The 113,552-nt window shown below is 71.9% G+C and carries 104 protein-coding genes, 1 tRNA gene and 3 pseudogenes (2 of these 108 cut by a window edge); 39 read left to right on the forward strand and 69 right to left on the reverse strand.

The genetic code is table 11. The features are described from left to right. The 3 genes in view from TU30_RS12075 to TU30_RS12085 are tightly spaced (at most 8 nt apart) and all read right to left on the reverse strand, a layout consistent with a single transcriptional unit that may run on beyond the window. On the reverse strand, window positions 1-394 hold the 5' portion of the coding sequence (locus TU30_RS12075) for a 3-oxoacyl-ACP reductase (protein WP_042168433.1). 398 nt of this gene lie to the left of the window's left edge; only the first 394 of its 792 coding nucleotides appear in the window; the start codon lies at window positions 392-394; its stop codon lies beyond the left edge, outside the window. After that, on the reverse strand, window positions 391-1,857 hold the full coding sequence (locus TU30_RS12080) for an aldehyde dehydrogenase (protein ID WP_370626626.1): 1,467 nt from the start codon (window positions 1,855-1,857) through the stop codon (window positions 391-393). Before TU30_RS12080 ends, TU30_RS12075 begins: the two co-directional genes overlap by 4 nt. Window positions 1,858-1,865: 8 nt before the next feature. Next, window positions 1,866-3,239, reverse strand: a complete 1,374-nt coding sequence (locus TU30_RS12085; protein ID WP_042168436.1) for a glutamine synthetase family protein — start codon at window positions 3,237-3,239, stop codon at window positions 1,866-1,868. A 117-nt stretch (window positions 3,240-3,356) separates the two neighbouring features. Between TU30_RS12085 and TU30_RS12090 the strand changes: the two genes are divergently transcribed. From TU30_RS12090 to TU30_RS12100, 3 genes are all read left to right on the forward strand, one after another. Beyond that, window positions 3,357-4,091 carry a FadR/GntR family transcriptional regulator gene (locus TU30_RS12090; protein WP_042168439.1) on the forward strand — a complete coding sequence of 245 codons (735 nt, stop codon included), beginning with the start codon at window positions 3,357-3,359 and terminating at the stop codon, window positions 4,089-4,091. A gap of 203 nt (window positions 4,092-4,294) precedes the next feature. Then, window positions 4,295-5,869 (forward strand): ethanolamine permease, encoded by a 1,575-nt coding sequence (gene eat / locus TU30_RS12095; protein WP_234307842.1) that lies wholly within the window; start codon window positions 4,295-4,297, stop codon window positions 5,867-5,869. Between the two features lie 56 nt (window positions 5,870-5,925). Next, entirely contained in the window at window positions 5,926-6,615 is a 690-nt protein-coding gene (locus TU30_RS12100; RefSeq protein ID WP_042168445.1) for a gamma-glutamyl-gamma-aminobutyrate hydrolase family protein, read from the forward strand. A 129-nt stretch (window positions 6,616-6,744) separates the two neighbouring features. On the opposite strand, the gene TU30_RS12105 is transcribed toward TU30_RS12100, so the two are convergent. The 5 genes from TU30_RS12105 to TU30_RS12125 all read right to left on the reverse strand — a co-directional run bounded on the left by TU30_RS12105 (window position 6,745) and on the right by TU30_RS12125 (window position 13,237). Next, window positions 6,745-7,680: a LysR family transcriptional regulator gene (locus TU30_RS12105; protein WP_042168447.1), complete on the reverse strand. Its 936-nt coding sequence runs from the start codon at window positions 7,678-7,680 to the stop codon at window positions 6,745-6,747. 24 nt (window positions 7,681-7,704) lie between these two features. Next, window positions 7,705-8,436: a helical backbone metal receptor gene (locus TU30_RS12110; protein WP_078878238.1), complete on the reverse strand. Its 732-nt coding sequence runs from the start codon at window positions 8,434-8,436 to the stop codon at window positions 7,705-7,707. Beyond that, a complete protein-coding gene (locus TU30_RS12115; protein ID WP_042168449.1) occupies window positions 8,433-9,002 on the reverse strand; it encodes a helix-turn-helix domain-containing protein in 570 nt (189 codons plus the stop codon). The genes TU30_RS12110 and TU30_RS12115 overlap by 4 nt, the downstream gene beginning before the upstream one ends. 529 nt (window positions 9,003-9,531) lie before the next feature. Beyond that, the gene (locus tag TU30_RS12120) at window positions 9,532-12,156 is read right to left on the reverse strand and encodes an ABC transporter permease/substrate binding protein (RefSeq protein WP_042168450.1); all 2,625 of its coding nucleotides are present in this window, start codon (window positions 12,154-12,156) and stop codon (window positions 9,532-9,534) included. Next, a complete protein-coding gene (locus tag TU30_RS12125) occupies window positions 12,149-13,237 on the reverse strand; it encodes a glycine betaine/L-proline ABC transporter ATP-binding protein (protein ID WP_042168452.1) in 1,089 nt (362 codons plus the stop codon). The genes TU30_RS12120 and TU30_RS12125 overlap by 8 nt, the downstream gene beginning before the upstream one ends. A 235-nt stretch (window positions 13,238-13,472) precedes the next feature. Between TU30_RS12125 and TU30_RS12130 the strand changes: the two genes are divergently transcribed. The 4 genes from TU30_RS12130 to TU30_RS12145 all read left to right on the forward strand — a co-directional run bounded on the left by TU30_RS12130 (window position 13,473) and on the right by TU30_RS12145 (window position 16,885). Further along, window positions 13,473-14,402, forward strand: coding sequence for a 5'-3' exonuclease (locus TU30_RS12130; RefSeq protein WP_234307846.1), 930 nt, complete (start codon window positions 13,473-13,475; stop codon window positions 14,400-14,402). Between the two features lie 80 nt (window positions 14,403-14,482). Continuing rightward, entirely contained in the window at window positions 14,483-15,337 is an 855-nt protein-coding gene (locus TU30_RS12135; RefSeq protein WP_042168455.1) for a siderophore-interacting protein, read from the forward strand. A 187-nt stretch (window positions 15,338-15,524) separates the two neighbouring features. After that, on the forward strand, window positions 15,525-15,812 hold the full coding sequence (locus tag TU30_RS12140; protein ID WP_042168457.1) for a hypothetical protein: 288 nt from the start codon (window positions 15,525-15,527) through the stop codon (window positions 15,810-15,812). A gap of 11 nt (window positions 15,813-15,823) precedes the next feature. Continuing rightward, window positions 15,824-16,885: a pseudouridine synthase gene (locus TU30_RS12145; protein ID WP_078878257.1), complete on the forward strand. Its 1,062-nt coding sequence runs from the start codon at window positions 15,824-15,826 to the stop codon at window positions 16,883-16,885. Here TU30_RS12145 and TU30_RS12150 read toward each other — a convergent pair. The 17 genes and pseudogenes from TU30_RS12150 to TU30_RS12230 all read right to left on the reverse strand — a co-directional run bounded on the left by TU30_RS12150 (window position 16,879) and on the right by TU30_RS12230 (window position 33,783). Next, window positions 16,879-18,465 carry a cytochrome P450 gene (locus tag TU30_RS12150; protein WP_042168460.1) on the reverse strand — a complete coding sequence of 529 codons (1,587 nt, stop codon included), beginning with the start codon at window positions 18,463-18,465 and terminating at the stop codon, window positions 16,879-16,881. The two genes, TU30_RS12145 and TU30_RS12150, sit on opposite strands and share 7 nt — an antisense overlap. Window positions 18,466-18,510: 45 nt before the next feature. Continuing rightward, window positions 18,511-19,131, reverse strand: a complete 621-nt coding sequence (locus TU30_RS12155; protein WP_042168463.1) for an ATP/GTP-binding protein — start codon at window positions 19,129-19,131, stop codon at window positions 18,511-18,513. Further along, window positions 19,112-19,519, reverse strand: coding sequence for a DUF742 domain-containing protein (locus TU30_RS12160; RefSeq protein ID WP_042168466.1), 408 nt, complete (start codon window positions 19,517-19,519; stop codon window positions 19,112-19,114). Before TU30_RS12160 ends, TU30_RS12155 begins: the two co-directional genes overlap by 20 nt. Then, window positions 19,516-19,923: a roadblock/LC7 domain-containing protein gene (locus TU30_RS12165; protein ID WP_042168469.1), complete on the reverse strand. Its 408-nt coding sequence runs from the start codon at window positions 19,921-19,923 to the stop codon at window positions 19,516-19,518. The genes TU30_RS12160 and TU30_RS12165 overlap by 4 nt, the downstream gene beginning before the upstream one ends. Next, window positions 19,920-21,545, reverse strand: coding sequence for a sensor histidine kinase KdpD (locus tag TU30_RS12170; RefSeq protein WP_078878239.1), 1,626 nt, complete (start codon window positions 21,543-21,545; stop codon window positions 19,920-19,922). The genes TU30_RS12165 and TU30_RS12170 overlap by 4 nt, the downstream gene beginning before the upstream one ends. Before the next feature lie 421 nt (window positions 21,546-21,966). Next, on the reverse strand, window positions 21,967-24,822 hold the full coding sequence (locus TU30_RS12175; RefSeq protein WP_042168474.1) for an RNA helicase: 2,856 nt from the start codon (window positions 24,820-24,822) through the stop codon (window positions 21,967-21,969). 35 nt (window positions 24,823-24,857) lie between these two features. Next, window positions 24,858-25,215: pseudogene (locus TU30_RS12180) on the reverse strand (diacylglycerol kinase family protein); the annotation flags it as partial. A gap of 45 nt (window positions 25,216-25,260) precedes the next feature. Next, window positions 25,261-26,211 (reverse strand): twin-arginine translocase subunit TatC, encoded by a 951-nt coding sequence (gene tatC / locus TU30_RS12185; protein ID WP_078878240.1) that lies wholly within the window; start codon window positions 26,209-26,211, stop codon window positions 25,261-25,263. A 48-nt stretch (window positions 26,212-26,259) separates the two neighbouring features. Further along, window positions 26,260-26,547, reverse strand: a complete 288-nt coding sequence (tatA, locus tag TU30_RS12190) for a Sec-independent protein translocase subunit TatA (RefSeq protein WP_042168478.1) — start codon at window positions 26,545-26,547, stop codon at window positions 26,260-26,262. 240 nt (window positions 26,548-26,787) lie between these two features. Then, a complete protein-coding gene (locus TU30_RS12195; protein ID WP_042168480.1) occupies window positions 26,788-26,982 on the reverse strand; it encodes a hypothetical protein in 195 nt (64 codons plus the stop codon). Window positions 26,983-27,074: 92 nt separating this feature from the next. Beyond that, complete coding sequence (locus tag TU30_RS12200; RefSeq protein WP_078878241.1) at window positions 27,075-27,383, reverse strand: hypothetical protein; 309 nt, start codon at window positions 27,381-27,383, stop codon at window positions 27,075-27,077. Between the two features lie 61 nt (window positions 27,384-27,444). After that, window positions 27,445-28,440, reverse strand: coding sequence for a YafY family protein (locus TU30_RS12205; protein ID WP_078878242.1), 996 nt, complete (start codon window positions 28,438-28,440; stop codon window positions 27,445-27,447). Between the two features lie 18 nt (window positions 28,441-28,458). After that, a complete protein-coding gene (locus TU30_RS12210; protein ID WP_042168486.1) occupies window positions 28,459-29,412 on the reverse strand; it encodes a YafY family protein in 954 nt (317 codons plus the stop codon). Window positions 29,413-29,583: 171 nt separating this feature from the next. Continuing rightward, a complete protein-coding gene (locus tag TU30_RS12215; RefSeq protein ID WP_042168488.1) occupies window positions 29,584-29,955 on the reverse strand; it encodes an FKBP-type peptidyl-prolyl cis-trans isomerase in 372 nt (123 codons plus the stop codon). A 60-nt stretch (window positions 29,956-30,015) separates the two neighbouring features. Beyond that, window positions 30,016-31,017, reverse strand: coding sequence for an FKBP-type peptidyl-prolyl cis-trans isomerase (locus tag TU30_RS12220; RefSeq protein WP_042168491.1), 1,002 nt, complete (start codon window positions 31,015-31,017; stop codon window positions 30,016-30,018). Between the two features lie 135 nt (window positions 31,018-31,152). Continuing rightward, window positions 31,153-32,514: a Pup--protein ligase gene (gene pafA, locus TU30_RS12225; protein WP_042168492.1), complete on the reverse strand. Its 1,362-nt coding sequence runs from the start codon at window positions 32,512-32,514 to the stop codon at window positions 31,153-31,155. A gap of 9 nt (window positions 32,515-32,523) precedes the next feature. Further along, complete coding sequence (locus TU30_RS12230; RefSeq protein WP_042168495.1) at window positions 32,524-33,783, reverse strand: MFS transporter; 1,260 nt, start codon at window positions 33,781-33,783, stop codon at window positions 32,524-32,526. A 130-nt stretch (window positions 33,784-33,913) separates the two neighbouring features. Between TU30_RS12230 and TU30_RS12235 the strand changes: the two genes are divergently transcribed. After that, a complete protein-coding gene (locus TU30_RS12235) occupies window positions 33,914-34,930 on the forward strand; it encodes a LacI family DNA-binding transcriptional regulator (RefSeq protein WP_042168498.1) in 1,017 nt (338 codons plus the stop codon). A 305-nt stretch (window positions 34,931-35,235) separates the two neighbouring features. Here the strand turns inward: TU30_RS12235 and prcA are convergent, their stop codons facing one another. The 6 genes from prcA to arc form a co-directional block, all read right to left on the reverse strand. Next, complete coding sequence (gene prcA / locus TU30_RS12240) at window positions 35,236-35,991, reverse strand: proteasome subunit alpha (protein ID WP_042168500.1); 756 nt, start codon at window positions 35,989-35,991, stop codon at window positions 35,236-35,238. A 61-nt stretch (window positions 35,992-36,052) separates the two neighbouring features. After that, entirely contained in the window at window positions 36,053-36,898 is an 846-nt protein-coding gene (prcB, locus tag TU30_RS12245; protein ID WP_042168502.1) for a proteasome subunit beta, read from the reverse strand. Next, window positions 36,850-37,293 (reverse strand): endonuclease domain-containing protein, encoded by a 444-nt coding sequence (locus tag TU30_RS33950; protein WP_360729576.1) that lies wholly within the window; start codon window positions 37,291-37,293, stop codon window positions 36,850-36,852. The genes prcB and TU30_RS33950 overlap by 49 nt, the downstream gene beginning before the upstream one ends. A 212-nt stretch (window positions 37,294-37,505) precedes the next feature. Continuing rightward, window positions 37,506-37,721: a ubiquitin-like protein Pup gene (locus TU30_RS12255; protein ID WP_042168504.1), complete on the reverse strand. Its 216-nt coding sequence runs from the start codon at window positions 37,719-37,721 to the stop codon at window positions 37,506-37,508. Window positions 37,722-37,884: 163 nt separating this feature from the next. Beyond that, a complete protein-coding gene (gene dop, locus TU30_RS12260) occupies window positions 37,885-39,396 on the reverse strand; it encodes a depupylase/deamidase Dop (RefSeq protein ID WP_360618297.1) in 1,512 nt (503 codons plus the stop codon). Between the two features lie 235 nt (window positions 39,397-39,631). Continuing rightward, a complete protein-coding gene (arc, locus tag TU30_RS12265) occupies window positions 39,632-41,398 on the reverse strand; it encodes a proteasome ATPase (protein ID WP_042168507.1) in 1,767 nt (588 codons plus the stop codon). A 261-nt stretch (window positions 41,399-41,659) separates the two neighbouring features. On the opposite strand from arc, the gene TU30_RS12270 reads away from it, so the two are divergent. Next, window positions 41,660-41,965 (forward strand): ferredoxin, encoded by a 306-nt coding sequence (locus tag TU30_RS12270; RefSeq protein WP_042168509.1) that lies wholly within the window; start codon window positions 41,660-41,662, stop codon window positions 41,963-41,965. Window positions 41,966-42,107: 142 nt separating this feature from the next. Here the strand turns inward: TU30_RS12270 and TU30_RS12275 are convergent. The 3 genes and pseudogenes from TU30_RS12275 to TU30_RS12285 all read right to left on the reverse strand — a co-directional run. Beyond that, window positions 42,108-42,683 (reverse strand): annotated as a pseudogene (locus TU30_RS12275) (hypothetical protein); the annotation flags it as partial. A gap of 220 nt (window positions 42,684-42,903) precedes the next feature. After that, entirely contained in the window at window positions 42,904-43,806 is a 903-nt protein-coding gene (locus TU30_RS12280) for a tRNA (adenine-N1)-methyltransferase (protein ID WP_042168512.1), read from the reverse strand. A gap of 56 nt (window positions 43,807-43,862) precedes the next feature. Further along, the gene (locus TU30_RS12285; protein ID WP_042168515.1) at window positions 43,863-45,512 is read right to left on the reverse strand and encodes a site-2 protease family protein; all 1,650 of its coding nucleotides are present in this window, start codon (window positions 45,510-45,512) and stop codon (window positions 43,863-43,865) included. A gap of 210 nt (window positions 45,513-45,722) precedes the next feature. Here TU30_RS12285 and TU30_RS12290 point away from each other — a divergent pair, with 210 nt between their 5' ends. Together TU30_RS12290 and TU30_RS12295 are read left to right on the forward strand one after the other, a co-directional pair. Continuing rightward, the gene (locus TU30_RS12290; RefSeq protein ID WP_042168517.1) at window positions 45,723-46,694 is read left to right on the forward strand and encodes a RecB family exonuclease; all 972 of its coding nucleotides are present in this window, start codon (window positions 45,723-45,725) and stop codon (window positions 46,692-46,694) included. A gap of 69 nt (window positions 46,695-46,763) precedes the next feature. Continuing rightward, entirely contained in the window at window positions 46,764-47,435 is a 672-nt protein-coding gene (locus TU30_RS12295; RefSeq protein WP_042168519.1) for a response regulator transcription factor, read from the forward strand. A 104-nt stretch (window positions 47,436-47,539) separates the two neighbouring features. On the opposite strand, the gene TU30_RS12300 is transcribed toward TU30_RS12295, so the two are convergent. The 3 genes from TU30_RS12300 to metH form a co-directional block, all read right to left on the reverse strand. After that, a complete protein-coding gene (locus TU30_RS12300) occupies window positions 47,540-49,144 on the reverse strand; it encodes an ABC transporter substrate-binding protein (RefSeq protein WP_042168521.1) in 1,605 nt (534 codons plus the stop codon). 435 nt (window positions 49,145-49,579) lie between these two features. Then, a complete protein-coding gene (locus TU30_RS12305) occupies window positions 49,580-50,320 on the reverse strand; it encodes an HAD family phosphatase (protein ID WP_042168523.1) in 741 nt (246 codons plus the stop codon). 223 nt (window positions 50,321-50,543) lie between these two features. Continuing rightward, window positions 50,544-54,056, reverse strand: coding sequence for a methionine synthase (gene metH, locus TU30_RS12310; protein ID WP_042168526.1), 3,513 nt, complete (start codon window positions 54,054-54,056; stop codon window positions 50,544-50,546). Between the two features lie 317 nt (window positions 54,057-54,373). On the opposite strand from metH, the gene TU30_RS12315 reads away from it, so the two are divergent. The 6 genes from TU30_RS12315 (at window position 54,374) to TU30_RS12340 (ending at window position 61,622) form a co-directional block, all read left to right on the forward strand. Further along, window positions 54,374-55,138 carry an IclR family transcriptional regulator gene (locus TU30_RS12315; protein WP_042168528.1) on the forward strand — a complete coding sequence of 255 codons (765 nt, stop codon included), beginning with the start codon at window positions 54,374-54,376 and terminating at the stop codon, window positions 55,136-55,138. A 365-nt stretch (window positions 55,139-55,503) separates the two neighbouring features. After that, window positions 55,504-56,295, forward strand: a complete 792-nt coding sequence (locus tag TU30_RS12320) for an MIP/aquaporin family protein (protein ID WP_042168529.1) — start codon at window positions 55,504-55,506, stop codon at window positions 56,293-56,295. Between the two features lie 86 nt (window positions 56,296-56,381). Continuing rightward, window positions 56,382-57,941 (forward strand): glycerol kinase GlpK, encoded by a 1,560-nt coding sequence (gene glpK, locus TU30_RS12325; RefSeq protein ID WP_042168531.1) that lies wholly within the window; start codon window positions 56,382-56,384, stop codon window positions 57,939-57,941. Window positions 57,942-57,959: 18 nt separating this feature from the next. Next, a complete protein-coding gene (locus TU30_RS12330; RefSeq protein WP_042168532.1) occupies window positions 57,960-59,576 on the forward strand; it encodes a glycerol-3-phosphate dehydrogenase/oxidase in 1,617 nt (538 codons plus the stop codon). A gap of 175 nt (window positions 59,577-59,751) precedes the next feature. Further along, window positions 59,752-60,423, forward strand: coding sequence for a FadR/GntR family transcriptional regulator (locus TU30_RS12335; RefSeq protein WP_042168534.1), 672 nt, complete (start codon window positions 59,752-59,754; stop codon window positions 60,421-60,423). 203 nt (window positions 60,424-60,626) lie between these two features. After that, window positions 60,627-61,622, forward strand: coding sequence for a PAC2 family protein (locus TU30_RS12340; protein ID WP_042168536.1), 996 nt, complete (start codon window positions 60,627-60,629; stop codon window positions 61,620-61,622). 255 nt (window positions 61,623-61,877) lie between these two features. Here TU30_RS12340 and mshC read toward each other — a convergent pair whose 3' ends face one another. From mshC to TU30_RS12360, 4 genes are all read right to left on the reverse strand, one after another. Further along, window positions 61,878-63,107 (reverse strand): cysteine--1-D-myo-inosityl 2-amino-2-deoxy-alpha-D-glucopyranoside ligase, encoded by a 1,230-nt coding sequence (gene mshC / locus TU30_RS12345; RefSeq protein ID WP_042168539.1) that lies wholly within the window; start codon window positions 63,105-63,107, stop codon window positions 61,878-61,880. A gap of 202 nt (window positions 63,108-63,309) precedes the next feature. Beyond that, complete coding sequence (locus TU30_RS12350; protein WP_078878243.1) at window positions 63,310-64,173, reverse strand: SCO1664 family protein; 864 nt, start codon at window positions 64,171-64,173, stop codon at window positions 63,310-63,312. After that, window positions 64,137-64,727 carry a DUF3090 domain-containing protein gene (locus TU30_RS12355; protein WP_042168542.1) on the reverse strand — a complete coding sequence of 197 codons (591 nt, stop codon included), beginning with the start codon at window positions 64,725-64,727 and terminating at the stop codon, window positions 64,137-64,139. Before TU30_RS12355 ends, TU30_RS12350 begins: the two co-directional genes overlap by 37 nt. Window positions 64,728-64,805: 78 nt before the next feature. Next, window positions 64,806-65,489 carry a histidine phosphatase family protein gene (locus tag TU30_RS12360; RefSeq protein ID WP_042168545.1) on the reverse strand — a complete coding sequence of 228 codons (684 nt, stop codon included), beginning with the start codon at window positions 65,487-65,489 and terminating at the stop codon, window positions 64,806-64,808. Between the two features lie 113 nt (window positions 65,490-65,602). Here TU30_RS12360 and corA point away from each other — a divergent pair, with 113 nt between their 5' ends. Next, window positions 65,603-66,598, forward strand: coding sequence for a magnesium/cobalt transporter CorA (corA, locus tag TU30_RS12365; protein ID WP_042168547.1), 996 nt, complete (start codon window positions 65,603-65,605; stop codon window positions 66,596-66,598). A gap of 339 nt (window positions 66,599-66,937) precedes the next feature. Here corA and TU30_RS12370 read toward each other — a convergent pair whose 3' ends face one another. After that, entirely contained in the window at window positions 66,938-67,993 is a 1,056-nt protein-coding gene (locus tag TU30_RS12370) for an LLM class F420-dependent oxidoreductase (RefSeq protein ID WP_042168550.1), read from the reverse strand. A gap of 192 nt (window positions 67,994-68,185) precedes the next feature. Here TU30_RS12370 and TU30_RS12375 point away from each other — a divergent pair, with 192 nt between their 5' ends. Beyond that, window positions 68,186-69,172 (forward strand): aldo/keto reductase, encoded by a 987-nt coding sequence (locus TU30_RS12375; protein WP_042168553.1) that lies wholly within the window; start codon window positions 68,186-68,188, stop codon window positions 69,170-69,172. Further along, window positions 69,169-71,433 (forward strand): helix-hairpin-helix domain-containing protein, encoded by a 2,265-nt coding sequence (locus TU30_RS12380; protein WP_042168557.1) that lies wholly within the window; start codon window positions 69,169-69,171, stop codon window positions 71,431-71,433. The genes TU30_RS12375 and TU30_RS12380 overlap by 4 nt, the downstream gene beginning before the upstream one ends. Window positions 71,434-71,533: 100 nt before the next feature. Here TU30_RS12380 and TU30_RS12385 read toward each other — a convergent pair whose 3' ends face one another. Beyond that, window positions 71,534-72,232 (reverse strand): hypothetical protein, encoded by a 699-nt coding sequence (locus tag TU30_RS12385; RefSeq protein WP_042168559.1) that lies wholly within the window; start codon window positions 72,230-72,232, stop codon window positions 71,534-71,536. 47 nt (window positions 72,233-72,279) lie between these two features. Here TU30_RS12385 and TU30_RS12390 point away from each other — a divergent pair, with 47 nt between their 5' ends. Beyond that, window positions 72,280-72,468, forward strand: coding sequence for a DUF5703 family protein (locus tag TU30_RS12390; RefSeq protein ID WP_042168563.1), 189 nt, complete (start codon window positions 72,280-72,282; stop codon window positions 72,466-72,468). 103 nt (window positions 72,469-72,571) lie between these two features. Here the strand turns inward: TU30_RS12390 and TU30_RS12395 are convergent, their stop codons facing one another. The 3 genes from TU30_RS12395 to TU30_RS12405 form a co-directional block, all read right to left on the reverse strand. Beyond that, window positions 72,572-73,267 (reverse strand): chaplin, encoded by a 696-nt coding sequence (locus tag TU30_RS12395; RefSeq protein WP_042168566.1) that lies wholly within the window; start codon window positions 73,265-73,267, stop codon window positions 72,572-72,574. Window positions 73,268-73,480: 213 nt separating this feature from the next. Beyond that, window positions 73,481-73,714, reverse strand: a complete 234-nt coding sequence (chpH, locus tag TU30_RS12400) for a chaplin ChpH (RefSeq protein ID WP_042168569.1) — start codon at window positions 73,712-73,714, stop codon at window positions 73,481-73,483. Between the two features lie 143 nt (window positions 73,715-73,857). Beyond that, window positions 73,858-75,186, reverse strand: a complete 1,329-nt coding sequence (locus tag TU30_RS12405) for a M20/M25/M40 family metallo-hydrolase (RefSeq protein WP_042168573.1) — start codon at window positions 75,184-75,186, stop codon at window positions 73,858-73,860. A 283-nt stretch (window positions 75,187-75,469) separates the two neighbouring features. Here TU30_RS12405 and TU30_RS12410 point away from each other — a divergent pair. Beyond that, window positions 75,470-75,554: transfer RNA gene (locus TU30_RS12410), tRNA-Leu, on the forward strand. Between the two features lie 81 nt (window positions 75,555-75,635). On the opposite strand, the gene TU30_RS12415 is transcribed toward TU30_RS12410, so the two are convergent. From TU30_RS12415 to TU30_RS12425, 3 genes are all read right to left on the reverse strand, one after another. Continuing rightward, window positions 75,636-76,442, reverse strand: a complete 807-nt coding sequence (locus TU30_RS12415) for an HNH endonuclease (protein WP_234307843.1) — start codon at window positions 76,440-76,442, stop codon at window positions 75,636-75,638. Window positions 76,443-76,585: 143 nt separating this feature from the next. After that, the gene (locus tag TU30_RS12420; RefSeq protein ID WP_107068444.1) at window positions 76,586-76,780 is read right to left on the reverse strand and encodes a DUF397 domain-containing protein; all 195 of its coding nucleotides are present in this window, start codon (window positions 76,778-76,780) and stop codon (window positions 76,586-76,588) included. Window positions 76,781-76,800: 20 nt separating this feature from the next. Beyond that, on the reverse strand, window positions 76,801-77,613 hold the full coding sequence (locus TU30_RS12425) for a helix-turn-helix transcriptional regulator (RefSeq protein WP_052479784.1): 813 nt from the start codon (window positions 77,611-77,613) through the stop codon (window positions 76,801-76,803). 247 nt (window positions 77,614-77,860) lie between these two features. On the opposite strand from TU30_RS12425, the gene TU30_RS12430 reads away from it, so the two are divergent. Then, a complete protein-coding gene (locus tag TU30_RS12430) occupies window positions 77,861-78,313 on the forward strand; it encodes an ATP-binding protein (protein ID WP_042168582.1) in 453 nt (150 codons plus the stop codon). Between the two features lie 8 nt (window positions 78,314-78,321). Here the strand turns inward: TU30_RS12430 and TU30_RS36465 are convergent, their stop codons facing one another. After that, window positions 78,322-78,717, reverse strand: a complete 396-nt coding sequence (locus tag TU30_RS36465; RefSeq protein ID WP_199816849.1) for a hypothetical protein — start codon at window positions 78,715-78,717, stop codon at window positions 78,322-78,324. Between the two features lie 361 nt (window positions 78,718-79,078). Here TU30_RS36465 and TU30_RS12445 point away from each other — a divergent pair, with 361 nt between their 5' ends. Then, on the forward strand, window positions 79,079-79,453 hold the full coding sequence (locus TU30_RS12445) for a YchJ family protein (protein ID WP_107068445.1): 375 nt from the start codon (window positions 79,079-79,081) through the stop codon (window positions 79,451-79,453). Window positions 79,454-79,707: 254 nt separating this feature from the next. After that, window positions 79,708-80,670 carry a chlorophyllase gene (locus TU30_RS12450; protein WP_042168593.1) on the forward strand — a complete coding sequence of 321 codons (963 nt, stop codon included), beginning with the start codon at window positions 79,708-79,710 and terminating at the stop codon, window positions 80,668-80,670. A gap of 69 nt (window positions 80,671-80,739) precedes the next feature. Here TU30_RS12450 and TU30_RS12455 read toward each other — a convergent pair whose 3' ends face one another. Further along, window positions 80,740-81,441, reverse strand: a complete 702-nt coding sequence (locus tag TU30_RS12455; protein WP_042168596.1) for a FadR/GntR family transcriptional regulator — start codon at window positions 81,439-81,441, stop codon at window positions 80,740-80,742. Between the two features lie 137 nt (window positions 81,442-81,578). Here TU30_RS12455 and TU30_RS12460 point away from each other — a divergent pair, with 137 nt between their 5' ends. Both TU30_RS12460 and TU30_RS12465 read left to right on the forward strand, forming a co-directional pair. Further along, window positions 81,579-82,097 (forward strand): gluconokinase, encoded by a 519-nt coding sequence (locus TU30_RS12460; RefSeq protein WP_042168599.1) that lies wholly within the window; start codon window positions 81,579-81,581, stop codon window positions 82,095-82,097. A gap of 84 nt (window positions 82,098-82,181) precedes the next feature. Continuing rightward, on the forward strand, window positions 82,182-83,579 hold the full coding sequence (locus TU30_RS12465; RefSeq protein ID WP_042168601.1) for a gluconate:H+ symporter: 1,398 nt from the start codon (window positions 82,182-82,184) through the stop codon (window positions 83,577-83,579). A gap of 31 nt (window positions 83,580-83,610) precedes the next feature. Here the strand turns inward: TU30_RS12465 and TU30_RS12470 are convergent, their stop codons facing one another. The 4 genes from TU30_RS12470 to TU30_RS12485 all read right to left on the reverse strand — a co-directional run bounded on the left by TU30_RS12470 (window position 83,611) and on the right by TU30_RS12485 (window position 87,755). After that, window positions 83,611-84,246: a cytochrome b/b6 domain-containing protein gene (locus tag TU30_RS12470; protein ID WP_042168605.1), complete on the reverse strand. Its 636-nt coding sequence runs from the start codon at window positions 84,244-84,246 to the stop codon at window positions 83,611-83,613. Continuing rightward, the gene (locus tag TU30_RS12475) at window positions 84,230-85,048 is read right to left on the reverse strand and encodes a molybdopterin-dependent oxidoreductase (protein WP_042168608.1); all 819 of its coding nucleotides are present in this window, start codon (window positions 85,046-85,048) and stop codon (window positions 84,230-84,232) included. The genes TU30_RS12470 and TU30_RS12475 overlap by 17 nt, the downstream gene beginning before the upstream one ends. A gap of 108 nt (window positions 85,049-85,156) precedes the next feature. Beyond that, window positions 85,157-86,698 carry an APC family permease gene (locus TU30_RS12480; protein ID WP_042168611.1) on the reverse strand — a complete coding sequence of 514 codons (1,542 nt, stop codon included), beginning with the start codon at window positions 86,696-86,698 and terminating at the stop codon, window positions 85,157-85,159. Between the two features lie 106 nt (window positions 86,699-86,804). Continuing rightward, complete coding sequence (locus TU30_RS12485; RefSeq protein ID WP_042168831.1) at window positions 86,805-87,755, reverse strand: hypothetical protein; 951 nt, start codon at window positions 87,753-87,755, stop codon at window positions 86,805-86,807. Between the two features lie 247 nt (window positions 87,756-88,002). Here TU30_RS12485 and TU30_RS12490 point away from each other — a divergent pair, with 247 nt between their 5' ends. The 3 genes from TU30_RS12490 to TU30_RS12500 are packed head-to-tail and all read left to right on the forward strand — an operon-like array spanning window position 88,003 to window position 89,323. After that, window positions 88,003-88,551 (forward strand): NUDIX hydrolase, encoded by a 549-nt coding sequence (locus TU30_RS12490; RefSeq protein WP_042168615.1) that lies wholly within the window; start codon window positions 88,003-88,005, stop codon window positions 88,549-88,551. A gap of 47 nt (window positions 88,552-88,598) precedes the next feature. Continuing rightward, window positions 88,599-88,991, forward strand: coding sequence for a YidH family protein (locus TU30_RS12495; protein ID WP_042168618.1), 393 nt, complete (start codon window positions 88,599-88,601; stop codon window positions 88,989-88,991). Continuing rightward, window positions 88,979-89,323 (forward strand): DUF202 domain-containing protein, encoded by a 345-nt coding sequence (locus TU30_RS12500; RefSeq protein WP_042168621.1) that lies wholly within the window; start codon window positions 88,979-88,981, stop codon window positions 89,321-89,323. The genes TU30_RS12495 and TU30_RS12500 overlap by 13 nt, the downstream gene beginning before the upstream one ends. A gap of 74 nt (window positions 89,324-89,397) precedes the next feature. Here the strand turns inward: TU30_RS12500 and TU30_RS12505 are convergent, their stop codons facing one another. Further along, the gene (locus TU30_RS12505; protein ID WP_042168624.1) at window positions 89,398-90,327 is read right to left on the reverse strand and encodes an NADP-dependent oxidoreductase; all 930 of its coding nucleotides are present in this window, start codon (window positions 90,325-90,327) and stop codon (window positions 89,398-89,400) included. Window positions 90,328-90,502: 175 nt separating this feature from the next. On the opposite strand from TU30_RS12505, the gene TU30_RS12510 reads away from it, so the two are divergent. Both TU30_RS12510 and TU30_RS12515 read left to right on the forward strand, forming a co-directional pair. Then, the gene (locus tag TU30_RS12510; RefSeq protein WP_042168627.1) at window positions 90,503-91,549 is read left to right on the forward strand and encodes a phosphotransferase family protein; all 1,047 of its coding nucleotides are present in this window, start codon (window positions 90,503-90,505) and stop codon (window positions 91,547-91,549) included. A 3-nt stretch (window positions 91,550-91,552) separates the two neighbouring features. Then, window positions 91,553-92,767: an acyl-CoA dehydrogenase family protein gene (locus TU30_RS12515; protein WP_042168630.1), complete on the forward strand. Its 1,215-nt coding sequence runs from the start codon at window positions 91,553-91,555 to the stop codon at window positions 92,765-92,767. 47 nt (window positions 92,768-92,814) lie between these two features. On the opposite strand, the gene TU30_RS12520 is transcribed toward TU30_RS12515, so the two are convergent. Together TU30_RS12520 and TU30_RS12525 are read right to left on the reverse strand one after the other, a co-directional pair. Beyond that, window positions 92,815-93,408 (reverse strand): TetR/AcrR family transcriptional regulator, encoded by a 594-nt coding sequence (locus tag TU30_RS12520; RefSeq protein WP_042168834.1) that lies wholly within the window; start codon window positions 93,406-93,408, stop codon window positions 92,815-92,817. Between the two features lie 194 nt (window positions 93,409-93,602). Next, a complete protein-coding gene (locus tag TU30_RS12525) occupies window positions 93,603-94,376 on the reverse strand; it encodes an SDR family oxidoreductase (protein ID WP_042168837.1) in 774 nt (257 codons plus the stop codon). Between the two features lie 218 nt (window positions 94,377-94,594). Here TU30_RS12525 and TU30_RS12530 point away from each other — a divergent pair, with 218 nt between their 5' ends. Both TU30_RS12530 and TU30_RS12535 read left to right on the forward strand, forming a co-directional pair. Then, window positions 94,595-95,890 (forward strand): exo-beta-N-acetylmuramidase NamZ domain-containing protein, encoded by a 1,296-nt coding sequence (locus TU30_RS12530; protein ID WP_042168633.1) that lies wholly within the window; start codon window positions 94,595-94,597, stop codon window positions 95,888-95,890. 537 nt (window positions 95,891-96,427) lie between these two features. Beyond that, window positions 96,428-97,030 carry a hypothetical protein gene (locus TU30_RS12535; protein WP_042168636.1) on the forward strand — a complete coding sequence of 201 codons (603 nt, stop codon included), beginning with the start codon at window positions 96,428-96,430 and terminating at the stop codon, window positions 97,028-97,030. 53 nt (window positions 97,031-97,083) lie between these two features. On the opposite strand, the gene soxR is transcribed toward TU30_RS12535, so the two are convergent. Further along, window positions 97,084-97,584: a redox-sensitive transcriptional activator SoxR gene (soxR, locus tag TU30_RS12540; protein WP_042168639.1), complete on the reverse strand. Its 501-nt coding sequence runs from the start codon at window positions 97,582-97,584 to the stop codon at window positions 97,084-97,086. A gap of 127 nt (window positions 97,585-97,711) precedes the next feature. Here soxR and TU30_RS12545 point away from each other — a divergent pair, with 127 nt between their 5' ends. Further along, window positions 97,712-98,173, forward strand: a complete 462-nt coding sequence (locus TU30_RS12545) for a MaoC family dehydratase (protein WP_042168642.1) — start codon at window positions 97,712-97,714, stop codon at window positions 98,171-98,173. A gap of 18 nt (window positions 98,174-98,191) precedes the next feature. On the opposite strand, the gene TU30_RS12550 is transcribed toward TU30_RS12545, so the two are convergent. From TU30_RS12550 to TU30_RS12560, 3 genes are all read right to left on the reverse strand, one after another. Beyond that, a complete protein-coding gene (locus tag TU30_RS12550; RefSeq protein ID WP_042168645.1) occupies window positions 98,192-98,839 on the reverse strand; it encodes a TetR/AcrR family transcriptional regulator in 648 nt (215 codons plus the stop codon). A gap of 115 nt (window positions 98,840-98,954) precedes the next feature. Continuing rightward, on the reverse strand, window positions 98,955-99,242 hold the full coding sequence (locus tag TU30_RS12555; RefSeq protein ID WP_042168839.1) for a YiaA/YiaB family inner membrane protein: 288 nt from the start codon (window positions 99,240-99,242) through the stop codon (window positions 98,955-98,957). A 97-nt stretch (window positions 99,243-99,339) separates the two neighbouring features. Then, the gene (locus tag TU30_RS12560; RefSeq protein ID WP_042168648.1) at window positions 99,340-100,491 is read right to left on the reverse strand and encodes an acyl-CoA dehydrogenase family protein; all 1,152 of its coding nucleotides are present in this window, start codon (window positions 100,489-100,491) and stop codon (window positions 99,340-99,342) included. A 69-nt stretch (window positions 100,492-100,560) separates the two neighbouring features. Between TU30_RS12560 and TU30_RS12565 the strand changes: the two genes are divergently transcribed. Together TU30_RS12565 and TU30_RS33970 are read left to right on the forward strand one after the other, a co-directional pair. Next, window positions 100,561-101,202 (forward strand): TetR/AcrR family transcriptional regulator, encoded by a 642-nt coding sequence (locus TU30_RS12565; RefSeq protein ID WP_042168651.1) that lies wholly within the window; start codon window positions 100,561-100,563, stop codon window positions 101,200-101,202. Window positions 101,203-101,319: 117 nt separating this feature from the next. After that, a pseudogene (locus tag TU30_RS33970) lies at window positions 101,320-101,790 on the forward strand (EamA family transporter); the annotation flags it as partial. Here the strand turns inward: TU30_RS33970 and TU30_RS12575 are convergent. From TU30_RS12575 to TU30_RS12605, 7 genes are all read right to left on the reverse strand, one after another. Then, window positions 101,702-102,787 carry a zinc-binding dehydrogenase gene (locus tag TU30_RS12575; RefSeq protein ID WP_042168656.1) on the reverse strand — a complete coding sequence of 362 codons (1,086 nt, stop codon included), beginning with the start codon at window positions 102,785-102,787 and terminating at the stop codon, window positions 101,702-101,704. The pseudogene TU30_RS33970 and the gene TU30_RS12575 overlap by 89 nt on opposite strands. 15 nt (window positions 102,788-102,802) lie before the next feature. Then, window positions 102,803-104,191: an aldehyde dehydrogenase family protein gene (locus TU30_RS12580; protein WP_042168660.1), complete on the reverse strand. Its 1,389-nt coding sequence runs from the start codon at window positions 104,189-104,191 to the stop codon at window positions 102,803-102,805. Window positions 104,192-104,603: 412 nt separating this feature from the next. Next, on the reverse strand, window positions 104,604-105,896 hold the full coding sequence (locus TU30_RS12585; RefSeq protein ID WP_078878246.1) for an MFS transporter: 1,293 nt from the start codon (window positions 105,894-105,896) through the stop codon (window positions 104,604-104,606). A gap of 32 nt (window positions 105,897-105,928) precedes the next feature. Then, a complete protein-coding gene (locus TU30_RS12590; protein WP_042168663.1) occupies window positions 105,929-107,419 on the reverse strand; it encodes a CitMHS family transporter in 1,491 nt (496 codons plus the stop codon). Window positions 107,420-107,603: 184 nt separating this feature from the next. Beyond that, window positions 107,604-109,853 (reverse strand): molybdopterin oxidoreductase family protein, encoded by a 2,250-nt coding sequence (locus TU30_RS12595; protein WP_042168666.1) that lies wholly within the window; start codon window positions 109,851-109,853, stop codon window positions 107,604-107,606. 187 nt (window positions 109,854-110,040) lie between these two features. Continuing rightward, entirely contained in the window at window positions 110,041-110,652 is a 612-nt protein-coding gene (locus TU30_RS12600; RefSeq protein ID WP_176726157.1) for a TetR/AcrR family transcriptional regulator, read from the reverse strand. 11 nt (window positions 110,653-110,663) lie between these two features. Next, window positions 110,664-111,266 (reverse strand): hypothetical protein, encoded by a 603-nt coding sequence (locus tag TU30_RS12605; RefSeq protein ID WP_042168669.1) that lies wholly within the window; start codon window positions 111,264-111,266, stop codon window positions 110,664-110,666. A 176-nt stretch (window positions 111,267-111,442) separates the two neighbouring features. Here TU30_RS12605 and hmgA point away from each other — a divergent pair, with 176 nt between their 5' ends. Both hmgA and TU30_RS12615 read left to right on the forward strand, forming a co-directional pair. Beyond that, window positions 111,443-112,756, forward strand: coding sequence for a homogentisate 1,2-dioxygenase (hmgA, locus tag TU30_RS12610; protein ID WP_042168672.1), 1,314 nt, complete (start codon window positions 111,443-111,445; stop codon window positions 112,754-112,756). 125 nt (window positions 112,757-112,881) lie between these two features. Then, window positions 112,882-113,552 carry the 5' portion of a GntR family transcriptional regulator gene (locus TU30_RS12615; protein WP_042168675.1) on the forward strand. The gene runs 79 nt beyond the window's last position, so the window shows 671 of its 750 coding nt (coding positions 1-671); it begins with the start codon at window positions 112,882-112,884; the stop codon falls past the right edge of the window.

Below are 113,552 nucleotides of genomic sequence, written 5' to 3' on the forward strand. Positions count from 1 at the left end.
TCGCGGCCTTGCAGCACAGGTAGACGGAGGTGAGGTTGACCTCCTGGACGCGCTTCCAGGCGTCGAGTCCGGTCTCCAGGACGGAGCCGTCGTCGGGCGGGGAGATGCCGGCGTTGTTGAAGGCGATGTCGACGCTGCCGTAGGTGTCGTGGGCGGCGGCGAAGAGGGCCTCGACCTGCTCGGGGTCGGTGACGTCGACGGGTACGAAGATGCCGCCGGTCTCCTCGGCGGCCGCCCTGCCGCGCACCTCGTCCACGTCGCCGCAGACGACGTGGGCGCCCTCGGAGGCGAGCCGGCGGGCGGTGGCCAGGCCGATGCCGCTGCCCGCTCCGGTGACGACGGCGGTACGGCCGGCCAGGCGGCGGCAGATGATGTCCTCGGTCGCTTCGCTCACTGTGCGGGGCCCTCCGTGCCTTCGGTGTGCTCGGTGCTCGGTGTGCTCGCGCTGCTCGCCGTGCCTTCGGTGCTGATGAAGACGTTCTTGGTCCCGGTGAAGGCGGCCAGGGCGTCGGGGCCGAGTTCACGGCCGAGACCGGACTGCTTGAACCCCCCGAAAGGCGTCGAGTAGCGGACGCTGGAGTGGGAGTTGACGGACAGGTTCCCGGCGCGGACGGCGCCCGAGACCCGCAGGGCGCGGCCGACGTCCCGGGTCCAGAGCGAGCCGGACAGGCCGTAGTCGGTGGCGTTGGCCAGGCGGATCGCGTCGGCCTCGTCCTCGAAGGGCAGCACGACGGCGACGGGCCCGAAGACCTCCTCGACGGCCACGCGCGCGTGCGGGTCGACGCCGGTGAGGACGGTGGGCGGGAACCAGAAGCCCGGGCCGCCCTCGGGGGCCTTGCCGCGGATCGCGTCGGCGTCGTCGGGGACGTAGGAGCGGACGCGCTCCAGCTGGGTCCGGGAGATCAGCGGGCCCATGTCGGTCCGCTCGTCGGCCGGGTCGCCGACGACGACGGACTCGATCGCGGGGGCGAGAAGGCCGAGGAAGCGGTCGTACACCGGGCGCTGGACGAGGATGCGGGTGCGGGCGCAGCAGTCCTGGCCGGCGTTGTCCAGGAAGGACAGGGGGGTGGCGGCCGCGGCGGCTTCGAGATCGGCATCGGCGAAGACGATGTTGGGGCTCTTGCCGCCGAGTTCGAGAGTGACCGGCTTGAGCAGTGCCGCGCCCCTGGCCGCCACCCGCCGGCCCACGGCCGTCGAGCCGGTGAACACGATCTTGGCGACGCCGGGGTGCTCGACGAGCGCGCCGCCGGCGACCGGGCCGTGGCCGGGCAACGCCTGGAACAGCCCTTCGGGCAGGCCTGCCTCCAGGGCGAGCCGGGCCAGGCGCAGCGCGGTGAGCGGGGTCGTCTCGGCGGGCTTGAGAAGGACCGCGTTGCCTGCCGCGAGGGCCGGTACCGCGCCCCAGGCCGCGATCGGCATCGGGAAGTTCCAGGGTGCGATGACGCCGACGACGCCGAGAGGTTCGAGGAACGTGACGTCCAGGCCGCCGGCGACCGGGATCTGCCGGCCGGTGAGCCGCTCCACTCCCCCGGCGGCGTAGTCGAGCAGGTCCCGGACGTTTCCGGCCTCCCAGCGGGCGTTGCCGAGGGTGTGTCCGGCCTCCCGGACCTCGAGGCGGGCCAGTTCCTCCAGGTGGTCGTCGACGGTGGCGGCGAAGCGGCGCAGCAGCCGGGCTCGGTCGCCGGGGCCGAGGGCGGCCCAGGCCGTCTGCGCCCGCGCGGCCGCCACGACGGCGGCGTCGACGTCGGCCGCGGAGGCGGCGGGGACGGTGGCGACGGTCTCTTCGGTGGCGGGGTTCTGCACGTGCAGTTCGGCGAGCGGCGGCACGTCGTCGGGCAGGGCGTCGGGCAGCGGCAACGGGGGCCTCACATGCGTTCGAAGGAGCGGCGCAGTTCCCAGTCGGTGACCGCGGCGTCGTAGGCGTCCACCTCGACGCGCGCCATGGTGCGGTAGTGGGCGACGACCTCGTCGCCGAAGGCGGCCTTCGCGATGGCGCTGTTCTCCCACAGTTCGGCGGCTTCCCGCAGGGTCGTCGGGACGTGCTCGAAACCGGCGGCGTAGGCGTTTCCCCGGCAGACCTCGGGCAGGTCGAGACCGTGCTCGACGCCGTACAGCCCGGCCGCGACCATGCCCGCCACGGCGAGGTGCGGGTTGACGTCGCCGCCGGGCAGCCGGTTCTCGAAGCGCAGGGAGCGGCCGTGGCCGACGACCCTCAGGGCACAGGTGCGGTTGTCGTACCCCCAGGCGACGGCGGTCGGTGCGAACGAGCCCGGCTGGAACCGCTTGTAGGAGTTGATGTGCGGGGCGTAGAGCAGGGAGAACTCGCGGAGCGCGACGAGCTGTCCGGCGAGGAAGTGCCGCATGACGTCCGACATGGAGTCGGGATCCTGGGCCGAACCCGGCATGGCGCTGGTGGTGCCGTCGAGGTCGGCGAGGGAGAGGTGGATGTGGCAGGAGTTGCCCTCGCGTTCGTTGTACTTGGCCATGAAGGTGAGCGACACGCCCTCCTGGGCGGCGATCTCCTTGGCGCCGGTCTTGTAGACGGCGTGCTGGTCGCAGGTGACCAGGGCCTCGTCGTAACGGAAGGCGATTTCGTGCTGGCCGGGGTTGCACTCGCCCTTGGCGGACTCCACGGTGAGGCCGGCGGCGGCCATCTCGTTGCGGATGCGGCGCAGCAGGGGTTCGATCCGGCCGGTACCGAGCACCGAGTAGTCGACGTTGTACTGGTTGGCCGGGGTGAGCCCGCGGTAGCCGGCGTCCCAGGCCTGCTCGTAGGTGTCCCGGAAGACGATGAACTCCAGCTCGGTGCCGACCTGGGCGGTGTACCCGAGTGCGGCCAGGCGCTCCAGCTGGCGGCGCAGTATCTGGCGGGGGGCGGCGACGACCGGGGAGCCGTCGGCCCAGGCCAGGTCGGCGACGACCAGGGCGGTGCCCTCGTTCCACGGCACGCGGCGGAGCGTGTCGAGGTCGGGGAACATGGCGAAGTCGCCGTAGCCGTGCTCCCAGGAGGACATGGCGTAACCGTCGACGGTGTTCATGTCGGCGTCGACGGCCAGCAGGTAGGTGCAGCCCTCGGTGCCGTGCCGGAGCACCTCGTCGAGGAAGAAGCGCGCGGCGAACCGCTTGCCCTGGAGCCGCCCCTGCATGTCGGGGAAGGCCAGGACGACCGTGTCGATCTCACCGCCCGCGACGAGGGCGTGCAGCTCCTCGACACCGAGCGGGGGCGTGGGGTCTGCCACGGGAGAGCCTCCTCGGGCTTCTTCGGGCTTCTTCGGGCTTCTTCGGGCTGCCGGGAGTCATGACGGGGGTCATAAGGTATTGCGGAGAACCATTGCTTGGGAAGGGGGCACGACCGCATGCCGGAGGAAGGGGACGACGCGCCCGGTGACGGTCTCGCGCCGGTGCTGCGGCCGGTGCGCGCGGGCAACGGCTTCGAGGAGGCGCTGGAGCAGATCCTGCAGGTGGTGCGCCTGGGCCTGGTACCGGGCGGGGAGCGGCTGCCGGCCGAACGGGAGCTGGCAAAGCGGCTGGGGATCAGCCGGGTGACGCTGCGCGAGGTGCTGAGGGTGCTCCAGGACCAGGGCCTCGTGGAGTCCCGGCGCGGCAGGTACGGCGGCACGTTCGTGCTGCCCCGGCCGACGCACGAGGGCGGGGCCGAGCTGCGGCGGCGGATCGCCGGGGTCGACATCGAGGACGTCCTGCGGTTCCGGGAGGTGCTGGAGGTGGGCGCGGCGGGCCTGTGCGCCGACCGCGGCCTGGCGGACGCGCGGGCGGCACGGCTCCGCGGGGCGCTGACGGGCACGCGGGACGCCCCGCCGGCCGGGTACCGCCGCCTGGACACGCTGTTCCACCTCACGCTGGCGGAGCTGTCCGGCTCGCCGACGCTGGCCGCGCAGTACGCGGCCGCACGGGCGAGGGTGAACGACCTGCTGGACTGCATCCCCCTGCTGGTACGCAATCTGGAGCACTCGCAGCGGCAGCACACCACGCTGGTCGAGGCGGTGCTGGACGGGGACGCGGACGGGGCACGGGAGATCGCGCGCGAGCACTGCGCGGGGACGGCGGCACTGCTGCGGGGTTTCCTGGCGTGACACCCGGGTGACGGGGCGGTGACACCGGCGGGCCCGGACGCGGGACGCGCCACGCGGGCCGGCGCGGGGCTGCGGTGCAGGTGCGGCGGGTGCGGGGGTCCGGGCGGGCTTCGGCGGGGCCCCGGAGGCGGGGAACCGGTGCGGGACTTCGTACACGGGTCCGGTGCGCGGGTCTTGCGCCCCGCCGTCCGCGCCGGGAAGGTATGGGGCCACAAAGGTCTGGATCCGCTCCATTGCCCGCTTCCTCGTCACCACCCCTGGGGAGTCACCCCGTGAGCCTTCCGCCACCGCCGTCCTCTCCCCCGCCGTCTCCGTCGTCGTCCTCCGCCGCACCGCGGGCCGGGGGCGCGGACTACGGCACCGGCGGTGTGCCGGACGACTACCTGGACCGCAGGAAGCTGCGCCGCGGCAGCGCCGGCTGGCTGCTGCTGACCGGTCTCGGCGTCGCGTACGTCGTGTCCGGCGACTACTCGGGCTGGAACTTCGGCCTGGCCGAAGGTGGCTTCGGCGGCCTGGCGATCGCCATGGTGCTCATGGGCGCCCTGTACATCTGCATGGTCTTCGCGCTCGCCGAGCTGTCCTCGATCCTGCCCACCGCCGGTGGCGGCTACGGCTTCGCCCGCCGGGCACTCGGTCCCTGGGGCGGTTTCCTCACCGGCACCGCCATCCTGATCGAGTACGTCCTCGCACCCGCCGCGATCTCCCTCTTCATCGGTGACTACGTCGAGTCGCTGGGCCTGTTCGGCCTCGAGGCCGGCCGGCCGGTCCACCTCGCCTGCTTCGTGATCTCCATCGGCATCCACCTGTGGGGCGTCGGCGAGGCGCTGCGGTTCAGCTTCGTCGTCACCGGGATCGCGGTGGCCGCCCTGGTCGTCTTCGCGCTGGGCGCGCTGCCCTCGTTCGACGCGTCCTCGCTCGACGACATCCCGGTGGACACGTCAGCCTTCGGCGCGAGCTCCTGGCTGCCGATGGGACTGCTCGGCATCTGGGCGGCGTTCCCGTTCGGCATGTGGTTCTTCCTGGGCGTCGAGGGTGTACCGCTCGCCGCCGAGGAGACCAGGGACCCCGCCAGAACACTGCCGAAGGCGATCCGCTGGTCCATGGGCATCCTCGTGGTCCTGGCGGTGGTCACCTTCTTCGCCGCGGCCGGGGCGCGCGGCTCGGCCGCCGTGCAGGACGCGGGCAACCCGCTGGTGGAGGCGCTCCAGCCGGACGGCGAGGCGACCGTGCTCAGCCGGATCGTGAACTACGCGGGGCTCGCCGGCCTGGTGGCGTCGTTCTTCTCGCTGATCTACGCCGGGTCCCGCCAGCTGTTCGCGCTGTCCCGTGCGGGCTACCTGCCGAAGTTCCTGTCCCTCACCAGCCGCCGCAAGGCCCCGTACCTCGGACTGCTGGTGCCCGGTGCGATCGGCTTCGCGCTGGCCGCCGGCACGGGCGACGGCGCGCGCATGCTGAACGTCGCCGTCTTCGGCGCGACCATCTCGTACGCGCTGATGTCCCTGTCGCACATCGTGCTGCGCCGCCGCGAACCGGAGCTGCCGCGGCCGTACCGGACGCCGGGCGGGGTGCTGACCTCGTCGGTCGCGCTGGTACTGGCCTGTGCGGCGCTGGTGGCGACCTTCCTGGTGGACGTGACGGCGGCCTTCGTCGCGCTGGCGGTGTACATCGCGGCCGTGGCGTACTTCGGCCTGTACAGCCGCAGGCATCTGGTGGCGAAGGCGCCGGAGGAGGAGTTCGCGGCGCTGGCGGCGGCCGAGGCGGAGCTGTCCCGGGACTGACCCGACCGGTGTCGGAGACGGGGACCGGGACCGGGACCGGGACGGAGGAGCAGAGCATGACGGCCAGGCCGCTGATCGGCATCAGCACGTACGAGGAGTCCGGGGTCCGGTGGGGCGCGTGGCGGATGGACGCCGCGCTGCTGCCCCTCGGGTATCCACGGCTGGTGCAGCGGGCCGGCGGGCTGGCCGCGATGCTCCCGCCGGACGCGCCCGAGCAGGCCGCGGCGACGGTGGCCCGGCTCGACGGTCTGGTCGTCGCGGGCGGTCCCGACGTGGAGCCGGCCCGTTACGGCGCCGAGCCCGACCCGCGCACCGGGCCGCCCGACCGTGCCCGGGACGCCTGGGAGCTCGCCCTGGTCCGGGCGGCGCTGGAACGCCGCGTTCCGCTGCTCGGGATCTGCCGGGGCCTGCAGGTGCTGAACGTCGCCCTGGGCGGCACCCTCGTCCAGCACCCCGACGGCCACCGGGGGGTGCCGGGGGTCTTCGGCCGGCACCCGGTCAAGCCGGTGCCGGGCACCCGGTACGCCGACGCCGTCCCGGAGGAGACGTCCGTACCGGCCTTCCACCACCAGGCGGTGGACCGCCTCGGTGAGGGCCTGGTCCCGTCGGCGTACGCGGCGGACGGGACCGTGGAAGCGGTCGAACTCCCGACGGGCGCGTGGGTCCTGGGCGTGCAGTGGCATCCGGAGATGGACGAGGACCTGCGGGTCGTACGCCGCCTGGTCCAGGCGGCCGCCCCACCGTGACCCACGGGGCGCCCCACCGGGACCCGTCCGCGCGGCACCCGGCGCCCGGCGCGTCAGGTGCTCAGCCTCGGGTCAGGGCCAGCAGGTCGCGGGCCGGGCCCGTGGGGCGGTGGCCGGTGCGCCAGGTGCTCAGCCTCGGGTCAGGGCCAGCAGGTCGCGGGCCGGGCCCGTGGGGCGGTGGCCGGTGCGCCAGACCGCGCGCAGGTCGCGGGCCAGGGCGATGCCGTCCAGGGGGACGCGGACGAGGCGGCGCATCGTCAGCTCCTCCCCCACGGCCAGTTCGCTGAGGACGGCCGGGCCCGCGCCGCTGACCGCGGCGGCCTTCACCGCGGTCGTGGAGGACAGTTCGATCAGCGGGCGGGCCAGGCCGCCCAGCGCGGTGTCCAGGACCTGCCGGGTGCCGGAGCCCTTCTCGCGCAGGATGAGCGGGGTGGTCGCCAGTTCTTCGGCGGCGAGCGGGCGACGGCGGCGGGCCCAGGCGTGGGACGGCGCCGTCACCACGATCAGCCGGTCGTGGGCGATCACCGCGGAGTCCAGGCCCGTCGGCACGGTCAGCCCTTCGACGAAGCCCACGTCCGCTTCGTCCGCGAGCAGCCGCTGCGCGACCGTCGCCGAGTTCCCGGCCAGCAGGGACACCGCCGTGTCCGGCCGCTGCGCGCGCAGCGCGAGCAGCCAGCCCGGCAGCAGGTACTCGGCGATCGTCATGCTCGCCGCCACCCGCAGCCGTGAGTCGCGGCGGTCCCGCAGTGCCTGGGCGCCGGCGTCGAAGACCTCCGCGGCCTCCACGATCCGCCGTGCCCAGTCGGTGACGAGCGCTCCGGCGTCGGTCAGGCGCGATCCGCGCGGTGAGCGGTCCACCAGCGCCACACCGAGCTGCCGCTCCATGGACCGGACCCGGCTGCTGGCCGCGGGCTGGGTGATGCCCAGCTCGCGCGCCGCGCCGCCCAGACTCCCGACCCGCGCCACCGCCAGCAGCAGTTCCAGCGCCCCGAGGTCCGGCACCCGGTGGGCCAGGGTCCCCGTGGTCACAGGCCGCTGTCCCGCGTGGTCGTCCGTCGTGCTCATCACGCCAGCCTATGCCGCGCGGTGCTACCGGCGGCCTGCCGCTCGCAGTTCCCGGGGCAGCACCGTCGCCGCCTCGGCCAGCGACGGTCCGTACCAGGTGAGGTGCCGGCCGCCGACCAGGGCGCAGGGCAGTCCGGGAAAGGCGTCGGGTCCGTCGTCGGCGGTGAAGCGGTACGGCTCGTCGGGCAGCACGACGAGGTCCGGGGCCTTTGCGCGCAACGCGTCCAGGGGCACACGGGGGTAGCGTTCCGGACGGCCCGCGTACAGGTGGTCGATGCCGAGGCGGGACAGCAGGTCGCCGGCGAAGGTGTCGCGGCCCAGCACCGTCCAGGGCCGCCGCCAGACCGGCACGACCGCGGTCCGGCGGGTCGCAGGGGCTGCCACGGCCTCCCAGGCGGCTTCGGCGTCGTCCAGCCATCGGGGGCGGGTGCGCACGCCGCACGCCGTGAGCACCCGGGCCAGCTCGCCGAAGGCCTGGGGCAGCGTCCGTACCTCCGTCACCAGGACCTCGAGACCCGCCGTGCGCAGGGCGTCGAGGTCGGGGGCGCGGTTCTCCTCCTCGTTGGCGATCACCAGATCGGGAGCGAGGGCGGTGATCCGGCCGGTCTCCGGGTTCTTCGTGCCGCCGATCCGTACGACGTCCAGTCCGGCGGGATGCGTGCACCAGTCGGTGGCGCCGGCCAGGGTGCCGGGAGCGGACAGCGCCACGGCCTCGGTGAGGGACGGGACGAGGGAGACGATCCGCAGGGAACTCACCGGCGGGGCTTGTCCCGGACCGCCTCGATGTGCTCGGCGACGGCGACGACGATCAGCCGCGTCTCCGCGACCGTGGCCCGCCACCGGTGCCGGACGCCTCCGGTGAGGTACAGGGTGTCGCCGCGGCCGAGGCGGTAGGCGCGGCCTTCCGCCTCGATCTCCACGGCGCCGTCCGCCACGTACATCAACTGGTCGTTGCGGAACTGGAGTTCACGCCCGGCGTCGTGGTCGCCGGTGAACTCGGAGGCGTGCATCTGGTGATGGCCCCGCACCAGGGACCGGACACGGGGTCCCGGCAGCTGCTCGGCGCCCTCCGCGCGGACGACGTCGACGCTGCACGCCGGGTCGGCGGCTGCGAGGAGTTCCACGGCGGTGGTGCGCAGGGCGTCGGCGACCTTCTCCAGGGAACTCTGGCTGGGGCGCGCGCGCTCGTTCTCGATCTGGCTCAGGAACGGGACCGACAGGCCGCTGCGCTGGGCCACGACGGCAAGCGTGAGATCGAGCGCGCGACGTCGCCGCCGCACGGCCGCGCCCACGCGCAGTGGCTGTTCTTTGTGGTCGCCCATCGCTCCGGCTCCCTCCTTCGCCCGTCGTCCCGTGCCTGTGCCTGTGCCTGTGCCCGTGCCCGTGGTTCCGGCGCACGCCTCGTGTTGAGCTGTCCTGTCTGCACCCTACGCATGTTCGGCAAACCGTTTCAGGCGCCTGTCACGTCGCCGTCCTGTGCGGTCGCGCACAACCCACAGTTCACGCCAGCCGATGCGCGAGCCCTCCGGTCCGGTGTGCGCAGGACGCAGGGTGTTTCCGCCATTGTCCCCCGAAGAAGGGCGGGAGGTCACGGCGAAGGACCGGAGGTTCGGGGAGGGCGTAGCGCTCTGTGATTGGCCGGATTCCTCTCGTGTTCCCGTTCGGTTGTGCGCCCGTCGCGGCGCTGCGCCCGTTGCCGTGCCGCGCGCCCCGTCCGGTCCGTCCGTACATGCCGCGGGGGGCGGACCCGGCCCCGCTGTCGGGCGGCGGGGACCGGGCCCGCCCCCCGGGGGAGCGAGCGGTGCCGGGGGCCACCGCGGCGACCGGTGGTCGCCGCGGTGGCCTTTGACGTCACTGCGGGGTCATGCGCCCCACCACGTCCGGGTGCTCCTCGAGCCAGGCGGCGACGGCAGCCTCCTCCTTGCCCTGGCCGCGGTCCTTGATCTCCTTCTCGAGCGTGCCGAGCTCGTCCTCACTCATCCGGAAACCCTTGATCCACTTGGTGAGTTCGGGGTACTGCCCGGGGAACGCCTTGTTCGCGATGGTGCGGATGGTGTTGCCCTCGCCGAAGAGCTTCTTGTCGTCCTTCAGCTTGGTCAGCTCGTACTCGCTGTACGACCAGTGCGGGGACCAGAGGGTGACCGCGATCGGCTCCTTCTTGGAGTAGGCGCGCTTGAGCTCGGCGAGCATCGCCGGCGTGGAGCCGTCGACGACCTTGTACTCCTCGTCCAGGCCGTATCCCGGCAGGACCTTGTTCTTGAGCAGGTCCATCTCGCCGGTGCCCGGTTCGATGCCGACGATCCGCCCGTCGAAGAGGTCCGCCTTGCCCTTGAGGTCCTCGAGGGACTTGACGTCCTTGACGTACGAGGGGACGGAGACCTCCAGCGAGGTCGGCTCGTACCAGGTGCCGAGGTCGACCAGTTCGTCCTTGCTCTGGTCCCAGAAGTTCTTCTGGGCGTACGGCAGCCAGGCGTCGAAGTTGAGGTCGATGTCCCCGCTGGCGAGGCCGGTGTAGACCGGGCCGACCTCCATCTGCTTCAGGTTCATCCGGTAGCCGCGCCGCTCGAGGACGTTCTTCCACAGGTAGGTGATCGCGACGTCCTCCTCCCAGGGGAACCACGCGACGGTCAGCGGACGCTTCGCCTCGGCCGAGGTGGCGGCGGAGGCGGACTTCACCGGGGCCAGCTCGTCGACGACGTCCGGGTTGTCCTTGAGCCAGGCGCGGACGGCATGCTGCTGCCTGCCCTTGCCGGCCTTGTTGATCTCGGCCTCCAGGCCGGTGAGTTGCTCCTCGGTCATCGAGAAGTCCTTCAGCCACTGGCCGACGGTGGGGTTCTCGGCGGTGAAGCCCTTGCGTCCCAGGGTGTGCACGGCGTCGCCCTCGCCCCAGGTGCCCTTGGGGTCCTTCAGCTTCTTGAGGTCGTAGTCGCTGTACGCCCAGTGCGGCGACCAGAGCGTGACGACGACCGGTTCCTGCTTGCTGTAGGCGCGCTTGAGCTCGGCCAGCATCGCCGGCGTGGAGCTGTCGACGACCTTGTACTCCTCGTCCAGGCCGTAGTCCGGCAGGACCTTGTCCTTGAGCAGGCCCATCATGCCGGCGCTGGACTCGATGCCGGTGATCTTCCCGTCGAAGGCACCGGCCCCGCCCTTGAGGTCCTCGAGGGAGTCGAAGTCCTCCATGTAGGCGGGCACGGCGAGTTCGAGCGTCGTCTCCTCGTACCAGGTGCCGAGGTCCTCGAGCCTGTCGCCGTACTTCTTCCAGTACTCGGCGTGGGTGGTGGGCAGCCACGAGTCCGTCTGGAAGTCGATGTCGCCCTGCGCGAGCGCGGTGTAGAGCGGGCCGGCGTCGAACTGTGTGGCCTCGACCTCGAAGCCGCGCTGTTCGAGGACCTCCTTCCACAGGAAGGTGGAGGCGACACCCTCGTCCCAGGGGATGTAACCGATGGAGATCTTCTTGCCGTTGCCGACGTTCCCGGTGTCGGCGGCGGTGTCGGTACCGCCGCTCCTGCCGCTGCCGCCGAAGACGCCCATGCCGCCGGCCACCAGGGCCAGGACGACGACGCCGATCACGGCGACCTGCGGGCGGGGCCGGTAGGACCAGATCTTCAGCCCCTGCGCGGCGCGGGCCCTGGCGGCGGCGCGGCGGCCGAGCGGGGACACCTGGGTGCCCAGGGCGCCGGTCATGCGGTCGAGATAGATCGCCAGGATGACGATGGCGAGGCCGGACTCGGCGCCGAGACCGATGTTGAGCTGGCCGATGGCCTCGATGACGGCACCGCCGAGGCCGCCGGTGCCGACCATGCCGGCGATCGCGGCCATGGAGAGGCCGAGCATGATCACCTGGTTGACGCCCGCCATCACGGTGGGCAGCGCCAGCGGCAGCTGGACGCGCAGCAGCGTGTTGCGGGGCGTGGTGCCGAACGCCTCGGCCGCCTCCACCAGGTCCTTGTCGACCTGGCGGATGCCCAGTTCGGTCATGCGCACGCCGGGGGCGAGCGCGAAGATCAGGGTGGCGACGATGCCGGGGGCGGGGCCCGTCCCGAAGAAGAGGATCGCCGGGATGAGGTAGATCATCGCGGGCAGCGTCTGCATGAAGTCCAGGACCGGCCGCACCAGGGCGCTGACCCGGTCCGAACGTGCCGCCCAGATGCCTACGGGCACTCCGACGACCAGCGCGATGAGGGTGGCGACGAGGACCAGTGACAGCGTCACCATCGAGTCCGCCCACAGTTCCATGGAATCGATGAAGGCGAATCCCAGGAAGGTGAGGACACCGGCGAGAGTGCCGCGCAGCCAGAAGGCGATCACCGCGAAGATACCGGCGAGCAGCAGCGGCTCGGGCGCCTGGAGGACGGCGTTGACGCCGTCGTAGGCGCCGGTGAAGACGGCCTTGAAGAAGTCGAACAGCCAGGTCACATGAGCGAGCAGCCAGTCGACACCGCTGTTGACCCATTCGCCGAGCGGGATCCTAGGCACGGGCCATCACCTTCTCGCCCTCGCCGCGCGGGGAGTCGCAGGTGCCGGGGGCACCCTCCTCGTCGCCGATGAAACCGACGAGTCGCTGCCGGGGCACGACGCCGATGACCGCGCCCTCGCCGTCGAGGACCGCCACGGGGTGCGCCGCGCGGGCGCTCATCGCGCACAGGTCGGTGAACGGCGTCTGCGCCGTCGCGGTCTCGCACGTGCAGTCGGCCTCGTCGCCTCGCACCTCGCGCTCCATCACGGCTCCGGCGGTCAGCACCCGGGAGCGGTCGACGTCCTGGGTGAAGGAGGCGACGTAGTCGTTGGCCGGGCGGATCAGGATGTCCTGCGCGGTGCCGATCTGCACGATACGGCCGTCGCGCATCACCGCGATGCGGTCGCCCAGGCGCATGGCCTCGTTGAGGTCGTGCGTGATGAAGACGATCGTCTTCTTCAGCTTCTTCTGCAGCTCCACCAGCTGGTCCTGCATGTCACGGCGGATCAGCGGGTCGAGCGCGCTGAAGGACTCGTCCATCAGCAGCAGGTCGGCGTCGGTCGCGAGCGCGCGGGCGAGGCCCACACGCTGCTGCATGCCGCCGGAGAGCTCGTCGGGCCACGACTGCTCCCAGCCGGCCAGGCCGCACAGGGCGAGCGCCTCGTCGGCGCGGCGTTCGCGCTCGGCGCGGGGCACGCCCTGCACTTCGAGACCGTAGGCGGCGTTCTCACGGACACTGCGGTGCGGGAACAGCGCGAAGTGCTGGAAGACCATGCTGATCTTCTTGGAGCGGACCGCGCGCAGTTCGCGGTCGGACAGCGCGGTGAGGTCCTCACCGTCGAACCGGACCGATCCTGCGGTCGGCTCCGACAGGCCGTTCAGCATGCGCAGCAGGGTGGACTTGCCGGAACCGGACAGGCCCATGACGACGAAGATCTCGCCGGGCTCCACGGTGAACGAGGCGTCGATGACGGCCGCCGTGGTTCCGTGGGCGCGCAACTCCTCACGGTCGGCCTCGTTCTGGCGCAGTCTCTCGACTGCCTGGTCCGGTCGTCTGCCGAACACCTTGTAGAGGTGTTCGGCCTCTAGCCTGGTTGACACGCGTACCTCTTGTCTCGACGGCGATGGAGGGGAGCGGCACCCGCCGGGACGGTTCACGCGTGCGGACGGTTGAACCTGCAACCGGCATCGCTCCGGGGCCGCGCCTCCCCTTTCTCACTCACCCCAAACACCATCGTGTCCCGCGTCACATCCAGGTCGTGCCGTGCCGTGCGGGGCGCGTCCCGGGCCGGTGCCGTCGGGCGGCTGCCGGGTCCTGTCGGTGGCGTACGGCATGATGCGGAGCGTGACCGGACGACTGATGCTCCTCGATACCGCTTCTCTTTACTTCCGGGCCTACTTCGGCGTCCCGGACTCCGTCAGGGCCCCGGACGGCTCGCCGGTGAACGCCGTGCGCGGGCTGCTCGACTTCATCGACCGCCTGGTCAAGGACCACCACCCGGACGATCTGGTGGCCTGCATGGACGCCGACTGGCGCCCGGCGTGGCGGGTGGAGCTGATCCCCTCCTACAAGGCGCACCGCGTGGCCGAGGAGCGCCCGTCGGGCCCCGACGAGGAGGAGGTGCCCGACACGCTGTCTCCGCAGGTGCCGGTCATCGAGGCCGTGCTGGACGCCGTCGGCATCGCGCGCGTGGGCGTCCCCGCGTACGAGGCGGACGACGTGATCGGCACGTTCACCGCGCGGGCGCGCGGCCCGGTGGACATCGTCACCGGGGACCGCGACCTGTACCAGCTGGTGGACGACGCGCGCGGGGTGCGGGTGCTGTACCCGCTCAAGGGCGTCGGCACGCTCCAGATCACCGACGAGGCGGTGCTGCGCGAGAAGTACGGGGTGGGCGGCTCGGGGTACGCGGATCTGGCACTGCTGCGGGGCGACCCGAGCGACGGCCTGCCGGGCGTACCGGGAGTGGGCGAGAAGACGGCCGCCAAGCTGCTGGCCGAGTTCGGCGACCTGGCCGGGATCCTGGCGGCGGTCGGCGACCCGCGGGCCGGGCTCACCCCGTCCCAGCAAAGGCGCCTCACCGAGGCGGCCTCGTATCTGGCGGTCGCCCCGAAGGTCGTACGGGTCGCGGACGACGTCCCGCTCCCGGAGGTCGACACGGCGCTGCCGCGGACGCCGCGCGACCCGGAGGCCGTACGGGAGCTGGCGGCCCGCTGGGGCCTGGGCGGCTCCCTGAAGCGGCTGCTGGCCACCCTCGCACGGTAGGAACACCGCCGGTGCGCACGGGTGATCACCGAAAGGAAATGTTAACTTAGGTAAACCTAACTGAGTGACAGGGAGACCCCATGGCACAGCGACCGGTACGCCAGCCGCGCAGGCCCCACTCCGGGCAGGTGCTCCGCACCGAGCGGCTGACCCCGCACATGCAGCGGGTGGTGCTGGGCGGCGAGGGCCTGGCCGATTTCACGGCGGACACCTGCACCGACCACTACGTGAAGCTGCTGTTCCCCGCCGAGGGCGTCACCTACCCCGAGCCGTTCGACATGCAGCGGATCCGCGAGGAGTTCCCGCGCGACCAGTGGCCGGTGACCCGCACGTACACCGTGCGCCACTGGGACGCCGGACATCGCGAGCTGACGCTGGACTTCGTGATCCACGGTGACGAAGGGCTGGCAGGCCCCTGGGCCCGGCGGGTCCTGCCGGGCGAGACCGTGTTCTTCATCGGCCCCGGCGGCGCCTACGCCCCCGACCCGAGCGCCGACTGGCACCTGCTGGTGGGCGACGAGAGCGCGCTGCCCGCGATCGCCCGGTCGCTGGAGGCCCTGCCGAGCGGGGCCAGGGCGTATGCCTTCGTGGAGGTCGAGGGGCCCCAGGAGGAGCAGAAGATCGACTCCGAGGTGACGGTCACCTGGCTGCACCGGGGGGACCGTCCCGTCGGTGAGGTTCTGGTGGAGGCCGTGCGGGGCCTGGAGTTCCCCGAGGGACGGGTGCACGCCTTCGTCCACGGCGAGGCGCACTTCGTGAAGGAGCTGCGCCGCCTGCTGCGGGTCGAGCGGCAGATCGCGCGCGAGGACCTCTCGATCTCCGGCTACTGGCGGCGCGGTCACGACGAGGACGGCTGGCAGGCCTCGAAGCAGGAGTGGAACGCACGGGTCGAGGCGGAGCAGGAGCAGCCGGAATCGTCGGCCGCGGGCGGCTGAGCCGCCCCCGGGTCGCTCCTGGAGCACCCTCGGCCCACCGCTGATCCGCTGTCCTGCCCGAGCCGGCATCGCGGTGCCCCGGCCGGCGCACGCGGCGGCGCCGGTCGGGTGAACCCCGGCCGCCGTGCCGCGGCGGGCGGCGTGGCGCGGTGTCCCGCCACCGCCCGCTGCCCGAGGATCCGGGCGCGTGACAGTCACCTTCGAAGAACTCGTGGCCAAGCAGCGTGCGGCGGACGAGGCGCATGTCCGCGTGCGCCATCTGCGGGAGACCTACGGGTCTCCCACGGGCACCAAGTGGAGCAGCCGGCAGACCACCACCTGGGAGACGGCCTGGCGGGCCTGGCGCGACCTGGCCCGTGACGTCCAGGTGGCGGTGAGCGAGCACGCACAAGCCGAGGGGAAACCGCGCCATGTGGTCGAGGCCGAGGTCAGACGGGCGGTGGGGCACGAGGAACAGGGTGGGGCGGACGCGTAGCCTTGGCCCTCGTGACCCGCAGACGCAGGACCGTCCCGCCCTCCCCGCTGCCGCAGCGCGACGGCGTGGACCCAGTGCGGGTGCGGCTGCCCGGCGCGGGGTCGTGGGCCACCGTGCGGGACCATCTCGCAGCCCGGCTCCCGGCCGGCTCCGATGTCGTCGACGGCATGTTCGACGCGGGGCTGATCGTGGGTGTGGACGGGCGGCCCGTGCCGGCCGACGCCCCCTATGTGCCAGGACTGTTCGTGTGGTTCCACCGGGAGCTGCCGGCCGAGGTGCCGGTGCCGTTCCCGCTGGAGATCGTGTACCGGGACGAGCACATCGTCGTCGCCGACAAGCCCCACTTCCTGGCCACCACCCCGCGCGGCAGCCATGTCACCGAGACCGCGCTGGCCCGGCTGCGCCGCGAGCTGGACATCCCGCTGCTGGGCGCCGCGCACCGTCTCGACCGGCTCACCGCCGGGCTGGTGCTGTTCACCGTGCGGCCCGAGGAGCGGGGCGCGTACCAGACGCTGTTCCGCGACCGGCTGATCCACAAGGAGTACGAGGCCGTCGCGCCCCACGACCCGGCGCTCGTCCTGCCCCGGACCGTGCGCAGCCGGATCGTGAAGGAGCGCGGGGTGCTGGCCGCCCGCGAGGTCGAGGGCGAACCGAACGCGCTCAGCCGGGTCGAGCTCCTGGACCACCGCGCCGACGGCCTCGCCCGGTACCGGCTGGTGCCCTGCACCGGGCAGACCCATCAGCTGCGGGTGCACATGAACGCCCTGGGCGTGCCGGTCGTCGGCGACCCCCTGTATCCGGAGGTGACCGGCCCCGTCCCGGCCGGTGACTTCCGGCGCCCGCTGCAACTGCTGGCGCGGGCACTGGAGTTCACCGACCCGGTGACGGGGGCACGGCACCGGCTGCACAGCGGCCGGACGCTCACGGCGTGGACGTCGTACGAGGACTGGGCCGCGGACGACCGCGCCGACGACGGCCGCGCTCCGGACGGCCGAACCCCCGAGGCACCCGCCGGCCCGGCCCGGACCGCTGTCCACCGGCCGCCGCCGGCCCCCCTCGCCCCCGGTCAGTAGCCGCGCCACCAGCGCAGGAAGCGCTGCCAGGCGCCCGGTGCGCGGGCCGGTTCCGCGGGGCCGGCGGCGGCCACCGGCTCGGCGACCGGTGGCTCGGCCGACCGGGCCGCCCGCTGCAGGCCCGGCCGCGGGTCCGGTGTCCCGGCCGGCGCCGCGGGCCGCGGGGCGGGAACGTCGTGGTGTCCGAACGGCTCGGGGCGGGTCGCGGACGGCGGTGCCGGCTCCCCCGGTGCGGAGCTGCCGATGTGCCAGTCGCGGCGCGGGGCCGTCGGCAGGGCGTCGTGGTTCGGCCGCTCGGTGATGTCCTGCGGCGGCCTGGGGGTGAACCGGACCGGCAGTTCGACGAGATGGCGCGAGGCGATCGACTCGGTGTGGCGCAGATCCTCGTCGTCGACGTCGAGCTCGAGGTCGGGCAGCCGCATCAGCAGCGCGTCGACGCCGATCTCGGCGATGGCACGCCCGATGTCCTGCCCGGGGCACTCGTGCGGGCCGCCGCTGAAGGCGAGGTGGGAGCGGTTGCCCTGCATGTGGGCGGTCGGGTCCGGGCGCACCCGCGGGTCCACGTTCGCCGGGGCCGGGGCGAACAGCAGTCCGTCGCCCCGGCGGATGCGCTGACCGCCGAGTTCCGTCTCCTGTTTGGCGAAGTAGGCGAAGATGGTACTGAACGGCGGCTCGTCCCACAGCAGTTGCTCCACCGCCTCCGGCACGGTCATCTGACCGCCGTTGAGCTGGGCCCGGAAGCGCGGGTCGACGAGCACCGTCCGCAGCACGTTGGCCAGGAGGTTGGCGGTCGACTCGTAGGCGGCGATGAGCACCACCCGCAGGTGCTCCCTGACCTCGTCGTCGGTCAGCTCGGCCGGGTGGGTGATGAGATGGCTGGCGAAGTCGTCCTGCGGTTCCAGCCGGCGGCGCGCGGTGAGCCGGCCCAGCGCGTCCATGACGTACACGTTGCTGGCGATGGCGGTCTCGGTGCCCCTGAGCATGTCACGGGCCGACTCGACCATCCGGTCGTTGTACTCGTCGGGCATGCCGAGGATGTGGCACATCACGGCCATCGGCAGGTGCTCGGCGTACTGGCTGACGACCTCGGCCTCGCCCACTTCGCAGAACCGGTTGACGAGGCGCTGGGTGCAGCGGTTGATGTGCCGGCGCAGACTGCGGAAGTCGACGGTCGACAGGGCGAAGTCGATCGCGCCGCGCAGTCGTTGGTGCTCGTCGCCCTCGGCGTGGGCGCACATCGGCTGCCAGGCGATGTGCGGCATCAGCGGGTGGTCGGGTTTGACCAGGCCGTCCCGGAGCGGGGACCAGATGCGGCTGTCGCGGGTGTACTGCGCGGGGGTGCGCACCATGTGCAGGTTCTCGGTGTGGCCGAGGACCACCCACACCGGCACGTCGTCGTGGAGCAGCGCGGGCGCCACGGGGCCGTGTTCGGCGCGGAGTTCCTCGTACAGCTTCTTCAGGTCCGCCGATTCGTGCAGCCGGTGCAGTCCCCCGGGGCCCTGCCCGTGCGCGGGGCAGCCGGGGGGCGGGGCGGGACGGGAGTCGTCCGTTCCGGCCGGGGAGTGGGATTCAGGCGTCACAGTGGTCGCTCCGGAGAACAGGGGGAGAGCAGGGGATCGGGGGTGTCAGGTGCGCGAGCCCGTCATGGCGAGCGAGTGCAGGAACCGCATCAGCGTGACCAGTACGTCCCGGCTGGAGGCGCGGCGTCGTACGTCGCAGTCCATGATCGGGACGTCCTGGGGCAGGTCGAGCGCCGTCCGCAGATCCGCGAAGGGGTAGCGGGGCGCGTCCGGGAAGGTGTTGACGGCCACGACGAAGGGCACGCCGCGTTCCTCCAGCCGTCCCATGACGTCGAAGCTGACTTCCAGGCGGCGTGTGTCGACCAGCACCACCGCACCGAGCGCGCCCTCGAACAGGCCGTTCCACAGGAACCAGAAGCGCTCCTGGCCCGGGGTGCCGAACAGGTAGAGCACCAACTGCTCGGTGATCTTGATGCGGCCGAAGTCCATGGCCACCGTGGTGGCCGTCTTGGACGCGGACCCGAAGTTGTCGTCGACTCCGACGCCGGCCTGGGTCATGGTCTCCTCGGTGGTCAGCGGCTTGATCTCGCTGACCGAACCGACCATGGTCGTCTTGCCGACCCCGAAGCCGCCCACGATCACGATCTTCGCCGCGGCCTCGGCCGTGTGCGGCAGCTGATCCTCGGTCCGTGGGCCCGGGATCGTCTCAGAGCCTTTGAAGTCCATGCATCACCGCTTCGAGAAGGGAACGGTCGGGGAGCGCCTTGCGGACGATCGGGGCGCGCGCCTGCACCAGTTCCGCCGCCAGCATCTCGGTGAGCAGCACGGTCACCACGCCGAACGGCAGGCTGAGGTAGGCCGAGAGTTCGGCCACGGACAGGGGGGCGGAGCAGAGCCGGAGCAGTGCGGCCTGCTCGGGCGTGGCGGAGTGCGGGGGGTCCTCGACGCGCGCCACGATCAGCGTCACGAGGTCGAGGTCCGCGCGGTTCCCGTCCGCGCCGGCGACGACGTACAGCCGCTCCGGGTTGGGCCGTTCGGTCTCCTTCTGGTCCGTGGCCGGTTGCGGAGGAGGGTCCTCCTGCGGGGAGCGCCTCTGGCGTTGCGGAGGAGTCATACGGTCGTCCCGTTCCGGCGGGGCGGGCTGGTGAGATGGGCGCCGATACGCACCACGAGGTCGCGCATCATGGCCCCCATCCGCCCGGGTTCACAGGTCATGTCGGAGAGCACCGCGAGATAGGCGTTGGCCCCGGCGGCCATCAGGTAGAAGTAGCCGCCGTTGATCTCGATGATCACCATCTTCATCTCGCCGTCGCTGCGCGGAAGTTCCCCGGCGACGGCACCGGCGAGGCTCTGCACGCCGGCACAGGCGGCGGCGACCCGGTCGGCGGCGTCCGGCTCGCCGCCGAAGCGGGCGATGCGCAGACCGTCGGCCGAGAGCACCACGATCATCTCGACGCCGGGTACCCCGTCGGCGAGCTCCTTGAGCATCCAGTCGAAGTTGGCCCGTTGCTGGATCACTTGAGGTCCCCCTCGTCGTCGGCCTCGGTGCGGGCCGGTTCGTTGATCAGATGCAGGTACGCGGTCGGGTTCCGGGTGAAGTCGGTGGGGTGGACGCCGGGTTCGAGGTCCTTCTTCAGGCCGTCCCAGAACGCGTCGACCCACAGCCCGGGTTCGCGGTCGTCCTTCGGCTCGGCCGGTTCGGGCTCGGGTGCCGGCCAGGGGGACCTGATGGTCTCGCCCCGCTCGGCGGCCTCCCGTTCGGCCCGTTCGGCGGCGGCCTGCTCGGCGTACCGCTGGGTCAGCGACGTCTTCACCCGGCTGCGGCGTTGCGGCAGCCCGTTGGAGGTCCATTCGGTGACCTCGGGGACGTCGTCCTCCATGGAGACGGTGGCGGGGATGCTCGGGCTGGTGGGGCGGCGCTTCTTGGGGGCGCGCTCGGGGCCGGGAAGCGCGTCGACCTGCATGGGCACGGCGGTCGCGCCGATGCCGTGGGCGAGGCCGACGCCGGGCTCGGTGGTCATCATGTCGCTGGGCACGATGAGGACCGCGCGGACGCCGCCGTAGGCGGAGGCCCGCAGCGAGACCTGCATCTTGTATCCGGAGCAGAGCCGGCCGATGACGGCGAGGCCCAGACGGGGGCTCGTGCCGAGGTCCTGGAGGTCGACACCCGCCTTGGCCTGCTCCAGCTTGTCCTCGATCCGGGCCCGCGCCTTCTCGTCGAGGCTGACTCCGGCGTCCTCGATCTCGATGGCGACGCCGGTCTGCACCTCGATGGCGGTGACGTGGACCTTGGTGTGGGGCGGGGAGTAGCGCGTGGCGTTGTCGAGGAGTTCGGCGACGGCGTGGATGACCGGCTCGACGGAGATGCCCTTGATGTTGACCTTGGCGATGGACTTCAGGTCGATGCGCCGGTACTCGAGGATGCGGGACATCGCGCCGCGCAGCACGCTGTAGAGGGCGACGGGTTCGGGCCACTGGCGTCCGGGGCGGCCGCCGCCCAGCACGGAGATGGAGTCGGCGAGGCGGCCGATCAGCGCGGTGCCGTGGTCGATGCGCAGCAGGTCGTCGAAGACCTCGGGGTTGCGGCCGTGGTCCTCCTCCATCTCCCTCAGTTCCTTGGCCTGCTGGTGGACGATCGCCTGGACGCGGCGGGCGATGCTGACGAAGGAGCGCTGGGAGGAGTCGCGCAGGGCTTCCTCGTCGTCGATGATCTTCAGCATCGTCTTGAGCAGCTTGATCTGGTACTCGGGGAGGTCACGCCAGGCCGGGTTGACCTCCTTGAGATGGAGGAGCACTTCCCTGGGGGTGTTTCCGCGGTGCAGGAAGTCCAGGGCCTCGGGGACCACGGCGTCCGCGAAGTGCAGGGTCTCCGTGTCGTGGGAGGCGATCCGCGCTTCCAGACACGCGCGGTGACGTTCGTGTTCGTCCCGCAGGACGCGGCCGCGGCGCACCGCCTCGGCCGCGGCGGCGATCACCAGCAGGGTGGCGACGACACCGCAGGTGCCGACGGCGATCCGGGCGGGCTCCGTCACCAGGGCGACGGCGGCTCCGGTTGCCGCGGCCATCAGTATGGCCGGCAGCAACAGCACGCGCGCGTAGGGAAGTTCGCGTCGACCGGGCGGGGATTGGACACTCACCATGTAGGCCTCTGGAAACGAATCGGCTGGTGGTCGGGGGACGTACGGGCGGGGACGGACCGGGGGATGACGGGAGTCATCTGTTCAAAAGGGAACAGACACACGAATTCATCCCAACTCGGTGCGCTGCGGGCGAGCTTAGTCCGACAGGATCAACGCCGTGTCATATTCGGCAAGTGCCGGAAACGACCCCTGGGACAGGAGTACGCTCGAGCTCATTTACACGCTCGGACATCATTCGCACACCCTGTGTAACGCCGTAAGGGCGTGCGCATCCCACTCACCCTGAAGGGTGACGTACGCGGCCGACGGCCGCGGAATCATCCGGTCCTGTTGCCGGCGGGGCACTGGGGACACGGAAGCCCGGCGCGCACGGAGCGCGCCGGGCTTCACCGGGTGGGGCACGGGCCGAGCCCGTCCGCCGTCACCCCACGGACGAGTAGGCCACCACTCCGCGCAGCAGTCCGTCGACCGCCTTGCGGGCGTTCTTCGCGACCGTGGAGCCCTCCACCGCCGGAGCCGCGGCCGAGATCTGGCCGAGGACGTCGATGACCTGCTTGCACCAGCGCACGAAGTCCCCCGCCGGCATCTCCACCTCGCGCAGCACCTCGTCGAGCCCCTTGCCGGATGCCCACATGTAGGCGGCCCAGGCGAAGCCGAGGTCGGGTTCGCGCTGGCCCACACCCTCGGTCTGGGTGATCCGGAAGTCCTCCTCCAGGGCGTCCAGCCGCCCCCAGATGCGGACCGTCTCGCCGAGCGCGGCCTTCGCCCTGCCGGAGGGCACCTTGGGCACCACCGCGTCGTCGCTGACCCGTGCCTCGTACACCAGGGCCGAGACACAGGCGGCGAGTTCGGCCGGGCCGAGCTGCTCCCAGACGCCCTCCCGCAGGCATTCGCTGGCCAGCAGGTCGAGTTCGCCGTACAGCCGGGCGAGCCGCTTGCCGTGTTCGGTGACCTCGTCGCCGCGCAGGTAGTCCAGCTCGGTCAGCAGGGCGACGATACGGTCGAAGGTACGGGCGATGGTGTTCGTCCGGCCCTCGATGCGCCGCTCCAGCTGCTTGGTGTCCCGCCGCAACCGGTGGTAGCGCTCGGCCCAGCGGGCGTGGTCCTCCCGGTCGTCGCAGCCGTGGCACGGGTGGGCGCGGATCGCCTTGCGCAGCCGGTCGATCTCCCTGTCGTCGGCCGCCTGGGAGCGCCGCCTGCGGTGCCGCTCCGGCTCGATGTGCCCGGCCTTGGTCCGCAGCGCGGAGGCCAGGTCGCGGCGGGACTGCGGCGAGCGCGCGTTGAACGACTTCGGGATCCGCATCCGCTCCAGTGCCTCGACGGGCGCCGGGAAGTCGATCGACGCCAGCCGCTTGACCTGCCGCTCCGCGGTCAGCACCAGGGGGCGCGGCCCGTCGTGGTACTCGACGCCGCGGTGGCCGCCCGCACGGCCCGCGGGCAGGCCCGGGTCGAGGACCAGCGCCAGCCCGGCGTACTTGCCCGCGGGGACGTGGATGATGTCGCCGGGCCTGAGCTTCTCCAGGGCGACGGCCGCCTCCGCACGCCGCTGCGCCGCGCCCTGGCGGGCCAGCTCCGTCTCCCGGTCCTTCAGGTCGCGGCGCAGCCGCGCATACTCCTCGAAGTCACCGAGGTGGCAGGTCATGGAGGCCTGGTAGCCCTCGAGGCCCTCCTCGTTGCGCTGCACCTGCCGCGAGATGCCGACCACCGAACGGTCCGCCTGGAACTGGGCGAACGACGTCTCCAGCAGCTCGCGCGAGCGGTGCCGGCCGAACTGCTCGACCAGGTTGACCGCCATGTTGTACGAGGGCCTGAAGCTGGAGCGCAGCGGGTAGGTGCGGGTGCCGGCCAGCCCCGCGAGGTGCTCGGGGTTCATGCCGCGCTGCCACAGCACGACCGCGTGGCCCTCGACATCGATGCCGCGTCGGCCGGCCCGGCCGGTCAGCTGGGTGTACTCGCCGGGGGTGATGTCGGCGTGCTGCTCGCCGTTCCACTTGACGAGCTTCTCCAGCACCACCGAGCGGGCGGGCATGTTGATGCCCAGGGCGAGGGTCTCGGTCGCGAAGACCGCCTTGACCAGGCCGCGGACGAACAGCTCCTCGACGACCTCCTTGAACGTCGGCAGCATGCCCGCGTGGTGGGCCGCGATGCCGCGCTCCAGGCCCTCCAGCCACTCGTAGTAGCCGAGGACGTGCAGGTCCTCGGTGGGGATGGAGGCGGTGCGCTCCTCGACGAGGGAGCGGACCTGCTCCCGCGCCTGCTCGTCGTTGAGCCGCAGCCCCGCGTACAGGCACTGCTGGACGGCGGCCTCGCAGGCGGCGCGGCTGAAGATGAAGGTGATGGCGGGCAGCAGGCCCTGGGCGTCGAGCCGCTCGATCACCTCGGGCCGGCCCGGTGTCCAGACCCGTGTGCGCTGTCTGCGCTCCCGCTCCCGGTCCGCCTCGCGCATGTTCCGGCCGCGGCGCCTCTCGCCCCACGCCGGGCGGGACGCCTCCATCCGGGCCATCCGCGTGAGGTCGGGGTTGACGGCCTTCTTCCCGCCCTCGCCCTCCTCGAACAGGTCGTAGATCCGGCGCCCGGCGAGTACGTGCTGGAACAGCGGCACGGGCCGGTGCTCGGAGACGATGACCTCGGTGTGGCCGCGCACGGTGTCCAGCCAGTCGCCGAACTCCTCCGCATTCGACACCGTCGCCGAGAGGGACACCAGGGTCACCGACTCGGGGAGGTGGATGATCACTTCCTCCCAGACGGCGCCCCTGAAGCGGTCGGAGAGGTAGTGCACCTCGTCCATGACCACGTACCCGAGGCCGAGGAGCGTCTGCGAGCCCGCGTACAGCATGTTCCGCAGCACCTCGGTGGTCATCACGACCACGGGGGCACCGGAGTTGACGCTGTTGTCGCCGGTGAGCAGGCCGACCTTGTCGGCGCCGTAGCGGCGGCACAGGTCGGCGTACTTCTGGTTCGACAGCGCCTTGATGGGCGTCGTGTAGAAGCACTTCTTGCCCTGCTGGAGGGCGAGGTGGACGGCGAACTCGCCGACGATCGTCTTGCCCGAGCCGGTGGGCGCGGCCACCAGCACACCCTTCCCCGCTTCGAGCGCCTGGCAGGCCTCGATCTGGAAGGGGTCGAGACCGAAGTCGTACATCTCGCGGAAGGAGGCGAGTGCGGTGGCCTGCTCGACAGCGCGCCTGCGCGCTGCCGCGTACCGCTCGGCCGGTGAGAGGTCCTCTGTCATCGTGCTTTCGAGCGTACCGGGCCGCGCTGACAACAGGACGATCATTATCCGGATCCAGGAGCCGACGCGGCCCGTCAGGGGTCGATGTCGCGCACCCGTCCGCACTCGGGGGCGTCGGCGGTCATCCGGCCGGCCGCGGCCGGTTCCCCCAGCGGCATGCCGAGCGAGCGGGCGGAGCCGGGGCCGGCGGCGAACGGGCCGAGCGGGGTGCCGGTGCCGACGACGGCCCGCAGGGCCGGGTCCGTCATGCCGTCACCGCCGACGGCGACCAGGGCTCCGGTGCCCTCCTCGACGGCACCGCGCGCGGGCGGGCGCGTCCGCGGCGTCCTCGCCGGGCACGGTCCGCACCGGGAAACCGGCCGCGCGCAACGCGGAAGCGGCCGGCCGCGCCGCTCGGGCGCCCCGGCCGCGGCCCGCGGTGGGGTTGACGAAGAGGGTGGTCCCGCCGGCCGCCTTGTGACCCCACGGGCCCCGGCCCGGTCTTCAGGTCACGTCGTCATAGCCGTTGACCCGGTCCGTGCTCGCCTGCTCGGGCAGGGCGGGCCGGGCCGACACGGGTTCGGCCTCGCCGATGTCCTCGGGGGTGAGGTCCAGGTCGGAGGCCTCGTCGTCGGCGGGGCCCATGGCCTCCAGACGGCGCCTGCGGCGGTCGTTGAACAGGGAGACGCCGACAGCCAGGAAGTACAGGATCCAGATCGGTCCGGCGAGGGCCATCATGGTCAGCGGGTCGGTGCTCGGCGTGGCCAGGGCCGCGAACAGCGTGATGCCCATGACCATGCCGCGCCACCAGCCGAGCATGCGCTTGCCCGTCAGCGCCCCGGTGAAGTTGAGCATGATCAGCAGCAGCGGCAGTTCGAAGGAGAGCCCGAAGACGATCACCATGCGCGTGACGAGGTCGAGCAGGTCGTCCAGCGGCAGCAGGTTGTCGACGGCGTACGGGGTGAACTCGATGAGCACCTTCGCCGTGGTCGGCAGCACCCGGTAGGCGAAGTAGCCGCCGGCGAGGAAGAGCGGGAAGCCCGTCGCGACGAACGCGTAGGCGTACTTCCTCTCGTGCCGGTGCAGGCCGGGCGCGACGAACGACCACAGCTGGTACAGCCAGACCGGCGAGGCCAGGACGACACCGGCCATCAGGGACACCTTCAGCGCCAGGGTGAACGGCGTGAGCAGACCGTTGATGGTGATCTGCGCGCAGGGCTGCTCGTCGCGTGCCGAGGCGGCGATCTCCTCGAAGGACTTCGCGCAGCCGACCGACTTGAGCACCGGTTCGGTGAAGAAGTTGATGATCTCGTTGTAGAAGAAGGCCGCGCCGACCGTCACCAGGACGATGGCCAGCAGTGCCTTCGCGAGCCGGTTGCGGAGCTCACGAAGGTGCTCCGCGAGGGGCATCCGCCCCTCGGGATCCCTCTCCTGCTTGCGGGCAGACTTGAGCAACCCACGTTCCCATCTCGTGCGGCGGGCCGGACCGTGTCCGGCCCTGGGTCAGCGCTTGGTCGTGTCCGTCGGCTCCGTCACCGGGCGGGAGCTGGTCACGTCACCGGGGGCGGCCTGGATGGTGCGCTGCGCCGGGGAGTCGTCGCCCGGGGCCGGCGGGTCGGCGGGGGCGGAGGACTTGTCCTTGTCCTCCTTCATCGCCTTGGCCTCGCTCTTGAGGATGCGGGCGGACTTGCCGAGCGACCGCGCCATGTCCGGAAGCTTCTTCGCGCCGAACAGCAGGATGATGACGACGAGGATGAGAATGATCTCGGGAGCTCCGAGCCTTCCGAACATTTCTTTACCTTCTCACCGAGGCTGCTGGGGGTGGGGTGCTGCCCTGTCCGGTCGTTCGGACACGCGTCCGATGACCGCGTTGTCAGCGATCGTAACGCTCAGGGGTGAACGTAGGGCAATCCCCGTGCGTACTCCCGTCCGCGGTCCGGGCCTCGTTCTCCGGGCCGCGGTCAGCAGCGTACCCGCCCGGGTCGGCAACCCGACAGGGCGTGCGGACCCGGGCGGTCGTCCCGGGCCGGGTCAGAGCGCTTGTGCGGAGCGTGCCGCGCCGGCCGCCGCCCGCTCCAGGTCCTCGGCGGCCCGGCCGATACGGCTCGCCGAGTCCGCGACCTGTCTGCCGAGCCGCTCCGCCTCGACGAAGACCCGTACGGCGAACACCCCGAGCACCACGAGCCCCAGGAACCCCACAGCAACCGCGAACATCGCCCAGAACATAGGGCGAGCCTAGACGGTCCCCGTCCGCGCGGAACGCCCGGCGCCCGGGAGGGGGAACCGCGCGCCGCCGGGGCATGAGCCGGGCACGGCCCCTACACCGTCGAGTGCAGCCGCAGGGTGCTGACCCCGCCGCCGGTGAGGAGTTCGACGACCCGCTCCCCCGCCGGCTTACGGACCGCCGTCTCGCACGCGGGACAGGTGAACGAGTAGAAGGTGGTGCGTCTGCTGGCCCCTATGACCAGGCGCAGCGCGCTCGCGCCCAGCTCGAAACGCCCCCTGCAGTCCGGGCAGCCCGCCCGGAACACGACCGGCGCCACGCTTCTCATCCCGGAGAACGCGGACGCCACCGTCATGCCCCGTGCTCCGGGGGCCGGTGCTCCAGGGGTGGCCGACTCGCTCACAGTCCTCGCTCCTGCCTGTCGTCCTGCCCGCCCCGGACCGCGCACACCGTGGGCGGCCCGCTCATCCGGCCGCCCCGGCGCCGTCGTACGCCGCCAGCGCCTCGCGGGCCGCCCGCCGGGCGCTGTCCGCGAGGTCGTCCGGTGTGACGATCCGGCCGTCCCGCCCGAGCCGCAGCGCCAGCCGCTTGAGCGACGCCGGGTCGGGTGTCCGCAGGGTGATACGCAGCCCGCCGTCCGGCAGCTCGTCCGCGCTGTCGTGCGGGTAGTACTCGGCGACCCAGCGACCGCCCGGCCCGACCTCGACCACGACCTCCGGATCCTCCGCCGCCGGCTGCATCAGCCCTTCCGACAGGTCCCGCAGTTCGACCTCGGGCGGCGCGGACGGCTCGTCGAGGATCCTGATCTCGGCGACCCGGTCGAGCCGGAACGTGCGGCGCGCCTCGGAGCGGCGGCACCAGGCCTCCACATAGGTGTGGCCGACACTGACCAGGCGGATGGGGTCGATCTCGCGCTCGCTGAGCTCGTCGCGGGCGGGCGAGTAGTAGCGGATCCACAGTCTGCGGCGCTCGGCGATGGCCCGGTCGACGTCCGCGAAGACACCGCCCTCGGACTCGAAGGTCACCGACAGGCGGGCGCTGGCGCCCGCCGCCTCTCCGGCCGCGGCCTCCACCTTGGCGGTGGCCCGCAGCAGCGCCTGCCGGTCGCTCTCGCGCAGTCCGGGCAGGGTGGTCACGGCCCGCGCGGCGACCAGCAGCGCGGTGGCCTCGTCCGCGGCGAGACGGAGCGGCTCCGCGGCCTCCGCCCCGAGCGCGGCCGGGTTGTGCCACCAGATGCGCTCCCCGTCGGTGTCGATGTCCAGCAGGTCACCGCCGCGGAAGCTGGTGCCGCACATGGGCAGCACGTCGAGGTCCGAGACCAGCTCGTCCTCGGTGATGCCGAAGGCACGCGCCACGTCCTCGATCCGGGCCCCGGGACGCTCCCTCAGATAGGTGACCAGGGAGAGCATCCGCCGGGTCTGGTCGATGGCGTTCACTGGCCTGACCGGTTTGCCTGCCACGTTCTTGTCCCGTCCCCCTCAGCCCTTGGCCACGGCGCGCAGCCGGTCCACCACGTCGGCCCGCAGCTCGGCGGGCTCCAGGACCACCACGTCCGCCCCGAACTCCACCAGCCAGGCGTCCAGGCCGTGCCCGTACGGAATCTCCAACTCTTCCCAGCCCTCGCCGAGTTCCCGCACCGACGTGGCCTTCGCCCGAAGGGGGTACCCCGCGTCGGCGCGCAGCCGGATCCGGGCGGAGCGCTCCGCGCTCTCCCCCGCCCAGCTCGCCACCGTCTCGCGCACGGTGACGACGTCCGGCACCGGGACGGTGTAAGGGGTGCCGCGGGAGCGCACCTTCCCGGTGATCCGGGACAGCCGGAAGACCCGCTCGGCGCCCCGGTCGCGGTCCCAGCCCGCCAGGTACCAGTGGCCGCGCCAGCACTCCAGCGCCCACGGCTCGACATGGCGCGGTTCGGGCTGTGCGGCGTTGGCCTTGCGGTAGTCGAAGACGACGGAGCGGCGGTCGCGGCAGGCCAGCATCAGCGGTTCGAAGGAGGCCTCGTGCACCGGGATGCGCGGCTCGAGCGCGCTGTGGGCCCCGTACGGGTCGACGTCCTCGGGCAGTCCCGCCGCGCGCAGCTTCTGCAGAGCGCCGCTGGCCGCGCCGGCCAGTCTGGCCTGCTGCCACACCTTGGCCGCCAGGCCCAGGGCGGCGGCCTCCTCGGCGTCGAGGGTGATGGGCGGCAGCCGGTTGCTGTCCCGCCGGGCCAGATAGCCGACCTCGCCGTCGAGGTTCTCCACCGTCTCGATGACGAGTCCGAGCTCACGCAGATCGTCCTTGTCGCGCTCGAACATCCGGTTGAACGCATCGTCCGAGGCCGCCTCGAGGTAGGCCTCGACGGACCCGCGCAGCTCACGCTTGCTCAGTGGCCGCCGCGTGCCCAGCAGGCACAGCGCCAGGTTCATCAGCCGCTCGGCCTTGGCAATGGCCATCGACGCCCTTCGCCTCCTCATGCTGCTCAGTCCGATGACCGTACCGCCCCGTGGTGGCGTGGCAAAAGCCGAGGGTCCATGCCCGGACAGGCATGGACCCCAGGTGATCGGGTCCGGCCGCAACCGCGACGTGACGTCGCACGGGCGACCGATCGGCGATCGGGCGAGTGATCAGACCCCGAGCAGGTCGACCACGAAGATCAGCGTCTCGCCGGGCTTGATCGCCGGAGTCGGGCTCTGGTCGCCGTAGGCCAGGTGCGCGGGGATGGTCAGCTGGCGACGGCCGCCGACCTTCATGCCCTGCACGCCCTGGTCCCAGCCCTGGATGACCCGGCCGCCGCCCAGCGGGAAGCGGAACGGAGTGCCGCGGTTCCAGCTGGCGTCGAACTCCTCGCCCGTGCTGAAGGAGACACCGACGTAGTGGACGGTGACGGTCCGACCCGCCTGCGCCACCTCTCCGTCGCCCTCCCAGATGTCCTTGATCTCGAGGTCCGCCGGGGGCTCGCCGCCCGGGAAGTCGATCTCGGGCTTGTCGATGCTCACGTCTAACGCTCCTGCTTGTCTACGGAAAGGCGAACACACACAGTCTTACATCACGCGCGGTCACAACTTCGCGAGGATGTCGACCGAGAAGACCAGCGTGGAGTCCTTCTTGATGTCACTGCCCTGCGGCGGCGTGTCGCCGTACCCCAGCTCGGGCGGGATGACGATGAGGACCCGGCTGCCGACCTTCTTGCCGGTCAGCCCCTGCGCCCACCCCTTGACGACCTGCTGGAGCGAGAACGAGGTCAACTGCCCCCGCTCGTACGTCGAGTCGAACTCCTTGCCGCCGTCCCACAGGACGCCCTTGTACTGCACGAGCACACTGTTGTCGGCGCCGACCTCCTCGCCGTCGCCCTCGATGATGTAGCTCGACGCCAGCTTCGTCGGGGCCTTCGTGTCGGGCACCTCGATGGAGGGCGCCTTACCGTCCGTGTTCGTGCCGACCTTCGGCAGGTCGACGTTGTCCTGGGCGACCTCGCCGCCCTCGGCGGAACTTTTCGCGTTGAACGTGTCCTGCACGTCCACCACGAACACCAGCGTGTCGGTGCCCTTGATGCCCGCCTGCTCATTGCCCTGCGTGCCGTAGCCCCAGGCGGGCGGAACCGCCATCTGGACCCGGCTGCCGGCCTTCTTCCCCGTCAGCCCGTACCGCCAGCCGTCGATGATGCTGCCCTGCGCCAGCTGGATCGCCAGCGGGGCCTTGCGGTCGTAGGAGTTGTCGAACACCTTCGCGGTGCTCCACACCTGGCCCAGATAGTGGGCCACCACGAAGTCGTTCTCGGCGATGGCCTTGCCGCCGCCCGCGATGACGGTCTTCACCGCGAGGTCCTCGGAGGGGTCACCGCTGCCCTTGGCCACGGTGGGTTTCTCACCGAACTCCACGCCCTCGGTGATCGCCGGCAGCGGACCGTCGACGATCTTCGGCGGGGGCGCGGCCGAGGCGTCCGGCGCGGACGGCGAGGCGCTCTCGCTGGCCTTGCTCGAATCGGACCCGCCGTCGCCGCACGCGGCGAGAGTGGCCAGTCCAGCGGGTACGGCAATGAGGAGTGAGCGTCGGCGCACGGTGGGGGCCTCGTAATCATCGATCTTGTCGGTGGCGTCCGCGCAACTCTACGGCGTGAGAAGGGCGCCGCACTGAGTAACGTACGGCGCCCGTGTGGCGTTCCGCGGTTCGGGAGAACCGCGGAACGACGCGTCTCACATACCGGCGATCAGCTTCTCCACCCGCTCGTCCACCGCACGGAACGGGTCCTTGCACAACACCGTCCGCTGCGCCTGGTCGTTGAGCTTGAGGTGCACCCAGTCGACGGTGAAGTCCCGCCGCTGCTCCTGCGCCCGGCGGATGAAGTCACCCCGCAGCCGCGCCCGGGTGGTCTGCGGGGGAACGGACTTGCCCTCGAAGATCTTCATGTCGTTGCAGATCCGGGCGGCCTGCCCCTTCTTCTCGAGCAGGTAGTACAGGCCGCGGCGGCGGTGGATGTCGTGGTAGGCGAGGTCTATCTGCGCGACCCGCGGATGCGACATGGTCATGTTGTGCTTGGCCCGGTACCGCTCGAGCAGCTTGTACTTCATCACCCAGTCGATCTCGGTACCGATACGGTCGAGGTCCTCGGCCTCGATCGCGTCCAGGGTACGGCCCCAGAGCTCGAGCACCTGCTCGACCGTGCCGGTGCGGGTACCGCGGCGCTCGCAGAAGTCCAGCGCCTTCTCGTAGTACTCCCGCTGCACCTCGAGGGCGGAGGCCTCACGGCCGCTGGCCAGGCGGACCTTGCGGCGGCCCGTGATGTCGTGGCTCACCTCGCGGATCGCCCGGATCGGGTTCTCCAGCGTGAGGTCACGCATCACCGTGCCCGCCTCGATCATGCGCAGCACCAGGTCGGTGGCACCGACCTTGAGCAGCATGGTCGTCTCGGACATGTTCGAGTCGCCGACGATGACATGGAGCCGGCGGTACCGCTCGGCGTCCGCGTGCGGCTCGTCACGCGTGTTGATGATCGGCCGGGACCGGGTCGTCGCCGACGAGACGCCTTCCCAGATGTGCTCGGCCCGCTGGCTGACGCAGTACACCGCGCCACGCGGCGTCTGCAGCACCTTCCCGGCGCCGCACAGCAACTGGCGGGTCACCAGGAACGGGATGAGGATGTCCGCGAGCCGGGAGAACTCCCCGTGCCGGGCCACCAGATAGTTCTCATGACACCCGTACGAGTTACCCGCCGAGTCGGTGTTGTTCTTGAACAGGTAGACGTCGCCCGCGATTCCTTCCTCGTGCAGGCGTCGTTCGGCGTCCACCAGGAGTCCTTCGAGAATGCGCTCCCCGGCCTTGTCGTGGGTGACCAGCTCGGTCACGTTGTCGCATTCGGGTGTGGCGTATTCCGGATGCGAACCCACGTCGAGATAGAGGCGGGCACCGTTGCGCAGGAAGACATTGCTGCTGCGGCCCCATGACACGACACGGCGGAAGAGGTACCGCGCCACCTCGTCAGGAGACAGGCGGCGCTGTCCCCTGAACGTGCACGTGACGCCGTACTCGTTCTCCAGCCCGAAAATGCGGCGGTCCATGACTGAACATTACGCCCGATCCCCTGAACCCAAACGGGGTTCGACGGCACGGTTCGGATCATTTTCCGAACCGGCCGCGACCAGGGCCCCGTCTGCGGGAACCGCCAATACCCTTCCGGTCGACAGCAGAACCAGCAGAGCCACGCCACCCGCGACGGCCGGGATCGCGAAACCTCCCTGCGCGCCGCCCGCCTCGACCACCGGCCCGGCCAGGCCCGTTCCCACCGACGCGCCCACCGTGAACGTCGTCACCAGCCACGAGAACGCCTCCGTGACCGTGCCCGCCGGCGCGTGCCGGTCGATCAGCACGAACGCGCATGCGATCGCCGGAGCCAGGAAGAGACCGGCGACCACCGCGAGCAGGGTCATCGCCGCCGGCCCCGGCATCAGCGTGAGCGGCAGGTAACACACCGCCAGGAACGCCACCAGCACCTGCAGTCGCCGCGCCGGCTCCCCCGCCCACCGGCGCGCCCCGTAGGCCGTGCCGCCGACGAGCGCGCCGAACCCCAGGCCCGCCATCAGCCAGCCGTACACGTGGTCACCGCCGTTCTCGTCCCCGTAGGGCACCGCGGCCACGGTGATGGACCCCATCGCGATGCCGACGAACAGGAAGGCGCCCAGCAGCGCCAGCAGCCCCGACGAGCGCAGCGCGCCCAGCCAGTGCGCCGCGCGCGGCGCCGACCGCCACGCGCGCGAGGGCTTCGACACCACCACGGACAGGGCGCCCAGCACCCCCAGCCCGTTCAGCACCAGGAGGGCGGCCTGCGGAGACCACAGCGACGCGCACACCGTGACGAGCAGCGGCCCGACGGTGAACATCACCTCCTGGGCCACCGCGTCCATCGCGTACGCCCGGTGCACGTGGTCCTCGCGGTGCAGCACCGACGACCACAGGGCCCGCAGCCCGCCCTCCAGCGGCGGCGTGAACAGCCCCGCGGCGGCCACCGCCCCGTACGCCGCCGCCCTCGGCTCGATCCCCACGAACGCGAAGGCCGCCATCGCCAGCGCCGACAGCACCGCGGCCGGCAACTGCACCCGCGGCTGGCCCCGCAGGTCCACCAGCCGCCCCAGCACCGGCTGCCCCACCGCGTTGGCCACGCCGTACACCGCCGCCAGGGCGCCGGCCAGACTGTACGAACCGCCCTCCGCGCGGACGAACAGCACGATCGCGATGGCCGCGGTCGCGTTGGGCAGCCGGCCCACCAGCGTGCCCACCAGGAGCCGGGTCGCGTGCCGCGCCCGGAGGATCTCCAGGTATCCGGTGGCCATGCGGCACCCTCCATTCACCCGTCGAGGCCTCTCGGAACCTCGGCGTTGTACGTATAACTTCGGTCCTCATACGTACCATGGCCGCTGTTCACCCGTCCAGACGGAGTCCAGCCGAAGGAGCGGTACCACGGTGGCCCGAGCCCAGATCCGCCCCACGAGCCGGGACGTCGCACAGGCCGCCGGCGTCTCCCAGGCCGCCGTCTCCCTCGTCATGGGCGACAAATGGCGCGGCCGCGTCTCGGAGACCACCGCACAGCGCGTACGCGAGGCGGCGCACACCCTCGGCTACCGCCCGAACCTGGCCGCCCGCAACCTGCGCCTCGGCCACACCCGCACCGTTCTCCTGGTCGTCCCCGCCCTCACCACCGAGTTCTTCGCCGGCGTCTACACCGGGGCCGCGCGCGTCGCCGCCCAGCACGGCTTCGGCGTCGTCCTCTACCCCTCCCCCGAGGGCATCGGCCCCGCCCGCAACCCCTTCGCCTCCGCACAGGCCGCCCTCGACGGCGTCATCGCGTCCTCCATGGCCGCCGACGCCCTCACCGCCATCCGCGGCGACCAGCTCCCCCTGGTCATGCTCGACAGCGACCCCACGAGCAACCCGGGCGCCGCGACCGTCAACCTCGACATCGCCGACGGCGTCCGCCAGATCACCCGCCATCTCCTGGACCTGGGCCACCGTGGCTTCCTCCATCTGGCGGCCGACATCCCCTCCTGGACCTTCGACGTCCGCGCCCGCGAACTGGCCGCCCACCTGGCCGCCGTCCCCGGGGCCACCCTGCGCACCGCCCGCTCGCCCATCTCCATCCAGGGCGCCGTCACCGCCGCCCACACCGCCCTGGCCACCCCCGGCCGGCCCACCGCCGTCGTCTGCGACGACGACCAGCTCGCGGCCGGCGTCTACAAGGCGGCCCGCCGCCTCGGCCTGCGCGTCCCCGACGACCTCTCCGTCACCGGCCTCGACGACCTGGCCCTGGCCACGGCCCTCGACCCGGAGCTGACCACGGTCCGCCTCGACGCGGAACTCTTCGGCGAACGCGGAATGCAAGCCCTCCTCGCGGTCCTCGACCACCGCACCCCCGAAGCCGGCGACATCCCCGTCCATCTGGTGCCCCGGGGCTCGACGGCCCCGCCCGCCACGCACCCCTGACGCACCATGGCCTGTCCGGCGGATCACGGCGGGGGCGACCGGCGGCATCCTTCCAGCCGGGTCAGCGGGGTGCGGTGCTCGCGCCTGCGAGGCAAAGGAGAGGTGCGCGCCGGCTTCCACGTCTCCGGCATGCCCCCGGACAGACCGGATGGGGGCGCCCGCCCGCACCGCGGACGCACACCCCCACCGGGCCGCACAGAACCACCGGGCCACACAGGCCCGCCGCCTCATCCGAACGAGCCGGGCACCGGCCGGTTCCACCCCTTGACCTCCGGGGTGCCCTCGGACGGCCCCCCGGGCGCGCCTCAGGCCTCGTCCTCCGCCTCCACATCGGCCTCCGCCTCGGACGCCGTCTCCGCGCCGTCGGCCGCCAGCAGGCGCGCCAGCTGCCGGCCGGTGATGCGCTTGAACTTCCGCTGCTGCGGCCGCGTACGGTCCAGCACGGCCACTTCCAGCCGCTCCGCGGGAATCTCCCGCTCACTGCCGTTCGTGTCCCGCGACAGCGACTGCACCGCCAGCGCCAGCGCCTCGGCCAGCGTCATGCCGTCCCGGTGCCGCTGGTCCAGATAGCCGCTGATCTGCTCCGCGTTGCCCCCCACCGCCACCGAGCCGTGCTCGTCGACGATGGAACCGTCGTGCGGCAGCCGGTAGATCTGGTCGCCCTCCGGGGTCTCCCCGACCTCGGCCACCACCAGCTCCACCTCGTACGGCTTCTCCGCCGCGCTCGAGAAGATCGTGCCCAGCGTCTGCGCGTACACGTTCGCCAGGCCCCGGGCCGTCACGTCGTCCCGGTCGTAGGTGTAACCCCGCAGGTCGGCGTAGCGCACACCGCCGATCCGCAGATTCTCGTACTCGTTGTACTTGCCGGCGGCCGCGAAGCCGATCCGGTCGTAGATCTCGCTGAACTTGTGCAGCGCACGGGACGGGTTCTCACCGACGAACACGATGCCGTCGGCATACTGCAGCACGACCAGACTGCGGCCGCGCGCGATGCCCTTGCGGGCGTACTCCGCCCGGTCGGCCATCGCCTGCTGGGGTGAGACATAGAACGGCGTCGACACGGATCAACCGTCCCTTTCTGTCGAAGTCACTGGATGGAGGACCGTCACCAACGAACCGCGCCTACAGCAACGGGGCACGCGGACCGTCGGGCTGCTCCAGCCGCCGCTCCAGCACCGTCCGGGCGACCTCGGACGCCTCGTCCTCGGAGAGCCGGCGGAAGCCGTCCTCGGTGATCACCGTGACAATCGGGTAGATCCGCCGGGCGACGTCGGGACCGCCGGTCGCCGAGTCGTCGTCCGCGGCGTCGTAGAGGGCCTGCACCACCAGAGTGGTCGTCTCGGCCTCGCTCAGATCACCCCGGAAGAGCTTCTTCATGGCATTGCGCGCGAAGACCGACCCGGAACCGGTGGCCGCGTATCCCTGCTCCTCCGAACGCCCGCCCGTGACGTCGTAGGAGAAGATCCGCCCCTTCCCCCGGTCCACGTCGTATCCCGCGAACAGCGGGACCACGGCCAGACCCTGCAGGGCCATCGCGAGGTTGGAACGGATCATGGTCGACAGCCGGTTCGCCTTGCCCTCCAGGGACAGCTGCGCGCCCTCGACCTTCTCGAAGTGCTCCAGCTCCAGCTGGAACAGCTTCACCATCTCCACGGCGAGCCCCGCCGTGCCGGCGATGCCCACCGCCGAGTACTCGTCCGCGGGGAACACCTTCTCGATGTCCCGCTGGGCGATGACATTGCCCATGGTGGCCCGGCGGTCACCGGCGAGCACCACCCCGCCGGGGAAGCTCGCAGCCACGATCGTGGTGCCGTGCGGCGCCTCGATCACACCCTGGAGCGGCGGCAGTTGCCGCTTCCCCGGGAGCATCTCGGGCTGGTGCCCGGAGAGGAAGTCCATGAAGGACGACGACCCGGGCGTCAGGAAGGCAGCCGGTAGACGCCCGGTGCCACGAGTGTTGGCTTCCACGCGATTCCTTCCACGTAAGCAGCAGCCCGCCTTATGGCATCGGGCCGGTCCTTGAACTGCCCCAGCGCGGCATTGCAGCTGAAGCACGGTACGCCACGGACCCTACCCGTCCCGTGGCCGTGATCCACATGTGCGGCCGGGACGGACGGACATGCGCGGCGGGCACCCCCTTGCGAGGCGATCGGTCCGTCGCACCCGGCTTCGGTGATGCCGTACTGGCGCCTCAGGTGGTCCTGCCGCCCCTGGACCGTGCTGCACGCCGTGCAGCGCGTCGAGAGACCGTCGGACGCGCCCGCACGACGGTGCCACTCGCCGTGAGGCCCGATCTCGCCGCACGTCCGGCAGAGCCTGTGTCCGGCCGGGACGTCCGCCTTCTCGCGCGCGGCCTTCCCCATGGCCTCCCGGCGGCGCCGGGAGCGCGCGGCACCGTACTTCGCCACGCACTCCCGGCAGTGCGCCTGGAGGCCGCCACGTCGATTCCCGTCACGCGCGCATGCAGCTGCGGGAAGCCCACGCCTGCACTTCCTGCACTGCTTCACGTTCGACTCGCCAGCCACCCTTCCCCCCCGACACCTTCGTTTCAAAGGAGAGGCGACCGAGTGGACCTTTACTGCCCGCCTTTTTGCACGAAGCTTCGCACGAAATCCTCGGCGTTGGCCTCGAGTACGTCGTCGATCTCGTCGAGGACGTCGTCCACGTCGTCGCTCAGCTTCTCCTGGCGCTCCTTGAGGTCCTCGGATGCCTGCGCCTCGGGCGCCTCCTCGACCTCCTCGGTGGAGCGCGTCGCCTTCTGCTGTCCGCCGCCGGTGTCCTTGGTCGCCATAACCCCTCACCCCGCTCGGTTCGACGTTCTTGATCAGACCCTACAAGCAGGGTCCGACTTCGGCCCCGCAGTTCCTCCAACGTACGGCGGCCACCTCGATGATTCCCTGCCGCCGGACTTTCCACCCCGGCCGGCCGGTCCCTCCCGGTGCCGCGATCGTGTTTCAGTTCCCGGAGAGCACCCTGACCAGGTCTTCCGCCGTGCGGCAACGGTCCAGGAGCTCCTTGACGTGATTACGCGTTCCGCGAAGCGGTTCCAGGGTTGGGACCCGCTGGAGCGAGTCCCGGCCCGGCAGATCGAAGATCACCGAGTCCCAGGAGGCCGCCGCGACGTCGTCCGCGTACTGCTCCAGGCAGCGTCCGCGGAAGTAGGCGCGGGTGTCCTCCGGCGGCTTCGTCCGGGCCCGCTCCACCTCGGTCTCGTCCAGCAGCCGTTTCATGCGGCCGCGGGCGACGAGGCGGTTGTAGAGCCCCTTGTCGGGGCGTACGTCGGCGTACTGGAGGTCGACGAGGTGCAGTCGGGCGGCGTCCCAGTCCAGTCCGTCCCTGCGCCGGTAGCCCTCCATGACCTCCCGCTTGGCGACCCAGTCCAGCTCGCCGGCCAGGCTCATGGGGTCGTTCTCCAGACGGTTGAGGGTGTCCTCCCAGCGGGTCAGGACGTCCTTGGTCTGGTCGTCGGCGTCGGCTCCGTACCGTTCCTCGACGTACTTGCGGGCGAGTTCGTAGTACTCCATCTGGAGCTGGACGGCGGTGAGTGTGCGGCCGCTGCGGAGCGTGACCAGCCGCTTGAGGGTGGGGTCGTGGGAGACCCGGTGCAGCGTCCGTACGGGCTGGTCGACCGCGAGGTCCACGGCGATGAAGCCGTCCTCGATCATCGACAGGACCAGCGCGGTGGTGCCGAGCTTCAGGTAGGTCGAGATCTCGGACAGGTTCGCGTCGCCGATGATCACATGGAGCCGGCGGTGCTTCTCGGCGTCGGCGTGGGGTTCGTCGCGGGTGTTGATGATGGGCCGCTTCAGCGTGGTCTCGAGGCCGACCTCGACCTCGAAGTAGTCCGCGCGCTGGCTGAGCTGGAAGCCGTGCTCGTGGCCGTCCTGGCCGACGCCGACGCGTCCTGCGCCGGTGAAGACCTGGCGCGAGACGAAGAACGGGGTGAGGTGGCGGACGATGTCCGAGAAGGGCGTCTCCCGCTTCATCAGGTAGTTCTCGTGGGTGCCGTAGGAGGCGCCCTTGTTGTCGGTGTTGTTCTTGTACAGGTGGATGGGCTGCGCGCCCGGCAGCGCGGCGGCCCGTTCGGCGGCCTCGGCCATGATCCGCTCACCGGCCTTGTCCCAGAGGACGGCGTCGCGGGGGTTGGTGACCTCGGGGGCGCTGTACTCGGGGTGTGCGTGGTCGACGTAGAGCCGCGCGCCGTTGGTGAGGATGACGTTGGCGAGGCCGATGTCCTCGTCGGTGAGCTGGGTGGAGTCGGCCGACTCGCGGGCGAGGTCGAAGCCTCGCGCGTCCCGCAGCGGGTTCTCCTCCTCGAAGTCCCAGCGGGCTCGGCGGGCCCGGTGCATCGCCGCCGCGTAGGCGTTCACGATCTGGGACGAGGTGAGCATGGCATTGGCGTTGGGGTGGCCGGGGACGGAGATCCCGTACTCCGTCTCGATGCCCATTACTCGCCGTACGGTCATGCGGCCCTCCTTGCTCGGCGGCGTCCCCGGTCGGGGGCGCTGCTGAAGTACCGCTGGCGCTCCGGTGCGTGTGCGGTGCCCGTCCCCGCACTGTGCGACTCGGCGGTACCGAAGAGCCTAGAACGCCTTTGCGCCGGTGGGGAGATCATTTGCGTCATTGCTGTGTTCCGGTGGTGGCTGCAGAAAACAGTGGGCTGCGGGTACCCGTCGAGGGCACCCGCAGCCACCCTGCTTTTTACAGGTACTGACCGGTGTTTGCCACCGTGTCGATGGAGCGTCCGGTGTCCGATCCCTGCTTTCCGGTGATGAGGGTGCGGATGTACACGATCCGCTCGCCCTTCTTTCCGGAGATCCGGGCCCAGTCGTCGGGGTTGGTGGTGTTGGGCAGGTCCTCGTTCTCCTTGAACTCGTCCACGCAGGCCTGGAGCAGGTGGGAGACGCGGAGGCCCTTCTGGCTTTTCTCGAGGAAGTCCTTGATCGCCATCTTCTTGGCGCGGCCGACGATGTTCTCGATCATGGCGCCGGAGTTGAAGTCCTTGAAGTAGAGGACTTCTTTGTCGCCGTTGGCGTAGGTGACTTCCAGGAAGCGGTTTTCCTCGGTTTCGGCGTACATGTGTTCCACCGCGGTCTGGATCATGCTCTGGACCGTGACGTCCCGGTCGCTGCCGTGCTCGGCGAGGTCGTCGCCGTGCAGCGGGAGGCGCTGGGTGAGGTACTTGCCGAAGATGTCCTTGGCCGCCTCGGCGTCCGGACGTTCGATCTTGATCTTCACGTCGAGCCGGCCGGGGCGCAGGATGGCGGGGTCGATCATGTCCTCGCGGTTGGAGGCACCGATCACGACCACGTTCTGCAGGCCTTCCACGCCGTCGATCTCGGCGAGGAGCTGCGGGACGATCGTGTTCTCCACGTCGGAGCTGACGCCGGAGCCGCGGGTGCGGAAGAGGGATTCCATCTCGTCGAAGAAGACGATGACGGGGGTGCCCTCGCTGGCCTTCTCGCGGGCCCGCTGGAAGACGAGACGGATCTGCCGCTCGGTCTCGCCGACGTACTTGTTGAGGAGCTCGGGACCCTTGATGTTGAGGAAGAAGCTCTTGCCGGCGGCCACTCCGGTCACTTCGGCGACCTTCTTGGCCAGCGAGTTGGCCACGGCCTTGGCGATGAGCGTCTTGCCGCATCCCGGGGGCCCGTAGAGCAGGACACCCTTGGGCGGACGCAGTTCGTGCTCCTTGAACAGGTCCGGGTAGAGGTAGGGCAGCTCGACGGCGTCGCGGATGGCTTCGATCTGGTTGCCGAGGCCACCGATCTGCTCGTAGCCGATGTCGGGGACTTCCTCGAGGACGAGTTCCTCGACCTCGCTCTTGGGCACGACCTCGTAGACGTACCCGGAGCGGGGTTCGAGCAGGAGTGCGTCGCCGGGACGGATGGTGATGCCCAGCAGCGGTTCGGCGAGCCGGACCACGCGCTCCTCGTCGGTGTGGCCGAGGACGAGTGCTCGTTCGCCGTCCTCGAGGATCTCCTTGAGGGTGACGATGTCGCCGACGCGCTCGAACTGCATGGCCTCGACCACGTTGAGCGCTTCGTTGAGCATGACTTCCTGGCCGCGCCGGAGCTCGTCCAGGTCGATGCCGGGGCTCACGTTCACCCGGAGCTTTCTGCCGCCGGTGAAGATGTCGGCGGTGCCGTCCTCGTTGGCCATGAGGAAGACTCCGAAACCGGCCGGGGGCTGTGCGAGCCGGTCGACCTCCTCCTTGAGGGCCACGATCTGGTCGCGGGCCTCGCGGAGTGTGCCGGCGAGTCGTTCGTTCTGGGCGGACACGCCGGCCAGGTTGGTCTGCAGCTCGACGATCCGCTCTTCGAGAATCCTCGTGTGTCGCGGAGAGTCGGCGAGCTTGCGGCGCAGGACGGCGATCTCCTGCTCAAGATAGGCAATCTGCCCGGCCGGGTCCTCGGACCCGCGTCCTGGGCGGATGCCGCGGTTCATGTCGTCGTCGTGGGCTGCCACGGTCCTCACCTCCTCCAAGGGGAGCTGGACGCTTCCAGACCCTACCTGGGCGGATGTCGATTGAAACCCCTAGATCACAAAGACGGTCGGGGTGTGTCCGATCTTCACCCTTGCGCTCTCCCTCACGCCAGGGGAATACCCAGCGAGGATGACGGGAACCCCGGCGAGGGTAGGGTCGATGTGTTCAACACCCGTCGGAGCTGGCCGGATTCCCGCCCGGTCCGACGCGTGGGACCGGGATGCGGCAAGACGGCAGGAGAGATGAGCGTGCAGCAGGAGGCCGGAGTCGAGGGCGAGGACCTGGAGGTCTGGATCGACCAGGACCTGTGTACCGGTGACGGCATCTGCGCGCAGTACGCGCCCGAGGTGTTCGAGCTGGACATCGACGGGCTGGCGTACGTGAAGGGTTCGGACGACGAGTTGTTGCAGGCCGCGGGGGCGACGACGCGCGTGCCGCTGCCGGTTCTCACGGATGTGGTCGATTCCGCGAAGGAGTGCCCCGGCGAGTGCATCCATGTGCGTCGGGTGGCGGACGGCGTGGAGGTGTACGGCCCGGACGCCGGGTGACCGGTTCCGTACCGCTCGTCACCCCCGGCTGTTCCCTCACCCGCGTTCCTCACACGTGCTGCGGTGCTCCGGGGCGCGCACGGGCGGCGGGTGCCGGGGCGAGTGCTCGGGAGTTTCGCGCGGTGGGCCCGCGTCCGGTTCGGACGCTCCGGGCGCCGGAGGGCTCGGACTGGACGAACGCCCCGTTGTCCCAGGACCACTTCACGCTCGTGCGCACGTCGGGGCAGCAACGGGGCACGTCGGTGGACGAGTAGCCGAGAAGTGCCGCGGTGATGTCGCCGTCGCGCACGGCGAAGTCGTCGACGTTGGTGCGGTCCTCGGGGTCGACGAGGGTGGCCACCACACGGGGTGTGTCGGCTCCGGCGGCCCGGGTCAGCACGTACAGGCCGTCGGGTGGGGTGCCCATGGAGGCGTCGCAGTGGACGGCCGCCACCGTCTCGGGGCGGCCGTCGCCGTCCAGGTCGCCGGCCACGTGCTTCTTGACCACCACGTCCACCGGACCGCACTCGAGCGGGAACTCGACGGCCGCCGGGTCGGGGGGCGCCGTGTGGGCGGGGGCGCTCTTCGTCCCGGGGGCGGGCGTCTGGACCGCCGTCGCGGCTTTGGGCTGCATCAGGGAGGAGAGCGCCACCACACCTGCGAGGGCCGTGGCGGTGGCGACCCAGTGGATCGGGCGGGTGTGCGTGTGCGCGAGCTCCGGGACGGCGGATGACTGCACGAGGAGTGTCTCCTGTGGGAGCTGTGCCGGTGGGGTGGCCAGCATCGTGCCACACGTCACAGTGCGGGGGAACGGCGGGGGCGCGGTGGTGACGGAGAGGCCGCCCGGTGCCGTCGCGCCACGTGCCGCCGCGTCAGCACGGGAGCGCCGTGGCGCAGTTCCCGGTGCGGGTGGGGAACTGCGCCACGGCGCTCGTACGTTGTCGTGATGGCGGGTCGCGTCAGCGTGCGGTGCCCGCGTCGGCGTTGGGTCCCGAGTAGTCCTCGCCGTAGGCGCCCTTGGCGGGACGGCGGCGGCGCATGGGGGGTTCCACGCCGTCGGCGAGGCGGCGGGCGGTGAGCAGGAAGCCGGTGTGGCCGATCATCCGGTGGTCCGGGCGGACGGCGAGGCCTTCGATGTGCCAGTTGCGGATCATCGATTCCCAGGCGGTCGGCTCGTTGAAGGAGCCGACCTCGCGGATGGACTCGACGGTCCGGGCGAGCTGGGTGGTGGTCGCGACGTAGCAGCAGAGGATGCCGCCGGGAACGAGGGCCTTGGAGACGGCCTCCAGGCATTCCCAGGGGGCGAGCATGTCGAGGACGACCCGGTCGACCTCGGTGTCGGACAGGTTGTCCTGGAGGTCGCCGACGGTGAGCTGCCAGGCGGGGTGCGGGCCGCCGAAGTAGCGCTCCACGTTGGCCCGGGCGATCTCGGCGAAGTCCTCGCGGCGTTCGTAGCTGTGCAGCATGCCCTGGTCGCCGACGGCGCGCAGCAGGAAGCTGCTGAGCGAGCCGGAGCCGACCCCCGCCTCCACCACGCGGGCGCCGGGGAAGATGTCGGCGAAGGCGAGGATCTGCCCCGCGTCCTTCGGGTAGACGACGGCTGCCCCGCGGGGCATGGACAGGACGTAGTCGGGGAGCAGGGGGCGCAGCGCGAGGTAGGCGACGTTCCCGGTGGTGCGGACAACGCTGCCCTCGGGTGCGCCGATCAGCTCGTCGTGGGGGAAGGAACCCTTGTGGGTGTGGAAGTTCTTCCCGGCCTCGAGCGTGAACGTGTAGTGGCGGCCCTTGGGGTCGGTCAGCTGTACCTGGTCCCCGACCTTGAAGGGCCCGCGGCGGCGGGCGGCACCGGTCGGTTCGGACATGTGACCAGCCTACCGGTACCGGCGCGGGCCGCTGACCACCCTGGGGGCGGGTGGCGTCAGGCGGGGCGGGCCATGGCCTTGACGAAGGCGCGCTCGACGTCGGCCGCGGACAGGACGCCGTAGATCTCGCCGGTCGCCTCGACGACCAGGTACTCGGTGGCGGGGGCGGCCCGCAGGGCTTCCAGGAGCTCCTCCCCCGCAAGTTCGGCGGAGACGCGCATGCCGTCGGTGAGGTCCTGGGCGAGCCCGCCGACCGCGACCCAGGGGCGGCGGTGCTCGGGTACGCCGACGATGGCGGCCTCGCGCACCAGGGACAGCGGGGTGCCGTCGGTGTCGACGACGACGAGGGCACGGGCTCCGGCGGTGTTGGCGCGGCGCAGCGCCTCGGAGAGGGGGGTGTCGGTCTCGACGGGCACCGCGCGGCGGGTCAGGGCGCGGGCGCGCAGTTCCGGCAGGTGCTCGCGCAGGCGGGCCATGCGCAGGCTGTTGCCGGCACCGGTCCAGATGATCGCCGCGAGGATGGCGGCGAGCAGGGCGTCGAGGACGGTGTCCATGCCCACGCTGTCGGCGGCGTCGGAGCCGAGGGCTCCGGACTGGGTGAGCAGGGGGAGGCCTATCAGGACGGAGACGGCGAGGGCACGGCCGACCCAGGCGGCGGCGACGGTGCCGCTCATCGGCTTCCCGGTGATCTTCCAGACGACCGCGCGGAGCATGCGTCCGCCGTCGAGGGGGAGGCCGGGCAGGAGGTTGAAGACGGCGACGATGAGGTTGGAGACCATCAGGCCGGCCAGCAGGACACCGGGTACGGAGCCGGGGTCCACCGCGAGCAGTCCGAGGTAGAACAGGCCTGACAGGACGAGGGAGAGCAGCGGGCCCACGAAGGCGAGCACGAACTCCCGTCCGGGTGTCTCGGCCTCCTTCTCGATCTCGGAGACGCCTCCGAAGAACTGGAGCTGGATGCGGCGCACCGGAAGCTTGAAGCGGAGGGCGGCCAGCGTGTGGGCGAGCTCGTGGACCAGGACCGAGGCGTAGAAGGCGACGGCGAAGAACAGCGAGACCAGGTAGCTGGCGGCGCCGAGTTCGGGCAGCACGCGGTCGATCTGGCCGCCGAAGACCCAGGTGATGAGGAGGGCGACGAGGAACCAGCTGGGGGCGACGTAGACGGGCACGCCGAACGGGCGTCCCATCAGCAGTCCGCCGCGCCTCTGCGGCTCCGGCGGGCGCTGTGGCGCGGATTTCCTGCCGGGCGCCGAGTGGGCGAGGGGGCGGTCGGGGTGCTGCTGAGGCGGGGGGAACGGGTCGGGCCGACGGCCGGCGGCGTGACTCCCGGGTGCGTCGCCCCGGGCGGCGTCGTCCTCGTCCGGGCTCCGCGGGGCCCGGTCCGCCGCGGGTCGCACCGGGGCGGAGGGCTGCTCGGGTGTTCCGTTGCGCGAGGTGCTCCCGGTTTCCGCCGGAGTGCCACCGGTCCGTGACGGGGTGTTTCCGAAGGTCGACGCAGTGGGGTCGGCAGGCGGCGCGGTGGCCCGCCCGTCCGCGTTGTCCGTACGGTCCGTGTTGTCGGAGGTGTCCGGGGCGGCCGGGGTGGGCCCGGCCGGATCGAGGCGCTCTCCGTCCGTGGGGGGTTCGCCCACCGGGGGCCCCGCGTGGCGCTCGGTCGACTCGTCGTTGCCGGAGCGCGGCTGCCCGCGTCCGCCGCTTGCGTCCACCGGTGTCCCCTCGTCGCTGCGTCTCCCGCGCCTGCCGGACGGGAGGGTCTCCAGTCGATGGTATGCGGCCGTTGCCACACGTTTCGCCTCGGCACCCCTCTCCGTTCCCCTCTGCCACCGCGCCTGTTCCCCCTCTCCTTCCCCTTCTTCCCCTTCGGTCACCCCGCCGTGGGCGGTCCCTGTCGGTGCCGGGCCGTAAGGTCTGTGGACATGGAGACGAGCACCGGGGCCGCGGGGCGGTCCGAGAGCATGCCGGTCGTGGCGGCAAACACGCCGGCCGCTGCCGGGGAGGCGGCAGCCGGAGGAGACGTGGCGGTGGCGGCCGGAGCCCCCGCGGCGGCGGCCGCGCGGCCCCCCGGACCGCCCGCCTCGCTGTCCCCGTCGCGCGCCGGCGACTTCATGCAGTGTCCGCTGCTGTACCGGTTCCGGGTCATCGACCGGCTGCCGGAGAAGCCGAGTGAGGCAGCGACGCGGGGCACGCTGGTGCACGCGGTGCTGGAGCGCCTGTTCGACGCTCCGGCTGCCGAGCGCACCGCGCCGCGGGCGAAAGCACTGGTCCCGGAGCAGTGGGACCGGCTGCGGGAGTCGCGTCCGGAGGTCGCGGAGCTGTTCGCCGAGGATCCGGGGGGCGAGCGGCTGGCGCGCTGGCTGGCGGAGGCGGAGCAGCTGGTGGAGCGGTGGTTCGGCCTGGAGGATCCGAGCCGGCTGGAGCCCGCCGAGCGGGAGCTGTTCGTGGAGGCCGAGCTGGATTCCGGACTGCGGCTGCGCGGCATCATCGACCGGGTGGATGTGGCGCCCACCGGCGAGGTGCGGATCGTCGACTACAAGACGGGCAAGGCACCGCGGCCGGAGTACGCGGAGGGCGCGCTGTTCCAGATGAAGTTCTACGCCCTGGTGGTGTGGCGGCTGAAGCGGGTGATCCCGCGCCGGCTGCAGCTCGTGTACCTGGGCAGCGGGGACGTGGTGACGTACGACCCGGTCCGCGCGGATCTGGAGCGCGTCGAGCGCAAGCTGCTGGCGCTCTGGGAGGCGATCCGGCAGGCCACGGAGACGGGGGACTGGCGGCCGCGCCCCACCAAGCTGTGCGGCTGGTGCGACCACCAGGCGCACTGCCCCGAGTTCGGCGGCACTCCCCCGCCCTATCCGCTGCCGGTGCGGACGGCCGGGCCCGCCGTGGACTGATGTGCCCCGGACCCGGGCGGGGCAGGGGGCGCAGGGCAGAATGAGGGTGGACTAACGAAGGAGACTTACGTGGCCATCCGCGTCCTACTGGTCGATGACCAGCCGCTGCTGCGCACCGGCTTCCGGATGATCCTGGAGGCCGAGCAGGACATCGCGGTCGTCGGCGAGGCCGGGGACGGCCTCCAGGCCCAGGACCAGGTGCGGGCGCTGCAGCCCGACGTGGTGCTGATGGACATCCGCATGCCGCGGATGGACGGGGTGGAGGCGACCCGGCAGATCACCGGCCCCGAGCGGAACGGCCCGGCGAAGGTCCTGGTGCTGACGACGTTCGATCTCGACGAGTACGTGGTGGAGGCGCTGCGCGCGGGCGCCAGCGGCTTTCTGCTGAAGGACGCCCCGGCCAACGAGCTGGTGCAGGCGATCCGTGTGGTGGCCGCCGGTGAGGCGATGCTCGCCCCGAGCATCACGCGTCGGCTGCTGGACAAGTACGCCACGCATCTGCCGTCCGGTGACGAGCCGGTGCCGGACACGCTGCACACGCTGACCGACCGTGAGGTCGAGGTGCTGAAGCTGGTGGCGCGGGGGCTGTCCAACGCGGAGATCGCCGCGGACCTGTTCGTCAGCGAGACGACGGTGAAGACGCACGTCGGTCATGTCCTGACGAAGCTCGGGCTGCGCGACCGGGTGCAGGCCGCGGTGTACGCGTACGAGAGCGGGCTGGTGCGCCCGGGGGCGCAGTAGCGTCCACCCGGCGGTGGACAGACTCCGAGGGCGCCTTTGCCTCCCTGCTTGCGGGAGGCAAAGGCGCCCTCGGAACATGCGGGCCCGGTCCGGGTCCTGTCGTGTCAGCCGCTCACGCCACGGCCCAGCTCCCACAGCTGGAGCGAGGAGGAGGAGTTGACCAGGTAGGCGGTGCCGGTGATGTCGTCGTGCGCGGCGACGTACTGCTTGCCCTGCCACAGGGGCAGCACGGGCACGTCGTCGGCAACGATGTCCTGGATCTGGTTCAGGCTGTCGGCGGCGGACAGGCGGTCGGCCTGACGGCGGGACTCCGGGATCAGTTCCTTGCGGATCTTGGTGTTGGCGTACGGCGAGTTGAGGAAGTTGTCCTCGGCCAGGAACGGCGCGATGAACGCGTCGGCGTCCGGGAAGTCGGGGAACCAGCCCATGCCGTAGACGTCGAACTTGCCCTTCTGCCCGTCCGGCCGGAAGGTGTCCCAGGCCGCGCCCTTGATGTCGGTGTCGAACAGGCCGCTGTCGTTGAGCTGCTTGCTGAGCTGCTCGAACTCCGCCTTGGTGGCGGGACCGTAGTGGTCGGTCGTGTAGTGCAGCGTCATCTTCACCGGGGTGGTGATGGCGGCCTCCTCCAGCAGCTCGCGGGCCTTGGAGACGTCGGGGTCGCCGTACTTGTTGAAGAACGCGTTGGAGTGACCGGTGACGGACGCGGGGACCAGCGAGTACAGCGGCTCGGCCTGGGAGCCGTAGACCTTGGCGACCAGCTCGCCGCGGTTGATGACCTGGGCCATGGCCTGGCGGACGGCCTTGGTCTCCACGCTGGGGGCCTCGGTGTTGAAGGCCAGGTAGCGGATCTCCAGACCCGGCGACTCGACCAGGTCGACGGTGCCCTCGGAGGCGTTGGCGAGCTCCCGGACCTGCTCCGGCGACATGCTGCGGGTCATGACGTCGATGTCGTCGCCCTCGAGCGCTTCGCCCATGGCTTCGGCGCTCTCGTAGGAGCGCATCTCGATCCTGTCGTGGCCGACCTTCAGGGAACCCTTGTAGGAGGCGTTCTTGACGTAGGTGGCGCCGACCAGTTCACCGTCCTCGACCTTGGTCTCGAAGGTGTACGGGCCCGACCCGTCGATCTCGAACCCTTCGCGCAGCTCGCCCTTGTCGTAGGAGCCCTCGGGGACGATGCCCGCGACCGGGGTGGACAGCTTGTACGGGAAGGTGGCGTCCGCCAACTTGAGGTGGAAGATCACCTCGCGGTCGCCCTGCGTCTCGACGGTGTCGATGGTGGACAGCAGCGCGAACACACCGCTGTCGGCCTGGATGGCGAGGGCCCGGTCGATGGAGTACTTCACATCGGCGGCGGTGATGGGGTCACCGTTCGAGAACTTCAGGCCTTCGCGCAGGGTACAGCTGTACCGCTCGTTGCCGGAGTCGGTGAAGCCGCAGGTCTCGGCCGCCTCGGGGACCGGCTCACCGTCGCCGCGCGGCTGGATGAGCAGCGTCTGCACGGTCTGGCGCAGGATGTTCCAGGTACCGACGTCGTAGGCGTACGCGGGGTCTACCGGCGCGGGTGCGTCCTTCGTGGCGGTGAACCGGTCCGTGGTGCCGACGACGATCGCGTCACCGCCGCCGCTCCCGCCATCGGTGTCGCCACAGCCGGCGAGTACCGGCGCGAGCAGTCCGATCGTGGCCGCCAGCACCAAAGTCTTGCGGTTCATGCTCGAGTTTCTCCAGAGCTGTCGACTCCGTGTATGCGGCATACAAGGGTGGTGCTACCGATCACGGGGATGGGGGCGATGTTCTCGCGACGAGATTAGTCCGCACCCGCGTGAAGGGGTGCCGCGGCCGTAGTTGAGCCTCCATCACGGAGTGGAACCGGGCACGAACGCACCGGCGAACGTCGGCGCGGCAGGATTGGTGCAGCGATTCACCAATCAGGACACAAGGGAACGCGGAGGCCTGCCGAAATGGGGCGGACAGCACATGACGGCCCCCCTGTCGAGACTTCGGAAAGTGGCGAACATCACACATTAAATCCGGCCTGGCGGGACCGGAATTCAACGTTCGGTAGCCGTCCGAATTCCTTCGGGCACCCGCCGGGGCGCGGATCCTCGGAATTCCGGCCCTTACGTCGCCCAACGCTCGGTGAACGCCTAGCGTACTTCCGTCATCAGGCCGTGCAGAAAGGCCAGGTCGACGGCTTCCAGTGAGGGGACGACGGTCCGCCGGGCAGCCGCTTCGATCGGGGCCACCGAGGGCACCGCCACGACATGGCAGCCCGCGGCCTCGGCGGAGGCGACACCGGTCGCCGTGTCCTCGACGACGGCGCACCGCAGGGGGTCCACGCCGAGTCCGACAGAGGCGGCCAGATACGGGTCGGGGTGCGGCTTGGTGCGCGGGACCTCGTCGCCGGCCACCGACAGGGCGAAGTGCTGGGGTCCCAGCGAGGTGAGCACACGGTCGATGATGCGCCGGTGCGAGGCGGAGACCAGGGCGGTGGGGATGCCGTACTCGGACAGCTCGGCCAGCAGCCGGGCTGCGCCGGGCATCAGCGGCAGGGTGTCGGCGATGCGCTCCTCGAAGCCGTCGTTGAGCAGCGCCGTCAGCTCGGCGAGGGGGATGTCGGCCCCGGTCGCCTCGAGGAGGAAGCCCGCGCTGCGGGTCATGGGGCCGCCGACCACGACGTGGCGCCAGGAGTCGTCGAGGGTGTGGCCGAGGGAGGCGAACACCTCGACCTCGATGTCCCACCAGAAGCCCTCGGTGTCGACCAGGGTGCCGTCCATGTCCAGGAACACGGCCTGGAGAGCGGACCTCTCGGCCGTGCGGGGCTTGTGCGGTCTGCCGGACCCGAGAGCCTGGGAAAGGGTGCCGCGCGCGGGAACCGTACTGGTCATCCACGTACCTCCGTCTAAGGGACGATCAGGCCGGTTCCCCTGGGGGGAACCGGCCTGCGGTGGACCGACCAGTGTACGTCGTGCGCGCCGCAACCGCTTCCGGTGTCTCACGGAGCCCGGGCACGGGGGCCGGGACCGTGAGGTGGCGCAGGACTCCGCGCGGAGGGCGCCGGCCGCCCCTCGCGGCCTGTCCGGTGGATCGGTGCCGGACAGGGCCGCGGGGTCAGCGGGCGTTGAAGTACTTGGCCTCCGGGTGGTGGATCACGATGGCGTCCGTGGACTGCTCGGGGTGCAGCTGGAACTCCTCGGACAGGTGGACGCCGATGCGCTCCGGCCGGAGCATCCCGGCGATCTTGGCGCGGTCCTCCAGGTCGGGGCAGGCGCCGTAGCCCAGCGAGAAGCGGGCGCCCCGGTACTTCAGGGCGAACATGTCCTCCATCCCGGCCGGGTCCTCACCGGCGAACCCGAGTTCGGAGCGCACGCGCGCGTGCCAGTACTCGGCGAGCGCCTCGGCCAGCTGCACGGACAGCCCGTGCAGTTCCAGGTAGTCGCGGTAGGCGTTGGCCTCGAACATCCGCGCGGTCTCCTCGCCGATGCGAGAACCGACGGTGACGACCTGGAAGCCGACGACATCGGTCTCGCCGGACTCCTCCGGGCGGAAGAAGTCGGCCAGGCACAGCCGGCGGCCGCGGCGCTGGCGGGGGAAGGTGAAGCGGGTGCGTTCGTTGCCCGCGTCGTCCAGGACGATCAGGTCGTCGTCCTTGGAGACGCAGGGGAAGTAGCCGTACACCACGGCCGCCTCGAGCAGGTTGTCCGTCTGGAGCCGGTCCAGCAGGCCGCGCAGCCTGGGCCGGCCCTCGGTCTCCACGAGCTCCTCGTACGTCGGCCCGTCGCCGGCGCGGGCCTGCTTCAGGCCCCACTGGCCCTTGAACAGGGCGCCCTCGTCGAGCCAGGACGCGTACTCCTTGAGCTGGATGCCCTTGATCACCCGGGTGCCCCAGAACGGGGGCCGGGGCACCGGGTTGTCGACGGCGACGTCCGAGCGGACGTGACCGGCCTCGGGGCGGTCGTCGATCTCCACGGTGGCCGCGCGGACGCGGCGCTGCTTCAGCTCGGGCAGCTTCGCGCCGGGCACGCCGCGCTTGATGCCGATGAGGGCGTCCATCAGGCGCAGGCCCTCGAAGGCGTCGCGGGCGTAGCGGACCTCGCCCTGGTAGATCTCGTGCAGGTCCTGTTCGACGTAGGCACGGGTCAGTGCGGCGCCGCCGAGGATCACCGGGAAGTCGGCGGCCAGGCCGCGCTGGTTGAGCTCCTCCAGGTTCTCCTTCATGATCACCGTGGACTTCACCAGCAGTCCGGACATGCCGATGACGTCGGCGCGGTGCTGGTCGGCGGCGTCCAGGATCGCCGAGACGGGCTGCTTGATGCCGAGGTTGACCACGTTGTAGCCGTTGTTCGACAGGATGATGTCGACCAGGTTCTTGCCGATGTCGTGCACGTCGCCGCGGACGGTGGCGAGCACGATGGTGCCCTTGCCGTCCTCGTCGGTCTTCTCCATGTGCGGTTCCAGGTGGGCGACCGCGTTCTTCATCACCTCGGCGGACTGGAGCACGAACGGGAGCTGCATCTGGCCGGAGCCGAACAGCTCGCCGACCACCTTCATGCCGTCCAGCAGGGTGTCGTTGACGATGTCGAGGGCCTTGCGGGTCCCGAGCGCCCGGTCGAGGTCGGCCTCCAGGCCGTTTCGCTCGCCGTCGATGATCCGCCGCTTGAGGCGCTCGTCCAGGGGCAGCGCCGCCAGTTCCTCGGCCTTGCCGGCCTTCAGGGACTTGGCGGTGGCGCCCTCGAAGAGCTGCATCAGCTTCTGCAACGGGTCGTAGCCCTCGCGGCGCCGGTCGTGGATCAGGTCGAGGGCGGTGGTGACCTCCTCCTCGCTGAAGCGGGCGATGGGCAGGATCTTCGACGCGTGCACGATCGCCGAGTCCAGGCCCGCCTTGACGCATTCGTCGAGGAAGACGGAGTTGAGCAGGATGCGGGCGGCCGGGTTGAGGCCGAAGGAGATGTTCGACAGTCCCAGGGTGGTCTGCACCTCGGGGTGGCGGCGCTTGAGCTCGCGGATGCCCTCGATGGTGGCGATGCCGTCCTTGCGGGACTCCTCCTGGCCGGTGCAGATGGTGAAGGTGAGGCAGTCGATGAGGATGTCCTCCTCGTGGATGCCCCAGTTGCCGGTCAGGTCGTCGATGAGACGTTCGGCGATCTCGACCTTCTTCTCGGCGGTGCGGGCCTGGCCCTCCTCGTCGATGGTCAGCGCGATCAGCGCCGCGCCGTGCTCCCGGGCCAGCTGCGCGACGTGCGCGAAGCGGGACCCGGGGCCGTCGCCGTCCTCGTAGTTCACCGAGTTGATGACCGCCCGGCCGCCGAGCTTCTCCAGGCCGGCCCGCAGGACGGGGACCTCGGTGGAGTCGAGCACGATCGGCAGGGTGGAGGCGGTGGCGAACCGGCCGGCCAGTTCCTCCATGTCGGCGACGCCGTCACGGCCGACGTAGTCGACGCACAGGTCGAGCATGTGCGCGCCCTCGCGGATCTGTTCGCGGGCCAGTTCCACGCAGTCGTCCCAGCGGCCCTCGAGCATGGCTTCGCGGAACTTCCTGGAGCCGTTGGCGTTGGTGCGCTCGCCGATCGCGAGGTAGGAGGTGTCCTGGCGGAAGGGCACGCTCTGGTAGAGGGAGGCGGCTCCCGGCTCCGGCTGGGGGGTGCGCTCGGGCGGGGTGACGTCCCGGACGCGTTCCACGAGTTGGCGCAGGTGTTCGGGGGTGGTGCCGCAGCAGCCGCCGACCAGGGACAGCCCGTAGTCGCGGACGAAGGTGTCCTGGGCGTCGGCCAGGCCCTCGGGGCCGAGCGGGAAGTGGGCGCCGTCCTTGGTGAGGACCGGCAGGCCGGCGTTGGGCATGCACAGCAGGGGGATGCGGGAGTGCCGGGTGAGGTAGCGCAGGTGCTCGCTCATCTCGGCGGGGCCCGTGGAGCAGTTCAGGCCGATCATGTCGATGCCGAGCGGCTCCAGGGCGGTGAGCGCGGCGCCGATCTCGGAGCCCAGGAGCATGGTGCCGGTGGTCTCGAACGCCATGGAGGCCAGCAGCGGCACCTCGACGCCGGTCGCCCCCATGGCGCGGCGGGCGCCGAGGACCGAGGCCTTGGTCTGCAGGAGGTCCTGGGTGGTCTCGACGATCAGCGCGTCGGCTCCGCCCGCGAGCAGGCCCTCGGCGTTGGCCTGGTAGCCGTCGCGGATCGTGCCGTAGCCGATGTGGCCGAGGGTCGGCAGCTTGGTGCCGGGGCCGATGGAGCCGAGCACCCAGCGGGTGCGGCCGTCGCGCGCCGCGTGCTCGTCGGCGACCTCCCGGGCGATGCGGGCTCCCGCCTCGGAGAGCTCGTGCACACGGTCGGCGATGTCGTACTCGGACGCGGCGCTGTGGTTGGCGCCGAAGGTGTTGGTCTCGACGCAGTCGACTCCGGCGTCGAAGTACTCGGAGTGGACCGAGCGGACGATGTCCGGGCGGGTCAGGTTCAGGATCTCGTTGCAGCCTTCGAGGTTCTCGAAGTCCTCGAGCGTGGGGTCCTGCGCCTGGAGCATGGTGCCCATCGCTCCGTCGGCGACCACCACGCGGGTGGCGAGCGCCTCTCGGAGCGCGGCCACACGGGCCCGGCTGTCGGGGGAAGGGGTCAGCGGCAACGAGGCCATGTAAGGGGCTCCCTCAGGTGCGACGGCTGTCGGCTTTGCGGCTGCCCGGAACGATCCCCGATGGAGCCTCCCGGGCAGGGGCACGCCGCCAGGGTATCGGGGACCGCGCCCCGATGTTCCGGGCGTCCACGGGACGGACCATGATGGCGTGGTTCCGGATGCCCCGTGCAGGGACGGGGGGCGGATCAGGCCACGGAATCACGGCCGATGGCGGCGGACCGTTGGCAAGAGGTCGGCATCGAACGGTAGTGTTCGGCATTGCCGAACAGCGGCAGCGTCGCGGGACGGCGGTCGAAGGGGACGGAGGCAGCACGGGGATGGCACGGAACATCCAGTCGCTCGAACGGGCGGCAGCGATGCTGCGCCTGCTGGCGGGCGGCGAGCGGCGGCTCGGCCTGTCGGACATCGCCTCGTCGCTGGGCCTCGCCAAGGGGACCGCCCACGGCATTCTGCGCACCCTCCAGCAGGAGGGCTTCGTCGAGCAGGACGAGGCCTCCGGGCGCTACCAGCTGGGCGCGGAGCTGCTGCGCCTGGGCACCACGTACCTCGACGTACACGAGCTGCGGGCGCGCGCCCTGGTGTGGACGGACGACCTGGCGCGCTCCAGCGGCGAGAGCGTCTATCTGGGCGTGCTGCACCAGCAGGGCGTACTGATCGTGCACCACGTGTTCCGGCCCGACGACAGCCGGCAGGTCCTGGAGATCGGGGCCATGCAGCCACTGCACTCCACGGCCCTGGGCAAGGTGCTGGCGGCCTACGACCCGGTGGCCCACAGCGAGGCACTGGAGGGCGACCGCACGCCGTTCACCGACCGCACGGTGTGCGATCCGGAGGCCTTCGAGCGGATCCTCGACCTCACCCGCGCACGCGGGTACGCGGCGGACGTCGAGGAGACCTGGGAGGGCGTGGCCTCGGTCGCGGCCCCCGTCCACGACCGGCGACGCATGCCGGTCGGCGCGGTCGGCGTCACGGGCGCGGTGGAGCGGCTGCGGCAGGACGGCGAGCTGCGCCCGGAGCTGATCGCGGCGGTCCGCGACTGCGCCCGCTCGGTGTCGCGGGACCTGGGCGCCCGGCGCTTCTGAGCGCGGCGCGGACACCACCCGGCACCACCGGCACACAGGAGGACCCGGCCGGGGCACCGTACGGTGCCCCGGCCGTCGCCGTGCCCTCCGGCGGACAAGGGAGACATGTCGCCACAGATCGAAGAGCACAGATCGACATCCCGGGACAATCGATAACGATCGCGTTTTCGACAGCCAAACCCTTGACGCACAGGCGGGGCAAGGAAAGACTCCCGTCCATCGGTCGGCATTGTCGAACACTTACCGGCAATACGCGTTAGAGTGTGACAACGCCACGGGCCGACATCGCTCTCATCCCTGAGGGCGCCAATCCCCGGTGGGACCCGGGGGTCGGCTTCCCTGGACGAAGGACAAAGGAGTCGCGGGTGTCCAGCTCCGACATCTTCATCGGCGAGACCATCGGTACCGCCATACTCATCCTGCTCGGCGGCGGCGTGTGCGCCGCCGTGACCCTGAAGGCTTCCAAGGCCCGTAACGCCGGATGGCTCGCCATCGCCTTCGGGTGGGGCTTCGCCGTCATGACGGCCGTGTACGTCTCCGCTCCGCTCTCCGGAGCCCACCTCAACCCGGCCGTGACCGTGGCCCTCGCCGTCAAGGACGGCGACTGGAGCAACGTTCCGGTCTATTTCGCCGGAGAGTTCCTCGGCGCGATGCTCGGCGCCACGCTGGTCTGGCTGGCCTACTACGGCCAGTTCCAGGCGCATCTCACCGACAAGGAGATCGTCGGCGACCGGGGCGCGCAGGCCCAGGCCAAGGCGGTCGAGGCCCAGGAGAAGGGCGCCGGCCCGGTGCTCGGCATCTTCTCCACCGGCCCGGAGATCCGCAACGCCGTGCAGAACCTCGCCACGGAGATCATCGGCACCTTCGTGCTGATCATCGCCGTGCTCACCCAGGGCCTGAACGACGAGGGCAACGGCCTCGGCGTGCTGGGTGGTCTGATCACGGCCCTCGTGGTCGTCTCCATCGGCCTGTCCCTCGGCGGGCCGACCGGTTACGCGATCAACCCGGCCCGTGACCTCGGTCCGCGCGTCGTGCACGCCCTCCTGCCGCTGCCCAACAAGGGCGGCTCCGACTGGTCCTACGCCTGGGTCCCGGTGGTCGGTCCGCTGATCGGCGGCGTCCTCGCGGCGGGCGTCTACAACCTCGCCTTCGCCTGAGGGTGACTCCGCCGCCGCAGAACCCCCAGTCTTGTAGAAGCGCCGTACGTACAGCCCTGTAACCAAGGAACCTCCAGGAGTACACAGTGACCGACGACCACACCGCCGGCATCGCCTCCCACGGCCACGGTCCGTTCATCGCCGCCATCGACCAGGGCACGACCTCGTCGCGCTGCATCGTCTTCGACCGCGACGGCCGCATCGTCGCCGTCGACCAGAAGGAACACGAGCAGATCTTCCCCAAGCCGGGCTGGGTCGAACACGACGCCACCGAGATCTGGACCAATGTCCAGGAAGTCGTCGCCGGCGCCGTCGAGAAGGCCGGTATCACCCGGGACGACATCAAGGCCATCGGCATCACCAACCAGCGCGAGACCACCGTGCTGTGGGACCGGCACACCGGTGAGCCGGTCCACAACGCCGTCGTCTGGCAGGACACGCGTACCGACGCCCTCTGCCGCGAGCTCGGCCGCAACGTGGGGCAGGACCGTTTCCGCCGCGAGACCGGTCTCCCTCTCGCCTCCTACTTCGCCGGCCCCAAGGCCCGCTGGCTGCTCGACAACGTGGAGGGCCTCAAGGAGCGCGCCGAGGCGGGCGACATCCTCTTCGGCACCATGGACACCTGGGTCATCTGGAACCTGACCGGCGGCGTGGACGGCGGCAGGCACGTCACCGACGTCACCAACGCGTCCCGCACGATGCTGATGAACCTGCACACCATGCAGTGGGACAAGAGGATCGCCGAGTCCATCGGCGTGCCGACGGCGATGCTGCCCGAGATCCGTTCCTCCGCCGAGGTCTACGGCGAGATCAAGGGCGGGAGCCTGGGCGACCTGCTCGGCGGCATCCCGGTCGCCTCCGCGCTCGGCGACCAGCAGGCGGCCCTGTTCGGCCAGACCTGCTTCGCCGAGGGCGAGACCAAGTCGACGTACGGCACCGGCACCTTCATGGTGATGAACACCGGCGACAAGATCATCAACTCCTACAGCGGGCTGCTGACCACCGTCGGCTACCAGATCGGCGACCAGAAGCCGGTCTACGCCCTCGAGGGCTCCATCGCCGTCACCGGTTCGCTGGTGCAGTGGATGCGCGACCAGATGGGCCTGATCTCCACCGCCGCCGAGATCGAGACGCTCGCGCTCTCGGTCGAGGACAACGGCGGCGCCTACTTCGTACCGGCCTTCTCCGGCCTGTTCGCCCCGTACTGGCGCTCCGACGCCCGCGGTGTGATCGCCGGCCTGACCCGGTACGTCACCAAGGCGCACATCGCGCGTGCCGTCCTGGAGGCCACCGCCTGGCAGACGCGGGAGATCGCCGACGCCATGACCAAGGACTCCGGCGTCGAGCTGACCGCCCTCAAGGTCGACGGCGGCATGACCTCCAACAACCTGCTGATGCAGACCCTCGCCGACTTCGTGGACGCGCCCGTGGTGCGCCCCATGGTCGCCGAGACCACCTGCCTCGGTGCCGCCTACGCCGCCGGCCTCGCCGTCGGCTTCTGGAACAACACCGACGACCTGCGCGCCAACTGGCGCCGGGCCGCCGAGTGGACCCCCCACATGGACGCGGAGATCCGCGCCCGTGAGTACAAGAGCTGGCTCAAGGCCGTCGAGCGGACCATGGCCTGGCTCGAGGACGAAGACTGACGAGGAGCACGACCCGCCATGACCACTCAGTCCACCCCGCAGTCCGTGCCTGCCCTGGGGACCCACCCGGCTTCCAGCTCGAACCCGAGCCGGGCCGAGACCCGGGAGCAGCTCTCCAAGGCGTCGTACGACCTCCTCGTGATCGGCGGCGGCATCCTGGGCATCTCCACCGCCTGGCACGCCGCGCAGTCCGGCCTCAGGGTGGCTCTGGTCGACGCCGGCGACTTCGCCGGCGCCACCTCCTCCGCCTCCTCCAAGCTTCTCCACGGCGGTCTGCGCTATCTGCAGACCGGCGCGGTGAGGCTGGTGGCGGAGAACCACTTCGAGCGCCGTGCGGTCTCCCGCCAGGTGGCACCCCATCTGGCGAATCCGCTCACGTTCTACCTCCCCGTGTACAAGGGCGGGCCGCACGGCGCGGCGAAGCTCGGAGCAGGTGTCTTCGCGTACTCGGCCCTGTCGGCCTTCGGTGACGGTGTGGGCCACCTGCTCTCCCCCGCCAAGGCCGCGCGGGACGTGCCGGAGCTGCGCACGGACAACCTCAAGGCCGTGGCCGTGTACGGCGACGACCAGATGAACGACGCGCGGATGGCGCTGATGACGGTCCGCGCGGCGGCCGAGTCGGGCGCCGTCGTCCTCAACCACGCCGAGGTGACCGGTCTGCGGTTCACCAGGGGCCGGGTGACCGGTGCCGAGCTGCGCGACCGGCTGTCGGGCGACGAGTTCGGCGTCGACGCCCGTCTGGTGCTGAACGCGACCGGGCCGTGGGTCGACCACCTGCGCCGGATGGAGGACCCCAAGGCGGCGCCGTCCATCCGCCTGTCCAAGGGCGCGCACCTGGTCCTGAAGCGGACCGCCCCGTGGCGGGCCGCGCTGGCCACGCCGATCGACAAGTACCGCATCACCTTCGCCCTCCCCTGGGAGGACATGCTGCTGCTCGGCACGACCGACGAGGAGTTCGAGGGTGACCCGGCGGACGTCGCGGTCACCGAGAAGGACACCGCCCAGATACTCGACGAGGCCGCGTTCTCCATCCGCGACCAGCAGCTGGACCGTGACCTGATCACGTACTCCTTCGCCGGCCTGCGGGTGCTGCCGGGCGGCCCCGGGGACACCGCGAAGGCCAAGCGCGAGACGGTCGTCAGCGAGGGCCGCGGCGGGATGCTGTCCGTCGCGGGCGGCAAGTGGACCACCTTCCGCCACATCGGCCGCACGGTGATGCGCAAGCTCCAGGAACTGCCCGGCCACCCGCTGGGCGACGACTTCGAGCCCGTCGCGGCGCTGCCGAGCAAGCTGCCGCTGCCGGGGGTCGCCAACCCGCGCGCCGTCGCCCACCGGCTGCTGGTTGACGGCCCCGCGCCCGGCCCGCGCATGGCCGCGGACACCGCCCGGCACCTGGCCACCCACTACGGTTCGCTGGCCTTCGACATCGCCCGGCTGGCCAACGACGACCCGGCGCTTGCCCGGCGCATCCACCCGGACGCCCCGGAGATCTGGGCGCAGGTCGTCTGGGCCCGGGACCACGAGTGGGCCGAGACGGCGGACGACGTGCTGCGCCGCCGCACGACGCTGACGATCCGGGGTCTTGCCACGGACGAGGTCCGCGCGGAGGTCCAGGGCCTGCTCGACAAGAGGTGACCGCACGGTCACCGGTCCTCCCGCACGGGAGGCGGTGACGGGAAGGGGCGACTCCGGACAGGTCCTGCGGGCCGGCCAGGTCGCCCCTTCCGGCTGTGGTCCCGCCCCGGAGGGCCCGCATAATGGCCCGGATACATCGGACGTCTGGTCCGTAGGGGATCCGCAGGAGGCCGGGATGGCAGTCACCGACGAAGCGATCGAGAAGATCAAGGGGATGATCGTCTCCGGCGCACTGCGTCCCGGCGACCGGCTGCCCAGGGAGAGCGAACTCGCGGCCGAACTGGGGCTGTCGCGCAACTCCCTGCGGGAGGCGGTGCGCGCCCTGTCGCTGATCCGGATCCTGGACGTGCGGCAGGGCGACGGCACGTACGTCACCAGCCTGGATCCGCAACTGCTGCTGGAGGCGCTGAGTTTCGTCGTGGACTTCCACCGGGACGACACGGTCCTGGAGTTCCTCGCCGTGCGCCGCATCCTGGAGCCGGCCGCGACGGCCGCCGCGGCGACGCTGATCAGCGAGCGGGAACTGGACGCGCTGTCGGAGCAGTTGGACGGGCTGGGCCCCGAACCCTCGGTGGAGGCCCTGGTCGCCGCCGATCTGGAATTCCACCGGGGGATCGTGCGGGGCTCGGGCAACTCCGTGCTCTGTTCGCTGCTCGACGGTCTGTCCGGTCCCACCACCCGGGCCCGCGTCTGGCGCGGGCTCACCCAGGAGGACGCCGTCGGCCGGACCCTGCGCGAGCACCGGGCCATCCTGGCGGCCCTGCGGGACCGGGACGCGGAGGCGGCGCGGTCGTGGGCCACCGTCCACATCGCGAGCGTCGAGCAGTGGCTGCGGTCCACGCTGTGAGAGCCCGCCGTCCGCGCCGCGAGCCGGACCGCTGCGCCCCGTGAGCGGGCGGCCCTGCCGGACAGCTCGGATCAATGCGGGGTGTTTCCCGGTGTCCGCCGGGGCAGTGTTGGGGCACTCCCCCTGCGAGGGGGCTGCGGGCACTCCCCCGGCACGCCGTAAGGTTGGGGGGTACGCGAGGGCACGTCGGAAGGAGGCACTGGGTGATCGAGCTCGAGGGGGTTCCCGAGCTGATCGACCCGGTCATGGTGGCCGCGTTCGAGGGCTGGAACGACGCCGGCGACGCCGCCTCCACCGCGGTCGCGCATCTGGACAGGGAATGGAAGGGCCAGGTGTTCGCGGCGCTGGACGCCGAGGACTACTACGACTTCCAGGTCAACCGGCCCACGGTGTTCATGGACGGCGGCGTCCGGAAGATCACCTGGCCGACGACGCGGTTGTCGGTGGTCCGGGTCGGCGGCGACAAGCCACGCGATCTGGTGCTGGTCCGCGGGATCGAACCCTCCATGCGCTGGCGCTCGTTCTGCAACGAGCTGCTGGGCTTCGCCCACGAACTCGGAGTGGAGCTGGTGGTCGTCCTGGGCGCCCTGCTCGGTGACACGCCGCACACCCGTCCGGTCCCGATCAGCGGGACCACGTCCGATCCGGACCTGGCCCGCCGCATGGACCTCGAGGAGACCAAGTACGAAGGACCCACGGGGATCGTCGGCATCCTCCAGGAGGCGTGCACGCACGCGGGTGTCCCGGCGGTGTCGCTGTGGGCGGCGGTCCCGCACTACGTGTCGCAGCCGCCCAACCCGAAGGCGACGCTGGCCCTCCTGAACCGGCTGGAGGACCTGATCGACGTGCGCATCCCCCTGGGCGAACTGTCCGAGGACGCGCGGGCCTGGCAGGTGGGCGTGGACCAACTGGCCGCGGAGGACAGCGAGGTCGCGGAGTACGTCCAGTCGCTGGAGGAGGCCCGGGACACGGCCGAGCTGCCGGAGGCGTCGGGCGAGGCGATCGCCCGCGAGTTCGAGCGCTATCTGCGGCGCCGTGACGGATCGTCCGGCCCGCCGCAGCCCGGCGGCCACGCCACGGCCGACGGCGGGGACGGCGCGTCGTTCCGGCGGGACACCCCGGGCAGCCGGCCCCGCCCACCGAAACCCCCGAAACTCCCGAAACCGGACACGGACGGCGAGGATTCCTCGGAGGACTGAGGCCTGTGGCGAAAGCGTCGTCGTCGCCCGAAGGGCGGCCGCGCGGCGTCCGGTGCGGGCTCTCGTAGTGCCGCCCGGACGCCCTCCTGCCGGGCCGTACCCGGGCTTTCGGGCGGTGCGGCGCGTGCGTGCCGGACGCCGCTCGGCAGGCGCCACCGTCGCAACAGGCCCCGGACACATCGGGGTGCGGTGGAGGGGTGCCCCGTCGGTCGACGGGGCACCCCCTGTGTTTCCGGGCGGCCAGGTCCTGTCGGCCTACAGCGCCACGCCGAGCAGGGCGTCCACCGCGCGGGAGACGATTCCCGGCGCGCCGGTGTCCGTGCCTCCCTGCCGCTCCTGGGTCACGGCCCAGCGGTCGACGGCGGTCAGGGCCGCCGGGGCGTCCAGGTCGTTGGCCAGGGCTTCGCGGATCTCGTCCACGAGGGCCTCGGCGGAGGGGCCGTCGGGGCGGGAGACGGCGGCCCGCCAGTGCCCGAGCCGGGTCACGGCGTCCTGGAGGACCTGGTCGGTCCATTCCCAGTCGGCGCGGTAGTGGTGGGAGAGCAGCGCCAGCCGGATCGCCGCCGGGTCGACGCCGTCCTGCCTGAGCCGGGACACGAAGACCAGGTTGCCCTTGGACTTGGACATCTTCTCGCCGTGCAGGGCGACCATGCCCGCGTGGACGTACGCCTTGGCCATGGGGAACTCGCCGGTGAGCACCTGGGCGTGGGAGGCGCCCATCTCGTGGTGCGGGAAGACCAGGTCGGAGCCGCCGCCCTGGACGTCGAAGCCCATGCCCAGGTGGTCGAGGGCGATGGCCACGCACTCGATGTGCCAGCCCGGACGGCCCCGGCCCAGCGACCCGCCGTCCCAGCTGGGCTCGCCCTCGCGGGCGGCCGACCAGAGCATCGGGTCGAGGGGGTTCTTCTTTCCCGGGCGGTCCGGGTCGCCGCCGCGTTCCGCGGACAGCAGCCGCATGGCGGCGGCGTCGAGATGCGAGACCTGCCCGAAGTGCGGGTCGGCCGCGACCGAGAAGTAGGTGTCGCCCTCGAGTTCGTACGCCGCACCGAGGTCGCGCAACCGTTCGACGAGCGGGACGATCCCGGGTATCGCCTCCACGGCGCCTATGTACTGCTGCGGCGGCAGCATCCGCAGGGCCGTCATGTCCTCGCGGAAGAGCTGGGTCTCCTGCTCGGCGAGCGCGGCCCAGTCGACGCCGTCCCGCTCGGCCCGCTCCAGCAGCGGGTCGTCGACGTCGGTGACGTTCTGGACGTAGTGGACCTGCCGCTTGGTGTCGAGCCACACGCGCTGCACGAGGTCGAACGCGTTGTACGTCGCCGCGTGTCCGATGTGGGTGGCGTCGTACGGGGTGATGCCGCAGACGTAGATACGGGCTACGGGGCCGGGGTCGAGTGTGACCGGCCCCCCGGTCGCGGTGTCGTGAATCCTCAGGTCGCGTCCCTGACCGGGCAGGGCGGGGACCTCGGAAGCGGGCCAGGCATGCATGTCATGAGCGTAACCGGACCATGGTCCAGGATACGAACCGGAGCAGGCCGGACGACCGGGAAGGCACTCTTGCGCGTCACCGCGGAAGGTGCTGCTGGTGTGCGTGCGGAGCGTGCGCGGGCCGCTCCGGCCCGGGCCCGGCCCGCGGCGGATCCGGACCCGGGTCGGGCCGAAGGACCCGGAGCCGGGCGGCGGGCCCGGGTCAGACCGGTGGCCAGGGGATGGCCGGCCAGTCGCCGCCGGGTTCCGGATGGGTGCCGGTGGCGAGGAGGGAGGCCACGCGGGCGCGGGTGGCGTCGATCTCGGCGGGGGTGATGTGCGGAGCCAGTGCGGCCGCCAGCGGGCCGTCCTCGGCGAGGGCCTTCCCGAGGGTCTCCAGGACCTCGCGCGCCTCCTCGGTCAAGGGCTCTCCCGCCCACCCCCACAGCAGGGTGCGCAGCTTGTCCTCGGCGTTGAAGGTGACACCGTGGTCGATGCCGTGGAGCCGGCCGTCCCGGGTGGGCAGGAGGTGCCCGCCCTTGCGGTCGGCGTTGTTGATCACCGCGTCGAGCACGGCCAGCCGGCGCAGCCGCTCGTCGTCGGCGTGCACGAGCAGCGCGGTGCGTCCCTCGCCCACCTCGGCGAACCCGATCGCCTTCCAGCCGGGTCCGGGTTCCTCCCGGTCGACCAGGGCGAGGAGTTCCGCGTCCGGAGCGGTCTCGATCCACAGCTGGCACATCCCCTCGCCGTGCGGCCCGTCCCGCAGCACGGTGGGAGGCACCAGTCCCCAGCCGGTCGCCTCGGAGACCAGGTACGCCGCGACCTCGCGCCCGGCGAGCGTGCCGTCCGGGAAGTCCCACAGGGGCCGCTCCCCCGCGACGGGCTTGTAGACACAGGCGGCCTCGCGGCCCTCGTGGGTCACGGTGCAGTACAGCGCCGCGTTCGACGCCTCACGGATGCGTCCGCGCACGGTCAGCTCGCCCTCGGCGAGCAGCAGCCCCGCGGCCGCGGGGCCGACGGGATCCACGGGGCCGGCGGAGTCGTCGGGGGTCACGCTCCGCGCCGGTATCCGTTCTGACGCGGACATACGTGTCCTTCCGGGTCGAGGGGGAGGCTGCACAGCGGGCACGGCGGCCGGCCCGCGTTGACGACCTCGAGGGCGCGCTTGGCGAACGCACGGGCCTGGACGCCGGTGAGCCGGACCCTGAGCATCGGGGGCCCGTTCTCCTCGTCCTGCAGCAGCCGCTCCTCCGCCTCGGCGAGGTCCTCCTCGGATTCGGCGTCCAGTTCGACGAGCGCCTGCGCCTCGACGACCATGCACTCCTCCTCGCCGTCCCAGGCGAGCGCCATGGTGCCGACGCGGAACTCCTCCTCCACGGGGGCGTCCAACGGGGCGGTGTCGGCGATCTCCGCCGGTGCCACGGCGGGCACGGCGGCGCTGCCCCCGCTACGGCGTACGACCTCGTCGAGGAGTTCGTCCATGCGCTCGGCCAGTGCGGCGACCTGGGTCTTCTCCAGGGCCACGCTGGTCACCCGGGAGCCGGCTGAGGCCTGGAGGAAGAACGTACGGCGCCCTGGCAGCCCGACCGTACCGGCCACGAAACGTTCCGGCTGGTCGTAGAGGAACACCTGACGGGACACGTCCTGTCTCCATTGAGAGTCGTGGGTACCTGTGGCCACGGCACTGCCGCGACGGCTTCACCCTACTGCGGCCGACGATCACGGTGCGCCCGCGCCGCCGCCCACCGGGGCGTCGGCGGGCGACTCCGCCCGGGGCGCCAGGGCGGCGAAGTCGCCGGTGTCGCCGAGCCGGACGAGGTAGGGGCGCAGCCGTGTGTACCGGATCGCGGTGACGGAACAGGGGTCGACGGAAATCCGCTGGAAGAGGTCGAGATGAAGTCCGAGCGCTTCGGCGACGAGGGACTTGATGATGTCCCCGTGCGAACACATCAGATAGACGGCGTCACCACCGTGGTCGCGCTCCACGCGCGCGTTCCACTCGCGCACCGCCTCGGCGGCACGTGTCTGCATCGCGCGCAGGGACTCCCCGCCGGGGAAGGCGGCGGCCGACGGGTGGGCCTGGACGACCTCCATGAGGGGCTCGTCCTTGAGTTCGGCGAGCTTGCGGCCCGTCCAGTCGCCGTAGTCGCACTCCCCGATGCGGTCGTCGGTGTGAGCGGTGAGGCCGGGCCGGGCGTCCAGGAGCGGCCTGATCGTCTCCTGGCAACGCTGGAGAGGGCTGGCGACGACCTCGCAAAGGGGCAGGGCGGCGAGCCGTCCGGGCAGGGCGGCGGCCTGTGCGGTCCCGCGTTCGTCGAGGGCGACGCCGGGCGTGCGGCCGGCGAGCAGCCCCTCGGTGTTGGCGGTGGATCGTCCGTGCCGGACCAGGAGCAATGTGGGCATGCGGCCCAGGGTAGGCGTACGCGCGGATGTGTGGCCGGGCGCGTCGCGAGGTGCGCTGCCCGGTGCGGTGGGACCGGATGTGCCGGCCGGCCGGTGAAGGGAGAGTGCGTTCCGTGATCGTCGACTGCGCCGTCTACCGGGAGGGGCACCGGACGGAGGGGCCCGGGGACTTCTCCGACGCGCTGGAGCAGGCGCGGGCCTCGGGCGGCTTCGTGTGGATCGGGCTGCACGAGCCGACGGAGGACGAGTTCGGCCTGGTCTCCCAGGGGTTCGGACTGCATCCGCTGGCGGTCGAGGACGCCCTCAAGGCGCATCAGCGGCCCAAGCTGGAGGTGTACGACGACTCGCTGTTCATGGTCCTCAAACCGGTCGCCTACGAGCCGGACAGCGACACCGTCTCCAGCGGCGAGGTCATGATCTTCCTGGGGGACGCGTTCGTGGTGACCGTCCGGCACGGCGAGGGCTCCCCGCTGAACGCCGTACGGAACCGTCTGGAGCACGAGCCGGAGCTGCTGGGGAAGGGGCCGACGTCGGTGGTGTACGCGATCGCCGACGCGGCCGTCGACCACTATCTCGACGTGGCGACCGAGCTGCAGACCGACCTCGAGGAGCTGGAGGCGGAGGTCTTCAGCCCCGACGGTGCCGGTGCGCGGCACACCGCGTCCCGGATCTACACGTTCAAGCGGCAGATCCTGGAGTTCCGCAGGGCGACCGGGCCGCTGACGCAGCCGATGGCACGGCTGGCGGGAGCGGGCGCGTTCGGTGCGGCGGTGCCCTTCGTGTCGAAGAAGGCGCGGCCCTTCTTCCGTGACGTGCACGATCACCTCACGCGCGTGAACGAGTCCGTGGAGAGCCTGGACCGGCTGGTGTCGGACATCCTCTCGGCGCATCTGGCCCAGGTGAGCGTCCGGCAGAACGACGACATGCGGAAGATCTCCGCGTGGGCGGCGATGGCGGCGGTCCCCACGATGCTCGCGGGGGTCTACGGCATGAACTTCGAGCACATGCCGGAGCTGCGGTGGGAGGGGTCCTATCCGGCGGTGATCGTGGTGATGGCCGTGCTGGAGGTGCTGCTGTACCGGCTGTTCAAGCGGCGCGGCTGGATGTAGCGGGAGGCCGGCCGGAGCAGCGGGCGGCAGGGCCGGAAAGCATCATGGGCCCGCCTCCGCAAGGATGCCGCACGTTCCGCGGTCCGCGGTCTGCGGCTGCGGCGCTCCGCGGTGGTCACGGTGGTCGGAAGTGGTCCGCGGGGAAGGAGTCAGGGGGGAGGAGGGGCGCACCGCAGCCGGGACAGCCGGCAACCGCGCCGGAGCCAGGAGGGACGAGAGGGGTGTGCCGGGGCGTAACCGCGGAGGCCGCCGGGCGTTGTGGTGGGTGACGGCCGTGGTGGGGAAGACCCCCGAGCCCCCACCACGGCCGGAGAACCTTCGGCTGCTGGGCAGACGGTGCTACGCGAGGCCGGCGCGCTCCAGGGCCTCGGTGCCGGCGCGCAGCGACGTGAGGCGCTCGTCGAGGGTGAGACCCGCCGGAGCGAGGGTGAGGGTGGTGACCCCGGCCGCCGCGTAGGCCTTCATCCGGTCCGCGATGCGGTCCACGGAGCCGAGGAGCGTGGTGGAGTCGATCAGGTCGTGCGGTACGGCCGCGGCAGCGCCCTGCTTGTCGCCGGACAGGTACTTGTCCTGGATCTCGGCGGCCTCCCGCTCGTAGCCCATGCGCCCGGCGAGCTGGTTGTAGAAGTTCTGCTTGCGGCTGCCCATACCGCCGACGTACAGCGCGGTGTAGGGGCGGAAGGTGTCGGCCAGGGTGGTGACGTCCTTGTCGTCGCCGACGGCGAGGGGCAGGGTGGGGCAGATGTCGAAGCCCTCGAGGGTCTTGCCGGCCTTCTCACGGCCCGCCCTCAGGTACCTGACGGCGGTGTCCTCGAGATGGTCGGCGGAGGGGAAGATCAGTAGGGCGCCGTCGGCGGTCTCGCCGGTCTGTTCGAGGTTCTTCGGGCCGATCGCGGCGATGTAGAGGGGGATGTGCTCACGCTGCGGGTGCACGGTCAGCTTGATGGGTTTGCCGGGGCCGCCGGGGAGGGGCAGCGTCCAGTGCTCGCCGTCGTGGGTGAGGCGTTCGCGCGTCATGGCCTTGCGGATGATCTCGACGTACTCGCGGGTCCGGGCGAGCGGCTTGTCGAACCTGACGCCGTACCAGCCCTCGGAGACCTGCGGGCCGGAGACGCCGAGGCCGAGGCGGAACCGGCCGCCGGAGAGGGAGTCGAGGGTGGCGGCCGTCATCGCCGTCATCGCGGGCTGGCGGGCCGGGATCTGGAAGATGGCCGAGCCCACGTCGATGCGTTCGGTCTGTGCGGCGACCCAGGTGAGCACGGTGGCGGCGTCGGAGCCGTAGGCCTCGGCCGCCCAGCAGACCGCGTACCCGAGGCGGTCCGCCTCCTGCGCCACGGCGAGGTTGTCCGCGTCCATTCCGGCACCCCAGTAGCCGAGGTTGATCCCGAGCTGCATGGCCGTCTCCCCTTACCGATCGGTAACGTAGCTTGTGCGGAGACCCTATACCGCGGGGGCCGGGCGGAGCGGGCGGCGCCGTCCGCGGCCTTCGGCCGGGCGGGGCCCGGCGGTCCGGGCGGTCCGGTGCCCGGGGAAATCCGTTGTCGGCAGGTCCCGCGCCACAAGGTCCGGCCAGTAATCTCGGCGTCCATGGAGCAGAGGCATCTCGGCCGTACCGGCCTGCGTGTGTCCCGGATCGGCCTCGGGACCCTGACCTGGGGTCGGGACACCGACGAGCACGATGCCGCGGACCTCTTGAAGACCTTCTGGGAGGCGGGCGGGAACCTCGTCGACACCGCCGACGTCTACGGCGACGGGGAGGCCGAGTATCTGCTCGGGCAGCTCATGGACGGGCTGGTGTCGCGCCGCGACCTCGTCATCTCGACGAAGGCCGGGAGCGTGCCGGATCCGGACCGCAGGGTCGACGGCTCGCGCGGGCACCTGCTCTCCGCGCTGGACGCCTCGCTCGCGCGCCTGGGCACCGACCACGTCGACGTGTGGCACATCCACTCCTACGATCCCGCCACCCCGCTCGAGGAGACGCTCCAGGCCCTGGACATCGCCGTCGCCAGCGGGCGGGCCCGTTATGCCGGCGTGTCCAACTTCTGCGGCTGGCAGCTGGCCAGAGCAGCGACCTGGCAGCTCGCCGCGCCCGGCTCGCGCGCCCGGCTCGCAAGTACCCAGATGGAGTACTCGCTGCTCCAGCGGGGTGTGGAGCGGGAGGTGCTGCCGGCCGCCCTCGACACCGGGATCGGGCTGATTCCCTCGTCGCCGCTCGGGCGGGGCGTGCTCACCGGCAAGTACCGGGGCGACGCCGTGCCGCCGGACTCGCGGGGCGCCTCCGCGCATCTGGCGCCGTTCGTGGAGCCGTATCTGGACGACACGGCGAGCAGGATCGTGGACGCGGTGACCACGGCGGCGGACGGGCTCGCCGTGACCGCGCTCCAGGTGGCTCTCGCGTGGGTGCGGGACCGGCCGGGCGTGACCGCCCCCGTCGTCGGCGCGCGCAACGCACAGCAGCTCACGGCGGCGTTGTCGGTGGAGGCGCTTAGTCTTCCTGACGAGATCTGCCGGGCGCTCGACGACGTGTCGGCTCCCGTGCACCGCTATCCCGATCACGACTGGAGCACGCTGTGAGCACGGAGCCGCCCGAGACCACGGAGAACGCCGAGCCGGGGACGCCGGGCGAGGCCTCGGACACCGCGGACGCCTCTTCGAAGACGCCGGCGGAGCCGGAGAGCGCGGCGGCGGAGGGCGAGCAGGCACCCGGGGCCCGGCAGGTGTCCGAGGCCGAGGCCGAGTTGCTGGCGCAGCGGGCCGAGCGGGAGCGGATCGAGCGGCGGAAGGCGGAGCGGCAGGAGCCGATCGCGGCCGGCGGCAAGCTGAGCGGCACGGCGGCCGATCTGCTCGCCGCCGTACGGGCCGTGGAGAGCGGCGAGAAGCCGGCGGCCGCGGTGTCCGAGGAGTCCCGGCCCGCGCCACGGCGGCCCGCTCCCGAACCGGTGCGGCCGGCGCCGCCGGCGGCCGTCGGGCCGGCCCCCGCCCCCGGCGTGGTCGCGGCCGTGCGCGAAGTGCTCGCCCGGGGCGGGGCGCCCGAGGGGCTCGCCGTGCGGGCGGCCGATGTGCTGGGCGAGGAGGCCGCACAGGCGCTGCGGGACGATCCCTGGCTGCTGTTGCGGGTGACGGGCGTACGGCCCGAGCAGGCGGACGGTTTCGCCCGGGCGCTGCTCGGCGGCGGAGCCGGGCCGGACGACGGGCGTCGGGAGCGGGCGGTCACCGGGTGGCTGCTGGAGCAGGCCGCGGAGGCGGGGCACACCGCCCTGGAGATGTCCGCGCTGACCGCGGCGCTGGCTCGGCAGGGGATACCGGATGCCGAGGAGGCCGTGCGGACCGCGATCTCCGACGGTGACGTCCTCGTCTTCCAGGACCCGCTGCCCCGAACGGGTCCCCCGGCACCGCAGCGAGCCGGCGCCGCGCACGGCGAGGACGGGACGGACGACGCGGAGGACGCGGAGGACGCGGACGAGGAGCGGCCCGTCAGGGTGCTCGTGGGGCTCGAGCGGTATGCGATGGCCGAGGAGAGCCTCGCCGGCGGGCTGGCCCGGCTCGTCGACTCCTCGCCCGAACAGGGAGGTCCGGGTACGGAGTGGGAGCGGGCCGCCGCCTCGGCGGGTGGCTCCGCGGGGGAGCTGATCCGCGCGGTCGCCGGTCACGGGCTGGTGCTGCACACGGGCGGGGAGGCGTCGCTCGCCGAGCCCGCGGCCCTGCTCCGGGCGGCGCACGGTCTCGGACTGCGCGCCTGGGCCGCCGCCCACACTCCCGTCGGGCGTACCCGGTTCGCGGCCCTGCTGGAGGCCGCCACGGCCGGGGACACGGGCCCGGGTTCGGGGGCTGCGGACACCGGGGCAGACGTGGCGGGGGAGGCCGGGGCCGAGGGCCCCGGAGTCGCCACCGTCGCCGGGCTGCTGTCCGGTGCCGAGGGGCCGGGGCGGGACGCCGACGGGGCGCTGCTGCTGGACCTGCTCGTCGTGCTGGACGCTCCCCGGCTGGACGTCGAGGCGGCCGCGCTGGTCACGGAGTCGCTGCCGGACGGCGCCCGGCTGCTGCTGGCCGGGGACCCGGGCGTGCTGTGGTCCGCCGGTCCCGGTCGGGTGTTCGCCGATCTGCTGGCGGCGCGCGCGTGTCCGCAGGTCTCCTCCAGGCGGCCGGATCCCGGGCCGCTGGGCGAACTGGTCTCCGGTATCGGGGTCGGTGAGCTGAACCAGGTGGCGGCGCCCGGCAGGGAGGTCGTCATCGTGCCGGTGCGGGACCCGGGCGAGGCCGTGCACCGGACGGTGCAGCTCGTGGTCGACTCGGTGCCGCGCGCGATCGGGGTACCGGCGGAGGAGACGCAGGTGATCACGCCGGGACACGGGGGCGCGGTGGGTACGCGCGCCCTGAACGCGGCATTGAAGGAGCGGCTGAATCCGGGGCCGGGACGCTTCGGCGGTTTCGACCCGGGCGACCGGATCGCCTACTCCCCCGCCCGGGGACGCACGGTGCCGGGCCGGGTGGTGAAGGCCGACGCGGACGGGCTGCACCTGTCCTGCGCGGGCGAGGCCGTCGTCGTACCGCAGGAGCGGGTGGAACAGTCGGTACGGCACGGCTGGGCGCTGACGGCGCACCAGGCGGCGGGTGACCGGTGGCCGGCCGTGGTCGTGGTGCTGCCCGGTGATGCCGTGCGGGCGTTGAGCCGGCCGTGGGTGTACACCGCGTTCAGCAGGGCGGACCGCCACCTGTCCGTGGTGCACGGCGTGGAGCAGGCCCTGCCGCGTGCCGTGGCCGAGGTGGCGGCGAAGCCCCGGACGACCCGGCTGCCGGTACTGCTGGCACCACAGGTACCGGCACCGGCCGGCTGACAGGGGGCGCCACCCGCCACGACGACCGCGGTGGCGGTGACACCCTCGGTGCCACCGCCACCGCCACCGCCGGTCCCGTCGGCTCGGCCCGGGGAGGGGGTCAGCGGTCGGCGTCGAGGGCCGGCACCGGCCCGTTCTCGAGGTCCTCGCCGGTGTCGTCGAGGTCGTCCACCTCGTCGTCGGGATCTTCGTCGAAGACGGCGCTGACGTCGAAGCGGCACACGACCTGTGCCGGGTCCACCTGGTCGAACGGTGCCTCGAGCCATTCACCGGCCTCCGCCGGTTCGTCCGATGCCGTCACCCAGAGGGTGGAGTCGCCCTCCTCGAGGCCGAACTCCTTGTGCCTGGAAGCGATCTCGTCCGGTTCGTACTCGCCGAACAGGAGGCCGAGCGCGCCGTGGACGGTGCCCGAGGCGTCAGAAGTGCCGGAGGTGCCGGAGCCCTCGTCGTCCGCCGCCTCGATCCGCTGCGCGTGCGCCAGCAGCCGCCGCGGCTCCGCGACGGCGTAGTCGCGGCGGATCAGGACGCTGAGCGCGCTGGGCTCCTCGGGGCCGGTGTAGGGCGGCAGGGCGTCCTCGGCCGCGGGGATCTCGAAGGGGGTCACTTCGTCGTAGCGGTCGTAGAGCAGTTCGTCGTACGCCTCAGCGGCCACGGCCAGCTCGTTGAACGCTTCGTAGACGGCCGGGTCGTCCTCCCCCGACCGGCGTTCGACCGCGGCCAGGTGGCGGTCGAGCGCGGTCTTGACCGCCTCGGCGGCGGCGCGTACCTCGGCAGCGGTGGGCTGCTCAGCATCAGACATAGTGCAGACGCTATCCGTACCGGGGCCCAGCCCGCACAATAGATGCGATGCCGGAATACGAATTTGTCGACGTGCACGTACCGCGTGGGGTCTCCCGCAAGGAGGCGGCCCGCCTGCTGACGGACCACGCGGAGTACGGTCACTGGGAGTTGGACCGTCTGAGTCTGCTGCGCGACGGGAGCCGCAAGGTGCGGCTGCGGCGGCGGATCATCCGCCAGGTACGCGCGACCTGGTGAGTCCGGGCACCCCGGCGGCCGCTACGCCCTCACCCACGGAGCGGGCACCGGCGCAGCCGGGCCCGCTCCGTACGGCCGGTTCCGGCCACTGTCGCGGCCGGTGTCACGCTGCGGCTCGCGCCTTGCGGTAGAGCACCACACCGGCGAGCAGCGCGCCCGCCCCGGCCGGCAGGGCGAGCCCGATCGGCAGTTCGCTGCCCGTCGCGGCCAGTTCCACGTCGCTCCGGGGCAGGGCGGCGGAGTGGGTGTCCGGCTGGTTGCCGGGCTCGGAGCCACCGGGGGCGGCCTCGCCCGGGGTGGACGGCGTGCCCGGCTCGGCCTCGCCGGGGTCGCCGGGGTCGCCGGGCCGGCCGGGCGTCTCCTGGTCCGCGGAGCCGCCGTTCGCGCACTCGTTGCCCAGGGCCGCGTTGCCGACACCGATGACGTCGACGCTGTTGCCGCAGACGTTCACCGGAATGTGGACCGGTGCCTCGACGCGGTTGCCGGACGCCACGCCGGGCGAGCCGACGGTGTCCCCGCCGGCCTGCGCGCCACCGTGGCCGCTCGATGCCGAACCGCCCTGGTTGGCGCACGAGTTGCCCACGGACGGATTGAGGACGCCGACGACGGAGACCGTGTTTCCGCAGACGTTGACCGGCGCGTGCACCGGCGCCTGGACCGAGTTCCCGGAGAGCACGCCGGGCGAGCCCTTGGCCGTGCCCTGCGCGTCGGAGTCGGCGTGCGCGAGTCCGCCCGCGGCGGCGATCACACCGGACGCGGCTGCCACGGTCATCAGACCCTTACGGGTGGCCTGTCGCATGTACTGGTTCCTGCCTTCGACAAGTGCCGGGAAGGGTGTTCCTGGGATTCCGTGAATTCCTGGGATTTCTCGGACTCACGGACTCCCCCGGATTCCGTTCCCGGTGTTCGGGACGTACGGGAAAACCGGTCGGCCCCGGAGCGCGTGGCGCGCACTGCGGGGCCGACAGGATCAAACCCTGAAAGGGCGTGCCCTAATGGGCGAGGCACAACGTCACTGGTTGACGCAGGTGTTGCCGAACGCGGGGTTCAGCAGCCCGATCACGGAAACCGTGTTGCCGCAGGCGTTCACCGGAACGTGCACCGGGACCTGGACGACGTTGCCCGAGGCGACGCCCGGGGAGTTCACGGCGGCACCCTGGGCACCGGAATCGGCGGCGGCCATGCCCGCACCCGCGAGAACCAGTCCACCGGTGGCGGCGGCGACAGCGACGACCTTCTTGATCATTATTCCTCCTCGTTGGCAATGCGATCCACATCAGCGGGTCACATCACGGGTAACGAGAAGGAAGTAATGAGGCTACGAGCTTATCGTCGCATTCACTCTTCCCAGCTAAATCCGTACGTCTGCCCGACGGGGGAAGGGGTCGTTCAGGACGCGTCCAGGAACCGGTCGAGCACCCGGACACCGAACTTCAGGCCGTCCACCGGCACCCGCTCGTCGACCCCGTGGAACATGCCGGCGAAGTCCAGCTCCGGCGGCAGCCGCAGCGGGGCGAAGCCGAAGCAGCGGATGCCGAGCGTGTCGAAGGACTTGGCGTCGGTGCCGCCGGAGAGCATGTACGGCACCGCCCGCGCGATCGGGTCCTCGGCACCGAGGGCGGTCTGCATGGCGTCGACGAGCCGGCCGTCGAAACCGGTCTCCAGCGCCCGGTCCGCGTGCACGTCCTCCCGCTTCACGCGGGGGCCGAGGATCCGGTCGAGGTCGGCCAGGAACTCCTCCTCGTGTCCGGGCAGGAAGCGGCCGTCGACGTGGGCGGTGGCCTGGCCCGGGATGACGTTGACCTTGTAGCCGGCGCCGAGCATGGTGGGCGCCGCCGAGTTGCGCAGGGTGGTGCCGATCATGCGGGCGATGCCGCCGAGCTTGGCGAGGGTCTCGTCCATGTCCTCCGGGTCGAGCTCGGTGCCGAGGGCGTCGGAGAGCTCGTCCAGGAAGGCCCGTACGGTCTTGGTGACCCGTACCGGCCACGTGTGCCGGCCGAGCCGGGCGACCGCCTCGCTGAGTTCGGTGATCGCGTTGTCGTCGTTGGTCATCGAGCCGTGGCCGGCCGTGCCGTCGACGGTGAGCCGCATCCAGTGCATGCCCTTCTCGGCGGTCTCGACGAGGTACAGGCGCAGCTTCTCGTTGACGGTGAAGGAGAACCCGCCGACCTCGCCGATCGCCTCGGTGACGCCCTCGAACAGCTCGGGGTGCTCGCGGACCAGGTGCTTGGCGCCGTAGGTGCCACCGGCCTCCTCGTCGGCGAGGAAGGCGAGGACGATGTCGCGCGGGGGCTTGCGCCCGCTGCGCAGCCGGTCGCGGACGACCGCCAGGGTCATCGCGTCCATGTCCTTCATGTCGACCGCCCCGCGCCCCCACACGCATCCGTCGGCGACCTCGCCGGAGAACGGGTGGTGGGTCCAGTCGTCGGCGTTGGCCGGCACGACGTCGGTGTGGCCGTGGATCAGCAGCGCCGGCCGGGAGGGGTCCTCCCCCTCGATCCGGGCCACGGTGGAGGCGCGGCCCTTGTGCGACTCGAAGATCTGCGGTTCGAGTCCCACCTCGGCGAGCTTCTCGGCGACGTACTCGGCCGCCCTGCGCTCGCCGGGGCCCGAGTGGTCGCCGTAGTTGCTGGTGTCGATCCGGATCAGGTCGCGGCAGAGGTCCACGACCTCGTCCTCACCGGTGACGCCCTTGGCCGTGCCGTCCGTCGCGCTCACGTGGTTCCTCCCGCTGTCACTGCACTCTTGTCACTGCACTCTGTTCCCCGCACGCCGTCACTGCTCGTGGGTCTCCCCTCATCCTCCCCCCTGCGCGGCCCCCGCCCCAAGACCGGACCCGGCCCGTCGCACGGCGCCCCCCGGGAACGGGGCACGCCCGGGAACGGGGCACGCCCGGGCCGGGCACGCCGGGCCGGGCACCCGCCGGGGTGATCGGCCACCCCGGAAAGCCTGGTAATGTTTACGTCGTCGCTGCGGGGGAAACCCGCGCGTCAGACACCTTGTCCGGGTGGCGGAATGGCAGACGCGCTAGCTTGAGGTGCTAGTGCCCTTTAACGGGCGTGGGGGTTCAAGTCCCCCCTCGGACACCGGTAGGCGAAGGGCCCTTGCCGAGCAGGGGCCCTTCCCCTTTTCCTGGCCGCTGAGGGTTCCTGCTCGGACAGAAGTGGTCAAAGCCCGGGCAGGAGCGCCGCGCGGACAGCGTGGTCGCGCAGCAGCGTGAGAGCTTCGGAGTCGTCCATGAAGATGTCCTTGGCGCCCGGCGCGAGCGCCTGGTGGAACATGGCGTGGACGACATCGGCGGTCGGCTGCTCCCAGATGGCGGCGGCGCAGTCCGCGGCGTCCTCGAGGTCACCCTTGTCGACGGCATTGCGCCAGTCCCTCAGGAGAAGCGGGGTGACCCGATACGCACGTCGACGTCCTCGGACGAGGATGCCACGGTTGGGACGGAAGACATTCACCGTCTCCTTGCCCCTGTCCGTGAGGTCCACGTACACGCCGGTGGCAAGCGAGAGGTGCAGATGCGCCGCGGGGTCCTCACTGCTCGGGTCGATGAGCAGGGGCGTGCCGTCATCGGCGAGCGGGAAGACGTCGCGCTTCAAGTGGCTGTTGCACAGGGAGCACGCCAGCAGGTGGTTGCTCCCATCGAAGGTCCGGAGCGGATTTTCACGGATGGGCTCGAAGTGGTCGATGTCCGTGCCCTGGTTGTCTCCGCAGTACATGCAGCGTTCCAGACCCGGCGCCATCTCCGCCGGAGCGCTGCGCAGGACCGGATGTACGTGTCTGCGGACGGTCGCGTGCTTCCGTAACCACTTTGCCCGCTGCCTCGGGACGGGAGCCTGCCCGATGACGGCCACGGGGCGGGTCGAGCGGTACCCCAGGTACACCACGCCCATCGCGCCCTGGCCCAGTCGGCCATCCAGCCGGAAGCCGCCGATCCGCTTGGGATCGCCCGCCCTGAGCGGCTGCAGCACCATTCCCCACACGCTGTCCCGGCCCGAGCGGACAAAGGCGAGGTTATCAGCGGCTCGGTTCACTGTTCCTGCACATCTGGAGACTCGCCCTTACCCACGGACACAGTGGTCACGGGCGACTGCAGGATGCTTTCGCGTGGACCGGGTCAGGCATCGGCGCTGCGGCGCGCGGCAAAGCCGGTGAAGGCCGTCCACGCGGCGGGAGTCACGGTGAGCGCGGGACCGGTGACGCTCTTCGAGTCACGAATGTGGACGGCCTGCCGCGAAGCGGCCACCTCTACGCACTGGCCGCCCTCGGCACCGCTGTAGCTGCTCTTGAACCACCGCAGGTCCTGGGCCATGGTCGTGATCCCTCGGGCGTTCATAGCTCCCTCAGCAACTTCTCGATGTAGGCCAGAGACTCACACGGGGTGAGGGCCTGCGCACGGATGATCCCATAGCGTGCGGCGAGTGCGCGGACCTCTTCGCAAGAAGTCACCAGTGTGCTACGTCCCTGCGCTTCCGTGTAGCCGATCTGCTCTCCTCCCTTACGGGAAAACACCGTGAAGCCGCCGTCCACACCGGCGTTGTCCTCCCGATCGAGCGGCATCAGTTGCACCTCGACGTTGCGCTTCTCTCCGATCAGAAGGATCTGCTCCAACTGCCCCCGTACCACCGTGGTTCCGCCGAGTCTCCGCAGCAGTACGGACTCCTCCATGACGAAACTGAACAGAGGCGCGGGCCACTTGTTGAAGATCTCCTGGCGAGCCAGACGCGCCGCTACCCGCTCTTCGATCGTCTCCTCCTTCAGGAGCGGTCGGCGCATGCGCAGAACCCCTCGCGTGTACTCCTCCGTCTGCAGCAGGCCGTTGACCATATGGGTGTCGTACACCTGCAGTTCGACCGCCTCCGCCTCCAACCGCGCCGCATCCCGGAAGAACGCCGGGTACCGCGCCCGCGCGACCTCTTCCTTCATCGCCCGCAGGACGCCCCCGGCGTCCAGTACCTCGTCCGCCTTGTCGATCAGCTCGGGTTTGGGGATGCGCCGGCCGAGTTCGACCGACGTGATCTGGTCCTCCCCGTAACCGAGCCGGGACCCCAGCTCTCTCCGCGTCAGCCCGGCCCGCTCCCGCAGGAGCCTCATCTGCCGCCCGAAGCACCGCAGGAAGCTCGCCCCGTCGTCCTGTTCCACCATGCCCGCCGCCTCCGGCACCTCATCACCCACGGTTCTGGTACGCGGCCGTACAGGACGGAACCGTGTACGCAGCGCGATGCTTCACGCTATGCGCAGTGACGAAGGGCTGGCCCCCCGAACGCCCACACGTTCCCTCGTACGAGAACTCGCCTCTGTGTGTACGCACTTGGCAACCACCTGTACAGCCTCAGCCAGTACAGGCGTTTCCGCTGGTCAGCGCCGTATTGCCTTCGGCAGGCTCACCGCCATGAAAACCTCGGACACCACCACCGCCCAGGCGCCGGAAGTCCCGGCCTCCCCGCACGAGTTCGCCATGCAGTTCACCTCCACCCCGCGTGGTGCCCGTCTCGCCCGGCGTCTCGTCTCGCACCGGCTCGACCAGTGGGGGTACCCGTACGGCTCCCCCGTCAACGAGACCCTGACCCTGATCGCGGCCGAACTCACCTCCAACGCCGTGCGGCACGGCCACGTCCCCGGCCGGGACTTCCACCTCCGGCTGACCGCAGTGCCGGAGGCACTCCGCGTCGAGGTGACGGACACCCGCACCGAGCAAGTGCCGCCCTCCTCCGTCCATGAGGCGCCCTGCGACGCGGAGTCGGGCCGGGGACTGCTCCTGGTGGCCCGGCTGGCCACCCGCTGGGGCACCGACCCGCGATCTACCGCGCCCGGCAAGACCGTCTGGGCGGAGTGTGCCCTGTAAGCACCGTTTCAGCGCACCGTCTTCCGCGGATGCACGGTCTTGCGCTCCGGAGTGCTGAACTCGTCCGGCGCCCGGCGGGGGATCGGGTTCCCGAAGGAGCCCGTGATGTCCCAGATCCCGTCCTCGTGCCTGACCGACCAGCCCGCCTTGGAGAGTTCCTCGATCACCTCGGCGTGCGGGTCGTCCTCCTTGGCCAGGCCCACGAGTCGTTCCACTTCGCTCCAGGGCGCGACGCGGGCGAGTGCCTGCTCCGGCGGCAGCATCGGGTCCTCGGCCCCGGCGGGGCCGGCACGCGCGATCACGCCCTGGTGCTCCTGCCACGCGCGGGCGGCCGGCACGTCGTGCTCACCGCCCCCGGTGAAGGTGGCGTCCTGGCTGAGCAGGGTCATCAGTGCGGCCGCCACCGCGTCCACATGCCGTCGGGTCTCGGGCGGGGCCTGCTGTTCCGCCGCCCCGTCGTCCGGTCCGCCCTGAGGCTCGAGAGCCCCGCGAAGACCGCCCAGACCCTCGCGCCAGCTGTGATCGTCTCGTCCCGGACCCCTGCGGCCAGGAGCTGGACGTACAAACCGGCCACCAGGAGCCGCACGGGGAGCGGCTGCGCCGACGATCCCTCAGGGCCGGCGAGTGTGTCGGCCCAGCGCTGCATCCGGCCGCGGCAGCGTGCCCGCTGCTCAGGGGGGACGCAGGGCACGGCAACCGCGCCGTCGACGACGGGCGCAGCTCCTGCGCTCCGGGCCCCGGAGGCGACCGGACAGAATGAGCACCATGACCACTCGTCCCTGCCCCTGCGGGCTCCCCGAGACCTACGAGGCGTGCTGCGGGCGCTTCCACTCGGGGGCGGCCGCCGCGCCGACCGCCGAGCGGCTGATGCGGTCGCGGTACTGCGCCTTCGTACGGCTGGACGCCGGTTACCTGCTGCGGACCTGGCATCCGCGGACGCGGCCGGAGCGGGTCGACCTCGACCCCGGGATGCGGTGGACCGGACTGGAGATCCTGGAGGCGGTCGGCGGATCCGCCTTCCACTCCACCGGGACGGTGACCTTCCGGGCCTCCTACCGGGGCGGCTCGCTGCACGAGCGGAGCCGCTTCGAGCGCGTGGGCGGGGCATGGGTGTACCTCGACGGGGAGTTCCCGGGCTGAGCCAGCTCACCCACTCCCGTTCACCGGGCTCCCGTTCATCCGACCCCGCTCCCAGGGGTCCCTCCCGCCTGGCCCGCCCGTCCCCCCTTGCTCCGGACCGCCGTTGACAGAGCGGAACGCTGTTCCGTATCGTAATCGGAACAGCGTTCCGCTTGTCGGCATGGCCGGAGCCGGGCGCTTCCGACCGCCTCGATCACCGTCGGCCGCACGAGAGCGAGCGCCGGCGGCGGAGGCCATCGAAAGGGAACCCACGCATGAGCGCATCGATCTCCCCTGCCCACGAAGCCCTCCACTCCCCCGCCCCCGTCCTCTCCGTCAGTCCGGTGGTGGTGCCGGCTCCCGGCCGGGCGGTGGATCTGGAGGTCCGGGTCTCCGCGCCCGTGACCGGGGACGATCTGCCGGTCGTCCTCCTCTCGCACGGCCAGGGCTACTCGAACCACCTCTCTTCGTTGAACGGCTACGCGCCGCTCGCCCACTTCTGGGCGGCGCACGGCTTCGTCGTCGTCCAGCCGACCCATCTCAGCTCGAGGACGCTGGAACTGGACCCCGCCATCCCCGGGGCGCCCCTGCACTGGCGGTCACGGGCCGAGGACATGACACGCGTCCTCGACGGGTTCGACGCGATCGAGGCCGCGGTGCCGCAGCTGCGCGGGCGGGTGGACCTCGACAGCGTGGCCGTGGCCGGGCACTCGATGGGCGGGCACACCGCGAGCCTGCTGCTGGGCGCCCGGCTCACCGATCCGGACGACGGGAAGGTGGCCGACCTGACCGAGCCCCGGATCGGGGCGGGGGTGCTGCTCGCCGCGCCCGGCCGAGGGGGCGACGCCCTCACCCCCTCCGTGGCCGAGAACCTGCCCTTCTTCCTGACCACGGACTTCTCCGGGATGACCACGCCCGCGCTCGTGGTCGCCGGCGACCGGGACGACTCCGCCCATCTGACGGTCCGCGGTCCGGGCTGGCACGCCGATCCGTACACCCTCGCGCCGGGACCGAAGTCGCTGCTCACCCTGTTCGGCGCGGAGCACGGGCTCGGCGGGATCTCCGGCTACGACGTCGCCGAGACCACGGACGAGAACCCCGCGCGGGTCGCCGCGGTGGCGCGGCTCACCTGGGCCTACCTGCGCAGCCGGTTCCACCCGGGGGATCCCGCCTGGCAGGAGGCGTGCGACGCGCTGACGGCCGGCCCCGACCCGCTCGGCCGGGTCGAGTCCAAGTAGACCGGACGGGCCGGCGCGGCGGACCGGGCGAGGCGACGCCCCGGCCCGGTCACGGTCACGGTCTCACGGTCACGGGGCCAGGATGTCCAGTTCCTGGAGTGCGCCCACGGTGATCTCCCGGGTCAGTTCCTCCGCACGTGCGGCGTCGCGCTCGCGGACCGCTTCGGCGACCCGGACGTGCAGGGTGACCGCGGCCGGGTCGGGGTCCTCGAACATCACGTCGTGGTGGGTACGGCCGGCGAGGACCTCGGCGACGGCGTCGCCGAGGCGGGCGAACATGTCGTTGCCGGACGCGGTGAGGATGACGCGATGGAAGGCCACGTCGTGGAAGAGGTAGCCCTCCAGTTGGTGGCCGCGCGAGTGGGCGACCATGCCGAGGGCGCACTCGGTGAGTTCGGCGCACTGCTCGGCGGTGGCGTTGCGGGCGGCGAGTCCCGCCGCGACCGGTTCGACGGCCGAGCGCAGCACCGTGAGCGAGCGCAGTTGTCGGGGGCGGTCCGCGCCGGCCAGCCGCCAGCGGATGACCTGGGGGTCGTACACGTTCCAGTCGCGGGCCGGGCGGACCGTCACCCCCACCCGGCGCCGGGACTCGACGAGGTGCATGGACTCCAGGACGCGCACCACTTCACGCATCACGGACCTCGACACGTCGAAACGCTGGGCGAGTTCGTCGGTGCGTAGCACGCTGCCCGGCGGGTATTCGCCCGCTGTGATCTCGGGGCCGAGGGTGTCCAGTACGCGGCCGTGCAGACCCCGGCCCATGGTGCTCATCCACTCAGAGTACGGGGCGGATCACAGGTTTCAAAGGTCAGACTTATGCGTCACACCCCCTTGCATTTGTCTTACCTTTGAGTTTCAGTTGCCTCGACATCAGGTTGTCGACGACGACAGCAGACTGTGAGGCAGCAATGAACATCCCCCATGCCGTAGTGGTCATGGGCGTCGCGGGCACCGGCAAGACCACCATCGGTCCCCTGCTCGCGGCCCGGTACGGCGTCCCCTACGCCGAGGGCGACGACTTCCACCCCCCGGCCAACGTCTCCAAGATGTCGGCGGGCACCCCGCTCGACGACGACGACCGCCGGCCCTGGCTGGACGCCATCGGCGGGTGGGCGCACGGACGGGGCGGCCTCGGCGGCGTGGTCAGCTGCTCGGCGCTGAAGCGGTCGTACCGCGACCGGCTGCGGGCGGCCGCGCCCGGCGTGGTCTTCGTGCACCTCACGGGTGACCGTGCGCTGATCGAGGACCGGATGTCGCACCGCGAGGGGCACTTCATGCCCACGGCGCTGCTCGACTCCCAGTTCGCCACGCTCCAGCCGCTGGAGCCGGACGAGCGCGGGGTCGCCGTGGAGGTCACGGGCAGCCCCGAGGAGATCACCGAACAGGCGGTCGCCGCCCTCGCGGACCTCTCCGAAGCGGCCTCCTAGCCCCCGCCCGGAGCAGCCGGCACTCGGCCCGGCCGCTCCCCTGTTCCCCCCGCTCCCCCTCCCCGTACTCACAAGGGATTCACCGTGACCAGACTCAGTGTCGAGCTGCTGGCAGCGGACGCACCCGAGCCGATCACCTCGGCCGGCCACGCTCAGCTGGGCATCGCCGTCCTGGCGGGCATCGCCGTCATCGTCGTGCTCATCACCCGCTTCAAACTGCACGCCTTCCTGGCGCTGACCATCGGTTCGCTGGCACTCGGCGCGTTCGCCGGGGCGCCGCTGGACAAGGTCATCACCAGTTTCAGCGCCGGGCTCGGTTCCACCGTCGCCGGTGTCGGCGTGCTCATCGCCCTCGGGGCGATCCTCGGCAAGATGCTCGCCGACTCCGGTGGCGCCGACCAGATCGTCGACACGATCCTCGCCCGGGCCAACGGCCGCACCATGCCGTGGGCGATGGTGCTGATCGCCTCGGTGATCGGTCTGCCGCTGTTCTTCGAGGTCGGTGTCGTGCTGCTGATCCCGGTCGTGCTGATGGTCGCCAAGCGCGGCAACTACTCGCTGATGCGGATCGGCGTCCCGGCGCTCGCCGGCCTGTCCGTGATGCACGGCCTGGTGCCCCCGCATCCCGGCCCGCTGGTCGCGATCGACGCGCTCGACGCCAACCTCGGCGTGACGCTCGCGCTGGGCGTGCTCGTCGCCGTCCCGACGGTGATCATCGCCGGTCCGGTCTTCTCCACGTACGCCGCCCGCTGGGTGGACGTCCCCGCCCCGGACCGGATGATCCCTCAGCGCCCCTCCGAGGACCTGGAGAAGCGTCCCGGGTTCGGTCCGACGCTGGCGACCATTCTGCTGCCGGTCGTGCTGATGCTGGCCAGGGCCCTGGTGGAGATCGTCGTCGACGACCCGGAGAACGGCGTTCAGCGGGTCTTCAACGTCATCGGCTCCCCGATGATCGCCCTGCTCGCGTCCGTGCTCGTCGGCATCTTCACGCTGGTCCTGCCCGCCGGGTTCAGCAAGGAGCGGATCTCGGGACTGGTCGAGAAGGGCCTCGCCCCGATCGCCGGCATCCTGCTGATCGTCGGCGCGGGCGGCGGCTTCAAGCAGACCCTGATCGACTCCGGTGTGGGTCGGATGGTGCTCGACATCTCCGAGGACTGGTCGATCCCGGCCCTGCTGCTCGGCTGGCTGATCGCGGTGGCGATCCGGCTGGCGACCGGTTCCGCGACCGTGGCGACCATCTCGGCGGCCGGCCTGGTGGCACCGCTCGCGGCCGACATGTCGACCACGCACGCCGCTCTGCTGGTGCTCGCCATCGGTGCCGGCTCGGTCTTCTTCAGCCATGTCAACGACGCCGGTTTCTGGCTGGTCAAGGAGTACTTCGGGCTGAGTGTCGGCCAGACCGTCAAGACCTGGTCGGTCATGGAGACGATCATCTCGGTGGTCGCCGGGGCGCTGGTGCTGCTGCTGTCGTTGGTCATTTAGCCGGTCACCACGCCGGCCGTCCGTCCTGTGGTCAGGGCCGCCACAGCGGATGCTCGCGCCGTGCCCAGTCGCGGTCGACGGTGCCGGTGCGCATGCCCCGCCGGGCCTCCGGGTCGGCCAGGGCCATGCCGATGTGGCCGGCGAGGACGATGCCGAGGGTGAGGGCCAGCCAGTCGTGGACGAAGGTCGCGCCGGTGCGCCACACCAGCGGGGTCAGGTGGGTGAACCACATCATCAGACCGGTGCCGAGCATCACCAGCGTGGCGCCGGCGGTCCAGGCCGCGTAGATCTTCTGTCCGGCGTTGAACTTTCCGGCCGGCCGCTGCGAGGGGCGTCCGTCGCGGCGCAGCGCGGCCCGCAGCCACGTGCGGTCGTGCGGGCCGAAGCGGTTCAGCCGGCCCAGGTCGGCGCGGAAGGCCCGGGAGAGCAGTGCGGCCAGGACCGGTACCGGCAGCGCGAGCCCGGACCACTGGTGGACGGTGACCACCAGGGCGCGGCGTCCGACCAGCTGGGCGAGCTGGGGGACGTACAGACAGGCGGCGGTGAACACGCAGAGGCCCGTCAGCGCGGCCGTGGTGCGGTGCGCCCACCGCGCGGCGCGGGTGAAGCGCGGGACGCCGGTCGTGGTGGCGACGGCGGTGGGCGGCAGGTCAGTCCGTGGGTTCATCGTCGCGTCCGTTCGAGCGGCCGACCCAGGCGTCGATGTCGTAGCCGCGCTGCTCCCAGTAGCCGGGCTCGACGTCCTCGGTGACGGTGATGCCGGAGAGCCACTTGGCCGACTTGTAGAAGTACATGGGGGCGACGTAGAGGCGGACCGGGCCGCCGTGGGCGTGGCCGAGGTCCTCGTCCTGCATGCGCAGGGCGACCAGGACGTCCGCCCGGCGGGCCTGGGCGAGGGTGAGGCTCTCCGAGTAGGCGCCGTCGAAGCAGGTGAAGTGCACCGCGCCGGCCGTGGCGCGCACGCCCGCCGCGTCCAGGAGGCGGGACAGGCGTACCCCCTCGAACGGTGTACGGGGCACCCGCCAGCCGGTGACGCACTGGACGTCGCGGACCATGCGGGTCTGCGGCAGGGCCGACAGGTCGGCCAGGGTGTAGGAGGCGGGACGGTCGACCAGGCCGTCGACGGTGAGGCGGTAGGTCCCGGCGTTCTTCCGCGGGACGGAGGAGGTGACGGAGTAGTAGCGGAAGCCGCCGCCGTTCGGGAGCAGGCCGGTCAGGCCGGTGGGGTCCTTGTCGGAGGCCCCGGCGAGGAAGGACTCCAGTCCGCGCTGGAGTACGGGGGCGGCGGCCACGCCGAGGGCGCCGAGTCCGAGGGTGCCCAGGAGGACCCGGCGGCCGACGGGCCGGCCGCGGCCGTCGGGCGTCTCCTCGTCGGGCGGTGTGCGTGCCGCGGGCCGTTCCCGGTCGTCCGCCGCGGGCCGTTCGCGGTCGTCCGGATGGTCGCGTGCTTCCGGCCGTTCGGGGTTCACCGTGCCATTCGAGCACCCGTGCCCCCGGTGGGGCCAGGGGTCGCGGGTGCCCGTCAGACTTCCGTAAGGCGGCCGGCCGTGCGAACCGCCCGCCCCGTCCGTGTGGGCCTACGGTGTGCGCTCGGCCTCCTTGTCCAGCTGGAACGCCTCGTTGCCGAGCCCGATACGGGCGTGCGTCCCGGGGGCGCGGGAGCGCAGGACCAGGCCCTGGACCAGGCCGGCGACGAGGGCCAGCCCGATGATGCCGGGCAGCAGCAGGCTCAGGGCGGAGTCGGGACCGGTGCCGACGAGCACGTCGAAGTCCTTGACGGTGCAGCCGGCGATCACGGCCAGGGCGAGGCCGGACAGCGCCGAGGTGACCAGCCGCCAGGCCTGGGCGCCCGCGGCACCGCGGCGGACGAAGAAGACGACGACGGACAGCGAGGCGATCGCCATCAGGACGATCACGCCGAGGGCGCCGACGTTGCCGAACCAGGTGAACAGGCGCAGGACGGGCGCGGTCGGGTCGCCGGCCGGCTTGTCGTCGGTGAGCGCGAAGGCGACGACGAGCACCGCGGCGATGCCCGTCTGGAGCAGCGAGCCGGTGCCGGGGGCACCGCTGGTGCCGGTGGTGCGGCCGAAGGCGGCGGGCAGCAGGCCCTCGCGGCCCATGGCGAAGGCGTACCGGGCGACGACGTTGTGGAAGCTGAGCATCGCGGCGAACATGCCGGTGACGAAGAGGACGTGCAGGACGTCCGTGAAGGTGCCGCCGAGCCGGGACTCGGTGAGGAGGAACAGCAGTCCCGCGCTCTGCTCCTGCGAGGTGGCGACGATGCCCGCGGGGCCGGTGGCGACGGTGAGGGCCCAGCTGCTGATCGCGAAGAACACGGCGACGCCGGTGACGGCCAGGAACATCACGCGGGGCACCAGGACGTGCGGCCTGCTGGTCTCCTCCGCGTACACCGGGGCCTGTTCGAAGCCGAGGAAGGCGGCGATGCAGAAGCACAGGGCGGTGCCGACACCGGCGCCGGTGAGGGTGTCCGGGTCGAAGGCGTGCAGCGACAGTCCTTCCCCGCCCGGATCGGCGATGGCGGCGACGTCGAAGACGACGACCAGGAGCACCTCGACGACCAGCAGGACGCCGAGCACGCGCGCGTTGACGTCGATCTTCAGCCAGCCCAGCGCGCCGACGGCGGCCAGGGCCACCAGCGACGGTGTCCACCAGGCGACCTCGAGGCCGGCGTAGGTGGCGAGGAGCCCGGAGACCTCGAAGCCGAAGATGCCGTGGATGCCGACCTGGAGTGCGTTGTAGGCGACCAGCGCGACCATCGCGGCGCCCGCGCCGGCGGTGCCGCCGAGGCCGCGGGAGATGTACGCGTAGAAGGCGCCGGCGTTGTGGACGTGCCGGCTCATCTCGGCGTAGCCGAGGCTGAAGAGCACCAGTACGACGCCGAGGAGCACGAAGAGCAGCGGCTGCCCGACGATGCCCATCACCGCGAATGTGGTGGGCATGACACCCGCGACCACCATGAGGGGGGCGGTCGCGGCGAGCACGGAGAGCAGCAGACCTCCCGTGCCGAGCCGGCCCGCACGCAGGGCACGCTCCTGCCCCTTGAACGTGCTGATGCCGTCCGCTGCGGATCTGCTCGTGCGCGAACTGTCCGTCGTCATCGGGAGAACCGTCCTTGCGTCGGGAGTGGTTGCCGTGTGCCGGAGGGAGCGTGGCGAGGGGAGCGGGCCGGGTGTTCCTGAGTGGTGCACAGGGGCGCGCGAGGGGTCATCCGGTGCCGAGGGCGGCGGCCCGTGCGGTACGGAAGGCGGTGAGCGGGTCGCGGTCGGGGTACGACCAGGGGACCGGGGTGACCTTGTCACCGATCCGGTGGAACAGGGCGGCGGCCTCGGCGCCCCGGCCCTCGCAGACCTTGGCGTGGGCGAGGAAGTTCAGGTCGATCAGGCGGCGCGGATGGTCCTCCTGCTCCCACTCCAGCCACCAGTCGAAGGCGGCCTTCATCACCTGCCGGGCCCGGCGGCCCACCCAGTGTCCGGAGGCTGCCGGGTCGGCCCGCTCGTGCCCTGCAGCGGCGAGGGCGCGGTAGCGCTCGGCGTGCGCGATGACCGGCAGGATCGCCAGGGGCGAGTCCGCGGGCGCCTGCTCCGCGGACCAGTTGGCGAAGTCGTAGACCTCGTGCAGCGGGTCCGGGCCCGCCTCCACACGGCGTTCGGCGAGCCAGGCGACCACCAGATGGTGGGCGTGGTGGTGGTCCGCGTACCGGGAGCGGATCTGCTCGAAGACACGGACCGCGTCCCCCTCGGCGCCCCGGGCGCACTCCAGCAGGAGCAGGCCGAGCCAGGGGGTGGGGTCGGCGGGCAGCACGGCGGCGGCCCGGTGACAGGCCTCGCGCGCGGGGGCGGGCTTCTCCTTGCCGCGCAGGGCACGCCGGACCTGGGCCAGGGCGAGCAGGACGGCCCCGTCCCCGGAGCCGGGGTCGGCGAGCAGCCAGTCGCGGGCCCAGGCGGCACAGGAGGGCTCCCGGGCGAGCACCGTGATCCGGTGGCCGCGGCGGTCCCAGTCGTCCCCCGTGCGCACCAGCAGCGAGCGGCTGTTCTGCCACCGGCCCTGCGCCAGCGCGGCTCGCGCGGCGACGAGTTCGTCGTCTTCGAGGGCCTCGTCGAAGACCTGTGCCGCCCGTCTGCGGGCACGGCCGAGGGGAGGCGGGGGTGGGGGCACCGCGGACTTCCTCACGCGCTCTTCCGGTGGCTCGGCCCATGGCGGGTGGTCGGCCCGTACGGCAGTGGTCGGCTGCCGTCAGCCATGGGCCGATCACGGACAGCAAACCGCCAGCCAACAGTTGACGTCAAGGGCACCCGGGGCATTACACGCGTCAACGGGCTTCGCGGGCACATCACTTGCCACACGGCAGGCCCTGGGGAACCCGCGTGGACGGGCCCGGCGCGGGACCTGCTTCGATGGGTGCATGAGCGCTGCCGACCGTTCCGTGCCCGCCGCCGACGAGATCCTCGACATCGTGGACGAGAACGACCGGGTGACCGGCCGGGCCCCACGCGGTGAGGCCTACGCCCGAGGTCTGCGGCACCGTTGCGCGTTCGTCCTGGTCAGGGACGCCGAGGACCGGATCTTCGTACACCGGCGCACGGCGGACAAGCTCGTCCACCCCTCCCTGTACGACATGTTCGTCGGCGGGGTCGTGGGCACCGGCGAGAGCTACGCCGAGGCGGCCCTGCGGGAGGCCGAGGAGGAGCTGGGCGTGTCCGGGCTGCCGCAGCCCACGTTCCTCTTCGCGTTCCTCTACGACGGCGGCGGACGGAGCTGGTGGTCGGCGGTCCACGAGGTCCGCTGCGACCTGCCGGTGAGGCCCCAGGCCGAGGAGGTGGCCTGGCACGCCTTCCTGACCGGGCCGGAGCTGGAGCGCCGCCTGGGCGAGTGGGAGTGGACTCCGGACGGGCTGGAAGCGTACGCACGCCTCAGGGCCCACCGCGGGCAGCCGGACGGCCCGGGCCGGTGAGCCGCACCGGCCGCACCCGCGTCCCGGCCCCCGGGTAGGGTCGCAGAGTGATCGGCTTCATGCGGAACGTCCGGCTGTGGTTCGCGCCCCAGGACGTGCGGCAGGAGGGGGACACGCCCGACTACCGGTTCTCCCTGGCGAACGAGCGCACGTTCCTGGCCTGGCTGCGGACCGCGCTCGCGCTGGTCGGCGGCGGCTTCGCCGTGGACCAGTTCCTGCCGGACCTGCGCTGGGGCTGGCGGGTCGGGCTCGCGCTGGCGCTGCTCGCCGCGGGGGTGCTGTGCGCGCTGCGCGCGGTCAACCACTGGGTGCGCTGCGAGCGGGCGATGCGGCGCGGCGAGGACCTGCCGGTGTCCCGGTTCCCCGTGCTGCTGAGTCTCGTCGTCGCCGTCGTCGCGCTGGCGATGGTCGTCGTGGTGCTCGCCGGATGGGACGGGTGACCGGGCCGCCCGGGGTGCGGGCGGCCCGGGACCCCGGGCTGCAGCCCGAACGGACCCGGCTCGCCTGGCGCCGTACGACCCTGGCGGCCACGGTCGCGTCCGTGCTGGCGGTGCGGACCGCGCTGCACGGCGGCGTGTCGGCCGTCGGGGTGGTCCTGTGCGCGCTGTGCTGCGCCTGCTGGCTGGGGTTCCTCCTGATCGCCCACCGGCGGATCGGCACCCTCTCGGCCACCGGCACCCCGGCCGGGCCCGCCCCGCGGCACCTCACCGCGGCGGTGCTCTGCACCACGGCCCTGGCCGTGTGCGGGGCGGCCCTCGTCCTCCAGAGCTGACGACGTACGGGGCCGACGGGCAGGGCCGACGGGCGGCCGGCCCTCCTGCCCGCCCCCGTCCACCCGTTCGCCGTCTACTCGTCCACCGTCACGACGATCTTCCCCCTGGTCCGGCCCTCCTGGCTGAGGCGGTGGGCGTCCGCCGCGCGTTCCAGCGGGAACGTCTCGGAGACGTGCACGCTCACGACGCCCTGTTCCGCCAGTTCGGACAGGCGCCCGAGGTCCTGCGGGTCGGGGCGGACGAACCAGTAGTGGCCTCCGTACTCCACGACGGCGGGGTCGGTGATCGACGCGAGGCGGCCCCCGGACGCCAGGGCCGTGGCGGAGTCCTTCAGGGCGTCACCGCCGACCGAGTCGAACACGGCGTCCACACCGCCCGGGGCGAGGCCCCGCAGCCGCTCGGCGAGGCCGTCGCCGTAGGTCACCGGTTCCCCGCCCAGGCTTCGGACGAAGTCGTGGTTGCGCTCGCTGGCCGTACCGATGACGCGGGCGCCGAGGTGTGCGGCGAGCTGGACGGCGACGGAGCCGACACCGCCGGCCGCGGCGTGCACCAGGACGGTCTCGCCGCGCCTCACCCGAAGGACCCTGTGCAGCATCTGGTGGGCGGTGAGTCCCACGAGGGGCAGTCCGGCGGCCTCCTCGAAGGACAGGCTGCGCGGCTTGCGCGCGAGGGCGCGCACCGGGGCGGCCACGTACTCGGCGAAGGTGCCGCGGGAGAGGAAGTCCTCGCGCACGTAGCCGATGACCTCGTCACCGGCGGCGAACTCGGGGGCGGCGGCGCCCGGCCGTACCACCACGCCCGAGACGTCCCAGCCCGGAACGACGGGGAACACCGGGCTCAGGATCTGGTCGAGGTGGCCCTCGCGGCACTTCCAGTCGACGGGGTTGACGGCCGCCGCCCGCACCTTCACGAGCACGGAGTCGGGGCCGACCCGGGGCTCCGGCACCTCCGTGAGTTCGAGTACCTCGGGGCCGCCGTACTGTGCATAGCTGATCGCCTTCATGGATCCGAGCCTTCGCCGTCGTCTCCCGCGACGCAAGTGGATGGCCCGATCGCACCCGGCGTGCGGCCCGATCACCCCGCTCGTGGCCCCCATCACGTTTCACCCCCGCCCTGGACGACATACCGACTGGTCGGCATCATGTGTTCGGTACTGTCACCGGCCCGTAGGAGCGCGTATGAGCCCCGACCACCCGCCCGGACTGGATCTCGACCGGCTGGGCGCGCTGCTCGCCCGGGAACGGCCCGGCCTGGTGAACGGCCCGCTCTCCGGCCGGCTGATCGAGGGCGGCCGGTCGAACCTCACGTACGCGGTCTCCGACGGCACCGCCAAGTGGGTGGTACGGCGTCCTCCGCTCGGGCATGTCCTGGCCACCGCGCACGACATGAGGCGCGAGCACCGGGTGATCAGCGCGCTGCACTCCACCCCCGTCCCGGTACCCCGCACCGTCCTGCTGTGCGAGGACGAGGAGGTACTGGGGGCGCCCTTCTACGTCATGGAGTTCGTCGAGGGCACCCCGTACCGGACGGCCGGCCAGCTGGCGCCGCTCGGCCCGGAGCGCACCCGGCAGGCGGTGCTCGGCCTGGTGGACACGCTGGTCGACCTGCACGCCGTGGACCCCGACGAGGTGGGCCTGGCGGGCTTCGGCCGTCCCGAGGGCTTCCTGGACCGGCAGCTGCGACGCTGGGGCAAGCAACTGGACGCCTCCCGCAACCGGGACCTGGCCGGGATCGACGCACTGCACGCCGCGCTCGGCCGGGAGCTGCCCCGCTCCCCCGCACCGGCCGTGGTGCACGGCGACTACCGCCTGGACAACGTCCTGATCGCGAGCGCCGACGGGGGCACCGACTCGATCCGGGCGGTCCTCGACTGGGAGATGTCCACGCTCGGCGATCCGCTGACCGACCTCGGCCTGCTGGTGATGTACGGCATGCCGCTGGGCATGCCCGACTCCCCGGTCTCCACGACCGCCGAGGCCCCCGGGCATCCGTCGCCCGCCGAGCTGATCGAACGGTACGCCGCCCGTTCGGGACGCGACGTCTGCGCGGTCTCCTGGTACACCGCGTTCGCCTGGTTCAAGCTCGCGGTGATCCTCGAGGGCATCCACTACCGCTACACGCTGGGACAGACCGTCGGCCCCGGCTTCGACCGCATCGGCGATCTCGTCCCCGTTTTCATCGAGCACGGTCTGACCACGCTTCGCGAAGGCCTCCGGAAGGGCTGAACCATGGACTTCACGTTCGACGCACGCACCGAGGAACTGCGGGCCAGGCTTCTCGCCTTCATGGACGAGCACGTCCACCCCGCCGAGCAGGTCGTCGACGAACAGCGCGCCGCGCTGGACTCGCCGTGGGCGAACACCCCCGTGGTGGAGGAGCTCAAGGCCGAGGCGCGCAGGCAGGGCCTGTGGAACCTGTTCCTGCCCGACTCCGCGTACGGTGCCGGGCTCACCAACCTCCAGTACGCGCCACTGGCCGAGATCATGGGCCGCTCCCCGCAGCTGGCGCCCACGGCGACGAACTGCGCGGCGCCCGACACCGGCAACATGGAGGTACTGGCGCAGTTCGGCGACGAACAGCAGAAGAAGCAGTGGCTGGAGCCGCTGCTGGCGGGTGAGATCCGCTCGGCGTTCGCGATGACCGAGCCGGACGTGGCCTCCTCCGACGCGACCAACATCACCACGCGCATCGCGCGGGAGGGCGACGAGTACGTCGTCACGGGCCGCAAGTGGTACATCTCCGGGGCGATGCACCCGGACTGCAGGATCTTCATCGTGATGGGCAAGACCGACCCCGAGGGCGCGGACATCCGGCGCCAGCAGTCCATGATCCTGGTGCCGCGCGACACCCCGGGCGTCACGATCAGGCGTGCCATGCGGGTGTTCGGCTACGAGGACCACTGCCACGGCGGCCATGCCGAGGTGGTCTTCGACCGGGCTCGCGTGCCGGTGTCGAACCTGATCGGCGAGGAGGGCGGCGGCTTCGCCATCGCCCAGGCACGGCTCGGTCCCGGCCGCATCCACCACTGCATGCGGCTGATCGGCATGGCCGAGCGTGCGATCGAGCTGATGTGCCGGCGGGCCGTGTCCCGGGACGCCTTCGGCAAGGCACTCGCCCAGCAGGGCGTGGTGCAGAACTGGATCGCGGACGCGCGGGTCGCCGTCGAGCAGCTGCGCCTGCTGGTGCTGAAGACGGCCTGGATGATGGACACCGTCGGCAACCGGGGCGCGCACACCGAGATCCAGGCCATCAAGATCGCCACTCCGCGCACGGTCGTCGGCATCCTCGACCGGGCCATCCAGCTGTACGGAGCGGGCGGGGTCAGTCAGGACCACCCGCTGGCCGAGCTGTACGCCGCCGCGCGGACGCTGATGATCGCCGACGGTCCGGACGAGGTGCACCAGCGGTCGCTGGCGCGGCGGGAGATCAAGAAGTACCGGTAGGAGGCGCGGGCCCGGGGCCCGCGGGCCCCGGTGGGTCCTGCTGCGCCTCAGGGGCGCAGGGCGCGCAGCAGCAGGTCGGCGAGGTGGTCGGCGACCTGCTGCGGGGTGAGGGGGCCGTCGGGGCGGTACCAGGTCGACAGGTGGTGGACCGAGCCGAAGTGGTAGTCCACCACCAGGTCGGCCGGGGTCGCCGTGGAGAACACGCCGGCCGCCTGCCCCTCCTCGACCAGCGCGCGGAAGCGCTCGTGGTAGCGGCGGCGCTCGGCCCGTACCTGCTTGTTCTTCTCCGGGCTCAGGTGGTGCATGGAGCGGAAAAAAATCGACGCGTCGTCGAGGTTCTCGATCGTCGTCACGACGACGTCCGCCGCCGCGCCCCGCAGGCGCTTGTCGATCGGCTCGTCGGCGTTCGCGTAGGCGTCCAGACGCTCCTGCTGGACGCGCAGCACGCGCGCGTAGATCTCGTGCAGCAGGTCGTCCTTGGAGCCGAAGTAGTGGTAGAGCGCCCCCTTGGTGACTCCGGCCGCCTCGACGATCTCCTGTACCGAAGTACGGTCGTAGCCCTGCTCGGCGAAGAGCCGGGTGGCTGCGGCCAGGAGCCGCTGCGGCACCGGGGGCCCGTCGCCGTCCGTCGTCCTGGGCACTTCCGCCACCTGCCTTCCGTGTCACTGCCGGTCGTCGTCACGCACTGCTGGTACTGCCGCCCGCCGCCGGCCCAGGGGAGGCGGTCCGTCCCCGACGGGGATCTTCCCATCCCCCGGCCCCGGCGCGTCGGGCAGGATCGCATCGCGGTACGCGGGGTCTCACCGCGTACCGGCGTCACCCGGTGCCGCCGGTGTCACCCGGTGGACTCCCAGTGCCGCTGGATGCGGTTCATGCCGCCGAGCCAGCGCTCCGGGTCGGCGGCGCGGGCCTGGTAGTACTCGGCGACCTCGGGGTGCGGCAGGATGAGGAAGCGGTCCTCGTCGATGCCGTGGAACAGGGCGTCGGCCACGTCGTCCGGCTCGATCGCGGTCGGCCTGAGGACCAGGTCGCCCGCGCTGCCGCTGGCGGTGAGCATGTCGGTGCGCACGCCCTGCGGGCAGATCGCGTGGACCTTCACCCCACGGTGGCGGTACGTCAGCGACAGCCACTCGGCGAAGGCGTAGGCGCCGTGCTTGGTGACGCTGTAGGGGGCCGTGCCGATCATGGTGAGCAGTCCGGCGGCGGAGACGGTGGAGACGAAGCGGCCGCTGCCGCGCTCCAGCCACTCCGGGAGCAGCGCGTGCGCCGCGCGGACGTGGGCCATGACGTTGACGTCCCAGGAGAGCGCCCAGCCCCGCTCGTCGAGCGGTGCGCCCGGGTCCCCGCCGTCGCGGCCGACGCCGGCGTTGGCGCAGTAGACGTCGACCGTGCCGCCGAGCGCGTCCCGGGCGTCGGGAACGACGGACGAGGCGTCCCCCGGGACGGCGATGCCGCCGATCTCGTCGGCGACGGCCCTGGCCCGCCCGGCGTCCAGGTCGTTGACGACGACCTGGGCCCCCTGGCCCGCGAAGCGGCGGGCGAGCGCCGCTCCGATGCCGCCCCCGGCTCCCGTGACGACCACCTTCGCACCCTGTACGGCTTCCATCATCGGCTCCTTCGGCACGGCTGCCCGGTTGTTCCTCGGCCACGTGACCGCACGGCCGGTCGTCGTGCGACGCGACGCGTCGCGTCAGACTAACCGGTCGGTATGTCGGGTGGAAGAGAGGGAGCGGAGCCGAACGGCGGCGGCCCGGCTCGTTCCCCGGACGGTTCACGCGCATTAACGTGCGTGGACATGACATTGGGAGCGATCACGGAGGTCACGGCATGAGACTGTCCAGACGGAGCCTGCTCGCCACCACCACAGCCACCCTCGCGACCGCCGCCGCGCCCCCCGCGACCGCCGGGGCGGCCCCCCGGGGACAGGCCGAAGGGCCTGCGGAATCCGGGCGGGCGGCCCCGGTGCCCGGGGGCCGCGGCCTGCGCACCGGCTTCGAGCAGCTCTCCGCGGACGGATACGCGCCGCTCGACGGGGAGCGGGTCGGCGTGGTCACCAACCCGACGGGCATCACCCGGGACGCGCGGCACATCGTCGACGTCATGCACGCCGACGACCGCGTGGACCTGACCGCCGTGTTCGGCCCCGAGCACGGCTTCCGGGGCACCGCGCAGGCGGGCGGCTCGGAGGGCCGCCACGACGATCCGGCGACCGGACTGCCCGTCTACGACACGTACCTGAAGAGCGGCAGGCCGCTCGCCGACGTCTTCACCGCGTCGGGCGTCGACACGGTCGTCTTCGACATCCAGGACGCGGGCGCCCGCTTCTACACGTACATCTGGACGCTGTACGACTGCATGGAGGCGGCCCGGATCGCGGGCAAGCGGTTCGTGGTCCTCGACCGGCCGAACCCGGTGACCGGACGGGCCGCCCTGGGGCCCGTGCTGCACCCGGAGTTCGCGACGTTCGTCGGACGGCAGCCGATCGCGCAGGTGCACGGGATGACGGTGGCGGAACTGGCACGGCTGTTCAACGCCGAGTTCCTGACCGCGCCGGTGCGGCTGGAGACGGTACGGATGTCGGGCTGGCGGCGGTCCGACTTCTACGACGCCTCGGGGCTGCCCTGGGTGCCGCCCAGCCCCAACATGCCGACGCCCGAGACGGCCCTGGTGTACGCGGGGACGTGCCTGTTCGAGGGCACCAACCTGTCCGAGGGGCGCGGGACGACCCGGCCGTTCGAGCTCCTGGGCGCGGAGGGGATCGACGGGCGCTGGGCGGCCGGGGCGAACGGGCTGGGGCTGGCGGGTGTGCGCTTCCGCGAGGCGTACTTCGCGCCGACCTTCTCCAAGTTCCGGGGGAGGACGGTCGGGGGTGTGCAGCTCCACGTGCACGACCGGGAGGCGTTCGATCCGGTGCGCACGGGTGTGGGGCTGCTGGTGAGCGCGAAGCGGACGTGGAGCGGGTTCGCCTGGCGCCCGGACCACTGGATCGACAGGCTCACCGGCTCCGAGCGGGTGCGCACGATGATCGACGCGGGCGCGGACACCGACGAGGTGGTGGCCGGCTGGCGGGAGGAGCTGGCGGCGTTCCGGCGAACGCGGCGGGAGTACCTGCTGTACCGCTGAGCCCGCCTCGGGCACCGGTGTGTGCCGGGGTTCCACAGCTGCCACCTGCGCGGACACCGCCCCTGCGGGGTTCTTCGGAGACCGCGGGGGCGATCAGGGACGCGATCGGCGCGCATAACGCCGCGGCCTTCAGGAACCCGGGGAGCCCGTGGGGAGTTCTCTGTCTGTCGGGACCGGTGCGCGCGGTACGCCGCGGCACGGGGCTCCCCCCGGCGGGAACCGGACCGCCGGGACGTTCCCGCCGCGCATGGGAACGGGCTGCCCGGGCAACCGCCCTGGACAGCCGCCGAGGACCGGGGGCGGCGAGGGAGACGACCACGGACATGGCCACGGAACGGACCACGGGGACGCCGTGGGAGACCACGACTGAAGCACGGGGCACGGGAGTTGCTCCACGGCTCCGCGCGACCGGCCGGGGCAGGCCGCCGAAAGGGGGATGGAGCCGATTCGCTTGTCGATACGTCTATTCGGCGACGTCCGTTCGACGACGCCGAAGTGACCGGATTACAGGTGCAGGTGTGACGGAGGTGCACGACGATGGCCGGTTTCCGAAGTCTGGCGAGACAGGTCCGAGATCCGCGGTCCGATCCGGCGCTGCGGCGCTATTCGCTGCGCAAGTGCCTTGAGCGGTTCGCTCCGTACGGGCACAGGGCGACCTGGGACCATCTGTGCGCGCGTGCGGGATTCGACCCCGAGGACCGCTCCGTCGACCCGGCGCGGCTCGTGGCCGCACTGGACGAGCTGGAGGAGGCCCGCGCGGTCTGGCTGGGCTACGAGGTGGAGTTCGCCGAGCGCCGCAGGAAGGAGAAGCACGGCGGCCTGCGCAGGCCGGGCAGTGTGGACGACTGGCACCGGCTGACCTGGGGCGGTTTCGGCGTGGCCTGGTGCGACGACCCGCGGGTGCATCCGCGGGAACCGCTGGCCGAGGTGCTGCGGCGGCTGATCGCCGCGCTGGAGCGCGAACCGGGTGGTGTCTGCCCCGTGTGCCGGGGGGAGCGGCTCAGGTGGCGGTACGGCCTGGACCACGAGCCGTCGGCGGGACCGGTCTGCGCGGACTGCGGAATCCTGGTGCCGCGCCCCGTTCTGACGACCGAGGCACTGGCGGACGCCAGGCGGTCGAAGCTGCTGGTGTCGGCCTGAGAGGCGTGGGGGCGCGCCGGGGATGCCGCGCCCCCGCTCTCACGTGAGGACTGTCACGCGGTGCCGGTGCCGGCCTGCGGGGCGCCCGGCCCGGCGGGGCGGTCGCCGGCCAGCAGCCGGGAGCCCGTCAGGCGGTCGCCGAAGACGTCGTCCGGGTTGGACAGGACACAGGAGTCGAGGGACAGGCAGCCGCAGCCGATGCAGTCGGTGAGGTGGTCGCGCAGCCGGTTGAGCTGCTCGATGCGCTCGTCCAGCTCCGCGCGCCACGCCTCGGAGAGGCGGGCCCAGTCCTCCCGCGTGGGGGTACGTTCCTGAGGCAGTCCGGCGAGCGCACCGCGGATGGTGGCGAGCGGGATGCCGACCCGCTGGGCGGCCCTGATGAAGGCCACCCGGCGCAGGGTGTCACGGCTGTAGCGGCGCTGGTTGCCCGGGGTCCGCCGACTGCTGATCAGCCCTTTGGACTCGTAGAAGTGGAGGGCCGAGACGGCGGCGCCGCTGCGCTCCGCGAGCCGGCCGACCGTGAGTTCGTGGATCTTCTCCGGAATCTGGGGCACACCTCGAAGGCTACCCACCCCGCGTGGCGGCCGGTGCGTTGACAACGCCCGCACGGCCGACCATGCTAAGCAGTCGCTTAGGCATGCGCGGTGGCGCGCGCGACCACGTGACGCGGGAGGCCGGGACATGGCAGAGCCGAGAATCTTCACGTCCGTCGACGAGCTGAAGGCGGCGGTGGGCGAACAGCTGGGGTACACGGACTGGCTGGAGGTCGACCAGAAGCGGGTCGACCTGTTCGCCGAGGCCACCGGTGACCACCAGTGGATCCACGTCGATCCGGAGCGGGCCGCGTCGGGGCCGTTCGGCACGACCATCGCGCACGGCTATCTGACGCTGTCGCTGCTGCCGCTGTTCGGCCCGCAGCTGCTCTCCGTCGAGGGCGTGAAGATGGGCGTCAACTACGGCACGAACAAGGTGCGTTTTCCCGCACCCGTCCCGGTGGGGTCGCGGGTGCGCGCCACCGCGAAGGTCACCGCCGTGGACGAGGTGGGGGGCGGCGTCCAGGTGACCACGGCGTTCACCGTGGAGCGCGAGGGCGGCGACAAACCGGTGTGCGTGGCCGAGTCGGTGGCCCGGTACTACCTCTGAACCCGGGCCGGCGGCACCCTACCCCCTGGGCGCGGTGTCCGTGCGGTCGGCGCCGACCATGCGCAGGACGAGGTCGGCATAGAGGGCGCCGACCTCCTCGGGGGTGCGGGAGCCGTTGACGTTGAACCAGCGTGCGACGTCGATGCAGAGGGAGAGCACGGCGAGGGTGGTGCCCCGCACGTCGCCGACGTCGAACTCGCCCGAACGCACGCCCTCCTCGATGATCCCGCGCACCTCGGCGTCGACCTGCCGGCGCAGGGCGATGATCTCGGCGCGGGCGTCGGGGCCGAGCGAGTCGAGTTCGTACTGCACGACCCGCGCGGTGGTACGCCTGCCCGCGTGCCAGCGGACGAAGGAGCTCACGGCCTCGGCGAGACGCCGGGTCGCGCTGCCCTCGGCGCGGGCCGCGGTCCGCAGGATGTCCAGGACCTTCTCGTGACCGATCCTGCTGATGCGGTGGAGCAGCTCTTCCTTGGTCTTGTAGTGGATGTAGAGCGCGGCCGGGCTCATGCCGGCACGGCCTGCGATGTCGCGGGTCGTCGTGGCGTGGTAGCCACGCTCCGCGAACGCCTCGACGGCGGCGAGCAGCAGCCGTCGGGCCGCGTCGGGCGTGACCTCACTCCATGGCTGCGCCTCGGCCTCGGCCGTCTCCCTCACCGCGTTCATCGCTCACCCCGTTCACTGGCAGGGGTAACACCATACCGGCAAGGGTGAGCGATCGCTTAGGGCCTGCCCTTCGTCCGCTCGTCCGAGCGCGGATCGGACACCGTCCGCGGAATGCTCACAGCTTCTCGAAGGGATCGTGTTCCGCGAGGAGCTTCTCCAGCCGTGCCTGGTCCACCCGGCTCACGATCCGGCCGGCCTCCTGACGGTCACGGATGACCTTGGCCAGGGTGAAGGCGGAGGTCACGAGGTACAGGACGGCGATCGCCATGAAGCCGCGCACCCAGGCGTCGGCCTCGAGTTGGATGACGCCGAAGGCCGTCGCCCCCAGGGCGACGGCGAACGAGACGACGGCCTGACCGTAGAAGGCCGCCGTGCTCTGCTGCTTGACCGGTGTGTCACTCATGGGAAACAGGGTCGGCGACCACGGCACCGCGCACATCCGTCCGGATACTCAGTTCCACCCCGGTCGAGCTACTCGGGCCGGCCCGCCCTGTCCGGCCTCAGAACGCCGAGACCCCGGTCAGCGCACGCCCGATGACCAGCTTCTGGATCTGGCTGGTGCCCTCGTAGAGCGTCATGACACGGGCGTCGCGCAGCAGCTTGCCCGCCGGGTACTCGTCGATGTAGCCGTAACCGCCGTAGACCTGGAGAGCGTTGTTGGCGGCACGGACGGCCGCCTCCGAGGCGAAGAGCTTGGCCTTGGAGGACTCGACGGCGAACGGCTGCCCGCGGTCGATCAGGTCGGCCACCCGCCAGGTCAGCAGCCGGGCGGCGTCGACGTCCACGGCGATGTCGCTGATCAGCTCCTGCACGAGCTGGTGATGGGCGATGGTCCTCCCGAACTGCTCGCGCTCCCCCGCGTACCGCACGGCCGCGTCGAGCGCGGCCCGGGCGATGCCGACACAGCCCGCGGCGACCGACATGCGCCCCTTGGCCAGGGCGGACATGGCGACCGAGAAGCCCTTGCCCTCGGGGGCCAGCATCGCGGACGCGGGCACGCGGACGTCCTCCAGCACCAGCTCGGCGGTGGTCTGGCCGCGCAGGCCGAGCTTGCCGTGCAGGGTCCGACGGGTCAGGCCGGGGGTGTCGGCGGGCACGAGGAAGGCGGACACGCCCTTGTGGCCCGGGGCGTCGGTGGACCGGGCGAACAGCAGGACGACGTCGGCCCAGGTGCCGTTGGTGATGAACATCTTGGTGCCGTTGATGACGTAGTCCCCGCCGTCGCGCACCGCGCGGGTGGAGAGGTTGCCGGCGTCGGAACCGGTGCCCGGCTCGGTGAGACCGAAGCAGCCGACGTACGCGCCGGAGGTGAGGCCGGGGAGCCAGGCCTGCTTCTGCTCCTCGCCGCCCCAGGCCGCGACGGTCTTCGCCACCAGCCCCAGGGACACGGAGACGATTCCGCGCACGGAGGAGTCGCCGCGCCCCAGCTCCTCGGTGACCAGGCAGTACGCGAGATGGTCGCCGCCCGAGCCGCCGTACCGCTCGTCGATCGTCAGCCCGAGGAAGCCGAGGTCGCCCAGCTTCTTCACGATGCCCCGGTCCACCTCTTCGGCGCGGTCCCAGGCCGTGGCGTGGGGAGCGACCTCACGCTCGACGAAGTCCCGGGCGAGCCGGCGGAGGGCGCTCTGCTCCTCGCTGAGCTCCAGGTTCATGACAGTCACCCAACCCCGGGATTTTAATTACCACTGCTAGTTTTCTGGTGCAGCCCTACTATGTGCGCCATGGCCCGACCGCGCAAGCCCCTGCTCAGCACCGACCGGATCGTCGAGACGGCACGGGAGCTCGTGGACGCGGAGGGTCTGGCCGCCGTCTCCACACGCCGGCTCGCCGCACAGCTGGGGGTCAGCGGACCCTCGCTCTACAACCACTTCCGCACCAAGGACGAGATCCTCGAGGCGGTGGCCGACTCGGTGAGCGCGCTGGTCGACCTGTCGATGTTCGAGGACGGCCGGGACTGGCGGACCGCGCTGCACGACTGGGCCGTCTCCTACCGGTCCGCGCTGCGCGCCCACCCCAACATCGTGCCGGTCCTGGCCCGCGGCCCCGGCCGCCGCCCGGCCGCCCTGCGGCTCGCCGACGCGGCCTACGGCGCGATGGTCGAGGCGGGCTGGCCGCCCGCGCAGGCCACGTCCATCGGCGCGCTGATGCGGTACTTCATCATGGGCTCGGCGCTCGGCTCCTTCGCCGGCGGCTTCGTGGACGACGCCGCCGCCTACGACCCCGCCGACTATCCCCATCTCGGGCAGGCGCACCTGCTCTCCGACCAGCAGGAGAAGATCGACGAGCGTGCCTTCGAGACGGGCCTGACGGCTCTGCTGGACGGCCTGGCGGATCAGTACGAGCAGGTGCGGGGCACCGGGTAGGACCTCTCGGACACTTCGGCCCTCACCGAGGTGTCCGTACCGCATGCTGGGGCGCATGACCTCGAAGGTCCCCCGGACCCCCGGACCGCCGGGCTCGCGCGGCTCGCCGGGCTGATCGCCGACGCGCCCGCCTCCGCCACGCTCGACATGGTCTGCCCGGGCGTCTTTCCGACGGACCTGGCGTTCACCACCTGGGCCTACGCCCTGTCCAGGACGACCGCGGGCCGGATGGGCGCGACCACGTACGCGGTGCCCGCCCTGGTCGCGCCGATGTCCTGGCCGGAACTGGGCGAGGTACCTGGCCCGCTCACCTTCCCGGGCGGCGCCCTGTGCCTCGCGGGCGTGGCCGTGTCCCGGTCACGGTCGGAGCCGCGGACCGGGACGGGGGCCGGCGCGGGGCCGGGGGCAAGAGGTCCGACGGACGCGGCCACGGCCACGGCTCCGGCTCCGGCTCCGGCTCCGGCTCCGGCTCCGGATCGAAGGGGACCGGCGGCCGGTTCTAGAAGACCACCAGGGCCCGTCCGCCCCTGCCCGCCAGCATGGTGTCGAAGGCTGCCGGGATGCCGTCCAGGGCGATCCGTTCCGTGACGAGGGCTCCCAGGTCGAGCCGGCCGGACCGGATGTGTCCGGCGAGAACGGGGAGGTCGCGGGCGGGGTCGGAGTTTCCGTAGACGCAGCCCGACAGGGTCCTGCCCCAGTGGAAGATCTCCAGGGCGTTGAAGGTGACCTGCTGGTCCTTGCCGCCGATGCCGACGACCGCGGTACGGCCGCCGCGCCGGGTGGATTCCCAGGCGGTGCGGATGGTGGTGGCGCGGCCCACGCACTCGACGGCCACGTCCACGCCCTGCTTCCCGGTGAGGGACCGGATCTCGCGGGCGGTGGCGTCCGAGGCGACGACGTACTCGGTCGCCCCCGCACCGCGCGCCAGCTGTTCCTTCTCCGGGGAGACGTCGACCGCGACGATCGTGGCCGCTCCCGCGATGCGGGCCGCCTGGAGGGCGGCGAGGCCCACTCCCCCGACGCCGAACACCGCGACCGACTCACCGGGCTCGACCCGCGCGCAGTGGTGGACGGCGCCGTAGCCGGTGAGCACCGCGCAGCCCAGCAGGGCGGCGTCGGTGAGGGGGACGCCGTCCGGGGCGGGCAGGACGCAGGAGGCGGGCACCACCGTCTCCTCGGCGAAGGCGGCGACGTTCAGGCCGGGGTGCAGCGCGGTGCCGTCGTCCGCGCGGTGGGCGTGCACCGCGGCGGCGCCGCTCAGGGCGTCGGCGCACAGCCACACCTCGCCGCGCGCGCAGGCGGGGCAGGCGCCGCAGGAGGGCGCCCAGTTGAGGACGACGCCGTCACCGGGCGCGACCCGGGTGACGCCCTCGCCGACGGAGACGACCGTGCCGGCCCCCTCGTGGCCCAGCACCGCCGGTACCGGGAGACGCATGGTGCCGTTGGTCAGGGACAGGTCGGAGTGGCAGACCCCGGCCGCGGCGAGCCGGACCCGGACCTTCCCGGGGCCGGGCTCGGGCAGGTCGATCCCCGTGATCTCCAACGGGGCGTCGACGGCGGACAGTACGGCGGCGCGGACAGCCATGGTGGTGGGACTCCCCTAGAACTGGAGGGACTTGGTCTGGAGGTACTCGGTCAGGCCGTGCACACCGAGTTCGCGGCCCACGCCCGACTGCTTGTAACCGCCGAAGGGCGCGAGAGGGTTGAAGCGGCCCCCGTTGATGTCGACCTGACCGGTCTCCATGCGGCGGGCGAACGCCGCCGCCTGCGCCTCGTCGGCGGCCCAGACCGCGCCGGCGAGTCCGTAGACGGTGCCGTTGGCGATGCGCAGGGCGTCCTCCTCGTCCTCGTAGCGCAGGACGGACAGGACGGGGCCGAAGATCTCCTCCTGGGCGATGGTCATGTCGGGGGTGACGTCGGCGAAGACGGTGGGGCTGACGAAGCAGCCCTGCTCGCGCGGCGCGTCGGGGCCGCCGGCGACCAGGCGCGCGCCCTCGGCGACGCCCTTCTCGATGTACCCGCGCACCCGTTCCTGCTGCGTGGCGTTGACGAGGGGGCCGATGCGGTCGCCGTACTTGGCGGCGGCGGCCGCGGCGAGCTCGACGGCCTCCTCGTACTGGTCGCGGTGGACCAGCATGCGGGTCCAGGCGCTGCACGTCTGGCCGGAGTTGGACATCACGTTGGCGACGCCGACGTTGACCGCCCGGGCCAGGTCGGCGCCGGGGAGGATCACGTTGGCGGACTTGCCGCCCAGCTCGAGGGCGACCTTCTTGACGGCACCCGCGGCGACGGCGCCGATCCGGCGGCCGACGGCGGTGGAGCCGGTGAAGGAGACCAGGTCGACGCCCGGGTGCTCGGCGAGGGCCTGGCCGGCCACCGGGCCGAGGCCGGTGACCAGGTTGAACACGCCGGCCGGGACGCCGGCCTCGTGCACCGCCTCCGCGAGGAGCCGGGCGACCAGCGGGGTGTCCTCGGCGGGCTTGACAACGATCGTGCAGCCGGCGGCGAGGGCCGGGGCGGCCTTGGCGACGATCTGGTGCAGGGGATAGTTCCAGGGGGTGATCGCGCCGACCACGCCGACCGGCTCGTGCAGGACGGTCGAGTTGCCCGTCCGCTCCTCGAAGGGATACGTCGCCGCCAGCTCGGCGTACGAGCCCGCCACCGCGATCGGCACGGCCGCGTGCACGGCCTGCGAGAGCTTCAGGGGCGCGCCGAGTTCGGCGGTCACCGTCTCCGCGATCTCGTCCTGCCGGGCCACCAGCGCGTCCCGGAGTGCGGCGAGGCGGGCGGCGCGCTCGGCAGGTGCGGTCGCGGCCCAGGCGGGGAGGGCCGCGCGGGCCGCCCGCACGGCGGCGTCCACGTCCTCGACGGTGCCCGCGGGGACGGTGGCGATCACCTGCCCGTCGGCCGGGTTCATGACCTCGATCACGTCCGGGCCGGCGGCGGGGCGCCAGGCGCCGTCGATGTACATGCCGTCGTATGCCTTCATGGCGCTTCCTCCGGGGCGGGGCGTCGTCGTCCACCTCATAAACTAGCGGCGCTAATTTAATGACGCCAGAGGGACGAGGATACGGGTCGGCAGCCGCGCCGTGCGGGAGCTGGTGCGTGCGGGCGTGCGGGCGTGCGGGCGGGGCGGCACCCGACGGAGACCGGGCCGGTCCGCGCGGAGCCGGTCCCGGTCCCTGCTGGGGTCACGCGCCCCCGTGCACCCGGGCAGTGTCAACACGGCCTCGGAGCGCAGACGCCCGAGGGCCTCGCGGCCCTGCCGCACACGCGGTACGACGTCCCGCCGCACACGCCCGAACCCGTGCCACCCGGGCCCGGGCGGACGAACCGGACGTCGTCGTCGCGTGCCGGCGTGCGCTCCCCGCCCGCCAGGCCCTGCCCGCCAGGCCCGCCGGTCAGGCCCACCGGTCAGTTCGTGGTGCGACGGGCCGGGCCGGGCCGGGCGGGTCGGGCTTCTTGGGCCGGCCCGGGGCATCGGTGGCAGGCGTCCCCCCTGGCTCCGGCGGGCCGGCGTGCTCGGCGGGGCGGGACGATGCGCGCAGCGCCACCCCCGCGGAGACGAACAACAGCGCGCCGAGCACGACGAACGGGGCCGCCACACCCGCCACCCCGGCGATCAGGCCCGCCCCGGCGGGCACGGCCACCTGGCCGAGACGGTTGCCGGTCAGGCGGAGGGCGAGAGCGGTGGAGCGGGCGCCGGCGGGAGCGGCCCGGACGACGGTCGTCATGGAGAGCGGCTGGCCGACCCCCAGGCAGAAGCCGAGCACCGCCAGCATCGGCGCCAGGGCCCACACGGGCACCGGCAGGGCGATGCCCGCGCAGAGCAGTGCCGCCAGGAGACAGGTCACCGTCAGCAGGACGGTGCGGCCGACGAGCCGCAGCAGCGGGGTGAGGACCAGCCGGCAGGCGATGGTGGCCGCGGCCCGCAGACTGAGCAGCAGACCGATGACGGACGGGGCGACGCCCCGCTGCTCGCCGACCACCGGGAGGTAGGCGGTGAGGATGTCGGTGGCGGACAGGACGGCCAGGCTGACGAAGATGCCCGCGGGGACGCCCCGGCCCCGCAGGATGCGCCCGACCGGGACGCGCGTACCCGGTGCCACGCGGGAGCCGGGCGGCGCCGGGCGTTCCGTGCGCCACAGCGAGGTGAGCGCGATCGCCGCCCCCGCGCCCGCCGCCAGCAGGGCGAGGGCGCTGCCGGCGGCCCTGTCGGAGCCGCCGACGAGCGCGCCCGCCGCGATCGGGCCGACCAGTTGCCCGAGGGACGCGCCGATGGTGAAGTGCCCGAAGTTGCGGTCCTGTTCGTGCGGCGCGGACCGGCGGGCGACGAGTGACTGGGCTCCGATGACGAAGCAGAGGTGGCCGAGCCCCATCACTCCGCTCCACAGCGCCATCGCCCACAAGGAGCCGGCGAGCCCGCTGAGCGCGCAGCCGCCGGATATGAGGATCACGCCGAGGGACAGCAGGGGGGCGCAGCGGCCGTGGTCGGTGCGCCGGCCGAGCGGTACCGCGGCGAACAGCGGCAGCAGCGCGTACACGCCGGCGATCACACCGATCGCCCGCTCGTCCGCGCCCAGCGCGAGCGCCCGGTAGGAGACGGCGGGCCGGGCCATCGACACGGCCCCCTGCGCGAAGGTGAAGGCGATGACGAGGCGGAGCAGCCAGCCGCGGTTCCCACCGGGCGCCATGATCGGGTCCTCCCTCCGGCCTGGCCTGTGTCTCAGATGATGCCGAACAGGATTCCCGCGCCGAGGATCAGCAGGCAGATCAGGGCCGCCCACTTCACCACGAACCGCGTGTGGTCGCCGAACTCGACCTTCGCCATGCCGACCAGGACGTAGACCGCGGGGACGAGCGGGCTCGACATGTGCAGGGGCTGGCCGACCAGGGAGGCGCGGGCCATCTCCAGCGGGGAGACGCCGTGGGCCGCGCCGGCCTCGGCGAGGACGGGCAGGACGCCGAAGTAGAAGCCGTCGTTGGACATGAAGTAGGTGAGGGGCAGGCTCAGCAGTCCGGTGACGAGCGCCATGTGCGGCCCCATGCCCCCGGGGACGATGTCGACCAGCCAGGTGGCCATGCTGTCGACCATGCCGGTGCCCTGGAGGACGCCGGTGAAGACGGCGGCGGCGAAGACCATGCCCGACACGTTCAGAACGTTGTCGGCATGGGCCGCGATCCGGGCCTTCTGGTCGGGGATGTGCGGGAAGTTGACGGTGAGGGCGAGCGCGGCGGCGAGCAGGAACAGCACCGGGATCGGCAGCAGCTGCATGATCATGGCGGTGAGCAGGCACACCGTGAGCAGCGCGTTGAACCAGTACAGCTCGGGCCGCAGGGTGGGGCGGTCGGGGTCCAGGCCGCGGAAGTCGTCGAGGTCGTCGCCGGAGTCGTCGCGCCCGTCGGCGTCCGTGCCGGCGCCCGGACAGCCGGTGGGCAGAGGACCTTCGCCCGAGCCCGGCCCGGACCGGGTGCCCGCACCCGCACCCTCACCCGCCCCCGCACCGACCAGTGCGGTCTCGGGCTCCCGCGTGCCGGCGCCCGCCCCGGCCCCCGCGCCGGCGTCGGCCGGCTCCGTCACCAGGGCCTCGTCCAGCGTCAGCACACCCAGCCGCCGGCGCTCGCGCAGGCCGAGCACGTACGCGAGGACGAAGACGCCCAGCAGTCCGACCAGCAGCGCGGGGATCATCGGTACGAAGAGGTCGCCGGCGTCGAGCTTCAGCGCGGTCGCGGCACGGGCCGTGGGGCCACCCCAGGGGACGGTGTTCATCACGCCGTTGGCCATCGCGGCGACACCGGTCATGACGACGAGGCTCATCTTCAGGCGCTTGTACAGGGGGTACATCGCCGAGACGGTGATCATGAAGGTGGTCGAGCCGTCGCCGTCCAGCGACACGATCGCGGCGAGCAGCGCGGTACCGACGACGACCCGCATCGGGTCGGCCTTGCAGAACCTGAGGATGCCCCGGACGATCGGATCGAAGAGACCGACGTCGATCATCACACCGAAGTAGACGATCGCGAACATGAGCATCGCCGCGGTCGGGGCGAGGGTGGACACGCCGTCGATGACGTAGTCACCGAGGTGGGCGCCCTTGCCGACGAACACGCAGAACAGGGCGGGGATCAGTACGAGCGCCGCGATCGGCGACATCTTCTTCAGCATGATCAGGACCAGGAAGGTCGCGATCATGGCGAAGCCGAGGAGGGTCAGCATGGAGTGGATCACCTAACGTTCGCCCTTGAACATCCCACCAGGGCCGGCGGTGCGACGACGTTAGGTCCCGCTCAGCAGCGTTAACAAGACGTTGACGTGCGAGCAATAAGCGCAGAACACCAGGTCACAGCTTTGCTCAGGTCAGCGCTGTGGCAGCGCGGTGTACTTTTCGGTCACGGGGCGGTCAGGGAGCGGTTCCGGCGACGGCTCCGGGCGCGATCTCGACGGGCACCCCGTTGAGCACGGCGTTGCCCGAGAGCGGGTCGAGGAGGCTGCCGTCGAGCAGCTGGTTGACGTTGACGCCGGGGTCGGCCTCGGCGTGCCGCAGCCGGGTGCCGGGCCGGTCGTGGCCCCAGCCGTGCGGCAGGCTCACCACGCCCCGGCGCAGCCCGTCGGTCAGCTCGGCGGGCGCGGTCACCTCTCCCCCGGCGCCCCGCAGACGTACCGGCTGCCCGTCCTGGATGCCGAGGCGTTCGGCGTCCTCGGGGTGGATCTGCAGGGTGCACCGGTTGGTGCCGCCGGTGAGGGCGGGCACGTTGTGCATCCAGCTGTTGTTGGAGCGCAGATGGCGGCGGCCGACCAGGACGAAGCCGTCGGGGCGTGCGTCGAGGGCGGCGCGCAGCCGGGGAAGGTCGGCGGCGATCGGTTCCGGCAGCAGCTCCACCCGTCCGCTGCGGGTCCGCAGGGGCTGCGGCAGGCGGGGGCGCAGGGGCCCGAGGTCGATGCCGTGCGGGTGGGCGAGCAGCCGGTCGAGGGTGAGGCCGTCCGGGTCGGCACCGAAGCCGTCGCCGTAGGGGCCCAGGCGGAGCATCATGTCCAGCCGCCGCTCGGGGCCGTCGTGGCCGGTGAGCAGCCCGGCGAGTTCCTTCGGGTCGCGGCCGTGCACCGGGGAGTGCGGGGCCTCCACCGCCCTGCCGAGGGTCTGGTCGACGACCAGCCGGTCGACGTCCTGCGGGGCGGCGCCGTGGGCGCCGGTGGCGGCGAGGACGAGCCGGGCCAGGATCTCGGTCTCCGCCATGCGGCCGGGTTCCAGCGGGAGCGCGGGGCGGGTGTAGCGGACCTGGTTGCGTACGGCGAGGGTGTTGAAGGCGAAGTCGTGGTGCGGGCTCTGCGCGGGCGGGGGCGGGGGCAGGACGACGTCGGCGTGGCGCGAGGTCTCGTTGAGGTACGGGTCGACGCCGACCATGAAGTCGAGGGAGCCGAGCGCCTTGTCGAGACGGTCGCCGTCGGGCGCGGACAGGACCGGGTTGGCGGCGACGACGACGAGGGCGCGCAGCGGTTCGCCCGCGTCGGTGGGGGTGTCGATCTCCTCGGCGAGGGCGGAGAGCGGCAGTTCGCCCTTGGCCTCGGGGTGCCGGCTCACCCGGGAGTGCCAGCGTCCGAGGGCGAAGCCGCGGCCGGGTCCGGCGGGGCGTGGGGTCCTGTCGGTGGCGGCACGGGGGAAGAGGGCGCCGCCGGGCCGGTCGAGGTTGCCGGTGAGGATGTTGAGGACGTCGACGAGCCAGCTCGCCAGGGTGCCGTGCGGGACGGTGCAGCTGCCGATGCGGCCGTAGACGGCGGCGGTGGGGGCGGCTGCGAGTTCGCGGGCGAGGGTACGGATGGTGCCCGCGTCGACGTCACAGGCCGGGGCGACGGCCTCGGGGGTGAAGTCCTTCACCGCGTCGGCGAGTTCGGCGACGCCCTGCACATGGGGAGCGCACTCCCCCAGGTCGACGAGGTCCTCCTCGACGAGCACGGACGTCATCGCCGCGAGCAGCAGGGCGTCGGTGCCGGGCCGGACGGCGACGTGCCGGTCGGCGAGGCGGGCGGTGCGGGTACGGCGCGGGTCGACGACGGTGAGGGTGCCGCCGCGGGCCCTGAGCGCCCGGAGGCGGCCGGGGAAGTCGGGTGCGGTGCACAGGCTCCCGTTGGATTCCAGGGGGTTGGCGCCGATCAGCAGCAGGTGGTCGGTGTGGTCCAGGTCGGGTACGGGGATCGCGTTGGCGTCGCCGAAGAGGAGTCCGCTGGACACGTGCTTGGGCATCTGGTCGACGGTGGACGCGGTGAACAGGCTGCGGGTGCCGAGCCCGCCGACCAGGAGGGGCGGGTAGAGGGCGCCCGCCATGGTGTGCACGTTGGGGTTGCCGAGGACGACCCCGACGGCGTCCGGACCGTGGCGTTCCACGACGGGCCGGATGCCGGCGGCGACGGCGTCGAACGCCTCCTCCCAGCCGGCCTCGCGCAACACGCCGTCGACCCGGACGAGCGGGCCGCGCAGTCGGTCGGGGTCGGCGTCGACAGCGGGGAAGGAGGCGCCCTTGGGGCAGATGAACCCCTTGCTGAAGACGTCGTCGCGGTCACCCCGGGCACCGGTGACCCTGCCCTCGTCGAGGGTGAGGGTCAGACCACAGGTGGCCTCGCACAAAGGGCAGATACGAAGAGCGGTGCGGGACATGGGACCTCCCGGGTACGGCGGCGGTGACGCACGGACAGGCAGGCGAGCAGCGAGCCGGGCCCTCGGACAGGCGGGCGGACAGCCCAGGAGACGGCTGGACGGACGACCCGAGCATACCGACTGGTATGCATGCGGGGGAGCCCTTTGCCGGCGCCGTTTACAGACGTCCCCGCAGGAGCCCTCCCGATCAGTCCAGTACGCGCGCCAGATGGGCGCGCAGCATCTCCCGCAGTTCGGCGATGATCTTCTCGTCGCCCTCGGGGGCCACCCGGAAGGCGAGGTGGACGAGGGCGTCGGCGGTCCCGACGGCGGTGAGGAAGCCGCGGCGCAGGGCGTCGTCCGGTTCACGGTCCAGGTAGCCGGACAGCAGGTCGGCGAGGCGGTCGGCGACACGGTGGTTGGGTTCGGTCCTGCGGGTGCCGACGGGGATCTGGTTGCCGAAGTCGACCAGGGAGAAGCCGGGCGCGGTGCGCTTCGTGTCCAGGTACTCGTCGAGTACGGCATCCATGGCCCGCCGCCAGTCCGGGGCGCCGGTGGCGGCCTTCAGACGTTCGGCGACCTGGTGCGTGAAGCGCTCCAGGTTGCGCCGGGCGAGCGCGTCGGCCATCTCGCGCTTGTTGCCGAAGAAGCGGTAGACGGAGCCGATGGGCACACCGGCGCGCTGCGCGACGGCGCGGGTGCTCAGGGCTTCGTGGCCGACCTCGTCCAGAAGCGCGGCGCAGGCGTCCAGGATCCTGGCCAGCCGTTCGGTGCTGCGACGCTGCACGGGCGCGCGGCGGAGCGAGGTCGCGGGTGGCACGGGCACGGACTTCACGATGCTCCCGGGTCCCGGCCGGGTGAACCCCGGTCCCCGGCTCGCCCTGTCGCGGTCGGGTCCGCGGCGGGGCTCGTGGTCGTGTCCGTGATCGGGCTCGGTTCCGAGACCGTGATGTCGGCCGTGCCCTCCACCGGCTTTCCGCGCACGGCCCACACCGAGTCGCCGTCCGCGTGGAGGCGGACGGTGACCTGGTGCGTGCCCCGCCGGACCGCGTGCGGGGAGAGGTGATGGCCGGGGGCGCGCAGCAGGGCGACGAGGCGGTCGTCGACGTAGAGGTGTGCGAGGCCGCGGCCGGGCACCGCGCGGCGTGCGGTGCCGTCCGGCGAGAAGCGGAAGTTGCGCACACGCAGCCGTACGTCCCAGCCGCCACCGGTGTCGGGCGTGACCTCGACGCCGATCTCGGGGGCATCCTCCTCGTCCACCTCGCGGTAGGGCCGGCCCTCGTCGTCCCGTTCCTCCAGGAGCCTGCCGGCCGGCGACGGCGGCCCTGCGCCCCGTGCCCGTTCCTGGGCGGCCCGCGAGCCGCAGCCCGCGGATCCGGCCATCGGGACGCCACAGACCGCGAGCACGGTGACCTGCCTCCCCGTCCACGCCATGCAGAGGAGCGTAGAACAGGTGTCCGGGCACACGGATCCCCCTGGAGCCGGGTTCCGTGTCGTCCGTCGAGATGAGGGACGCGGCCCCGAGGGAGAAGGCTGCGTGGCCCTCTTGCGTCGGGGAAACCGCAATCCTACGGTACTGCATAGGAATCACACCCGAGGGAGCAGTGAGAATGAGCGGAGACGCGCGCAAGGCCGCCGAGGGACTCGGCCACCTCTCCGGTTTCGGCAACGAGCACAGCTCCGAGGCGGTCCCGGGCGCCCTGCCCGAAGGGCGCAACTCGCCGCAGCGCGCGCCGCTCGGGCTGTACGCGGAACAGCTGAGCGGTACGGCGTTCACCGAGCCGCGGGCCCACAACCGCCGCTCGTGGCTGTACCGGATCCGCCCGTCGGCCGCACACCCGGCGTTCGCCCGCACGGGCAACGGGGCGATCCGCAGCGCGCCCTTCAACCAGACGGTGCCCGACCCCAACCGGCTGCGCTGGAACCCGCTGCCCGCACCGGACGGGGGAACGGACTTCCTGGCCGGCCTGTGGACCCTGGGCGGCAACGGCGACGTCACCCAGCGCGTCGGCATGGCGGTGCACCTCTACCACGCGAACGCGTCGATGGACCGGGTGTTCAGCGATGCCGACGGCGAGCTGCTGATCGTCCCGGAGCGGGGCGGACTGCTGCTGCGGACCGAGTTCGGGCTGCTGCACGCGGAGCCGGGACACATCGCACTGATCCCCCGTGGGGTGCGCTTCCGTGTGGAGCTCCTGGACGACGCGGCCCGCGGCTATGTGTGCGAGAACTACGGCGCCGCCTTCCGGCTCCCGGAGCTCGGCCCGATCGGCGCCAACGGACTGGCGAACGCACGGGACTTCCGGGCGCCCGTCGCCGCGTACGAGGACGTCGAGGGCCCGGTGGAGGTGGTGAACAAGTTCTGCGGCAACCTCTGGTCGGCCACCTACGGCCACTCCCCGCTGGATGTCGTCGCCTGGCACGGCAACTACGTGCCGTACACCTACGATCTGCGCCGCTTCAATGTGATGGGCACCGTCTCGTACGACCATCCGGACCCGTCGGTGTTCACGGTGCTGACGGCGCCGAGCGATACGCCGGGGCTGGCGGGGGTGGACTTCGTGGTGTTCGCGCCGCGCTGGCTGGTGGGCGAGGACACCTTCCGGCCGCCGTACTTCCACCGGAACGTGATGAGCGAGTACATGGGCCTGATCGAGGGTGCCTACGACGCGAAGGCGGAGGGGTTCGTGCCGGGCGGCGGCTCGCTGCACACCATGATGTCGGCGCACGGGCCGGACCGGGAGACGTTCGAGAAGGCGAGCGCCGCCGAGTTGCGCCCGCAGAAGATCGACGACGGTCTCGCGTTCATGTTCGAGACACGCTGGCCGGTGTCCCTGACGCCGCAGGCGGCACGCGCGGAGCACCTGCAGCAGCACTACGACGACGTGTGGCAGGGCCTCGAGCGCCACTTCCGCACGCTGTAGCCGGGTGGCCCGAAGGACCCGGGCGGTCCCCGCGGTCCGGTTCGGCTCCGGGGTGTCACAGCCGATGTCGGCACACCCCTGCGCCTCACATTGCACTGAACGTTCCCGACCGGTACGGATAGCCCGTGACCTCCTTCGCGCCGGATTCGATCGTCCTGAACCGCAAGTTGCCGCTCTGGTACCAGGTGTCGCAGTCGCTGCGCGCCTCGATCCTCGGCCGCTCGCCCCGGGACCCGCTGCGCCTGCCCACCGAGGAACAGCTGGCGGTGCACTACGGGGTGAGCGTGCTGACCATGCGGCAGGCGCTGAAGGAACTGGAGGACGAGGGGCTGATCTCCCGTCACCGCCGGCGCGGCACGTTCATCGAACCCGATGCCCTCAGGGGCGCCCCGGTGCGGCTGCTGGGCTCGGTGGACGCGATCGTGGCCCAGCAGTCCGGTATGACGACCGAACTGCTGGAGCACGGCACCGCGCCGGTGCCGGCCGAACTCGCCGAGTACTTCCCCGGGCTGACGGAGGCGGCGGCCTACCACCGGCTGCGCAGCGACGAGAGGACCGGCGAGCCGACCAATCACGCCCGCAACTACGTCCGTCCGGAACTCGCCGCCCGGATCGACCTGGAGGATCTGCGGCGCTGGCCGATGACCAAGGTGCTGCGGGACGTCGTCGGGGTGGACATCAGCCGCATCACGGACACCGTTCAGGCGCGGCTCGCGGATCCGGAGACCGCCCGGCTCCTCCGGGTGCCGCTGCTCAGCCCGATCCTGCACTACACCGGCATCACCTACGACGCCGA

Source organism: Streptomyces sp. NBRC 110035, assembly GCF_000829695.1.
Lineage (GTDB): Bacteria > Actinomycetota > Actinomycetes > Streptomycetales > Streptomycetaceae > Streptomyces.

Coding starts and splice junctions, on each gene's coding strand:
- TU30_RS12450 (WP_042168593.1), top strand. CDS start 79,708: ATGAGCGCATCGATCTCCCCTGCCCACGAAGCCCTCCACTCCCCCGCC.
- TU30_RS12160 (WP_042168466.1), bottom strand. CDS start 19,519: ATGACTCCTCCGCAACGCCAGAGGCGCTCCCCGCAGGAGGACCCTCCT.
- TU30_RS12525 (WP_042168837.1), bottom strand. CDS start 94,376: ATGATGGAAGCCGTACAGGGTGCGAAGGTGGTCGTCACGGGAGCCGGG.
- TU30_RS12510 (WP_042168627.1), top strand. CDS start 90,503: ATGAGCCCCGACCACCCGCCCGGACTGGATCTCGACCGGCTGGGCGCG.
- TU30_RS12270 (WP_042168509.1), top strand. CDS start 41,660: ATGAGCGTGCAGCAGGAGGCCGGAGTCGAGGGCGAGGACCTGGAGGTC.
- TU30_RS12155 (WP_042168463.1), bottom strand. CDS start 19,131: ATGGACTTCAAAGGCTCTGAGACGATCCCGGGCCCACGGACCGAGGAT.
- TU30_RS12290 (WP_042168517.1), top strand. CDS start 45,723: ATGGAGACGAGCACCGGGGCCGCGGGGCGGTCCGAGAGCATGCCGGTC.
- chpH (WP_042168569.1), bottom strand. CDS start 73,714: ATGATCAAGAAGGTCGTCGCTGTCGCCGCCGCCACCGGTGGACTGGTT.
- TU30_RS12565 (WP_042168651.1), top strand. CDS start 100,561: ATGGCCCGACCGCGCAAGCCCCTGCTCAGCACCGACCGGATCGTCGAG.
- TU30_RS12330 (WP_042168532.1), top strand. CDS start 57,960: ATGACCACTCAGTCCACCCCGCAGTCCGTGCCTGCCCTGGGGACCCAC.
- eat (WP_234307842.1), top strand. CDS start 4,295: ATGGGGCCACAAAGGTCTGGATCCGCTCCATTGCCCGCTTCCTCGTCA.
- TU30_RS12090 (WP_042168439.1), top strand. CDS start 3,357: ATGCCGGAGGAAGGGGACGACGCGCCCGGTGACGGTCTCGCGCCGGTG.
- TU30_RS12530 (WP_042168633.1), top strand. CDS start 94,595: ATGAGACTGTCCAGACGGAGCCTGCTCGCCACCACCACAGCCACCCTC.
- TU30_RS12515 (WP_042168630.1), top strand. CDS start 91,553: ATGGACTTCACGTTCGACGCACGCACCGAGGAACTGCGGGCCAGGCTT.
- metH (WP_042168526.1), bottom strand. CDS start 54,056: ATGGCCTCGTTGCCGCTGACCCCTTCCCCCGACAGCCGGGCCCGTGTG.
- TU30_RS12580 (WP_042168660.1), bottom strand. CDS start 104,191: ATGAAGGCATACGACGGCATGTACATCGACGGCGCCTGGCGCCCCGCC.
- TU30_RS12490 (WP_042168615.1), top strand. CDS start 88,003: ATGAGCGCTGCCGACCGTTCCGTGCCCGCCGCCGACGAGATCCTCGAC.
- TU30_RS12585 (WP_078878246.1), bottom strand. CDS start 105,896: ATGGCGCCCGGTGGGAACCGCGGCTGGCTGCTCCGCCTCGTCATCGCC.
- TU30_RS12305 (WP_042168523.1), bottom strand. CDS start 50,320: ATGACCAGTACGGTTCCCGCGCGCGGCACCCTTTCCCAGGCTCTCGGG.
- TU30_RS12350 (WP_078878243.1), bottom strand. CDS start 64,173: ATGTCCGCGTCAGAACGGATACCGGCGCGGAGCGTGACCCCCGACGAC.
- hmgA (WP_042168672.1), top strand. CDS start 111,443: ATGAGCGGAGACGCGCGCAAGGCCGCCGAGGGACTCGGCCACCTCTCC.
- TU30_RS12335 (WP_042168534.1), top strand. CDS start 59,752: ATGGCAGTCACCGACGAAGCGATCGAGAAGATCAAGGGGATGATCGTC.
- TU30_RS12535 (WP_042168636.1), top strand. CDS start 96,428: ATGGCCGGTTTCCGAAGTCTGGCGAGACAGGTCCGAGATCCGCGGTCC.
- TU30_RS12480 (WP_042168611.1), bottom strand. CDS start 86,698: ATGACGACGGACAGTTCGCGCACGAGCAGATCCGCAGCGGACGGCATC.
- TU30_RS12370 (WP_042168550.1), bottom strand. CDS start 67,993: ATGCAGCTCGGGATCAACCTCGGCTACTGGGGTGCCGGAATGGACGCG.
- TU30_RS12415 (WP_234307843.1), bottom strand. CDS start 76,442: ATGGTGCTGCAGCCGCTCAGGGCGGGCGATCCCAAGCGGATCGGCGGC.
- TU30_RS12590 (WP_042168663.1), bottom strand. CDS start 107,419: ATGCTGACCCTCCTCGGCTTCGCCATGATCGCGACCTTCCTGGTCCTG.
- TU30_RS12100 (WP_042168445.1), top strand. CDS start 5,926: ATGACGGCCAGGCCGCTGATCGGCATCAGCACGTACGAGGAGTCCGGG.
- TU30_RS12390 (WP_042168563.1), top strand. CDS start 72,280: ATGCCGGAATACGAATTTGTCGACGTGCACGTACCGCGTGGGGTCTCC.
- TU30_RS33950 (WP_360729576.1), bottom strand. CDS start 37,293: ATGGGGAAGGCCGCGCGCGAGAAGGCGGACGTCCCGGCCGGACACAGG.
- dop (WP_360618297.1), bottom strand. CDS start 39,396: ATGACCGTACGGCGAGTAATGGGCATCGAGACGGAGTACGGGATCTCC.
- TU30_RS12255 (WP_042168504.1), bottom strand. CDS start 37,721: ATGGCGACCAAGGACACCGGCGGCGGACAGCAGAAGGCGACGCGCTCC.
- TU30_RS12210 (WP_042168486.1), bottom strand. CDS start 29,412: ATGGCCATTGCCAAGGCCGAGCGGCTGATGAACCTGGCGCTGTGCCTG.
- TU30_RS12445 (WP_107068445.1), top strand. CDS start 79,079: ATGACCACTCGTCCCTGCCCCTGCGGGCTCCCCGAGACCTACGAGGCG.
- TU30_RS12550 (WP_042168645.1), bottom strand. CDS start 98,839: ATGAACGCGGTGAGGGAGACGGCCGAGGCCGAGGCGCAGCCATGGAGT.
- TU30_RS12170 (WP_078878239.1), bottom strand. CDS start 21,545: ATGGTGAGTGTCCAATCCCCGCCCGGTCGACGCGAACTTCCCTACGCG.
- TU30_RS12300 (WP_042168521.1), bottom strand. CDS start 49,144: ATGAACCGCAAGACTTTGGTGCTGGCGGCCACGATCGGACTGCTCGCG.
- TU30_RS12420 (WP_107068444.1), bottom strand. CDS start 76,780: ATGGCCCAGGACCTGCGGTGGTTCAAGAGCAGCTACAGCGGTGCCGAG.
- tatA (WP_042168478.1), bottom strand. CDS start 26,547: ATGTTCGGAAGGCTCGGAGCTCCCGAGATCATTCTCATCCTCGTCGTC.
- TU30_RS12460 (WP_042168599.1), top strand. CDS start 81,579: ATGAACATCCCCCATGCCGTAGTGGTCATGGGCGTCGCGGGCACCGGC.
- TU30_RS12175 (WP_042168474.1), bottom strand. CDS start 24,822: ATGATCGTCCTGTTGTCAGCGCGGCCCGGTACGCTCGAAAGCACGATG.
- TU30_RS12395 (WP_042168566.1), bottom strand. CDS start 73,267: ATGCGACAGGCCACCCGTAAGGGTCTGATGACCGTGGCAGCCGCGTCC.
- TU30_RS12135 (WP_042168455.1), top strand. CDS start 14,483: ATGGCACAGCGACCGGTACGCCAGCCGCGCAGGCCCCACTCCGGGCAG.
- TU30_RS12455 (WP_042168596.1), bottom strand. CDS start 81,441: ATGAGCACCATGGGCCGGGGTCTGCACGGCCGCGTACTGGACACCCTC.
- TU30_RS12560 (WP_042168648.1), bottom strand. CDS start 100,491: ATGAACCTGGAGCTCAGCGAGGAGCAGAGCGCCCTCCGCCGGCTCGCC.
- TU30_RS12195 (WP_042168480.1), bottom strand. CDS start 26,982: ATGTTCTGGGCGATGTTCGCGGTTGCTGTGGGGTTCCTGGGGCTCGTG.
- TU30_RS12505 (WP_042168624.1), bottom strand. CDS start 90,327: ATGAAGGCGATCAGCTATGCACAGTACGGCGGCCCCGAGGTACTCGAA.
- TU30_RS12360 (WP_042168545.1), bottom strand. CDS start 65,489: ATGCCCACATTGCTCCTGGTCCGGCACGGACGATCCACCGCCAACACC.
- pafA (WP_042168492.1), bottom strand. CDS start 32,514: ATGGACCGCCGCATTTTCGGGCTGGAGAACGAGTACGGCGTCACGTGC.
- TU30_RS12130 (WP_234307846.1), top strand. CDS start 13,473: ATGCGGAGCGTGACCGGACGACTGATGCTCCTCGATACCGCTTCTCTT.
- TU30_RS12605 (WP_042168669.1), bottom strand. CDS start 111,266: ATGGCGTGGACGGGGAGGCAGGTCACCGTGCTCGCGGTCTGTGGCGTC.
- TU30_RS12500 (WP_042168621.1), top strand. CDS start 88,979: ATGGGACGGGTGACCGGGCCGCCCGGGGTGCGGGCGGCCCGGGACCCC.
- mshC (WP_042168539.1), bottom strand. CDS start 63,107: ATGCATGCCTGGCCCGCTTCCGAGGTCCCCGCCCTGCCCGGTCAGGGA.
- TU30_RS12115 (WP_042168449.1), bottom strand. CDS start 9,002: ATGGGCGACCACAAAGAACAGCCACTGCGCGTGGGCGCGGCCGTGCGG.
- TU30_RS12425 (WP_052479784.1), bottom strand. CDS start 77,613: ATGGTGGAACAGGACGACGGGGCGAGCTTCCTGCGGTGCTTCGGGCGG.
- TU30_RS12230 (WP_042168495.1), bottom strand. CDS start 33,783: ATGGCCACCGGATACCTGGAGATCCTCCGGGCGCGGCACGCGACCCGG.
- TU30_RS12385 (WP_042168559.1), bottom strand. CDS start 72,232: ATGTCTGATGCTGAGCAGCCCACCGCTGCCGAGGTACGCGCCGCCGCC.
- TU30_RS12575 (WP_042168656.1), bottom strand. CDS start 102,787: ATGGCTGTCCGCGCCGCCGTACTGTCCGCCGTCGACGCCCCGTTGGAG.
- TU30_RS12280 (WP_042168512.1), bottom strand. CDS start 43,806: ATGTCCGAACCGACCGGTGCCGCCCGCCGCCGCGGGCCCTTCAAGGTC.
- TU30_RS12430 (WP_042168582.1), top strand. CDS start 77,861: ATGAAAACCTCGGACACCACCACCGCCCAGGCGCCGGAAGTCCCGGCC.
- TU30_RS12375 (WP_042168553.1), top strand. CDS start 68,186: ATGGAGCAGAGGCATCTCGGCCGTACCGGCCTGCGTGTGTCCCGGATC.
- TU30_RS12470 (WP_042168605.1), bottom strand. CDS start 84,246: ATGAACCCACGGACTGACCTGCCGCCCACCGCCGTCGCCACCACGACC.
- TU30_RS12315 (WP_042168528.1), top strand. CDS start 54,374: ATGGCACGGAACATCCAGTCGCTCGAACGGGCGGCAGCGATGCTGCGC.
- TU30_RS12105 (WP_042168447.1), bottom strand. CDS start 7,680: ATGAGCACGACGGACGACCACGCGGGACAGCGGCCTGTGACCACGGGG.
- TU30_RS12545 (WP_042168642.1), top strand. CDS start 97,712: ATGGCAGAGCCGAGAATCTTCACGTCCGTCGACGAGCTGAAGGCGGCG.
- TU30_RS12595 (WP_042168666.1), bottom strand. CDS start 109,853: ATGTCCCGCACCGCTCTTCGTATCTGCCCTTTGTGCGAGGCCACCTGT.
- TU30_RS12555 (WP_042168839.1), bottom strand. CDS start 99,242: ATGAGTGACACACCGGTCAAGCAGCAGAGCACGGCGGCCTTCTACGGT.